Consider the following 112344-nt stretch of genomic DNA (forward strand, 5'->3'; position numbering starts at 1 on the left):
TATGCAGAGCTTTCTTCGTTTCGTCAACCGTTTGCAGCAATCTTTTTTGCTGCCGTCAGCGCTGCAAACCTTGCTGCGCCAACCTCCCGGCCAACCCCGCATCCCTTGCTGCGCCTGCCTTGCAGGAGCCGCGTGGTGTTGCGAGGGGGCGAATAATAAGCGACCGCAACGCGGTTGGCAAGCGGTTTCTCGGAAACGCCCGAAACGGCGCGGATGCGCCGCTTTCGGCTCCTCGGCCCTGACGCGCCAGGCTGCTTATAGAATGACCGTTCCGGCCCGCGGGGCCGTTCTTCGATGAGATGGGGGACGTTTGATGACTATCCAAGCGACGTGGAAGCCAAGCCAGGGCAACAGCATCTGCCAGCTGACCAACGGCACTGCCGAGTGGCAAGCCGATCTCGACGCTTCCGCCGGGGGCGACACCCGCTACCCCAATCCGCATGACTTGCTGGACTCGGCCCTGGCGGCCTGCACGACCCTTACCTTGCAGCTGTATGCCAAACGCAAGGGCTACCCGGTCACCGACGTCCATGTCTCGGTCGGCCATCAGGAAGCCAACGGCACCTATACGATGCAACGCGAAGTGAAGGTCAGCGGCGACCTGTCGCCCCAAATCCTGGAAGACCTGCTGCGGGTCGCGAATCGTTGCCCGGTGCACAAGACCTTGTCCGGACAATTCTCGATCGAAACCTCGATGGCATGACCTGGCGCAACCTTGGATGATTCAATGGTTTTCATCGCAAATGATAATCGTTAGCATTTGACTCTCAGGTTCTGACACCACCTGAGTCAGCAAATGGGTTGGCCGGGCACGCTAGCGTGCCCGGCTTTTTTCTTTTGCGGCATGGCTGGCGCGCGCACCGCGCGCGCCACGGGCCCTGTCATGGTCCTGACCACGAGGCCGGATACGTTAATGATGTCGTCGATGGATTGGCGGCGCGATCCGACCCGTTAGAGCGAACGCGCACCATGCGGTGTGTTGGCTGGCCCACCAAGGTTGGCGGCGGGAAGCGGTCAAAACGACGGTGGCGGCTTTCTCTGCCATGCCGCGCCGGCTTACCATGGACGGAAAGCAGAACAATAAAAAACGCTTACATGACGAAGCGAGCGGGGGGATGCCTTGACCAACTTCATTGAAGCCTATTGCGCCCAGATACGGCTTGCGGGCGCAAGCGGCGTGATTGCGAAACCCGTCGTGGTGGGACAGGACAGCACCTACGCCATGCATTACGTACCCTGCGAATACCTGAATACGCAGGCAGCGCTGGTGCTGGTCAGCACCACGCCAGGTCATGCCCATGTGCGGCTGGCCGCTGCAGTAACCGAGGAACTGTTGCGCACCCATGCGCCGGGCCGCGTGGTCCAGCGCGAGAACAAGCGGCGCGTCGAACTGGGCGGCAAGCTGGTGCGGCCCAACCTGATCCGCATGCTTGACCACTTCCGCGTGCCCGAGCTGGTCGGACTGCCGCATGCCGCCGCGTTGTGGAACGACGGCTTCGAGCGCCTGCAGCCGCTTGCCCTGTTGCCGCACGCCACCACGCGGCGGGGGCTGGCCTTCGACGGCCCGCTGGAAGAACTGCAGGACGCGCCGATGCTGCGCGAAATCTTCGAGACCCAGTTCCTCGGTGCCGTGCAACAGATGCGCACCGACGCGCTGTACCTCGCACTGGGCCGCACCGCCTGGGCCGGGCTGCAGCATGCGGTCACGCGCAGGTTGCTGGCACGCCGCCAAGTGCTGGGGATGATGCCAGTGCCGGCGCGTGCCGGCAGCATGGTGCGCTACTTCCTGCGAGAAATTGCGGCCAGCGCCTTGTCGGCCAAGGATCCGGTGCGGCATCGCGTGGACTGGCTCGATGCGGCGCACGCCGAACTGGAAGCGAACGTCCGGAAACTGCGTGCCTCCATACGACCGGATCCGCACCCCGCTTACCTGATCGCGTAAGCGGACGCTCGCCTGGCAAGTTGTGATCGATAGACCCCACGGAAGTAGGGTCTTGGGTCAGCGCTTTGCGCCGATAAAGTCTCCTGAGGAAATTGACACTCCTCGCATTCCCGATTAGCGGCCCCTTGCGGGCCGCGATTTTTTTGGTACACCGGCAGGATGACCCATGTAAGCCGGCTGTCATTGCCGTCGGGCACATGGTTTGCATTCGGTCCAACCGTGTGTTTTCCGCAGAGCCGCCATGACGACCCCTGTTGTTTCGCAACTTGCCGTGTGTGCCATCTTGCTGCTTGCCTCGCTGCCTGCGCCCGCGCAAAGCGGCAAGCCCGGACTGGCCGTTTCGCAGCACCAGCCGGGCGGCGCGCTGCCGACGGGCTGGAAAAATTTACCGGTCGCCGAAGGCAAGGCCCGGACCGAGTATCAACTGGTGACGGACGGCGGCACCACGGTTCTGCAGGCGCAAGCTAACCGCTCCGCGTCGGCGCTGATGCACGAGGGCAACGTGGACCTTTCCCGAACCCCCGTGGTGGCCTGGCGCTGGAAGGCGGACGGCGCGGTACCGGGGGCCGACAACCGCGACGGCGCGCGCGAGGATGCGCCGGCGCGGCTGGTGTTTTTCTTCGACGGCGACAAGAGCAAGCTGTCGCTCGGCGACCGCGCCGCAATGCAGCTGGCGAGGACCGTGGCGGGCGAGGAACTGCCCTATGCCACGCTGATGTATGTGTGGTCGACCAGTGCCGAGGCGGGCAGCGTCATCCCGAATCCGCATACCGGCCGCGTGCAGATGATCGTGGTGTCGGGCGCCGGCGATGCCGGCAAATGGCAGACCCTGCGGCGCAATCTGGCACGGGACTATGAACGCGTATTCCACGAGCCGCCCGGGCCCCTCAGGGCCTACGGCATCATGACCGATACCGACAATACCCAGGCCGCCGCCCGCGCCTGGTATGGCGACATCCGCTTCCTGCCGGGCAACGCGGCGAAAGATTAAGCCGGGGCGGGATGCTGTCCCAGGCTCGATCGCAGCGCGGCCGAGACCTCGGCCATCAGCGCGGCGCCGTCCTTCGCTGCGGGCGTGCCAGCCAGGAGCGCTTCGCGCACGCTGACGACCTTATCCGCGTCATAACGCCGCTCGCTGCCAATCGCTGCCTCGAAGGCATTGGCGCGCGCATTGATCTGCCCGGGGTCGGCGCTGACCAGCAGCACGGCATGGGCGAGCACCAGGTGGCGCTGGCCGTCGGCGGCCTGCACGGCGGCAGGCGCACGCCGCCAGTACTGCGCCGTGCCGGCGATCTTGCGTGCGCCCGCGGGCGGACCCCAGGCGAGGTTATAGCGCCCGTCGCAGAAGGAGCCGGCCACCGCCTGCCAGTGGGTCTCGATGCCGAGCGTGCGCAGGCCTTCGCCAAGCACCGCGCACAGGTGCAGGTAGACCGCGTCGCTGAGCGCGCCGGGCGGCCTTCCCACGGGGTAAGCCAGGCTCAGGTTGAGGATGCCAGGCCCTTGCGGAACCAGCCCGCCGCCGGACATGCGCAGGAACACGGGGCACCCGTTCCGGGCGAATTCCGCGCGCGCGGTCTCCAGTCCGGCGTGGCGCAGGTAGGTGCGCGGCACCACCAGCGACAGGGGTGCCTCCCACAGCCGCGCCACCTGCCGGCCCTGCGCCGCGAGTTCGAGCAGCGCCAGCTCTTCCTGCAGCGGATCGCTGTCCGGGCAGTCCGCGGCAACGGCTTCGACCAATTCAAACGGCATCGGATCACAGGCCCGCAAGTGGCAATGGGCCGAGTCTAGCAACCCTAGGCATTGAGCGCATCGAAATACGCCAGCGCGCGGGCGGCGTACATGGCGCCGGGTCCGCCACCCATTTCGATATTGATGGCCAGCATTTCGGTCATCTGCTCGCGGGTCGCGCCATGGCGCAGTGCCTGGCTGGTATGGAACAGCACGCAGTCGTCGCACCCTTTCTGCACGGCCAGGGCGACTGCCACCAGTTCCTTGACAGCGGCCGGCAGGCTGCCCTGCTGCATGGCGGCTTTCATTACGCCCTGGAAGGCGCTCATCGCGGCCGGCTGGGCCTGGCCGAGCGCGCCGAATTGCTTGTTGATCTCCGCCAGGCGGAGCTTCAGGTCTGAGGTCATAAAGGTTGTCCTGTGGTCACAAGGGCGAAGCCAGCCCCGGGCGGGCACACGGTGGCGCCTGCCCGGGGGCAGATCAGCCGGCCAAGTGGGCCTTCAGCAAGGCATTGAAGTCATTGGCCTTCTCCATCTGGCTCATGTGGCCGGCGTCGGGGAAGACCTTGACGGTGGCACCCGGCGGCGCGGCTTCGGCATGTTCGGCGGGGATGATGCGATCCTGTCCGCCCCACACCACCAGCACGCGCTTGCCGCTGTCGGCCAGGCGCTGGCCCGGTTGCTCGCTCTGCCGGCCGCCGCCGAACAGGCCCTGGCCCAGCGCGGTCAGCGCCTCGGGCACGCCATCGAGCCGCTTGTAGCGCAGCAGGTCGTCCAGCATCTGCCGGCTCACCAGCCCGGGGTCGGCAAACAGCAGTTCGACCACGGGCTTGAGCTCGCGCCGCGACTGCGCACTGACGAAGCCATCGGTATAGCCGCTGTTGACCGCCTCGCCGAAACCCACCGGCGACACCAGCGCCACCGACAGCACCCGCTGCGGCACATCCACCGCCAGTTGCGCGGCCACGCCGCCGCCCATCGAATGGCCGACCACATGGGCCGCGTCGACCCCGATCTCGTCCATGAAGCGCGCTACAAAACCGGCCATCTGCGCCAGCGTCGCGCCCGCGAGCCGCGGCGACGACTGTCCGTGGCCGGGCAGGTCAAGCGCCACCACGGTGTACGCGTCGGCCAGGGGATCGAGGTTGAACAGCCAGTTGTCCAGGTCACCGCCAAATCCGTGGATGAAGAGCACGGTCTGGGCGCCGTCGCCCTTGCGGGCATAGCGGACCCGGATGCCGTCGACCTCGGCGAACTGGTACGCGGCGGCGGCGTCCTCGTCGCCGCCGTCGTCCGCCGGCGTTTCATAAGCCGCGACATAGTCATCGATCTGCGCATCGCTCACCTCCGCGGGGGCCAGTACGCCAAGCAGCGCCTTGACCGGCAGCACGTCGCCGGCCTGCGCCACCTTGCGGCGCAGCGTGCCCGCGTCGGGCGCCTCCACCGCATTGGCGATCTTGTCGGTTTCCACATCAAGGATCGGCATGCCCACGGTGATCTCGGTGCCTTCGTCGACCAGCCAGGCATTGACGGTGCCTTCCTTCATCGACAGGCCCCATTTGGGCATCACGATCGGGGTAATTGCAGGCGTAGACATCAGTGCTTGCCTCCCTTCACGGTCTTGCGCGCGGCGTTGGCGATGTGCGCGGCGCTCGGGATATACAGGTCTTCCAGCGTGGGCGAGAACGGCACCGGCGTATGCGGCGGGCACACCATCTCGATGCCGGCCTTGAGCGCGCCGAAGGCCTGCTGCACGACCTGGGCGGAGATATCGGTGGCGATATTGCAGCGCGGGCTGGCTTCATCCACCACCACCAGCCGGCCGGTGTTCTCGACCGACTCCAGCACCGTGTCCATGTCCAGCGGCGACAGCGTGCGCAGGTCGACGATCTCGGCCTCGATCCCTTCCTTCGCCAGCGTTGCCGCCGCTTCCAGCGCGCGATGCACCATCAGCCCGTAGGTGACGATCGACACGTCCTTGCCGTCGCGCACGATATTGGCCTCGCCGAACGGGATGGCATAGGCGCCTTCCGGGACGTCCCCTTCCAGGCCATAGAGGTTCTTGTGCTCGCAGAAGATCACCGGGTCGTTGTCGCGGATCGCCTGGATCAGCAGGCCCTTGGTGTCGTACGGCGTGGACGGGCACACCACCTTCAGGCCGGGGATATGCGTGAACAGCGGCGTCAGCATCTGGCTGTGCTGCGCGGCGGCGCGAAAGCCCGCGCCCACCATGGCGCGGATCACCACCGGGGTCTCGGCCTTGCCGCCGAACATGTAGCGGAACTTGGCGGCCTGGTTGAAGATCTGGTCGAAGCAAACGCCCATGAAGTCGATAAACATCAGTTCGGCGATCGGGCGCATGCCGCACGCCGCGGCGCCGATGGCGGCGCCCACATAGGCGGACTCGGACAGCGGCGTGTCCAGCAGCCGGTCGCCGTGCTTGGCGTACAGGCCCTTGGTCACGCCCAGCACGCCGCCCCAGGCGTCCTTCTCGCCGTCCGCGCCGGCGCCGCCGACGATGTCTTCGCCCAGCATGATGACGCTGGGGTCGCGGGTCATTTCCTGGTCGATCGCCTCGTTGATCGCCAGCTTGATGCTCAGTTTGCGAGCCATGTCTGTCTCCTGTGGATTCGGTTGCGCGTGACGGATCAGTAGCTGACGTAGACGTCGGTCAGCAGGTCTTCAGGTCCCGGCTGCGGTGCGGCCTTGGCTTCCTGCACGGCGTGCTCGATCAGCGCGGCGACTTCGCGGTCGATCGCGTCCAGTTCTTCGCGCGCGACCACGCCGGCTTGCGTCACGGTGCGGCCGAACAGCTTCAAGCAGTCCTTGTTGGCGCGGATATCGTCGAGTTCGCCGGCGGCGCGGTAGGTCTGCGCATCGCCTTCGAAGTGGCCATAAAAGCGGACCATCTTGCATTCCAGCAGCGACGGCCCGCCGCCCTCGCGCGCGCGGCGGATGACTTCGCCGGCCGCTTCATGGACCGCGAAGAAGTCGGTGCCGTCCACGGTCACGCCCGGGATGCCGAAGCCGGCGGCGCGGTCGACGTAGCTGTCCACCGCGGTGCCATAGTCGCGCGAGGTCGACTCGGCGTAGCCGTTGTTCTCGATGACGAAGATCACCGGCAGGTTCCATACCGCCGCCAGGTTCAGGCTTTCCAGGAAGGTGCCCTGGTTGGACGCGCCGTCGCCGCAGAAGGTAATGCCGACCTCGCCCTTGCCGCGGAACTTGGCCGCCAGCGCGGCGCCGCAGATCAGCGGCGCGCCCGCGCCCAGGATGCCGTTGGCGCCCATCATGCCCTTGGACAGGTCGGCGATATGCATCGAGCCGCCCTTGCCGTTGCACGAGCCGCCCTTCTTGCCGTAGATCTCCTTCATCATCGCCACCGGGTCGACGCCCTTGGCAATGCAGTGGCCATGGCCGCGGTGCGTGCTGGCGATGCGGTCGCCATCGTGCAGATGGTGCAGGATGCCGACGCCCGCGGCTTCCTCGCCCGCGTACAGGTGAACGAAGCCGGGGATGTCGCCGCGCGCGAAGTCCACGTGCAGGCGCTCCTCGAAATCGCGGATGGTGCGCATCCGGCGGTACACCGTCAGCAGCGTCTCCTTGTCGAGCGGCAGCGCGCCACGTGGTTGCGCGGGATCTTGCGAGGCTCTGGCTGTCATGTCTGTCTCCTTCGTTTTCAGGTGTTGCACTTCAAGAAAAGCGGGGCGTGTTGCGGGCCGCGGCCCGCGCGTGATCAGGCAAAGACGGGACGCGGCGCGCCGCGCATCAGCTGTTGGCGCGCGGCGTGGCGCATGCAGGCCGCAACGTCGATACTGCGGAAGGCGTGGTCGTGCAGCGTGACGGTGACTTCGTCGTCCGGGCCGAAGGTCAGCTCGCGCTCGCCATCGAGCGCGACGATGCCGCTGCGCTGGCGCACGCGATGGGGGCGGCCATGCTGCAGCCGCTGCCAGCCGGCCACCGGCACGGTGCACATCAGGCCTGGCGCGATCGGCGCGCGCAGGTCGAATTCGCCCGCGCCCGGCGCGGCCAGCTCGATCGCCAGGCCGCCGGCTTCGCGCCGTCCGACCGGCTCCAGCAAGCCGGCGATGGACGAGAGCCCGATCGCCTCGGGATCGGCAAACGACACGTAGACCGCGGCCAGCGTGTCGGTCTTCCATAGCGCGCGCGCGCCGATGAAGTGTTCGTGGGAGATCACCGCATCGACCAGTGCGATGTCGCGGCGGAAGCCGCCGTTGCCATCGCGGATGACGATGTCCAGGCGCTTGTTCGATGCCAGCGCCTGGCTGGCGGGAATGCGGCCGGTGGCATAGAGGCCGGTGGCCAGCCCCGTGATGGTGGGTTCGCGCATCTCGGGGTAGGCGTTGTTGGTGCCGGTCGAGAGGCCGGCGATCGGCACCGCGCCGCATTCGCGCACCACCGCGCGGTGGGTGCCATCGCCGCCCAGCACGATGATTGCCGCCACGCCGGCATCAGCCATGCAGCGCGCGGCATGGAGCGTGTCGTCGACGCGCGAGGCCACCGGCATGTCGACATAGTCGACCTCGGGCAAGCCGGCATCCGGTCCCTGCCGGCGTGCCAGGTGCCGCGCCAGCATGACGCGCAGCCCTTCGCGGTCGGGCATCATCAGCACCCGCCGCACGCCGCACGACGACAGCGCGGCGAGCAGCCGCAGCACGATATTGACGCGGTCAGACAGCTGCAGGCTGTTGGCGTTGGCGATCACGCGGCGGATATCGCGCGCCGAAACCGGATTGGCGATGATGCCGACCAGCGGCGCGTCGGCGGACCTTGGCTGCCTCATTGCCTGTCTCCTGTGTTGTCATTGTCGTGACAGGCTTATTGCAATGGGTGTGCCAGTGGCCGGACGGCATCGCGATGGCCGAAATCGGGCATTGCGTGGCCCGGACTTCAGGGATAACCCGCAAGAACCGCTACCGCTTTCGCGAAAAGAACGGCCAGAGCCGCCGCCATGGCGAGACAGGTGTCACAGTACAGGTGTACGGGCTGGACACACGTAACGTCTCATGGCCGGTGTCGCGTCGCACGCGGGCGGAGCCGACGCGGCGCGAAACAGCGAGATGCGAAAGTGCCCGACACCTTCGCAGAAACGGGTACGGTCGGCCCCGGCGCCGGCTCTGCGAGCCTGCCGCAGGCTGCGTGGTGCTACGACTGCGACCCGCCGTCGCGGCGGTTAGGCGACTGGATGCCGTAGCGTTCCATGCGCCGGTACAGCGTCATGCGGCTGATGCCGATCTGGCGCGCGACCGCGCTGAGGTTCCAGCCCGACGCACGCAGGTACTGCATCAGCAGCATGCCCTCGGGGGACAGCTGGTGCGGGTCGAATGGCGCGGGGGCGTCGTGGACGATATCGGAGGCAGCCGGTGGGGGCGATGCCGGCGCGGCGGCCACGGCGACCGGGATGGCGGTGCCGGCCACCGCTTCGGGCAGGTCGTGTACGTCGATATAGCCGCCGCTGCAGACCGCGCGCGCGTACTCCAGCACATTGCGCAACTCGCGCAGGTTGCCCGGCCAGCGGTGGCGGCGCAGCCGCTCGCTCGCCGCCGGCGACAACGTCACCGGCTCGCCCGCCCCTTCCTGCAGCAGCTTGCGCACCAGCCAGTCCAGGTCGGTGCGGGCGCGCAGCGGCGGCAGCTCGAAGCGCGCACCGTTCAGCCGGTAGTAAAGGTCCTCGCGGAAGCGGCCCTCGGCCACCAGCTGCTCGAGGCGATGGTGCGTGGCGGAAATCACGCGCAGCCGCACCGGCACCGGCCGCGCGGCGCCCACCGGCAACACCTCGCCCTCGGCCAGCACGCGCAGCAGCCGCGACTGCAGCTCGCGCGGCATGTCGCCGATCTCGTCCAGGAACAGGGTGCCGCCGTCCGCTTCCTGGATCAGCCCGCGCTTGCCGCGCGAGCCGGCGCCGGAGAAGCTGTTGGGCAGGTGGCCGAACAGCTCGCTCTCGATCAGCGTCTCGGGAATCGCCGCGCAGTTCACCGCAACGAAAGGGCCGGCGCGGCGCGCGCTGGCCTGGTGCAGCGCCTTGGCGAAGAACTCCTTGCCGCTGCCGGTCTCGCCCTGGATCAGCAGGTGGATCGGTGAATCGACCAGGCGCGCGGCGCGCTCCAGCTGTTGCGCCAGCGCGGCATCGCCGCCACTGAGCGCTGCCAGCGGTGCCGGCATCGACACCGGCGCTTGCGCGGCGGGCGCCTGCCAGCCCAGCGCGGGCGGCATCACGCTCAGGTACAGCAGGCCGCCGCTGCGGTTGAGCGCAACCAGGCGCTGCTCGCTGGGGCGCGAGTAGACATAGCGGCCCAGATCTTCCAGGCGCGCCGCGAACAACGCCTCGAACGGCTGGCCGAGCACGGTGGCGCCCGGCATGCCACCCAGTTCGGTCTCCAGCATCAGGCGGGCACGGTGGTTGTGGCCGACGATGCGGCCGGCATCGTCCAGCGCGAGCAGGTATTCCGGATTGACGTCGACAAATTCGGGCGCGACGTTCAGCTTCAGGATCCAGTCGCGCCGGTGCGCGCGCAGGAAGTTGGCGTTCTCGATATGCGCGGCGTAGATGCGCACCATCTGCAGCGCCAGGCCCTGGCTGTCCTTGGCCTGCGGCGAGACCAGCGCCGAGATGTCGAGGATGGCGTGCAGGTTGCCATGCGTGTCGAACAGCGGCGCGGCGGTGCAGGTCAGAGGAATATGGGTGGCATCGAAATGGTCGGCCTGGTGCACGGTCAGGGCCTGCCCGGTGACCAGCGCGGTGCCGACCGCGCAGGTGCCGGCGCCGCTCTCGCTCCATTCCGCGCCGAGGTAGAGGCCGGCGTGCCGCAGCGCGGCATCGCTGTGGGTATCGCCGATATAGTCGACTGTCACCCCTTGCGCATCGGTCAGCAACACCACGTAACCCAGCGCCGCCACCTGGGCGTGCAGGCTCTGCAGCCCGTGGCGCGCGATGCGGGCGAAGTCGTCGATGCGTTCCTGGTGTTCGCGCAGGCGGGTGTGCGGCAGGATGCGGGCCTCCTGCATGCGCGAGGGATCGAGCCCGTACTGGTGCACGCAGCGCCGCCATGAGTTCTGGATGATCGCGTCATGCGCGATGCGGTCCGCGAGCAAGGCTGGCGGGGATAGGTAGGCGGTGGCCTGGACCACCGTCTCGATGTGCTCGCGTTGCCGCAGGTCCATCGCTGTCTCCTGTCGTCGCTGCCCTCGGGGCCATCGGATGCGCCGGGGGCGCGCATGGCTCGCATAAAGCGGTGGATCGGGCGGACTGCGGGCGCGTGCTGCGGGAGCCGCGCCACTGTTATGGTCTCGGGCCTACTAATGTATCCGAGCCCGGCGGCGCTGCGCAAACAGGATGCGTGGGGAAGCGGGCGGCCGTGCGCCGCAAGTGCGGCGCACGCCATTCCTTTGGCAGCGGCGCTCAGGTCGCCGGCGAGCGCTGCAGGCTACGGGCCGCATCCGCGGCGATGGCGAACGAGCGCAGCCGCGCCGCGTGGTCGAAGATCTGCCCCGTGATCATCAGCTCGTCCGGGCGCAGGTCATCGACAAAGCGCTGCATGCCGGCGCGCACGGCATCGGGGTCGCCCACCACCGAGCAAGCCAGCGAGCGCCGGATGTGGTCGGCCTCGCTTTCGTTCCAGAGCGCTTCGATATCGTCGACCGGCGGGCGCAGCTGCCCCGGCGTGCCGCGCACCAGCGCCAGGAACTGCTGCTGCAGCGAGCTGAACAGCCGGCGCGCCTCGTCCCCGGACTCGGCCGCGAACACATTGAGGCCGAGCATCACATAGGGCCGGTCCAGCGATTCGGACGGGCGGAACGTGCGCCGGTACAGGTCGAGCGCCTGGCGCATGAAGCCCGGCGCGAAATGCGAGGCAAAGGCGAACGGCAGTCCCATCGCCGCGGCCAGCTGCGCGCTGAACAGGCTCGATCCCAGCAGCCAGATCGGCACTTTCAGCCCCGCGCCAGGGACTGCGCGCAGCCGCTGCCCGGGGCGCACGTCGTCGAAATACGCCTGCAGTTCCTCGACGTCCTGCGGGAAGGTGTCGGCGCTGTCGCTGGCGAGCTGGCGGCGCAGCGCGCGCGCGGTGGCCTGGTCGGTGCCCGGCGCGCGGCCCAGGCCCAGGTCGATGCGGCCCGGGTAGAGCGAGGCCAGCGTGCCGAACTGCTCGGCGATCACCAGTGGCGAATGGTTGGGTAGCATCACGCCGCCGGAGCCCACGCGGATGGTCTGCGTGCCGCCGGCGACATAGCCGATCAGCACCGCGGTGGCGGCGCTGGCGATGCCGGGCATGTTGTGGTGCTCGGCCAGCCAGTAGCGGTGGTAGCCCAGTTGCTCGGCATGGCGCGCCAGGTCGAGCGAGTTGCGCATGGCCTGGGCGGCGTCGCTGCCTTGCGGGATGGGGGCCAGGTCCAGCACCGAATAGGCGACGCCGTTGCCGGCGGGGAGAGCGTTGCGATTCATGTCGTGGTCGGGCGGGCGGCGTACGCCACGCGGGCGCCGCCCGCTGCAAAGGCGGATGGTTCGCTATGTTAGTGAGCCTGCGCGGATCGTGCTGGCGGCGGCTTTGCGGCCCTGCGGGCGGCGTGGGTATCGCCAGGCGCAGCGCGACCGCGGCGCGCGCAAGGATTGAGCCGGGCGCCGCTTGCCCTTACCATTCAGCCCGATGCGAAGGAACGATCGATGACTCTCAAGACACTGGACGGCGCGCTGGCCCTGCTGACCCATTTCACCGTGCGCCAGCCTACCTGGGGCGTGCGCGAGCTGGCCAAGCACAGCGGCGTGCATTACGCCGTGGTGCACCGCGTGCTGGCCACCTTCGCCGCCAATGGCTTCCTGGTGCAGGACGCGGCCACCGGCAAGTATTCGCTGGGGCTGCGGCTGTTCGAGCTGGGCCAGGTGGTGCGCAAGAGCTTCTCGCCTGACGAGATCGTGCGCCCGGTGCTGGAGAAGCTGGCCGCGCAGAGCGGCGAGACCGTGTTCCTGTCGTGGCTCGACGGCCATGAAGGCCTGTGCGTGGGGCTGGTGCACAGCCAGCACCAGCTGCGCTTTTCGATCGAGCTGGGCGAGCGCTTTCCGCTCTATGCGGGCGCGCATGCCAAGGCCATGCTGGCGTTCCAGGACGCAGCCTTCCGCGACGAGGTCTACCGCCAGGGCGTGGCGCGCATGGGCCCGCATACCACGCTGGAACGCGAGCGCATCGAGCAGCAGCTGGCCGAAGTGCGCGAACGGGGCTGGGCGCATACGCGCGAAGAAGCCGCCGCCAGTGTCGCGGGGCTGGCCTTGCCGCTGTGGTCGCGCGACCGCAGCGTGGTGGTGGGCTCGGTCGCCATCGCGGGTCCGCAGCAGCGGCTTGACGACGCCGCCGTGCCGCGGCTGCTGGAGGCGCTGCGCGACGCCAGCGGCCGGCTCGAAGACGTGATCGGCTTCGTGCGCTGACAACCGTTCAGCGTGCGCTCACCTCAGCAGCGCCTTTGCCACTTCGCCGCCCAGCACACGCCGGCCAAGCGCGTGCCCGAGCGCCCGGTAGCTTTCCCATTGCGCCTCGTCGAAGAACTGGTCGCCGGTGCCTTCCTGCGGGAAGGCCGGGTGCGTGGCGCCATAGTGGCGCACGTCGGCCGGCGCCCATGACACCAGCCGCGGCTTGATCAGCACGATGCGGCAGACACGCGCGGCTGGCGCCGCGCAGGCCGGGTCGGTGCGATACACGTCGAGCAGCACCGCGCATTTGTCGGCGGCAGCGCCGCTGGCCGCCCGGCCCGGCACGAAATCGTCCGGCACGCCGAAGACGCGGCTCAGCACCGGGTGCGAGGTGGCGGCCTCGGTATCGACGACGATCTCCAGGCCGTGGTCGATGCGCGCGAGGCGGATCAGGTTGGCGAGGTCGCCGAAGCGATAGTCGGGATCGGCCCCACAGTCGCACAGCACGATCAGTGCGACGTCCCGGCCCGGACGCAGCAGCTCGTAGACACCGGTATTGTCGAAATGGCCGCCGTCCGACAGGTACTGCCAGCCGCGCCGCGTGCCATGGAAGCGGGCGCTCAGCTCGCACCCCAGGTAGTACTGCGTGCGGAATATGCCGGCGGCCAGCCAGGGGTGCGTGGCGCGTTCGGGATGGCGCCACCGCTCGCCCTCGCGCCCGCCCCGGCGCGCGTATGTGGCCGGAAACGACGGCCACCATGTACCCAGCCGCAGGTTGGCCAGGCCCAGCAGCAGCGATGTGCCAAGCGTGGTGGCACGGCCCAGCCCGGTGGATACCGCGGCGCCGGAGATGGCGATCCAGTCGCCCACCGTGAGCGCTTGCGCCAGCTTGCCCGACGAGGGCCATGACGCATCCGGGCAGCATTGCCAGCCGTCGACGGTGAAGCGCGCATAGGCGTCCGGCGCGATCGCGGTCGCGGCGCCCGGCTGGGGCAGGCCGGCGCCGGGTGCCAGGCACAGCGGCTTGCCCTTGCGGTCGCGCTGGACCAGTTGCTCCGCCGGATCGATGGTCAGGTTCAGCGTCACGTTGATCAGGTGCAGGGGCGCCAGCACGTGTGGATCGTAGTAGGCGTTGAGGCTGAGTTGGTCGCCGGGCACGGGCTCGGCCACGCTGAAGCGCGCGCGCCGGCGCCGGTCCGCCGCCGGATCGGGATCGGGCGCGGCAAAGCGCTCGCCGTTGGACGCGCCCAGGTAGGCGCGCGTGAGGCGCGCCGCGTAGAAGGGCTGCAGCGTGGAAAGGTTCAGGAACCCGGTAAAGCGGCCGGCAACCAGTGCCAGCACCAGCGCCACGGCAGCGAGCGTGGCCAGCGCCGGCCCGGTGTAGGCCGTGCCGTATACCAGCCAGTCGACCGGCTCGCGGCCATCCCAGCGCACCCACAGTACCAGCCACGACCACAGCACGAACAGCAGCAGCGCCAGCACCGCCGCTGCCACGCCGGCCAGCAGCGAGACCGGCAAGCGTGCACACAGGGCGCGCCAGGCAGTACCGGCGCTGCCCTTGCGGCCCGCGTCGAGGAAGCGCGCGCCATAACGCACCAGCCAGACCAGCGCGGCGAGCACGCCCGCGGGTAGCGCCGCGCCCCACGGAAGACGCGCGGCATGGGCATAGAGGTAGGCGGTGCGCGCGGCGGTATCGGCCACGCCCAATGCCGCCAGCCACAGCGTCAGCAGGACCGCCGTGCGTAGCGCCCGCGTCGCGCGCACGCGATAGCCGGACACGGTGCGCGGCTCGCCTTGCAGCATCACCAGGCAGCTCAGCACGCCGAGCCATGTCAGCGTTCCCAGCGCGGCAAAGAGCTGCGCCGGGACGTGGTTGGCCCCGAGCACTTCCGACCAGTGCGCCGCGGCCAGCAGCAACAGTCCGAGCAGCGTGGCCACCATCGGCGCGGGGCTGAAGAAGCGGCCCGGCGCCTGCGGGTCGCTGGCGCGCGGATAGACCAGCCAGTACGCCAGGCCGGGCGGCACCGCGCCGATCACCGCCGTGGCCAGCGGCAGCCACAGCCAGGGGCTCCACCAGATCGCCCACTCGCCCTGGTTGAAGGCCTGCCGCGCATCGTGCAGCAGGTCCATCTCGTAGCGTCCGAAGCCGTACCACGCCCCCGCGGCAACATGCAGCAGCAGCGCCAGCATGGCCAGCAATACCAGCAGCGCGCTGCCGATCACGTAGTGCATCGCCAGCCAGTTGCGCACCACCAGCGCGGCGGCATAGAGGTTGTCGCCCGCGCCCGTGGGCGACAGGTAGCGACCGTTCTCGCGCAGCCACGCGAGTGCGCCGCGACCGGGATCGGCGGCATAGGAGACCGAGGTATGGATGCGCCCCGGCGACTCGCATTGGAGCGAGTGGTAGGCATCGGCCGCGGCCTGGACCGGGCCGGTGCCGCGGCGCAGGCGCGCGGGCACGAACAGGCTGACGAAAAAGGCGCCGAGATAGCCGCCACCGCTGACGGTGGACAGGTAGTCGAACTGGGCCAGCAGCGAGGCCAGCCCCGGCACGGTCTGCGCCGACGCGGCAGTGCTCGGCGCGGGCGTCCGGGGCGCGCCGCTGTCCGGCGTGGCCGCCGTGGTTCCTGCCGGCATGTCGGAGCCGGCCATCACCTGCATCACGCCCAGGCAGAACGTGGCGCTGCGGATGCCGCCGCCGGACAGCGCCAGCGCCCAGTTGCGCTGGCCCTCATGCGTGCGCGGCGCGATGCCGAGCTGGCGACGGCGGTGCGCGATGCGGGCCGCTTCGTCGCCGTATCCGTGGTCTTCCGCAGCCATGGGCGCCTCCCCGTAGCAGTCGGCCTGCGCCAAGTATAGGCAACGGCGCATAGTCGATATTGGACCGGCGGCCTGGCCACGAATACGCGTTAACCCTGATTGTTGTGTGGCGGGGTCAGGCCTAGCATTTCTCTGTATCAGAGACGTTGTCTCTTATATAGAGACACAAGCAGTCAGTCATGCTCAAGACCCTGGATGGCGCCCTGGCGCTGCTCACCCATTTCACCGCTCGCCAGCCCAGTTGGGGCGTGCGCGACCTGGCGCGCGAAAGCGGCGTGCATCACGCCGTGGTGCATCGGGTACTCGCCACCTTTGCCGCCAATGGCTTCCTGACACAGGACGCGGCAGGCCGCTATGGACTGGGCCTGCGGTGGTTCGAGCTGGGGCAGGTGATGCGCAAGACGTTTTCGCCCGCCGAAGTGGTCCAGCCCGCGCTGGAGGCGCTGGCGCAGGAAAGCGGCGAAACGGTTTTCCTGTCCTGGCTCGACGGTCACGAAGGCCTGTGCACGGACATCGCCCAAAGCCAGCACCAGCTGCGCTTTTCGATCGAGGTGGGGCAGCGCTTCGCGCTGGATGCCGGCGCGCATGCCAAGGCGATCCTGGCATTCCAGCCCGAAGCGTTGCAGCGCCGGCTGACCGGCGACGCGCCGGCCTTGGCCGCGCAGCTGGCCCAGGTCCGCGCCGACGGCTTTGCCTATACCTGCGAGGAATCCGCGGCCACGGTGGCCGGGCTGGCGGTGCCGCTGCAACACCGTGAGACCCGCGCGGTGGTGGGATCGCTTGCCATCGCCGGCCCGCTGCAGCGACTGACGCGCGAGGCCGTACCCCGGCTGCTGGAAGCGCTGCGCGCGGCGTGCAAGACCATCGGCCCGGTGGCGGGTTGCATGCGCTGAGCGCGCCAGGTACCACACACAACAGACAAAACCAGACAACACTAAGGGGAGCGGTGGACGACATGACCATGCCAACACAACTGAACGCGCCGATCGCGGCGCAGCCTGCAACCCGGACACGCTTCATGGAGCCCCTGCTGCTGCTGGTCTCCGTGGCGCTGTCCGTATTCGGCGCGATGATCGGCATGCAGCTGATCGTGTCGCTGGGGATCTCGGCCAATACCTCGATCATCGGCGCGCTGATCGCGATCGTGTTCTCGCGCATTCCGCTCGAGGTCACGCGGCGCTTCCGCGTGCTGGAGCGGCAAAACCTGGTGCAGACCGCGATCTCGTCGGCCACCTTCGGCGCCGCCAATTCGCTGATGATCCCGATCGGCGTGCCGTACGCGATGGGCATGCCCGAGCTGGCCACGCCGATGCTGATCGGCGCGGTGATCGCCATGTTCGTCGACGGCGCGATGCTGTACTTCCTGTTCGGCAGCAAGATCTTCCCGGCCACCGGCACCTGGCCCGCCGGGATCGCCACCGCCGAGGCGATCTGGGCTGGCGACCGCGGCGGCCGCAAGGCCGCATTCCTGGGCCTGGGCATTGCCGTGGGCGTGGGCGGCGCGTGGCTGGGCGTGCCGATGTCCGCGTTCGGCGCGGCCTTCCTCGGCAACCTGGCGGCGCTGGCCATGTTCGGCATCGGCCTGCTGGTGCGCGGCTATTCGGTGGCGCTGACCGGCATCGATATCGCGCGCGCCTATATCCCGCACGGGCTGATGATCGGCGCCGGCATCGTCGCGCTGTTCCAGGTGGCGCATGAAATCCGCCGCGCGCGCCACGCGCCGGCCGCCGACGCGCGCACCATCGAAGTCCCGGCCGCACGCGCCAGCCGCATCCTGTCGGGCGGCTTCCTGATCTACCTGGCGATCGCGCTGCTGATCTCGGTGCTGGCCGGCCATATCTCCGACATGTCGCTGGGCATGCTGGTGCTGTTCGTGCTGTACGCCGCCTTCGCCGCGTACGTGCATGAACTGATCGTCGGCATCGCGGCGATGCACTCGGGCTGGTTCCCGGCCTTCGCGGTGGCGCTGATCACGCTGACCATCGGCATCCTGATCGGCTTCCCGCCGACGGCGCTGGCGGTGCTGGTGGGCTTTTCGGCCGCCACCGGCCCGGCCTTTGCCGACATGGGTTACGACCTCAAGACCGGCTACCTGCTGCGCGGCGAAGGCCGCGACATGGAAGCCGAGCTGGCCGGGCGCAAGCAGCAGTTCCTGGCGGCGATGATCGGCTTCGCGGTGGCGGCGGTGGTGGTGCTGGTGTTCCACGGCAGCTTCTTCGCGCAGGGCCTGATCCCGCCGGTGGACCGCGTCTACGCGGCGTCGATCAAGGCGGGCTCGTCGGCCGAGATCGCGCGCAACCTGATGATCTGGGCCGTGCCCGGCGCGCTGCTGCAGTGGCTAGGCGGCGCCAAGCGCCAGCTCGGCATCCTGCTGTCCACCGGCATGCTGATTGCCTCGCCGCTGGCTGGCTGGGCGGTGCTGGCGGGCCTTGCGATCCGCTTCGTGCTGCAGCGCCTGCGCGGTGACAAGCACCTAGCCGAGATGAGTGCCTTCGCCGGCGGCGTGATCGCGGGCGACGCCCTGTTCAGCTTCTTCGGTTCGGTCACCAAGCTGAAGAAGTAAGCCCGCAGCCAGCCTTTCCGGGGCACGTGCCGGTGCCCCGCCTGTCATTTCCCGAGACGTTCCATGGATATCCAAGCAATCCGCGCCGACACCCCGCTGACGGCCTCCACCATCTATCTCGACACCGCCGCGGCGTCGATCCCGCCCGACGCGGTGCTCGACACCGTGCGCAGCTACCTGCTCGATACCGGCCATGTCGGCATCTACCTGCCGGCGTTCCGCAAACAGACCTATGCGCGCGTGGAAGCCGTGCGCGCCACGCTGGCGGACTGGCTGAACTGCGCCGCCGACGAGCTCGCCTTCACCAAGAATGCCACCGAGAGCATCTCCATCGCCGCACGCGGCATCGCCTGGCAGGCCGGCGACGAAGTGCTGGTAGCCGACACCGAGATGCTGAGCAACCTGCTGCCGTGGCGCCGTCTGGAACAATCGCACGGCATCGTGGTGAAGATCGTGGCGGCCAATGCCGAAGGGCTGCTGAGCGCCGAGGCATTCGAGGCCGCGATCACCCCGCGCACGCGCCTGCTGACCTTCTCGCACCTGCCCAACTCCACCGGCGCGGTGCAGCCCGCGGCGCAGATCTGCGCGGTCGCGCGCAGGCGCGGCGTGCTGTCGCTGGTCAACGGCGCGCAGAGCGTGGGCATGCTGCGCTCGGACGTGGCCGAAATGGACTGCGATTTCCTTGCCGGCTGCGGGCGCAAGGCGCTGCGCGCCACCGAGGGCTCCGGCTTCCTGTACGTGCGGCGCGCGCTGATCGCGCAGGTCGAGCCGATGCTGGTGGGCTGGTGGAACGGCGCCTACGACCGCGCCACCGGCGCGCTGTCGCTGGTGCCCGGTGCCAAGCGCTTCGAAGCGGGCTGCCCGATCGTGCCGGCCATCCTGGGCCTGGGTACCGCCATCGACTACGCCGCCGCGATCGGCATCGACGCCATCGAAGCCCGCGTGCGCGACCTGACCGAGTACGCGGTAGCGAAGTTCTCGTCGATCCCGGGCTTCGAGCTGTATGGCCCGGCCGACGTGGCGCACCGCATCGGCATCGTGCCGTTCAACGTGCGCGGCGTCGACCCGGCCCGCATCGTCGCCGCGCTGGAGACGCAGCAATGCATCATCGAAGCGGGCAACTTCATGGCCGACGCCATCCTGGCGCGCTACGGCGTCTCGACCATGGCACGCGTGTCGCTGCACTACTTCAACACGCATGAAGAGATCGATCGCGTGGCCGCGCTGATCCGCACCGCCATCGCCTGAACCTGAACCGAACAGACGGAAACCAAGACATGACCCAACGCATCCTCCTGATGAGCAGCTCGCGCAAGGACCACCTCGGCTATCTGGAGCACGCCGGCGAACAGATCCACACGCTGCTCAAGCACGAGCCGCGCAAGGTGCTGTTCGTGCCGTTCGCGGGCGTGACCTTCAGCTTCGATACCTATGAAGGCATGGTCAAGCCGGTCTTCGAGAAGCTCGGCTACGCGCTGGAATCGATCCATCGCAGCGCCGACCCGCTGCGCGCGGTGCGGGAAGCCGAGGCCATCGCCGTCGGTGGCGGCAACACCTTCGCGCTGCTCAAGCGCCTGTACGACGCCGGCATCGTCGATGCCATCCGCGCCAAGGTGCGCGCCGGCACGCCGTACGTGGGGTGGAGCGCCGGCAGCAACGTCGCCTGCCCCACCATCCGCACCACCAACGACATGCCGATCGTGCAGCCGCCTTCGCTGCGCGCGCTGGGGCTGGTGCCGTTCCAGATCAACCCGCACTTCATCAGCGGCAAGCCCGCCGGCCACAATGGCGAAAGCCGCGAGGAGCGGCTCGCTGAGTTCCTGCACATCAACGCGCCGGAACAGGTGTTTGCGCTGCCGGAAGGATCGGCGCTGTACGCGGATGGCACCACCGGTCTGGTACTGGGCGAGCGTCATGCGTTGTGGTTCCCCGCCGAAGGCAAGGTCGAGACGATCCGCGAGGGCGAGCCGTTCGCGCTGTCGCAGATCACGGGCCCGGCGGGGATGGAGCAGTGGCCGGGTTTTGCGGCTTGAGCGAAGCGTTAAACGCTGGAGCAAGACTGTTGGCTCCCCTCTCCCCCAACCCTCTCCCGCAAGCGGGAGAGGGGAGCACACCAGCGGCATGCATGTGTGATTAGCGACTAGCCACTGCTCCCCGCACCAACAACCCAACAACAACCCGCCCGCGAGCCGCCCCGCGCCGCTCGCGCGGCCCCCTTTTACCTTCTGGAGGAGAAACCACAATGAGCCAACCCATTCGCCACGCCGCGCGCCTGGCCTTGCCCATGATGCTGGCCCTGCCGGGCGCCGCGATGGCGCAATCCGGCATCACGTTGTACGGCGTGATCGATACCGCGCTGACGTACCAGACTCATTCCAACCCCGCCGGCGATGCCCAGGTTGGCTTGCAGCAAGGCGGCGAAGGCTTCCTGTCGGGCAGCCGCTTCGGCCTCAAGGGTGTCGAAGACCTGGGCGGCGGCGTGAAGGCCGGCTTCGTGCTGGAGAACGGCCTGCTGGCCGATACCGGCCGGCTCGACCAGCAGGGCCAGCTGTTCGGCCGCCAGGCTTACGTAAAGATCGGCAACCGGTGGGGCGAGCTGGCGCTCGGCCGGCAGTACACCACTGCCAACACCATGCTGTACTACGTCGATCCGCTCGGCGTGGGCGCGGCGCCGTCGAATGCCTGGATGGTCTACCTGACCGGCCAGCGCTACGACAACGCCGTCAGCTATACCGGCAATTTCGGCCCGGTGTCGGTGATCGCCGAGTACGCGCTGGGCGAGACCGCCGGCAACACCCGCGCGATGTCGTCGATGTCGTTCGGTGCCAAGTACGCCGCCGGACCGATCACTGCGGTGGGCGACTTCCAGCAAACCCGCGACAGCCAGAGCCGCAACGCCAACCTCTACCTCGCCGGCCTGAAGGCCGCGGCCGGCCGCGCCAGCCTGTTCGCCAACTACATGCACAGCGACCGCGACGCCGGTTTCGACTCGTCCAGGGGCGGCACCGATACGGCCACCATCACCAGCATGTCGACCGCGGCCACGCCGACCAACCGTGCGGCGATCAGCTCGGTGTTCGGCGCCAGCCGCCACGACGACTTCTTCACGTTGGGCGCGAGCTACGCCGTCACCGGCAACGTCACGCTGACCGGCAGCGTGATGCACAACCGCACCCGCGCCGACGGCTTCAGCGGCAACCGCACCACCGCGTATGCCGTCGCCGGCTACGCCTTCAGCAAGCGCACCGACGCCTACCTGGCGCTGGCCTACGACCGCGTCCACGGCGACTGGTCAGGCCTGTTCGGCAACAACACCACCAGCTGGACCGGCGGCAACGGCACGCCGCTGGACGGGCACGACACGCAGACCACGGTGATGGCCGGCCTGCGCCACCAGTTCTAACGATTTAACCGACGCCGCCCGCGCCACGCGGGCCGGTACATCATCTGGAGAAAGCCATGGCCCTGCAGCAGACGCTGGTCATTCATGAAGCCCTGGACAGCCCGCACGCCAACGGCGCGGTCGTCAGCGAACTGTTCGCGCCGTACGCCGAGGCCGGCGTGTCGGTGCAAGTCATCACGGTCAACAATGCACCGCCCGAGAACACGAGCCATACCACCGATTTCATCACCATCGTGATCCCCGGCAGCGCCGGCAAGCGTGGCGGTGGCAAGGCGCCGACGCTGGGCGTGATCGGCCGCAACGGCGCCATCGGCGCGCGTCCGGAACTGGTGGGGCTGGTGTCCGACGCCGACGGCCCGATCGGCTGCCTGGCGGTGGCGCTGAAGCTGGCGCAGATGAAGGCGCGCGGCGACCATGTGGCGGGCGACGTGATCGTGACCACGCACCTGTCGACCAATGTCTCGATGGTGCCGCACGACCCGGTGCCGTTCATGGGCATGCCGGTTTCTTCCGACACCATGAACGACTATCAGGTGCTGCCGGAGATGGACGCGATCCTGTCGATCGATGCGTCCAAGGGCAACAGCATCGTCAAGCACCGCGGCTTTGCCATCTCGCCGACGGCGCTGCAGGGCTACATCCTGCGCGTGGCGCCGGACCTGGTGGCGACGATGGAATCGACCACCGGCTGCCCGGCGGTGACCTTCCCGATCTCGCTGCAGGACATCACCCCGTACCACAACGGCCTGTACCACTTCAACAGCATCATGCAGCCGCACGTGGCCACGCAGGCCCCGGTGGTGGGCGTGGCGGTGACCGCGCAGTCGGTGGTGTCGGGCAGCGCAACCTCGGCCAACCATGAAATCGATATCGCCGAGGCGGTGCGCTTCTGCGTGGAAGTGTCCAAGCGCTTCGGCGCCGGCAAGTGCCAGTTCTTCAACGCCGCCGAATGGGAGAAGATCCGCGCGGTCTACCCTGACCTGTCGGTGTTCCAGACCGCAGGCAAGCGCTGAGCTTGCGGCTCAGCCTGCCGCCGCCTTGCCCGGCGCGGGATGGGTGACGGCTGGCGGCACGGTGTCGCCGTGCCGCCGCTTCCATTCGTCGAAGCCTCCGGCCAGCGCCCAGGTCCGGGGATAGCCGGCCACCCGCAGGCGTTCGGCCAGCAGCGCCGCGGACATCTCGTTGGGGCAGGCGCAGTAGACCACGATGTCAGCGTCGGCGGGCGGCACGCCCAGCGCGTCGAGGCTGTCGAGCGCGCCCTGCATGTCAAGCACCATCGAGCCGGGAATGCGCTCCATCGGCGTGTCGCCATGGGCGCGCACGTCGATCACGACAGGCAGCGTGCCGGCCAGCCGGCGCGATTCCAGCTCGTCCACGCTCATGCGCGGCACCCGCCGGGTGAGACGCAGCAACCGGAAGCGGCGCCACGAGCGCCACGCCAGAAACACCAGGAACGCCCCCACCACCGCCATCAGGGCCATATGGCCATAGGTACTGAAGCCTGCCAGGATGGCATCGATAAAGTCGCTGAACACCACGCCGATCAGCAGGCCGCTGCCCGCCCAAACCAGCGCACCGATCGCGTCGTAGAACAAGAACAGCGGCAGCGGCGTGCCGGTCATGCCGGCCATCGCGGTCGACAGGGCGCCGGCACCCGGCAGCAGCTTGGCCACCACCAGCGAGCGCGGCCCCACGCGCAGGTACAGCGACTGGGTCTGGCGGATGCAGGAATCGGGCGAAATCGATACCTTGCAGATGGTGCGCAGCATCGGCTGCCCCAGCCGGCGCCCGGCGAAGTACCAGCCGGTATCGGCGATCAGGCAGGCCATGATGACCGCCGCCAGCACCGCGCCGATCGACGGCCCGGTCTCCTGTACGCCCAGCGCGCCGGCGACGAACAGCATCGGATAGGCCGGCACCGGCAGGCCGGCCTGCTCGACCAGTACGTTCAGGAACACCAGCATCAGCCCGTGGTTTTCCAGCAAGGCCTGTAACTCTCCCACCGCGCGCTCCCTTTTTGGATCAGGACGCCAGTGTGCCAGCCGATGAGGGCCCGCGCAGCGCAAGCTTTGTATGGTCGATTCAAAAATTTGATCAGTGGCGCATACGTCGCACGACTTACGTTGTCCTACAACATGCCTTTTTCGCGGCACGCGGTGTATCTGGCGGGCGATGCTGCTCTAGTGTTCGGCACTTGCACACGGAACTGGGGTGGGGTACCCAGTGCAATGCCCCCAGCAGGTCGGCGGGATCCCGGTTAACCCGGGGTACCTACGGCGCCCTATTGCCTTCACACATCTGTTGTCGTACGATGACTGATAACTCGGATGATCTGCCACTCGCGGTCAGCCGCCTCTGCCACCCGGGCGCCCGCCCTCCAGGATTGCCGCAATGCTCGCACCCATCGAACTCAAGCAAATCGTCTCCGAAGGCCTGCTGTCCTTCCCCATCACCGACTTCGACGCCCGCGGCGATTTCGCACCGCGGTCGTACGCCGCCCGCCTCGAGTGGCTGGCCCCCTACGGCGCCACCGCGTTGTTCGCGGCCGGCGGCACCGGCGAGTTTTTCTCGCTGACGCCGCAGGATTACTCGGCCGTGGTCGACACCGCCGTGCGCACCTGCGCCGGCAAGGTGCCGATCCTGGCCGGCGCCGGCGGCCCGACCCGCACCGCCATTGCCTATGCGCAGGAAGCGCAGCGCCTGGGCGCCGCCGGCGTGCTGCTGCTGCCGCACTACCTGACCGAAGCCAGCCAGGACGGCATTGCCGCCCACGTCGAGCAAGTCTGCAAGTCGGTCGATATCGGCGTGATCGTCTACAACCGCGCCAATTCGAAGCTCAACGCCGAGCAGCTGGTCCGTCTGGCCGAGCGCTGCCCCAACCTGATTGGTTTCAAGGACGGCGTGGGCGACATCGAGGCCATGGTCAGCATCCGCCGCAAGCTGGGCGACCGCTTTTCCTACCTGGGTGGCCTGCCCACCGCCGAGGTCTATGCCGCGGCCTACAAGGCGCTGGGCGTGCCGGTGTATTCGTCGGCGGTGTTCAACTTCATCCCGAAGACGGCGATGGACTTCTACCGCGCCATCGCCGCGGACGACCACGACACCGTGGGCCGCCTGATCGACGACTTCTTCCTGCCCTACCTTGCGATCCGCAATCGCAAGGCCGGCTACGCCGTGAGCATCGTCAAGGCGGGCGCGCGCCTGGTAGGCCGCGACGGCGGTCCGGTGCGCGCGCCGCTGACCGACCTGACCGGCGAGGAAATGGAGATGCTGGGCGCGCTGGTCAACCAGCTCGGCCCGCAGTAACGGTCCTGCCGTTTCGGCACGCAGGCCGCCGCCAGGCCGTCCTCGCATTGCCTCGTATCGCATTTCGACCAGCCGGCCGCGGGGCGCATGCCCTCCGGCCGGCGTCCCCGTTCTTAACGCTGACAAGGAACCTTCCATGCAAATCACCGGCGACATGCTGATCGGCGCACAAGCCGTGCGCGGCACCGAAGCGACGCTCCAGGCGATCAACCCCGCCACCGGCGCGGCGCTCGGCCCAGACTTCCACGGCGGCGGCCAGGCCGAGGTCGAGCGCGCCTGCGCGCTGGCCGAAGCCGCCTTCGACACTTACCGCAACACCACGCCCGAACAGCGCGCAACCTTCCTCGAGGCCATTGCAGCGGGCATCGAGGCGCTGGGCGACACGCTGATCGAGCGCGCCCACCTGGAAAGCGCGCTGCCCATCGCGCGCCTGCAGGGCGAGCGCGGCCGCACCGCCGGCCAGCTGCGCCTGTTCGCCACGGTGCTGCGCGAAGGCCGTTGGCAGCAAGCCACCTTCGACCCCGCGCTGCCCGAGCGCACCCCGCCGCGCCCGGACCTGCGCATGCAGCGCATCGCCATCGGCCCGGTGGCGGTGTTCGGCGCGAGCAATTTCCCGCTGGCCTTTTCGGTGGCTGGCGGCGACACCGCCGCGGCGCTGGCCGCCGGCTGCCCGGTGGTGGTCAAGGCGCATTCGGCGCACCTGGGTACCTCCGAACTGGTCGGGCGGGTCATCCAGCAGGCCGTGCAGGACGCGGGCCTGCCGCAGGGCGTGTTCTCGCTGCTGGTGGGCGCAGGCAATGTCATCGGCACGGCGCTGGTGTCGCACCCGGCGATCCAGGCCGTCGGCTTTACCGGCTCGCGTGCCGGCGGCATGGCGCTGATGCGCGCCGCCAACGCGCGCCCGCAGCCGATCCCCGTGTACGCCGAGATGAGCAGCATCAACCCGGTGTTCCTGCTGCCCGCCGCACTCGACGCGCGCGGCGAGGAAATCGGCCGCCAGCTGGTCGATTCGCTGGTGCTGGGGGTCGGCCAGTTCTGCACCAACCCCGGTCTGGTGATCGGTATCGAAGGCCCCGCGCTGGACAAGTTCCGCGCGGCGGCGCTCGACGCGCTGCAAGGCAAGCCGGCGGCCACCATGCTGACACCCGGCATCCATGCCGCCTATGAGCAGGGCGTGGCGCAGCTGTCATCGCTCGACGGGCTGCGGCGCATCGGCAACGGCGTCGACGCCAGCGGCGCAAACCAGGCGCGGCCGGCGATGTTCGAAACCACCGCCGCGCAGTTCCTGGCGGACCATCGCATGCAGGCCGAGGTGTTTGGCCCGTCGACGGTCCTGGTGGTGTGCCGCGATATGGAAGAGATGCTGACCGTGGCGCGGCATCTGGAGGGCCAGCTGACGGCGACAATGCAGCTCGACGACGCCGACCACGCGGCCGCGCAGCGCCTGCTGCCGGTGCTGGAACGCAAGGCCGGTCGCGTGCTGTGCAACGGCTACCCCACCGGCGTCGAGGTGGCATACGCGATGGTGCATGGCGGGCCGTTCCCGGCAACTTCGGATGTGCGGACCACGTCGGTGGGCGCTACGGCGATCGACCGCTTCCTGCGGCCGGTTTGCTATCAGAACCTGCCGCAAGGGCTGCTGCCGGGAGCGCTGCGGAAATAAGGCAAGACGCTGGGATGTGCCCCGCCTGGTGCGGGGCTTTTTGTTTTTGGAAAGCCCACAGGCTTATCCGATTTCCGGCTGGGTACTCCCTCTCCCGCTTGCGGGAGAGGGGAGCAAACCACCGCCGTATAGAGCCCCCAAAAAAAGACGGCCCGCATTCACCATGCGAGCCGTGCTACCGCCACCACCACATCAAGCCTCCAGCTTGATCCCCGCCTGCTTCACCACCCCCGCCCAGCGCGATTGCTCGGCGACGAAGAACTTGCCGGTCTCGCCCGGCGTCATCGTCACCACTTCGGCGCCCTGCGCCACGAGCTGCGCGCGCAGGTCCGGCGCGCGGATGATGCGGATCAGCTCGCCGCTGATGCGCGCCACCATCGCGTCGGGCATGCTGGCCGGCGCCATCACGCCCTGCCAGGTGCCCGATTCGAAGTTCGGCACACCCTGCTCGGCAATGGTTGGCACGTTCTGCAGCAGCGGCATGCGCGTGCGCTTGGATTGCGCGATCAGCTTGAGCTTGCCCGACTGCACATGCGGCAGCGTGGCAAGCATGCCGTTCATCAGCACCTGGGCGCTGCCGCCGACGGTATCGGCAATCGCCTGCGAGCCGCCCTTGTAAGGCACGTATTGCCACTTGGCGCCGGTGGCCTGCTCCACCGCCACGCCGGCCAGGTGCGGCGCGCTGCCGATGGCGGTCACGGCAAAATTGAGCTGGCTGCGCTGCGACAGCGCCACCAGTTCCTTCACGGTCGCGACCTGCACCGAAGGATGCACCACCAGCAGGTGCGGCGAATACGCCAGCATCGACACCGGCTTGAGATCCTTGGCGATATTGAAGGTCAGCTTGGTGTACACCGACGGGCTGATGGCCAGCGCGCCGATATCGCACAGCAACAGCGTGTGGTTGTCGGTGGCCTGCGCGACCAGCGCCGCGCCGACGTTGCCATTGGCACCGGGGCGGTTGTCCACCACCACCGACTGCCCCAGCGCCTCGCCCAGCTGCTTGCTGATCAGGCGCGCGATGATGTCCGACGAGCCACCGGCGGTGTACGGCACCACCAGGCGGATCGGACGGTTGGGCCAGTCCGGCGCGGCGTGCGCGGCCGGTGACAGCCCGGCGAGCGGCCCCGCCGCCAGGCCGGCGGCCAGTGCGGAAGATTGCTTGAGAAAGTTGCGGCGTCCGTGGGTCATGCTGTGGTCTCCTGTCGATGGCGCGCGCGCCGGCGCGGCACGGGTGAACGTGCAGGGCGGGCGCGGGCGGTGCTTTTGCTTTGGTTTTGGGTGCGATGGCGTCAGTCCAGCGCGATCTTGCCCTTCTCGATCACGGTCTTCCAGCGCTGCAATTCCTGCGCCTCGAACTGGTTGAACTGCTCGGGCGTGTTGGCCACCACCTCGAACCCGCTCTCCGTCAGCGTCTGGCGCATCTTCGGGTCGTTCAGCGACGACACCAGCGCGCCGTGCAGGCGGCTCTTGATCGCGGGCGGCAGGCCGCGCGGCGCGGCCACGCCCTGCCAGGAGTAGACCTCGACATCCTTGACGCCGGCCTCGGCCATGGTGGGCACATTGGGCAGCACCGGCGAGCGCTTGTCAGAGGTCACCGCCATCGCCTTGAGCTTGCCGGCGCGGATATGCTGCAACACGGCGTTGATGTTCTGGAACGACACGTCGACCTGGCCGGCCAGCAGGTCGGAGATGGCCGGGCCGCCGCCCTTGTAAGGCACGTGCAGGCCGTCGGTGGCGCTTTTCTGCCAGAACAGTGCCGCGGTCAGGTGGTCGGACGAGCCTGCGCCGGACGAGGCAAAGCTGACCTTGCCCGGGTTCTTCTTCATGTAGGCCACCAGTTCCGCCAGCGTGTTGGCCGGGAACCGCGGATTGGCGACCAGCACGTTGGGCGCGCGCACCGCAACGGTCAGCAGGTCGAAATCCTTGGCCGGGTCATAGGCCAGGTTCTTCTGCAGGAACGGGTTCACCGCATAGACGCCGATCGAAGCGACCATCATGGTGTAGCCGTCGGCCGGCGCGCGCTTGACGTAGGTGGCGCCGATGGCGCCGGTGGCGCCGGGACGGTTGTCGATCACGAACGGCTGGCCCAGTTTCTCATTGAGCGGCACCGTCAGCATGCGCGCGATGGCGTCGCTGGAGCCGCCCGGCGGGAACGGCACCACTACCGATACCGGGCGTTGCGGCCATTCCTGCGCCGCGGCGCCGGCCGTGGCGCTGAAGGTGAGGGCCGCCACCGCGGCGACCGAGCCGAGCGCGACGGCGCGCAGCCAGCGGTTCAGGCGCGGCGCGCCCTGGCATGGGAAGGTGTACATCATTGTCTCCTGCAGTGTCTTGATGAAGGGGGCCGGCCGTCCCGATGGCGGCAGCGGCCGTTGGCGTCTTCGCCGGTGCCGTGTCAGCGCACCATGCACGGCGCCTTGTTGTTGAACTTCCAGCCTGGGATCAGGAACTGCATCGCCGCGGCATCGTCGCGCGCGCCCAGGCCCTTGCGCTGGTACAGCTCGTGCGCGCGCGCCAGGGCGTCCAGGTCGAGCTCGACGCCCAGCCCCGGGGTCTTGGGCACCTGCACCAGCCCGCCTTCGATCTTGAGCGGGTTGCGGGTCAGGTGTTCGCCGTCCTGCCAGATCCAGTGCGTGTCGATGGCGGTAACGCGCCCCGGCGCGGCGGCCGCCACGTGGGTGAACATCGCCAGCGAGATATCGAAGTGGTTGTTCGAATGCGAGCCCCAGGTGAGGCCCCATTCGGCGCACATCTGCGCCACCCGCACCGAGCCCTGCATGGTCCAGAAGTGCGGGTCGGCCAGCGGGATGTCGACCGACTGCAGCCGTACCGCGTGACCCATCTGGCGCCAGTCGGTGGCGATCATGTTGGTCGCGGTGGGCAGGCCGGTGGCGGTGCGGAATTCGGCCATGATCTCGCGCCCCGAGTAGCCGTCCTCGGCACCGCACGGGTCTTCGGCATAGGCCAGCACGCCACGCTTGTCGCGGCACAGGCGCACGGCTTCCGCCAGCGACCACGCGCCGTTGGGGTCCAGCGTGATGCGGGCCTTCGGGAAGCGCTCGGCCAGCGCCAGGATCGCCTCCATCTCTTCATCGCCGCGCAGCACGCCGCCCTTGAGCTTGAAGTCGTTGAAGCCGTAGCGCTCATACGCCGCTTCGGCCAGCCGCACCACGGCCTCGGGCGTCATCGCCACTTCATTGCGCAGGCGGAACCAGGCGTTGTCCGCGTCCGGCTCGGTGCGGTAGTCCAGCGTGGTGCGCTGGCGCTCGCCGATATAGAACAGGTAGCCCAGCATCTCGACCGCGTCGCGCTGCTGGCCTTCACCCAGCAGCGCGGCCACCGGCACTTCCAGGTGCTGGCCGAGCAGGTCGAGCAGCGCCGCCTCCAGCGCCGTAACAGCGTGGATGGTGATGCGCAAGTCGAAGGTCTGCAGGCCGCGACCACCGGCATCGCGGCCGGCAAAGGCCGCGCGCACGCGGTTCAGCAGGGCCTGGTACTGTCCGATGGGCTGGCCCACCAGCAGCGGCCGCGCGTCCTCCAGGGTCTGGCGGATGCCTTCGCCGCCTGGCACTTCGCCCACGCCGGTATGGCCGGCGCTGTCGCGCACGATCACGATATTGCGCGTGAAGTACGGGCCATGGGCGCCGGACAGGTTCATCAGCATGCTGTCATGCCCGGCGACGGGCACCACGGTCAGTTCGGTCACGACCGGGGTGTGGGCGGACGCCATGGGGGTGGCGGTAAGGGTCATCTCAGGACTGTCTCCGGCATTGCCGCGGGGCGTACGATCAGCCACCCGGGCCTCAGTGTTGCGTATGTTATCTGTCATCGTATGACTGATAACCCAGTATAATGAGGCCATCTCGAACCGGTCAAGTCCGGGAAACCCCGCCCGTATCCGTCTCCGTACGCAGCTGCCATGCCGAACGCACAACCCCTTGTTCCCGCCCCCAGCCCCACCCCGCTGCGCCGCCGCGGCCGCACGCTTGCCGAAGAAGTCGTACAAGCCCTTGGCGAGCAGATCCGCCAGGGCGAGCTCAAGCCCGGCGATAAGCTGCCCACTGAATCCGAGATCATGGCCGCCATGGGTGTCAGCCGCACCGTAGTGCGCGAGGCGCTGTCGCGGCTGCAGGCCAGCGGCCAGGTGGAAACGCGCCACGGCATCGGCACGTTCGTGCTGGAACGCCCGGCCGAGGCGCCCTCTCCGTTCCGGATCGGGCCGGACGCGCTGGGCACGGCCATGGATGTGATGGCAATGCTGGAGTTTCGCGTCAGCGTGGAGGCGGAGGCTGCCGGCCTGGCCGCCGCGCGCCGCACCGAGGCACAGCTGGCGGCGATGCGCCAGGCGCTGGATGAACTCAAGCACGGTGCCGGCGCCGGCAATGACGCCGTGGAAAGCGACTTCGCCTTCCACCTGGCCATCGCACGCGCCACCGGCAACCGCTATTTCACCGACATCATGGGCCACCTGGGCACCATGGTGATCCCGCGCAGCCGCCTGCAGGTCAGCTCCCCGGAACGGGTCCAGTACCTGGAACGCGTCAGCATCGAGCACGAAAACATCTACGACGCGATCGAGCGCCGCGACCCCGATGCCGCCAAGGCCGCCATGCGCATGCACCTGACCAACAGCCGCGAGCGGCTGCGCAAGGCCTCGGGCTCGGCCAGCCCGCAAGGCTGAAGCGCGGCGCGCATGCCGGGGGCATGCGCCGTTAAGTTATACGATGTCTAATGAGAACGCGTGCGGGCGCTCGCCCTAGGGCGTCAGCCGGCACCGGCGGGCGAAGTCGACCAGTTCAACCAGCGACGACACTTGCAGCTTGTTCATGATGCGAGCCTTGTAGCTGCTGACGGTCTTGTTGCTGATAAACAGGCTCTCGCTGATGGCCTTGTACGACATGCCGCGCGCCAGCATCTGCAGCACCACCAGTTCCTTGTCGGACAGCCGCCGCAGCATCTCGTCGTCGGCCGACATCGACTGGCGCGGCGCGCCGCCGCGCCCCAGCAGCGGAAACACGGTGTAGCCGGCCAGCACCGCCTCGACCGCGCGCAGGATCTCCTTGATGTCCTGCGTCTTGCTGACGAAGCCCTGTGCGCCGGCCTGCCAGGAGCGGCTGACGAACACTGCCGGGTCCAGCGCCGTTACCACCAGGATGCGCACCTGCGGATGGATCGCGCGCAGGCGCGGCGCCACGTCGAGCCCGCTCGAGCGCGGGATGTCCAGGTCCAGCAGCACCAGGTCCGGCATGCGCGCGCGCACCATTTCAATGGCGCATTGGCCGTTGTCCGCCTCGATCACCTCGTCGACGCCAAGCAGTTGCGACAGATGGTGCCGAAGCACCAGCCGCATCGCCGGATGGTCGTCAACGATCAGGATGGTTGTCATGCGCAGGTCCGAGGTTCGAGGCAGGCATCGGGCTCAGGCAGCATCCCCGGCAGCAATGGGAAAGCACTAACGGCGCACGCCGGTACGCGATGCCACGCCAGTATAGGGAGCGGCAAGCGCGCACAGGATGGGAGGAATCCGCATCGCTTGCAGCGAAAATCCTAGGCCGGCCTCAGACGTGCGGCGCTGCGCGCGGGCCGCGCCGGCGCCGGCCCCGGGCGCGTGTCCCTGCCCGCGGCAGGGACAACGGCAAGCGGCCAGTGGTGCTACTCTATTCGGGCGTGTTTCATCATTCCATCCATGGAGAACACTGTGCCCCGCAAGACCCCCATCGAGCGCTACCGCAATATCGGCATCAGCGCGCATATCGACGCCGGCAAGACCACCACCACCGAGCGCATCCTGTTCTACACGGGCGTCAACCACAAGCTGGGCGAAGTGCACGATGGCGCGGCCACCATGGACTGGATGGAGCAGGAGCAGGAGCGCGGCATCACCATCACCTCGGCCGCCACCACCGCTTTCTGGAAAGGCATGGCCGGCAACTACCCCGAGCACCGCATCAACATCATCGATACGCCCGGACACGTCGACTTCACCATCGAAGTCGAGCGTTCCATGCGCGTGCTGGACGGCGCCTGCATGGTCTACGACGCGGTCGGCGGGGTGCAGCCGCAATCCGAAACGGTCTGGCGCCAGGCCAACAAGTACGCGGTGCCGCGCATCGCGTTCGTCAACAAGATGGACCGCGTCGGCGCCGACTTCTTCCGCGTGCAGACGCAGATCGCCGACCGCCTCCGGGGCCGCGCGGTGCCGATCCAGATTCCACTGGGCGCCGAGGACCACTTCCAGGGCGTGGTCGACCTGGTCAAGATGAAGGCGATCGTCTGGGACGATGCCAGCCAGGGCGTGCGCTTCGAGTACCGGGACATTCCCGCCGAGCTGCTCGCCACCGCGCAGGAATGGCGCGACAAGATGATCGAGGCCGCGGCCGAGGCCGACGAGGCGCTGCTGAACCAGTACCTGTCCGGCGAGCCGCTGACCGAGGAGCAGATCAAGCAGGGCCTGCGCAAGCGCACCATCGCCAACGAGATCGTGCCAATGCTGTGCGGCAGCGCCTTCAAGAACAAGGGCGTGCAAAGCATGCTCGACGCCGTGATCGACTACCTGCCATCGCCCGCCGACGTGCCCGCCATCCTGGGCCACACCGAAGACGACCGTGACGCCGAGCGGCATCCCAGCGACGACGAGCCCTTCGCCGCGCTGGCGTTCAAGATCATGACCGACCCCTTTGTCGGCCAGCTGATCTTCTTTCGCGTGTATTCCGGCGTGGTCAACTCCGGCGATAGCGTCTACAACCCGCTCAAGGGCAAGCGCGAGCGCCTGGGCCGCATCCTGCAGATGCACGCCAATGTGCGCCACGAGATCAAGGAGGTGCGCGCCGGCGACATCGCCGCGGCGGTGGGCCTGAAGGAAGCCACCACCGGCGACACGCTGTGCGATCCCGACAAGGTCATCATCCTGGAGCGCATGACCTTTCCGGAGCCGGTGATCTCGCAGGCGGTGGAGCCCAAGACCAAGGCCGACCAGGAGAAGATGGGCGTCGCGCTGAACCGGCTGGCGCAGGAAGACCCGTCGTTCCGCGTGACCACGGACGAGGAATCCGGGCAGACCATCATCTCCGGCATGGGCGAGCTGCACCTGGAAATCCTGGTCGACCGGATGCGGCGCGAATTCGGCGTGGAGGCCTCGGTCGGCAAGCCGCAGGTGGCGTACCGCGAGACCATCCGCCAGCCGGCCCGGGACGTCGAGGGCAAGTTCATCAAGCAGTCGGGCGGGCGCGGCCAGTACGGCCACGTGGTGCTCAACCTCGAGCCGATGCCGCACGGCGGCGGCTATGAGTTCGTCGATGCGATCAAGGGCGGCGTGGTGCCGCGCGAGTTCATCCCCGCGGTGGACAAGGGCATCCGCGAAACCATGCAGTCAGGCGTGCTGGCCGGCTACCCGGTGGTCGACATCAAGGCCACGCTGGTGTTCGGCTCCTACCACGACGTCGACTCCAACGAAAACGCCTTCCGCATGGCCGGCTCGATGGCATTCAAGGAAGGCATGCGCCGTGCCCGGCCGGCGCTGCTCGAGCCGATGATGGCGGTCGAGGTGGAAACGCCCGAGGAATTCACCGGCAACGTGATGGGCGACCTGTCCTCGCGCCGCGGCATGGTGCACGGCATGGAAGACATCGCCGGCGGCGGTGGCAAGATCGTGCGCGCCGAAGTGCCGCTGGCCACCATGTTCGGCTACTCCACCACGCTGCGCTCGCTGACGCAGGGACGCGCGACCTTTACGATGGAGTTCAAGCACTACGCCGAGGCGCCGGCCAATGTGGCGGAAGCGGTGATCTCGGCGAAACGGGCGGGCTGACGGCGACCCACGCAAGGGGTCGCGCGGGGACTTCGTCGACGCGCCGGCCCTGAGCTGGGCGCGCGCCCGCCGGCGGGCGCGCGCCCAGGCGGCATATTGAAGACCTGCGCCGTGCCCCTTGGCTGCCGCCACCCACCGGGGGCGCGCTATCCGCCTTTGCGTTGCGGTGGCACCACGGCGCCGCTCGCGCAGTGCCAGTGCCGATGCGTTGTTTTTGCAAGCCCCGCGAAAGAATTACCACCACTGCTTGCTCGCCAGGGCGGCCGGGGGCCGCGCGGGGCGCCGCCGCCCGGCGATCCGCGCAGAAACCACGCCAAACCGACGCAGGCATGGTCATTGCGCACGCCATGCATTCCACCGTCTCGCGACAAGGAGCACAGCATGCAAACCCAACCTCCCAGCAGTCAAGGCGCAGCCATCGTCGGTTCCGGCGTGGGCGAAGGCCCGGGCCCGGAAGTGATGGCCGCTTCCAGCCTGGATGGCACCAAGGCTTATTCGTCCGATGGCGAGCATGTCGGCAAGATCTCGGAGATCATGCTGGACGTGCCGCACGGCCGCATTGCCTATGCGGTGCTGACCACCGGTGGCTTCCTCGGCATAGGTGACACCTTGCACGCCATCCCGTGGAATGCGCTGGTCATGGATACCGACGAAAAGTGCTTCCGGATCGCCGTGACGGCGGACCGGATCAAGTCCGCCCCGGGCTTCAACAAGGACAGCTGGCCAAGCATGGCCGACCCGCAATGGGGCAAGTCGCTGCACGAATACTACGGGCGTGACCCGTACTGGATCTCTCCGCCGCTGTAATCGGATTGCAGCAAGCTGCGGGATCGGGCCGCGAGTGCGCCGCCACAGGCGCCCCGCGGCCTGCTTGCATTGCGCGGCAAGGCTAGGCACAGTCTGACCCAGACGCGCGGGCCGAACGCCGGGGCCGGTGCGCCCCGCGAGACGACCATGAGGACACCCGCCGCCAGCATGACGCCCTTGCCTTCCCCGCCGCCCCCGACCGCCACTACCGCCGCCACCGCCGCCGCCAGCGCGGCGCCCGTCCCGCCTGCCGACATGCCCGGCTTTCTTGCCGGCGGCGGCGAAATGGGCGCGCTGATGCGCGCGTTCGACTGGGGCGCCACGCCGCTGGGACCGCCGCAGGGCTGGCCCCACAGCCTCAGGACGGCGCTGCGCATCATGCTGACTTCGCGCCAGCCCATCTGGATCGGCTGGGGCGATGCCTTGCACTTCTTCTACAACGACGCCTACAAATCGATCATCGGCGGCAAGCACCCCGGCGCGCTCGGCCAGCCCACTTCCGTGGTCTGGCGCGAGATCTGGCCCGAGATCGGCCCGCTGCTGGCCACCGCGATGACCGGCACCGAAGGCACCTTCGTCGAGCAGAAGCTGCTGATCATGGAGCGCAATGGCTATCCGGAGGAGACCTACTACACCTTTTCCTACAGCCCGGTGCCGAATGACCACGGCGGCACCGGCGGCATCATCTGCGCCAACAGCGACGATACCGAACGCGTACTGGCCGAGCGCCAGCTGAACGTGCTGCGCGACGTGGCGGCTTCGGCCAGCGATGCGCGCGCGTGGCGCGACGCCTGCGAACGCGCCGTCGCGGCGCTGTCGGCGGACCCGCGCGACATCGTCTTTGCGCTGCTGTACATTGCCGAGCCCGGCGCCCGCACGCTGCAGCGCGCCGGTGCCATCGGCATCGACGCCAGCCACCCCGGCGCACCGGCGCAGCTCGCGCTGGACGCGCAGTGGCCATGGCCCGTGGCCGACGTGCTGGCGCAGCAGCAGCCGGGCCTGGTCAGCGGCCTGGCCGCGCGCTTTGCGGTGCCGCTGCCCGGCGGCGCATGGGGCGTGCCGCCGTCGCGCGCGGCCGTGATCGAGGTTGCGCCATCCGGCAGCGCATCGCATCGCGGCGTGCTGGTGGTAGGCCTGAACCCGTTCCGCCTGTTCGATGACCGCTACCGCAGCTTCCTGACGCTGGCGGCGGGACAGATCGGCGCTGCCATGCACTCGGCGCTGGCCTATGAGGCGGAGCGCAAGCGCGCCGAAGCGCTGGCCGAGATCGATCGCGCCAAGACCGCGTTCTTCTCCAACATCAGCCATGAGTTCCGCACGCCGCTGACGCTGATGCTCGGCCCGCTGGAAGAACTGGTCCGCCGCGCCGGTTCCGGCGAAGACCGCGCCTTGCTGGAGATGACGCATCGCAACGGGCTGCGCCTGCTCAAGCTGGTCAATGCGCTGCTGGATTTTTCGCGGATCGAGTCCGGCCGCGTCACGATGCGCCGCCAGCCCACCGACCTGGCCGCGTTGACGGCGGACCTGGCCTCGCTGTTCCGCGCGAGCATCGAAGCGGCCGGGATCGCGCTGCAAGTCGACTGCCCTCCGCTCTGCCCGCCGCTGGCGCGCGCCGTGGCGGTAGACCGCGACATGTGGGAGACCATCGTGCTGAACCTGGTCTCGAACGCCTTCAAGTTCACCTTCGCCGGCACCATCCGCGTGGCCGTGGCCGCGCAAGGCGACGACACCGTGGCGTTCATCGTGCGCGACACCGGCATCGGCATTCCGGCGGCGGAACTGCCACGCATCTTCGAGCGCTTCCATCGCGTCGAAGGCGCCCAGGGGCGCACCATCGAAGGCAGCGGCATCGGCCTGGCGCTGGTGCAGGAACTGGTGCGGCTGCATGGCGGCACCATCGACGTGCAGAGCGTGCCAGGCGAAGGCACCTGCTTCACCGTGCGCTTGCCGGCCGGCGCGGACGCGGCCGGCGAGGCAACGAACACCGACGCCGCGCCGGCGTCAAGCAGCGTGCAGGCACGCGCCTATGCCGAGACGGCGCTGCGCTGGCCGCCGGCGCAGGTGCCACCGGCGATGGCGCGCTCGGATGAGCTTGCCGTGCCGTTTCCGCAAGCGGCATCCGAAGCGACGCCCGAAGCAAGCACCGAAGACGGCGATGCGGCCGGCGGCGCCCTGGTGCTGGTGGTGGACGATAACGATGACCTGCGCGACTACATGCGCCGCCTGCTGGGCGCCGCCGGCCATCGCGTCGCCGTGGCCGCCGACGGCGAGGCGGCGCTTGCGCTGGCGCGCACGCAGGCGCCGGCGCTGGTGGTCTCGGACGTGATGATGCCGCGCCTGGACGGCTTTGGCCTGGTGCGCGCGCTGCGTGCCGATGCCGACCTGAGCGATACGCCGGTGCTGCTGCTGTCTGCCCGTGCCGGCGAAGAGGCACGCGTCAGCGGCCTTGGCAGCGGCGCCGACGACTACCTGGTCAAGCCGTTTTCCGCGCGCGAGCTGCTGGCGCGCGTCGCCAGCAACCTGCGCCTGTCGGCGCTGCGCCGCGCCAGCGAGCGCAGGCTGCAGGAACTCAACGCCACGCTGGAACGCCGGGTCGCGCAAGCGGTGGCCGACCATGACCGCTTGTGGGAGCTGAGCGAAGACCTGCTGATCGTGGCGCGCTTCGATGGCTGCCTGCAGCGGGTCAGCCCGGCCTGGACCCGCACGCTCGGCCACGCGCCGCAGCAGGTGCTGGGACGCGCGTATTTGTCGTTCATCTACGCCGACGACGTGGTCGGCGCCAGCGCGCAGCTGGACGCGCTGCGCCATGAAGGCGTGCCGGTGCGCTTCGAATGCCGGCAGCAGCGCGCCGACGGCGCGCTGCGCTGGCTGGCCTGGACGCTGTCGGTCGATCCGGCCAACGGCCATATCCACGGCGTCGGCCGCGACGTCACCGGCGACCGCGAAGCCCAGGCCGCGCTGCGCCATGCCGACGAGGCCCTGCGCACGGCGCAGAAGATGGAGGCGATCGGCAACCTGACCGGCGGCGTCGCCCATGACTTCAACAACCTGCTGCAGGTGATCGGCGGCAACCTGCAGTTGCTGGCGCGTGACCTGGCCGACGATGACCGCGCCGAGCCGCGCCTGCGCAACGCGCTGGCGGGCGTCGCGCGCGGCGCCAAGCTGGCGTCGCAGTTGCTGGCCTTCGGGCGGCGCCAGCCGCTGGCGCCCCGCGTGGTCAACCTGGGCCGGCTGGTGCGCACGCTGGACGACATGCTGCGCCGGGCGCTGGGCGACGGCATCGAGATTGAGACGGTGGTGTCGCCCGACCAGTGGAACACACTGGTCGACCCCTTCCAGGTCGAGAACGCGCTGCTGAACCTGGCGATCAACGCCCGCGACGCCATGCACGGGCATGGGCGCCTCACCATCGCGGCGCGCAACGCCCTGCCGGGCGAAGCCGGCGACGAAGCCGCGGCCGCGTCAACGCAGTATGTGCTGCTGTCCGTCACCGACACCGGCGTCGGCATGCCGCCCGAGGTGCAGGAGCGCGTGTTCGAGCCCTTCTTCACGACCAAGCCCGAGGGCCAGGGCACCGGCCTGGGCCTGAGCATGGTGTATGGCTTCATCCGCCAGTCCGACGGCCACGTGAAGATCTTCAGCGAGCCCGGGCGCGGCACCACGGTCACGCTGTTCCTGCCACGCGTGCGCCGGGACGAAGACCCGGATATCGAAGTGGACGCAGGCCCCGCGCGCGGCGGCAGCGAGACCGTGCTGGTGGTGGAAGACGACGAAGACGTGCGTGCCACGGTGGTCGAGATGCTTGCCAGCCTGGGTTATCACGTGCTGCGCGCGCGCGACGCACACAGCGCGCTGGCCATCGTGGAGGGGGGCGTGCCGGTAGACCTGCTGTTCAGCGATGTGGTGATGCCCGGCCCGCTGCGCAGCACGGAACTGGCGCGCAAGCTGCGCGAACGGCTGCCGGAGGTGGGCGTGCTGTTCACCTCGGGCTACGCCGACAGCGTCATCGTGCATGACGGGCGGCTCGATGCCGGCATCGAACTGCTCAGCAAGCCCTATACCCACGAGGCGCTGGCGCGCAAGGTGCGCCACGTGCTGGCCAATCGTAGCCAGCGCGCCGCGATGGTCGCGGACGCAACGCCGGTGGGCCACGCGCCAGAAGCCGCGCCGCTGCGCGTGCTGTGCGTCGACGACGACGCGCTGGTACGCGCCGGCACCGCGGAAGTGCTGCGCGCCTATGGCATGCACGCGCTCGAAGCGGACAGTGAAGCGACGGCGATGGCCATGCTGGCCGGCAATACGGTCGACGTGCTCGTGACCGACGTGGCGCTGGCCGGGGATTCCGGCGTGGACCTGGCACTGGCGGCATGCGCGCACCATCCGCGGCTGGGCGTGGTGTTCGCCACCGGCTACGCGCTGGACCTGACGCCGGCCCAGCGCGCCGGGCTTGGCGCAGTTGCGATGCTGCGCAAGCCGTATCCGCCGCAGAGACTGCTCGAGGTGCTGCGCGATGTCGTTGGCGATGCCGAGAGCAATGTCGCACGCCAGGCCGAAGCGTCCGGCCGGCCGCAACCGGCGAGCTGAGCGCGCCGCCACGCAACCTGTCGGCTCCGCCGCCCGGCCGCTCAACCGCTCAACCGGCAAACAGCCAGCAGGCGCCCGCGCCGGCCAGCCCGATGAGCGCCACGCCGGGCAGCAGGCGCTGCACCGCGCGCGGCGCGTAGGACAAGCCCAGCGCCACGGCGAGGGCACTGGCCGTCAGCATGCCCAGCCACGACACCGTGCCCACCGGCCCGCCCTGCGCGGCAATCTGCAGCCTCAACGCCAGCGTCAGCGCCAGCGCGCCGGCCAGGCGCAAACGCGCCACCGCGCCGCGCGTCGGCATGCTGCCGCGGCCATGGATATCGGCATGGTGGCGCTCGAGCGACAGCGCCAGGGCGGCAAACCCGGCCAGCGACAGCGCCAACGCAGCCAGCGCGTTCATGCGGCCTCCTGCGTGCCGGCGACGTTGCGCGGACGCGATGCCATGCGCGCGCCAGCAGGTTGGCGGCGGCCCGTCATCCATGCGGCGGCGCCCAACCCCAGGCCCAGCGCCAGCGACACCAGGTCAAACCCGGCCACGGCGGCCGGCCCGCGCCCCTGCAGCAGGGTCACGCCCAGATGCGACGCGGTGGTCAGCGCATTGAGCAGCGGGATGGTGCCGAACAAGAGCGCGCCCGCCCACAGCTGCGCGCGCCACATGCCGCGCGTGGGCCGGCACAGCGCCAGCAGCGCGCACGCGCCCCAGGCCATGAAGAACCAGCGGATCTCGGCCTCGGGCCGCTGCGCCATCGCCACCGGCAGCAGGCGGTTGGCCCAGAAGTAGCTGGCAAAGGCCACCGGCAGGCCGGCAATCGCGCCGATATTGAGCGCCTCGACCAGGCGCAGCCCAAACCCCGGCCGTCCCCGCGCGGCGATCGCCCTGGCCTGCTGCTGGCGCGTGCGCACGGCCCACAGGATCGCGCCAGTGGCCACCATGGCAGTGCCGGCCAGCCCGCACAGGAAGAACAGCGCGCGCAGGCCCGGCGCCGCAAAGCCGGCGATATGCAGGCCGGTCATGACGCTGCGCGTCAGTTCCGCGGCGGACTTGTTCTCGGCGTACATGCCGAGCAGGGCGCCGCTGGTACCCGCGAATTCGAGCGCCGGCGGATCGTGCGCGAGCGTAGCGGGCTCGGCGCGGCTGATCGTCACGGTTGCGTTGGCATCGCCCGGCAGGCTCACCACGATGCGGCGCACTGCCCCGCCCTGCCACGCGCGCTCGGCTTGCGCCATCATGTCCGGCACGCTCGCCAGGGGCGCGGCCGCGCCCGCGGCCTGGGGCGGCGGCGGGCGCAGCCTGGCCTGCGCCTGGAACGCGCGCTCGTCGCCGCGGTAGGCGGCCTCGATGCCCCACGGCATGTACATGAACAGCAGCGTGACCAGCCCCGTGTAGGTGATCATCAGGTGGAACGGCAGCGGCAGCACCGCCAGCGCGTTATGCGCATCGAGCCAGGAACGCTGGCCCTTGCCACGCCGGAAGGTAAAGAAATCAGCAAAGATGCGGCGATGGGTGATCACGCCGCTGACCATCGCCACCAGCATGAACATGGCGCAGAAGCCGGCAATCCAGCGCGCCCACCTGGCCGGCATGTAATGCAGGTCGAAGTGCAGCCGGTAGAGGAATTCGCCGCCGCGGGTCTCGCGCGCGGCTTGCAGCGGCGCACCGGTGGCCGGATCGAGCAGGCGCGTGTCGAAGCGGACCGGCTTGCCGTCGGCATCGCGGGGCGCCTGGCCCGGCTTGTAGGTCCACAGCACGTTGACCGTGTCGCGCCGCGCATCCGGCAGCGTGATGAGCCAGCGCGCGGCATTCGGCGCCTCGCGCTCGAGGTAGCGCAACGCGTTCTGCGCCACCTGCGCCGCCGGGATCTGCGTGCCGGCATCGGCGCGCGCGGTGCGATGCAGCTCTGGCCGCATCCACAGCGAAATCTCTTCCTTGTAGTAGCTGGCGGTGCCGCCGCAGAACATCAGCCACAACACCCAGCACACCAGCAGGCCGCTCCAGGTGTGCAGCCATGCCATCGACTGCCTGAATCCCGCGCGCATCACGCCGCCCGCCCAAGCGCCAGCATGGCCGACAGCAGCGCGGCCGGCAGCGCCAGCCCCAACCACGCGCGGCATGCGCTGCGCACCGCAAACACCCAGACCACCGCCCCGGCATAGATGGCGAACGACAGCAGCGTGGCCGTGGTCACGGCATCGTGCCGCGCCATCGGCAGGTAGAGCGCCAGCACCGCGGTGGCCAGCGCGGCCAGCGCATAGCCGCCGGCGATGGCGGCAACCGCGCGCGCGCCGACGCCGGCGCGATAGCGCCAGGGGCCGGCCTGGGTCACTTTGCTCATGCCGGCCCTCCCACGGCGGGGACATCACAGCAGGCGATGGGGATAGACAAACCGGGGTGGGGGATGGCGGGGACGGCAGACATGTGGCGAGGCGGATTTCGGGTCATCACGAATGATAACAATTCGCATTTTCTATCTCAAGGTCACCACTGTCCGCCTATGGCTCACCCCTGTTCATATCTCAATTTTTTTGAATAACTATGACAAGGAATGTTCCCTGTAAGGCGCATTCACTTCGCTATAGTTCCATCCATGGCAACGCACCAAGAAATAAGCGCCGCCGCAAACGATCAACTAATTTGAATTAACCAGGAGAATCCCATGTCGAACGCCCAGCTTGAAGTCCTGACCCCGCGCAACAGCCAGCTGATCATCATCGACCACCAGCCGCAGATGGCCTTCGGCGTCCAGTCGATGGATCGCCAGACCATGAAGAACAATGTGGTCGGGCTGGCCAAGGCGGCCAGCGTGTTCGACGTGCCGACCATCATCACCACGGTGGAGAGCGACTCGTTCTCGGGCCATACCTACCCGGAATTGCTCGATGTGTTTCCCGGCAAGCAGACCCTGGAGCGCACCTCGATGAATTCGTGGGACGACCAGAAGGTGCGCGATGCCCTGCAGGCCGCCGGCCGCAAGAAAGTGGTGGTGGCCGGACTGTGGACCGAGGTGTGCAACACCACCTTCGCACTGAGCGCGATGCTGGAAGGCGACTACGAGATCTACATGGTGGCCGACGCCTCGGGCGGCACCAGCAAGGAAGCGCACGACTACGCCATGCAGCGCATGATCCAGGCCGGCGTGGTGCCGGTGACGTGGCAGCAGGTCCTGCTGGAGTGGCAGCGCGACTGGAAGAACCGCGACACCTACGACGCCGTGATCGACATCGCCAGGGAACACTCGGGCGCGTACGGCATGGGTATCGACTATGCCTACACGATGGTGCACAAGGCCGCGCAGCGCACCGCGACGCCGCACGAGTCGGTCGCGCCGGTGCACGCCCCGGTGATCGAGCGCTGACCCGCGCCGGCTTCCGACGGGAGAAAACACCATGAACCCAAGCGCAAACCTTGCCCATGGCGCACTGCTGCTCGGATGCTGGCTGGCGCTCGGCACCACCAGCCTCGCCGCCGCGGCCCTGGTCGCAAGTACGCTCGCCTGAGCGGCGCAGGCGCGGTCGGCAAAAGGCCGCGTTTCCGGCTAGCCCTGCCGCGCGAACATCGACATGTGCCGGCCGATATGGTCCAGCAGCTCGATCGCTGCCGCGGGCAGGGGCCGGCCGTCTTTCACCAGCAGCCGGGCCTGGGTGCCGAGGAACAGGGGATGGTCCAGCGGCACCACCGCCAGCGTGCCCGCCGCGATCTCGCGGTAAGCGGCGAATTCACCGATCAGCGTCATGTACTGGCCGTAGGCGACGAACTGCTTCAGCGCGGTCAATGAGTTGCTGACCAGCGTCGCGCGGATCGAGATGTTTTCGGCGAACTCGACCATGCGCAAGGCATGGCCGACGCCAAACGAGGCCGGCATCATGGCCAGCGGGTAGTCCTGCAGGTCGGCAATCCCGGCTGCGCCGCCGCGCAGGGCCAGCGGGTGGTCGGGCCTGACCAGCAGCACCACGGGCTGCGGCGCGCTCGCCCGGTACGCGATGCGCGGGTGCGGCGGCGGGTTGTAGGCCAGCCCGATATGCGCGCGGCTTTCCGCCACTTCCTCCAGCACGCCATCGACCGCAAGGATATCCATGCGGATATCGAGGCGGGGGTAGCGCGCACAGAACCGTGCCAGCACCTCATTGACGAGCAGGTCGACGTAGCCTTCGCTCAGCACCACGCGCACCTCGCCTTGCTGCAGCCCTTGCAGCGCGTGCAGCTCGTCTTCCAGCTTTTCCTGGTGCGAGCGGTAGCCGCGCCAGAATTCCAGCAGGTGCGCCGCCGCGGCGGTGGGACGGAGCCCGCGCGGCTCGCGTTCGAACAGCATCGCGCCGAGCTCTTCCTCGAGCAGGCGGATCTGCCGCGTGATGACCGAGGGCGAGGTATTCAGGCTCTCCGCGGCGCCGCGGATGGTGCCATGCGCCAGCACTTCACGGAAATATCGCAGCCGTTGCTGATTGATTTCTCGCATGTCGAACGCGGGGTCGCGCGGATTTTTTTCCGGAGCGGTAACGATACCTGAACGCGCCTCGCCTTGCTCGCCGGGGGCAGCGTGGGCCACCTGGCCACGCTGCGTTGCCCGGAACAGAACGAAGTGTGGACCGAGTTGCTGTTTGCCAGCGAGGCGCCGGCTGCCAGGATTGTGCTCACGAGGGCCCCGACGAAGCCCCATCGAGCCGCAACCCCACCGGAGACAGCCAGCATGCTCGCAATCCCTACCCCAGGCGCCATCGACGGCGCTTCCAGCCTCTACAGCCGGATCAACTGGCGCCTGTTGCCCTTCCTGCTGGTCTGCTACCTGTTCGCCTACCTGGACCGGGTCAACGTCGGCTTTGCCAAGCTGCAGATGCAGAGCGAGCTGGGCTTTTCCGACGCGGCCTACGGCGTGGGTGCCGGGATCTTCTTCCTGGGCTATGTGCTGTTCGAGCTGCCGAGCAACCTGATGCTGCCCCGGGTCGGCGCCCGCAAGACCTTCAGCCGCATCCTGGTGCTGTGGGGCATCACATCGGCCTGCATGGTGTTCGTGCGCGACGTGCCGACGTTCTACGCGATGCGCTTCCTGCTCGGCGTGTTCGAGGCCGGCTTCGCGCCCGGCATGATCTATTACCTGTCGTGCTGGTACGGCCCACAACGGATGGCGCGCGCGATCGCCATCGTCTTCCTGGCGGGACCGCTCGGCGGCATTGTCGGCGGCCCGGTGTCGGCGTGGCTGATGACCGCGCTGGCCGGCCAGGGCGGGTTGTCCGGCTGGCAATGGATGTTCCTGGTCGAGGGCCTGCCTTGCGTCCTGCTGGGCCTGCTGGCGCTGTCGCTGGTGCCGGACCGCCCGGCGCAGGCGAGCTGGCTGAGCGATGCGGACCGGCGGCTGCTGGCAAGCGAACTGGGACCGGTGGCGGCGCACAAGCATGGCTTCAGCGCGGTGGCCCGGGACCCGCGCGTCTATGTGCTCGCGCTGGCCTACTTCTGCATCATCGCCGCCATCTACGCCATCAGCTTCTGGCTGCCGACCATGATCAAGGCGCAGGGCGTGGACGATACCGTGCGGCTCGGCTGGTATGCGGCCATCCCCTACGTGGCCGCCGCGTTCGGCATGTACTACATGGGCCGCAAGTCCGACCGCTCGGGCGAACGGCGCCTGCACTGCGCCGTGCCCGCGCTTGCGGCGGCCGTGCTGCTGGCGGCCTCGGTCCTGGCGGATGGCCACCTGGTGGCGACTCTGGTCCTGCTGACCTTCGCCACCATGGCGCTGTGGATGGCCTACACCGTGTTCTGGGCCATGCCGGCCGAGTACATCAAGGGCCCCGCGGCGGCCGGCGGCATTGCACTGATCAATACCATTGGCCTGTCGGGAGGCTTCTGGGGCCCGGCCACCATCGGCTGGACCAAGACCGCGACCGGCAATCTCCATCTCGGCGTGCTGCTGATGGCCGCGCTGCCGCTGCTCGCGGCCCTGATCCTGCTCGCCAGCAAGCAGCGCGCGCGCCGCTGACGCGGCATCGTGCGCGCCATACCGCGGATCGCGCTGCACCGCGACCGCGCCAACTGACCAACCAAGGAGTTCCCGTGCAACTGCATCTTTCAACCTGGGCCGAAGTCGAGCAATACCTGACCCGCAGCCGCACCATCGTGGTCCCCATCGGCTCGAACGAACAACATGGCCCGACCGGGCTGCTCGGCACCGACTGGCTGTGCCCGCAGATCATCGCGCACGAGGCGGAGCAGCACGCCGATATCCTGGTGGCGCCGACCTTCAATATCGGCATGGCGCAGCATCACCTGGCGTTCGCCGGCACGATTTCGCTGCGTCCTTCGACTTTCATGGCCGCGATCGGGGACTGGGTACGCTCGCTCGCCGGACACGGCTTCGAAAAGATCCTGTTCCTGAACGGCCATGGCGGCAATGTCGCGTCGATCGACGCCGCCTTCTCCGAGCTCTACGCCGAAGCCAGCTTTGCCCGGCGCCGCGCCGGCTTTGCGCTGAAGCTGTGCAACTGGTGGGATCTGGCGGGCGTGGGCGAACTGGCGCGCGACCAGTTCCCGACCGGCCACGGTTCGCATGCCACACCCTCGGAAATCGCGATCACGCAGTGGGCCCTGCCGCAGACGCGCAAAGCCGCCGACTATGCGCCCCGGATCGCCCCCACCGGCCCGATCCGCGAGGCGCTGGACTTCCGCGCGCGCTATCCGGATGGCCGCATCGGCTCGGACCCGGGCCTGGCAACGCCCGACAAGGGCGCGGCGCTGGTCCGGCTGGCAGCGCAAAGCCTGGTGCAGGAGCTGGACGCGTTCAGCCGCGAGCCCATGCCGGCGTGATGTGGCGGCGGCAATACTGGCGCTGGCCGCGGCGGGCTCGGGATTGATTACGCCATGTATCAATCGCTGTTCCCGCTGATGGCTTTATCGCGTGTCGGCGGCGCCTTAGAGTCCGTCGCATGGGGCACGGCAAGCGGACGCGACCTGCGCTTCGCGCCGTCCCCGATGCAGCGGCCGGCACCCGCCGTGCCCCTTGCGAGCCATCCTCGATCGGAGAGCCACTATGTCTGTCCTGCAACGACTCGCGGCGCGCGGCATGGCGCTGCCGCCGCCGCCTCAACCCTTGGGCAGCTATACCGCGGTCAGCCAGGCCGCAGACCTGCTGTTCATTTCCGGGCAGTTGCCGCTGCAGGATGGCAAGGTGCTCTGGCAAGGCCAGGTCGGCAACGATCTGACCGTCGACGAAGGCAGGCGTGCCGCCGAACTGGCGGCGCTCAATGTGCTGGCGCAGATTGATGCCTATCTGGGTGGCTTTGCGCGGCTGGACCACATCGTGCGGGTCGATGGCCACATTGCCAGCGCGCCGGGCTGGTTCGCGCAACCCGCGGTGCTGGACGCGGCCTCGGAGCTGTTCCGCGACGTGCTGGCAGAAAAGGCCGGCCACGCGCGGACCATCTCTTCGCACTTCCAGCAGCCGGGCAACGCGGCCGTGATCCTGGTGGTCATCGCCCAGATCCGGCCGGCATGAGCCCATCGTGCGGACGGCGCAAGCTGTCTTGCTACGCGGAAAATTTCTCGAGCAGGAAATCAACCAAGACCCGCACCCGGCGCGTGACATGGCGCGCGGACGGGTAAAGCAGCACGAACGGGCGCGCGCTGCCGCCGTATTCGCGCAGCACTTCCACCAGCGTCCCGTCGCGCAGGTCCTGTTCCACGACGAAGCGATAGGTCTGGAACAGGCCGGCGCCGGCGCGCACCAGCGTGGCACCGCCGAGGATATCTTCCGAGGCCGTGTACGAGCCGGTCGTCACGATATCGGTTTCGGTGCCGCCGACCCGCAGCGTCCAGGGAATCCGGCGCCCGCTGCTGGGGCGCTCGAACTGGATGCATTCATGCCGCAGCAGGTCCTCCGGGGATTGCGGCGTGCCGGCCTGGCGCAGGTAGCCGGGCGTTGCCACGACCACCAGTTCGGCATCCTCCAGCTTGCGCGCGATCAGGTTGGAGTCATCCGGCGCGCGCCCGCGCACGCTGAGATCATAGGTGTCATCGGCGAAATCCACATTGCGGTTGCTGATGTGCACGTCGATGCGGACCTCCGGGTACAGGGCCCGGAATGCCGGCAGTACCGGCAGTACGCGATAGTGGGCATAGGGCGTGGGCAGGCTGATCCGCAGCCGCCCCGCCGGCGCCGTGCGCTGGCCGCCGATCTGGCGCTCGGCATCGACCAGCTGCGCCAGCGCCACGCGGCTCTGCTCGAAGTACAAGCGGCCTTCGTCGGTCAGGCGGATCTGCCGCGTGGTGCGCACGAACAGCCGGACCCCGAGCCGCTCCTCCAGTCTTTGCACCGTGCGGCTGACCGCGGGCGGGGTCACGCCGGCGGCGACCGCGGCCGCGGTAAAGCTGCCCAGTTCCGCAGCCAGGCAGAACAGTTCGATGCTGCCGAGCTGAAGGTCATCGAATTGCCGTTTCATCGCTTCCCTTGCTGGTGACGGACCATCGCCCGCTATGCCGGACAGTCGCCATCATAGGTGCGCGCCGGGATGAAGTCGACCACGGCGGGGCCGGCCCCGTGCAGACCCGGCGCATTCGTACTCGCCGCGCATAACTGTTTGTCCGGCCAGGGCCTTCGAAGGGCCGGGCGGATTCCCTAGAGTGGAATCCATCGGCGCCGCCGGCCCGATCGGCAAGCTAGCCGGCCCCCACCTACATCGAGGTAAATCATGAGTGCAGCCCAGAAAGTCATCGTCATCACAGGCGCATCGCAAGGCATTGGCGCAGAACTGGTCAAGGCCTTCCGCGAACGCGGCCATCGCGTCGTCGCCACGGCGCGCAGCATCCGCCCATCCGACGACCCGGACCTGCTGGCAGTTGCCGGCGATCTCGCCGACCCGGGCACGGCGCGCCGCGTTATCGCCGCAGCCATGGCGAAGTTCGGCCGCGTCGATACGCTGGTCAACAACGCCGGCATCTTCGTCGCCAAGCCGTTCACCCGCTATACCGACGCGGACTACGCGGCGGTCACGGGCATCAACCTGACGGGGTTCTTCCATATCACGCAACTGGCCATCGCCGAGATGGAAAAGCAGCGCAGCGGCCACGTTGTCAGCATCACCACCAGCCTGGTCGACCATGCCATCAGCGGGGTGCCATCGGTACTGGCATCGCTGACCAAGGGCGGGCTCAATGCGGCGACCCGATCGCTGGCGATCGAGTATGCGCGGACCGGCATCCGCGCCAATGCGGTCTCGCCCGGCATCATCAAGTCGCCGATGCACGCACCGGAAACCCACGAGGCACTTGGCGCGCTGCACCCGATGGGCCATATGGGCGAGATGCGCGACATCGTCGATGCCGTGCTTTATCTTGATGCGGCGCCCTTCGTTACCGGGGAAATCCTGCACGTCGACGGCGGGCAGAGCGCCGGTCATTGAGGCCATGGCGTGCAACGGCGGCAGCGTGCGCGTGCCGCCGTGCCGATCTACCAGACGGGACTGCCATGCCGCGAGCCGCCCCTTGCTTCAGACCAGGTTGGTCTCGACGTGAATGTTGGCACGCAATGCCTTGGAGTACGGACAGGTCTGGTGCGCGGTATCGACCAGTGCCTGTGCCACCGCGCGCTCGATGCCGGGGATCCGGACGTTGAGCCGCGCCTGCAGCAGGTAGGCTTCGCCAGCCCTGCCCAGGTCGACCTCTGCGTCGACCGACAGGTCGGGCGGCAGGCCGACGCTCATCTTGCCGGCGGCGAGCCCGAGCGCGCCGATAAAGCATGCCGACCAGCCCGCCGCCAGCAGTTGCTCCGGGTTGGTGCCGGCGCCCCGGGAGCCCGGCGACGACAAGCGCACGTTCAGGCGGCCGTCGTCGCTGCGGGCCTCGCCGTCGCGGCCGCCCGCGGTGATATGGACCTTGCCGGTGTACAGCACTTTCTCGATGCGCGTCATGTCTTGTTCCTGGTGGGTGGTGTTGCGGTGGATGAGGAAAGCCAGCGCGTCGCCGGCCGGCACGCCTTACGCGTAGGCGCCGTCGAGATAGGGGTCGACGCTGCGCGACGGGTCCGCCGAGACGCCGCTGCGGTCGAGCCCCGCCACGGAACGGGCGCCGTCGGTAAAGGGATCGACGTTGCGGGCACCGTCGCTGTACGGGTCGACGCTGCGGGCGCCGTCGCTGTATGGGCTGCGCGTGTCCTGGATGGAGCGCGCGCCTTCGCTGTACGGGTCACGTGCATCCGCCACGGCGCGGGCGCCGTCGGTGAACGGGTCGCGTGCGCCTGCGGCAGACAGGCTGGCGGCCTGGGCGCCGGCAGCTGCGGCGGCGAGGGCCAGGGCGAGGACAACACGGCGGGCGATTTGGGTAGTCATGATCGGTTTCCTTAAAGTTCGCGTTGAGGGTTTAGCGGGCCGGCTTCGCTTTCGGGTTATCCGGCGCGCGGCCACGGAACGTATTTAAGGCGACCGGTGTATCGGCCATGTAGCCGATGCAGGCCGACTTTGTCAGCCGCCGTGTCGTACCGCAGGCGAGATACAAAGCGGTACAAAGCGGCGGGCGCGACGCGCGCCGGCGGCGTGGCAAAGGCCGGTCCGTACGCCGGCTGCACGCTCCGGCGCGCCGTGGTCGAGGCGGCTAGCCGATGGCCGCGCCCTGCGCGGGCCCCAGGCGCGCCACTTCCTCACGCAGGCTGCGCACGAACGCATGCACCACCTCGCCCGCCCCGCCCTGGCGCCATACCGCGCCGACCGGCCCGAACGATTCGGCGTCGGCCACCGGCAGCACCCGCAGCAGTCCCAGTGCTTCCAGATGGCGCGCCATGGCGCCGGAACAGACCCCGATGTAATCGGTGCCGCGCAACACCGCCTCCAGCGTCAGCACCGAACCGGTTTCCACGCGCGGCTGCAGCCCGGCCGCGCCGCGCTCGAGCAGCACCGTGTCGAGCCGGGTCCGCATCAGGGTCTCGCGCGGCGGCATCACCCACGGAAAGGCAAACAGGTCGCGCCAGGCGATGCGCTGGCGCCCGGCCAGCGGATGATGCCGTGCCACCACCACGCCGATGCCATCCTCGAACAGCACCTCGTGCGCCAGGTGCGGCCCGTAGGCACGCGCGTCGAGGGAGCCGACGATGACGTCGTAGTCGCGCCGCTCGAGCCGCTCCAGCAAGGTGTTGAAGACGCCTTCCGTGACCTCGATCTGCACGTTGGGCTGCGCCTGCTGGAAGCTGACGATGGCGCGCGGCACCAGCTGCGCCACGCCGGCAAAGACGCTGCCCACATGCAGCCGCGCCACCGCGCCCTTGGCAATCGAGCCCAGCTCTTCATGGGCGCGCGAGACCTCGCCCAGCACACGGACCGCCAGCTTGCGCACCGCTTCGCCGGCCGGCGTGAGCTGCAGCCGGCGCCCGCGCACCAGCAGCCGCGCGCCCGCCAGCGCTTCCATCTCGCCCAGCCAGTGCGACATCGCCGACTGTGTCATGTGCAGCCGCTGCGCCGCCGCGGACAGGGTCCCGGCATCCAGCAGGATCAGGAAGGATTCGAGATGGCGCATGCGCAACCGGCGCGCCCAGGCCACGCTATCCGCAGGTTCTGTCATGAGCGTTTACTAATACATCCATCGGAACAATTCACTGGCGCTCATGGTAAGCCAATTCAATAATGCGCAGGAGTTCCTCGGCTTTCTCAGCTTCCTCACATTGTTCTCAGGCTTTTCACCTATGAAGAAACTCTCAGTTGTTTCGTACCTGGCCGTGGCGGCGGCTGGCCTGGGCCTGGCCCTGCCTGCCTGGAGTTGCGGCGAAGCGGGGTCGAACCGGCCCATCCGCCTGGTGGTATCCCAGCAAGCCGGCGGCAGCACCGACACCATCGCCCGCATGTGGGCCGAGCATGCCGGCAAGGAACTCGGCACCACGGTGGTGGTGGAGAACAAGCCCGGCGCCGGCGGCGTCATCGCCGCCAAGTCGGTCCTGGCGCAACCCGCGGACGGCTGCACGCTGTTCCTGGCGGGCGTGTCGCAGATGGTGCTGAACAAGTTCGCCTACGCGCCGCTGGCCTATTCGCCCGAGAAGGATTTCACGCCGGTCGCGACGCTGACCAACGTGCCGTTCGTGCTGGTGGCCAACCCGCAGACCGGCTTGCGCACGCTGGACAACCTCACCGAAGCGGCGCGCGCCAAACCGGGCGCGATCAACTTCGCCTCGTCCGGGCTCGGCAATTCGACCCATCTGGTGGTGGAGATGCTGCTCAAGCAGCGCGGCCTGCGCATGACCCATGTCCCCTACAAGGGCGAGCCGGATGGCGTGATCGCCACGGTCTCGGGCGAAACGCAGGTGATGGCGCCGGTGCTCAGCACCGCATTGCCGCAGATCCGCGCCGGCAAGCTGGTGCCGCTGGTGGTGTTTGCCGCGAAACGCGTGCCAGACCTGCCGGACGTGCCGGCGGCCCCGGAAATCGGGCTGAAGGGTTTCGAGGATATCGGCTGGTCGGGCATCGCGGCCAAGGCCGGCACGCCGGCCGCCCCGATCCGGCGCATGCATGCGGCGACGCAGAAATTCCTGTCGGATCCGGTGGTGGCCGACAAGCTGCGTGCGATGCAAGTCACGCCGATGCCCGGTCCGGTCGGCAAGCTAGCCGAGCTGACGGCCCGCGACACGGTCAAGTGGAAGGACGCCATCGGCGACCTGAACCTGCGCGCCAACTGAAGCCCACGCAACCCTGGACCCCGAGGTAACAATGAAAAAAGGCATGGTGGTCTGCCCGCAGCCCGAAGCGGCGGAAGCAGGCATCGAAATCCTGCGGGCCGGCGGCAACGCGGCGGACGCCGCGGTCGCCTGCGCGTTTGCCCAGACCGTGGTCGATCCGCTGATGTGCGGCGTCGCCGGATTCGGCACCGCCGCGGTGTATATGCCGTCGCAACAGGCGCACGAATACATCGACTTCCACGCCACCGCACCGGCGCGCGCCACGCCGGACATGTGGGCCGACCAGCTCGAAGGCGAGGCGCGCGACGGCTTCGGCTTCTTCGTGAAGGACCGGCTCAACGATATCGGCTATCAGTCGATCGCCACGCCGGGCACGCTGCGCGGCCTGGAGGCGATCCACCGCAGCTACGGCAGGCTGCCGTGGCGGGAAGTGATCGCGCCCGCCATCCGCTGGGCGCGCGATGGCTATTTCGTGCGCCCGGGCATGTATGCGTTCTGGACCGACGTGGCCACGCTGGGCCGCGCCAGCAACCTGGAACGGCTTGCGTACAGCGCCGATGGCCGGCGCCTCTATTGCCGTGAAGACGGATTGCCCAAGACCATCGGCACGCCGCTGCACAATCCGGACTTCGCCGACACCCTCGAGCAGATCGCGCGCGAGGGGGCGGACGCGTTCTACCTGCACGATATCGCGGGGCGCATCGTCGCGGACATGGAGGCCAACGGTGGACTGCTGTCGCGCGAGGACCTGGCGGACTACCGGGTCGAGCGCACCGCGCCGCTGACCGGCACCTATCGCGACCGCACCATCACCACCAACCAGCCGCCGGGCGGCGGGGTGATGCTGATCGAGATGCTGAACATCCTCGAGCGCTTCGACCTGGCGCGGATCGGCCACAACACCCCGGAATACCTGCGCATCGTCTGCGAGGCAATGAAGGCGGCCACGCGCGACAAGGACCTGCACGTCGGCGACCCGGCCTTTGTCGAGGTGCCGCTGGCGCGCCTGCTCGACAAGGACTATGCCCGCGCGCTTGCCGAGCGCATCGTCGCCGGCGACAAGGTAGACATCGCCCGCGTCAATCCCGGCCACGTGGTGCCGCGCGACACCACGCACCTGTCGGTGGTCGATGGCGACGGCAACTGCATCGCGCTGACGCATTCGCTGGCGATGCCGTCGGGCGTGATGACGCCGGGGCTGGGCTTCCTGCACAACGGCTGCATGGGCGTGTTCGATCCGCGCCCCGGCCGCGCGGGCAGCATCGCGCCGGGCAAGCGGCGCTTCACCTCCTCCTGCCCTTCGATCGTGTTCCGCGACGGCGAGCCGGAGATCGTGCTGGGCGCGCCGGGCGGTACCCAGATCGCCATGGGCGTGCTGCAGGCCATCCTGAACGTGGTCGATTTCGGCATGGCGATGCAGCCGGCGGTGTCGGCGCCGCGTTTCTCGTCGACCAGCAATGCCATCGATGTGTGCAACCGCATTCCGCGCTATCTCACCGCGGAACTCGAGGCGCAGGGCTACGAGGTCATCCGCAATCCGTACAACTACACGATCGCGTGGGTGCATGCGATCCGGCTCGCGCATGGCAAGCTCGATGGCGGTGCGGATCCCGGGCGGGACGGGGTGGCGCTGGAGACCGAGATCGCCTGAAGACGCGTCGCGTGCGCGCCCTGCACCGCCGCTGCCGCCCGGGAGCAAGACGGGCTACTTCTCCAGCGTCAGGATCGGCGCGCCCTGCTTCTTGATCAGGAACACGACGAACTTCGCCGGCCTGGTCTTGCTGGCATTGCGCCCGACGGTGTGGATGTCGTCAGGCCCCTCGTGGAAGGTCTGGCCCGCCTTGAGCGTGACTTCCTTTCCGCCCTTCACGCCCATCACAATGCTGCCTTCCAGCACGTAGATGAAGCCGTGTGCGTCGTGGCGGTGGACCGGGTCGGCACCGCCCGGGCCATACTCCACCACGATCATCTCCACCTCCTTGCCCGGATACTCGGGCAAGGGCTCGGTCAGCAACGGCTTGACGCTGACATCGTTCGCAGCCATGGCGGGCTGTACCATCGCCAGGCACGACAGCGCCAGCACCGGCAATACGCAGAGGATGCGCTTCATCGCCTTACTCCAGGCCCGCCTTGTCGAGCCCGAACGCCTTGTCGGACGAACCGGGCACGGTGCGGAATGCGACGTTGAGGCGGTTCCAGGTGTTGATCGTACCCACCAGGAACGTGAGATCGGACAGTTCCTTTTCGGAGTACTGCGTGCGCACGCGTTCATAAACGTCATCGGGCACGCCCTGCGCCGACAGTTGGATCACGGCTTCGGTCCAGGCCAGCGCGGCGCGCTCGCGCGGTGAGAACAACGTCGATTCGCGCCAGATTGCCACGTGGTGCAGGCGCAGCTCACGCTCGCCATGGATTTTTGCCTGCTTGATGTGCATGTCGACGCAGAACGCGCAGCCATTCAGTTGCGACGCGCGAATTTCGACCAGCTCGCGCACAGGTGCCTCGATGGTGGTCTTCTGGAAGAGTGCGCCGAGCTCGATGAGCTTTTTCGACAGTTCCGGGGATTGCTGAAAGAAGTTAAGGCGTTGCGTCATGGGTCGCTCCTGCTGGGCTATGGGATGGGGCTCGCCGCACCTGCGCCGCGTGTCGGGCGCAGGTGCGGCTTGCCGTGAATGCTAGGTGCGCGGGGAACCGCGCGGTAGTGCCCCGATGGTGCCCACGCTGTTGCCGTGCCGGCACCAATCGCGACGGTGCACTCAGTCGATGACCCTGACGATGCTGTGGATGCCCTCGCGTGCCATCTTCGCGTAGGGGCACAGCCGCTCGGTATCCCGCACCAGCGCCTCGGCAACGTGCCGCGCCACGCCGGGCATGCGGATGCGGATCTCGGCAATCAGCGCGTAGCCGCCATCCATGGGATCGCGGCCGAACGACACCTCGGCCGCTACCGTGGCATTCGACACGTCAACCCGTGAACGCTTGCCGACAAGGCTCAACGCGCCATGAAAGCAGGCCGCAAAGCCTGCCGCGAACAGTTGCTCGGGATTGGTCCCGCTGCCCGGGCCACCGAGTGCCACGGGCAGACGCAGATCGAGCATCAGGTTGCCATCGTCGGATCTGGCAATGCCCGATGCACGGCCATGCCCCGCCTCGCCACCCGCTACCGTGACCGTGGTCGTATAGAGCGCGGTGAAGCCCTGGCCCCGATACCGGTCGAGCAGCGTCAGCGGTGGCGGCTGCAAGCTCTCGCTGTTCCCCATATGGTCTCCAGGCTACTTGCCTTGCGATGGCTGCCAGTCTTCGAAACGGATATGGCCCAGGCGTGCCTCGCCCGCCGGCACCAGGGTGTCTTGCTGCAGTTCGGCGCCGAAGTATCGCGCGGCCGTATCGGCCACGACGCGGCGCGTGTCGCCAGTGGCCTGGAGATAGCGCTGCACCAGGTCGCCCATCTTGAAGCGCTCCGGCCCGGCGATCTCGGCGATCGCGTTGAGCGGTGCGGCCAGCGCGGCGTCGGCCACGGCGTCGGCAACGTCGTCCGAGGCGATCGGCTGGATCAGCGCGGACGGCAGCGTGATGGTGTCGCCCGGCCCGGCCGACTGCACGATGCCGCCGAGGAATTCCAGGAACTGGGTGGAACGGACAATGGTGAAGGGAATGCCCGCCTTGCGGATCAGCGCCTCCTGCGCGATCTTGGCGCGGAAGTAGCCGCTCTGCTCGAGCTTGTCGGTACCGACCACCGACAGCGCGACATGGTGGCGCACGCCGGCCGCCTGCTCGGCCGCCGCCAGGTTGCGGCCCGAGGTCTCGAAGAATTCCAGCACGGCCCGATCCTCGAACGATGGCGAGTTTGCAACATCCACCACCACCTGCGCGCCCGCCAGCGCCTGTGCCAGGCCCTCGCCCGTCAGCGCATTGACCCCGGTGGCCGGCGAGGCGGCAACCACGTCATGACCCTGGGCAGCCAGTCTCGCGACGACTTTCTTGCCGATCAGGCCGGTACCGCCGATAACAACGATCTTCATGATGCCTCTCCAGACAGAAGGTGGACAATTCCCTCCGCATGTTAAGGACGGCGGTGGTTCCGCACCAGATCGGCGCGGGACGCACGCTGTTTCCTGTTTGGCATCAATCAAATGTGGCAGCGCCGGCGCAAAAGGTGTGCACCCGCCCCGCAGGACATGCGTGGGATGCGCTCGCCGGTCTAGCGATTCACCTTGAGACGGTATTCGCTGGGCGAGAGCCCGAAATGCCGGCGGAACGTCACGCGCATCCGTTCTTCGCTGCCGAATCCACACGCACGCGCGATCACTTCGATCGGCTGGCTTGCATCCTGCAGCTGGCGCCGCGCGGCCTCCAGGCGGAAATACTCGACGCCCTTGGCTGGCGTGCGTCCGGTTTTTTCCTTGTAGACCCGCGCGAAATTGCGCGGGCTCATGCCGACACGATTGGCCAGTTGCTCGACCGACAGCGCTTCGCTCGCCAGGTTCTGCGTGATCCACAGGTGCAGCGATTCGAACATCGGCACCTGGCGGCTTTGCGTGATCAGGATCTCGCTCAACTGCGGCTGCGCACCGGGCCGCTTCATGTAGACCGCCAGCTCCTTGGCCGCATTGAGCGCGACCTCGTGCCCGTAGTCGGCTTCCACCATGGCGAGCGCCAGGTCGATGCCGGTGGTGACGCCGGCCGAGGTCCAGAGGTGCTGCTGCTGCACGAAGATCGCATCCAGGTCCAGGTCCACCGTGGGGAACAGCACGCGGAACCGGTCGAGCATGGCCCAGTGCGTGGTCGCGCGCTTGCCGTCGAGCAGGCCCGCGAATCCGAGCAGGAAAGCGCCGCTGCACACGGACGCCATGCGCCGTACCGACCCGGACGCGCGGGTCAGCCACTCGATCAGCGGCGTCGAGGTTCGGGCAACCTCGAGGATGGCCGGCGAGCCCGGCACCACCACCGTGTCGATCGTGCCCAGGTCGAAGGCATCGAGCGCCGCGGTGTGCATCGCGGTGCCTTCCACCGTCGTGACCATGCCGCCCGCATAGCTGGCCGTGTGACAACGGTAGCCCGGCATGCCGCGTGCCACGGCGTAACGGGACGCGGCCCAGAACACGGTCTGGGGGCCGGCAAGATCGAGCAGGCTTACGTCCGGATACGCCACGAACAGAATGTTGCGTGGCACATCTTCGGCGTTCTCGGGGGCAAGGGGCGGCGGATTCAGGACCATGGGCGGGAAATACCGTAATCGGGGCGATGCTATGTCATCGGAGCAAGCGCGCGCAAGCGATCGCGCAGGCCGGGCGGTCTTCGCGATACACGCCTTTTTGCTCCCGGTGCCGGACACAGGCTGCCGCCAGGGCGTCGGCGTTTCCACTCATGCACCAATCGCCGCGGAGGATGGCGTGACGTGCAGTGCCCGGCTGGCAGCCTGGCAGAAATTCGGGGATCGCTGTCATTTACGTTGCGCTGGCCGGTTATTAAGATTCGCAAGGTTCGGCCAGGGATGCAACGACATCCGCGCATCGGGCGCCGCAGCACACGGTGCATGCGAGCGGCTTCCCGGCGCGCACCGCCCTGGACGGCGGCGCCTTCAACGCGCTTGCCGGGCACTGTATCAGCGACGGCCGACGCGCTGCACAAGAGGGAGCCCTTTGGGGGCAGACATGAAGCCATCAGAGCCAACCGATACGCCGGAACGAAGCTTCCGCCTGAGTTTGCCCAATCGCGCGGACGCGCTGTCGGCCAGCTTCGCGGCCAGTTATGCCGGCATCATGGCATTCATGGCCGTGGCAAGCGAGGGCAGCTTCGCCAAGGCGGGCGAGCGCCTGGGCATCGGTCGATCGGCAGTGAGCCGCAATGTGCAGAAGCTGGAAACCCAGCTCAGCACGCGGCTGTTCCTGCGTACCACACGCACCACGCAGCTGACGCGCGAAGGGCAGCGCTTCTTCGAGAACTGCCACCAGGGCGTCACGCACATCGTCGAAGCGATGAACGACATACTGGAGCTGCGCCAGGGCCCGCCGCGCGGACTGGTGCGGATCAGCGCTGCCGTGGACTTCGGCAGGAAAGTCGTCGCCCCCCTGCTCGACCAGTTCGTGCGGGCCTACCCCGAAATCGCCATCGACCTGCTGCTCGACGACCGGCCTACCGATTTTGCCTCGGAGCAGATCGACATCGCGTTCCGCAACGGCCGCATCGAGGATTCGAGCATCATCGCAAGACAGCTGATTCCCATGCAGATGGCCTTGTGCGCGGCGCCGTCCTACGTGGCCAGGCACGGGCTGCCCCAGACGCTGGAAGATCTGGCGCAGCACGAATGCATCAACTTTCGCTACGCCGGCGGACGCCTGTTCGATTGGGAATTCAAGGTCGACGGCATGGTGCGCAAGTACACGCCCACGGCGCGCATGACCTTCAACGACGCCGACCTGGTCCTGCAGGCCGTGCTGCGGGGCTGGGGCATTGCGCAGATGGCCGGCTACCAGATCCGCGATCACGTGGCGAATAACGAACTGCTGGTGGCGCTGGGCCGGTACGCGCCCGACGACCGCGGGCATTACCTGTGCTACCTGAGCCGCCAGCACTTGCCCACGCGCATTCGTGTCTTCATCGATTTCATGGTCGAGCATATACGTGCGCTCGATCTGAATTGCCTGACCGGGTTCAACCCGGCGCGCGCAAACGCGGATGTCAGGATGGCAACCGCTCCCACCGCTGGAGAGCTCGGCTAAAGGACAATGCCGTGTTCCGACGCCGGTTCCGGCACGGCATCGGTCTCGCCCAGCATCTCCATCAGTTCGCGCTCGATCTTGCGGCAGATGTACGCGATCGGCACATCGTTGGCGCCGCCTTCGAAAGGGTTTTCGGTGCTTTCACCGACCTGTTCCAGCGCGAGGTACATCCACGAGATCATCGCGCTGAACGGAACCACCAGCCAGATCAGGTGGCTATGCATGAAGCCAGGCACGCTGCTGTTGAGCTTCTCGAATTCCGTGAGAATGCCAAAGGGAAGCAACAGGCAGAACGAGCGGACGAAGAGCTGGTTGATGACCGCATATTGCCTGGGATACGGATAGTCCTTGATGCGCTCTGCCCGCCCTTGCTGCTCGAAGGCCTCCCGGATTGCCCTTTCGCGCTCCTCCGGCGGCAGATACCGGGCAAGCGCATGTTCCAACGGTGTTTCCCACTCGGGCACGCGGTAATGCTTGCGGTACTCCACGTTGGCAGCCTTGCCCGCGTTCTCCCAGATCCGCGGGCTTCTGAGTTGATAGCGAAGCGCCGTCAGCCACGCGCAGTGCCGCAGAATCAGCTCTCTTCCGGCCGCCGGCGTGGCGGTGAAGTCCCGGCTGATGACACCCAGGAACCGGCTCCCGTTCAGGATCTGGGTCCAGACCTGCTGGGCCTCCGAGGCCCGATTGTAGGTCTGTACATTCTTGAAACCCACGATGAACGAGGTGGCGGTGCCCAGCAACACCACGACCGAGAGCGGCACCGACAGCCATTTCAGCCCAAGGAGCTGATAGAGAACAATGGGGAGCGCTCCACAAGCGAGCAAGGCGTAGATCTGCCGTCTCGACCAGACGATGAATTCGGATAAGGAGTAGGCTCTTCCGAGGTGCATGATCGGAATCGTATGAGCAGTGTCACCCATGCGGTAGATGCAAAGCGATACGCATGGCGTTGCCCGGACGGCACCAATCCCAGGCGCGCGGGTACGCGCTGCCTGACCGGCGTGGTACGCGTTAGCGAAATCCCGCTTCGGTACGCGGGCAATCCGGTGGCTGAACGCAAAGGCATCGGCAACTCCGACATCCTCTAAAATTTTCCTTGTAATGAGATCGATTCCCATTTACTATTCGATCACTGCCTGACGCACGGCGCCCTGAACCTGGCACCGGACGGCGCGGGCAGACCGGCCAGGCTGGCACCGCGCGACACGCGAAGGCAACCAGCGCTGGCAGGGACAGATTTCCGGATGCCGCCCCCGCGGCCTTCGACACCGACTTTTGTGGGGACCGCTCCGTCACGCGGAGCGTTTGGTAGTAGCCAGTCTCCGGAAGATCGGGAAAGCAACCAGACCCCGCTTTCCCGATCGCGTCTTCCGGCGGCAAGCCAGGCCACCTTTTTATTCCGCGCGCCGTGCAGGCACGTCGCGCCGCCAGGGACGGGAGCGCCAGCGCCCCGCCGGCCCTGGCGCTTCCCGCCTGAAATCCCGCCAAGCCACCGACGCCGCGCCCGCGGCGCCAGGGCCGGGCGTCGCCCTGACTGCGGGGCGCCAGCCGCAGCATGCCTATGCCATCCGCCATGTCATCCGAGAGCACCAACCCGATCCATCTCAAGCGCGCCGGCCTGAAGGCCACCTCGCCGCGGATGCGCATCCTCGAAGTGTTCCGCACCAGCGCCAGGCGCCACCTGAGCGCGGAAGATGTCTATCGCATCCTGCTGACCCAGGACGAGGATGCGGGGCTGTCGACGGTGTACCGCGTGCTCAACCAGCTAGTGCAGGCGGAGATCCTGCTGCGGCACAGCTTTGAGTCCGACCATGCCGTGTTTGAACTGAATGAAGGTGGGCACCACGACCACCTGATCTGCGTGGCATGCGGCCGCGTGGAGGAATTCCGCGACGAGGGCATCGAGCAGCGCCAGCGCCAGGTTGCCGCCGACAACGCCTTCGTGCTGCGCGAGCATATGCTGGTGCTGTATGGCGTGTGCCCGCAATGCCGTGCCGGCGCCGCTGACGCGGAACGCGTGCCGGAACTGCCGGCCAGCGCCTGATCCCGCCGCATGTTGCGCACCTGACGGAGCCATCCATGGAGCGCCTGACCAAACCCCTGTCCGAACTGAAGCACCTGATCAACCTGTGCCTGCGCCAGGAACCGGGCTGCCAGGACTGCCAGCTGCGCGCGGTGTGCGTGCACCGGCCCGACCATACCGGCTGCAACTGGAGCGCCGAGGTCGATTTCCCTGAACGCAGCGAAGCCGACGCCGTGCGCCACTGGCGCCAGGCGCGCCGCGTGGTCATGATGGTGCGCGCGCAGTACAACGTGGGCACGGTGGCGCAGGCCTGAAGCCGCCGCTTCGGTCTGATATCGAGTTGTGCCGCAGTGATGCCCAGCGCTGCTGGGGATTCGCTCGCGCAAGGTCTTTTCTGCAGGTGGCCTGGCTCAGCGTTCGGCGGTAACGCCGGACGCCCGACTGGTTCCAACCCGCGCTTCGGCGCCCGGCCGCAACACCAGCCACACCGCCATCCCGATCAGCGCACCGCCCGCGGCATGCGCCCACGACAGCGCTTCGCCCAGGAACAGCGCGCCCCAGACGATGCCGAACGGCGGGATCAGGAAAGTGACAGTCAGCGAGCGCACCGGGCCCAGCTCGGCGATTAGCCGGTAATACAGGATGTAGGCCAGCGCCGTGCACAGGATGCCCAGCCCCAGCATGGCCCCCCAGACGCCGGCGCCGGCGTCGGGCAGCGTGTTGTGGCGCCACAGCGCGGCGATGCAGAAGGGCAGCAGGAAGGCGGCGGCGCCCAGCAGGCTGCCCGCCGCGACCAGCCGGCTGTCGAGCCCGCCCCGCTGCGTGATCCAGCGCCGCGCCAGAAAGCCCGACAAGCCATAACAGGCGGTAGCAAGCAGGCACGCCAGTGCCCCCAGCAAGACCTCCGCTGAGAACGTCACCGGCCCGGTGCGGGTCAGCACCGCAACACCCGCCACGCCCAGCATCACCCCCACGGCTTTTGCGCGCGTCAGCGGTTCCGCAAACGCGATCGCCCCGATCACCACGCCCATCAGCGGCGTCATTGCATTGAACACCGCCGAGTAGCCGGCCGGCAGCCACAGCGCCGCCACGGCATACATGGCGAACGGAATGCCGGAGTTGACCACGCCCAGCGCCAGCACCGCCGGCCATTTGCCTTGCATGTCCCAGCGCAGGCGCAGCAATGGCAGGCACGCCGCCAGCGTTAGCGCGCCGATCAGGACGCGTACGAACGCCGTCGGTAGTGGCCCCAGCACCGGCGCGCCGATGCGGATAAACAGGAAGCTGGCGCCCCAGAGGGCCGCAAGCGCCAGCAAGCGAAACAGGTCGAGGGGCTTCATTGGTCAGCGGTGAGGGCGCGCCAGAAAGGTCGGCGATGCCGCATTGGACGCCGGCACGGCGTCCATCGCAAGCCGGATTCGGACCTGTGGCCCGCCACCGCCCGGCCGGCGAGTAAGGAATTTGCACCCAGTTGACCGATCTACGCGAAATTTGGGAGGCGTTTCCGCCACAATGTCACTTAAACGCGTCACTTTCTTACCGCGAGCTTTCATCGTCCCCCCTCGCAGGAGGGGGCGGTACGGCGATGCGTGACAATCCGCATTCGATTAAATTAAAATCTGGTCTGCGCCAGAGTTAATTGACCCCTCCGACGCATTCCCGACAAGCCGCCAGGCCTCCTGGCGGCTTCTTTTTTTGATCCGGTAGAATGCGCGTTGCCCCGGGCACGCCCCGTGCCTCGCCTGTCCCGTGGCGCTGCCGGCGTCACACTGCCTGCATCCTGCGTCAACCGGCGCGGCGCCAGCCGCGTTGCCAATCCACATGAAACGACAGTTCCTCGGCCTGCTGGCCCGCGTCTACGTCCTGCAATTTGCCCTGGAAGTCCCGGCCACGGTGGCCATGCTGGCTGACATGCTGCTGGAATATGGCTTCCAGGTCGATATCGGCTCGGTGCGCCCCTTGCTGCGCGCGTTGCAAATGGAAGGCTACCTGGAAAGTGTGCTGCGCGACGGCATCGGCCGGGTCTACCTGCTGACCGAACGCGGCCGCGAAGAACTGCAGGCCAGCCGCCAGCGCATCGACGACCTCTATCGCCGCCTGCACGCCGGCCTGCCAATCACCGACGAAGCACAACGCTCCGCCTGATCGCGCGCCGGAGGCTGCCGCCGCGAGCGTACCCGTTTCTGCGCGGCTGCTTTGTCACGGCGGCGCCTCGGCCGGCGTACCGACCTTACTTCTTCTCCGCCTTTCCTTCGTAGCGCTTGCTCCATTCGGCCAGGATGCGGTCGCGGTTATCGCTGGCCCAGCGGAAGTCGTTCTTGATGAGGCGCTTCTCGTAGTCTGCCGGCAGCAGCGCATCGGGCTTGGCGATGCCCGGCACGGCCAGCACCGCGAAGTTCTTTTCATACAGCGCCATCGCCTCGCGCGACGCCGAGAAGTCGGCCAGCTTGCGCGCGGCATCAAGCTGCCGGGTGCCCTTGACGATGGCGGTGGCCTCGATGTCCCAGCCCAGGCCTTCGCTGGGCAGCACGATATCGATCGGCGCGCCTTCCTTCTTCGACTTCATGGCGCGGTACTCGAACGCGATGCCGATCGGGAATTCGCCCTGCGCCGCCATCTTGCACGGCTTGGAGCCCGAGTGCGTGTACAGGCCGATGTTCTTGTGCAGGGCGTCCATGTATTGCCAGCCCTTCTGCTCCCCCATCATCTGGAGCCATGCACTGACGTCGAGGAAGCCCGTGCCCGACGAGGCCGGATGCGGCATCACCACCTTGCCTGCGTAGACCGGCTTGGCCAGGTCGGCCCACGAGCTGGGCTTGGGCAGGCCCTGCTTCTGCGCCTCGACCGTGTTGAAACAGATCGCCGCGCCCCACACGTCCATGCCGACCCATGCCGGCGGGTTGGCCGGGCTGCGGTATTTGGCATCGATCGCCGCGAGGTTCTTCGGCGCATACGGTTCGAGCATGCCTTCCTTGTCCAGGATCGCCAGGCTGGAGCCGGCCAGGCCCCACACCGCGTCGGCGCGCGGCGCGGCCTTTTCCGCCAGCAGCTTGGCGGTGACGATGCCGGTGGAGTCGCGCACCCACTTGATCTCGATCTCGGGATGCACCTTCTCGAAGGCAGCCTTGTAGGCGGCGATCTGGTCGGCTTCGAGCGCGGTGTAGACCGTCAGCACGGTGGCGGCGGCGGCGTGGCCGGCCAGCAGCGGCAGCGTGGCAGCGGCCAATGCTGCGGCAAGGCGGGTGATGCGGGACATGGTTTCTCCTTTGGGGTCGGTCAGTGTGTTGCGCAATGCAGCGGGATGACAAAACGGCAACGGTTCAGCCGGCGCGCCAGCGCTGCGCGCGGCGCAGCCAGCCGGCCGAGAACGCGTGCAACAGCAGCGCCGCCAGTACGGCGGTCAGCAGGATCAGGGTCGACATCGCCGCGGCGGGTGCGGTATCGCCGGCATCATCCATGTTCAGCACCGAGATCGCGGCCAGCACGGTGTCGGGGCTGTACAGGAAGATCACCGCCGAGACCGTCGTCATCGACGACACGAACAGGTAGCGGAAGATGTCGAGCAACGCCGGCAGGCACACCGGCACGGTCACGCGCCAGCACGTCAGCAGCGGCGCCACGCCCAGCGCCAGCGCGGCGGCCTCGAACTCCTGGTCCAGTTGCCGCAGTGCGGCGGCCGCGGTCAGGTGGCCGGTGGTGTAGCAGTGCGCGACATTGCACAGCACCAGCAGCGCCATGGTGCCGTACAGCGCGTGCAGCGGATTACCGGGCGCATTGAAGAACAACACATAGCCCAGGCCGAGCACCAGGCCCGGCACTGCCATCGGCAGCAGGAAGCCCGCACGCAGCACGCCGTGCAGCCACGCGGGCCCGCGCGTGCGCAAGGTCAGCCAGGCGCCCAGGAAGATCGTCGCCGTGCCGGCCAGCGCGGTCAGTGCCGACAGCTTCAGGCTGTTGCGGTAGGCCAGCCAGCCGCCGCCGTCCATGTTGTCGAAGTCGTAGTGCGCCAGCGTCAGGCTCAGGTTGTACGGCCACAGCTTGACCAGTGACGCCCCCACCGCGGTGGCAACCACCGTCAGCAGCGCGGCGCTGATGCCCAGCACCAGCAGCAGGCATGCGCTGTCGCGGCCACGCTCGGGCGCCGGCACGTACACCTGCGCGCGGCTGCCCAGCTGCGTGCGCTGGCGCCGCTGCAGCGCCATGTCCACGGCAAAGGTCAGCAGCGCGGGCGCCAGCAACAGCATGCCGATCAGCGCCCCGCGGTCGAACTGCTGCTGGCCGACCACGGCCTTGTATGCCTCCAGCGCCAGCACCGGGTAGCCACCGCCCACCACCTTGGGCACGCCAAAATCCGTGATCACCAGCGTCAGCACCAGGCAGGCTGCGGCGAACAGGCCCTGGCGCGCGCCCGGCAGCGTCACGGTACGAAAGGTGCGCCACGGGCCGGCGCCCATCGCGCGCGCCGCTTCATAGAGGCGCGCATCGGCCAGCGACAGCGTCGCCACCAGCACCATCAGCGCATGCGGAAAGGTATAGAAAGCCTCGCCCAGCACGATGCCCCAGAAGCCATAGATGCCACCCGCCCCGAAGGCGCCGCGGAAGATGCCCTGGTTGCCGAACAGGTAGACCAGCGCGAGCGCCGGCAGCAGCGAGGGGGCGAACAGCGGCAGCAGCGCAATGCCGCGCCACAGCGGCCGCAGCGCGATGCAGGAACGCTGCAGCGCATAGGCAAAGCCGAACGCCAGCGGCACCACCAGCGCCACCACCGTCAGCGACACCGCCACGCTGCGCCCGAGCATCGGCAGGAAGTTGGGGCCGGAGACCAGCGCGGCCAGGCGCGCGCCCAGCACCCACTGGCCCGCGCCATCGAACCAGGCCTGGCGGAACAGCGCCAGCAGCGGCAACAGCAGGCCGACGGCAAGCCCGGCCAGCCAGAGCCACTTCATCGCGGCGGGGGCGCCGTGCGCCAGCCGCGCGGCCAGGCCGGTGCCGCGCCGGTGGGATGCAGGTGCCTGCGTTGGCAGCACCGCCGTGGCGGCGCGCGTCATGCGAACACCCGCAACGCCGGCGCGGGCAAGGCAATCCAGAACTTGTGGCCGCCCGCCTCCGGCAGCCGGTGCCGCGCCTCGCGCGCGACGTCGGCAAACAGCGTCAGCCCGGGCAGGCGGTCGGCTGCCAGCGCGAGCCGATAGCGGTTGCCCAGGTAGGTCTGGTCGACCACGCGCGCCAGCAGCCGGTTGGGCTCGGCGGGGTCCGGGTCCAGCCGCACCGCCTCCGGGCGGCAGCACAGCCTGCCGGCGCCAGCCACTGGCGCCGCGGCGTCCAATAGCAGCTCGACCGCCTCGCTGCCCTCGCCAACCAGGAAGCGCCCGGCCGCGCTGTGTCCGGGCAGCCAGTTGGCCTGGCCGACAAAGCCGGCGACGAAGGCCGACGCCGGCTGCTCGTAGATCTCGGCGGGCGTGCCCGCCTGCACGATGCGCCCCCCCTCCATCACGGCGATGCGGTCGGCCATGGTCATGGCCTCTTCCTGGTCGTGGGTGACCATCACGGTGGTGATGTTCAGGCGGCGCTGCAGCTGGCGCAGCTCGGCGCGTAGATGTTCGCGCACGCGCGCATCGAGCGCCGACATCGGCTCATCCAGCAACAGCAGCGAAGGCGCCGGCGCCAGCGCACGGGCCATTGCCACGCGCTGCTGCTGGCCGCCGGAGAGCTGCCCGGGGAACTTGCGTTCGCTGCCGGCCAGCCCGACCAGGCCGAGCATCTCGGCCACGCGCGCGTCGCGGTGCGTGCGCCCCATGCCGCGCCCGTGCAGCCCGTACGCGACGTTCTGCGCCACGGTAAGGTTGGGAAACAGCGCGTAGGACTGGAACAGGATGCCGTAGTCGCGCGCCTGCGGCGGCAGGCCGGTCAGCGCGCGCGCGCCGGCGTGGATGCGGCCGGCGTCCTCGCGCTCGAGGCCCGCGATGATGCGCAGCAGCGTGGTCTTGCCGCAGCCGGACGGGCCCAGCAGGCACAGCAGCTCGCCTTGCCCGACCGACAGCGACACGCCATCCAGCGCCACGAAGCCGCCAAAGCGCTTGCTGACCTGGTCCACGGCCAGGAACGCCCTGCCCTGCGTTGGCTTGCCAGCCTGCATTACCGAATCTCCCCGCATCTCGATCGAACCGGCCGCCAGCATAGGCAGCGCAGATGCCAGCCATATGGCAGATCGGCAAAGTATTTCGATGGCGCTATCGGGGGATTTGGGATGCAGCGCGCGGCGCGCGGTCAGGCCTGGTACGGCGTGGACGCGGCCCGGATGCGGGCAATGTCGGGCACGGCCAGCGGCTTGCGCAGCACCTCGCGCAGCGCGTCCTGCGGCACGCCTTGGCTGAACAGGAAGCCCTGCAGCCCGTCGCATCCCTGCGCGCGCAGGAAGGCGAACTGCGCGGCAGTCTCGACCCCTTCGGCAATCACTTTCAGATGCAGCTGGTGGCCGAGCGCGATGATGGCCGCGGCCACGGCCTGGTCGTGGCCCGGCGTGGCCACGCCGTCGACAAAGGACTTGTCGATCTTGAGCCGGCTGATCGGCAGCCGGGTCAGGTAGCTGAGTCCCGAGTACCCGGTGCCGAAATCGTCGATCGACAGTCCCACGCCCAGCTCGCGCAGGCGGCGGAAGGTTTCGATGGTGGTCTCGCCGCCATCGACCAGGAGCCCTTCGGTGACTTCGATCACCAGCCCCTGCGGCGGCAGGCCGGCTTGCTGCAGGCAGCGCGCCACGGTGTCGGGGAAGCTGGCCTGGCGCAGTTGCAGCGGCGAGATATTGACCGCCACCTCGAGGTCGCGGCCCAGTTCCGTGCGCAAGGCCTGGATCTCGCGGCAGGCGGTGGCGAGGGTCCATTCACCCAGCGGCACCACCAGGCCGCTCTGCTCGGCAATGGGGATGAACTCGGCCGGCTGCATGACGCCGCGCTCGGCGGTCTCCCAGGTGATCAGCGCCTCGACGCCGGGAATGGTCAGCGTGGCGGTATCGACGATGGGCTGGTAGCGCAGCCGGAACTCGTTGCCGGCCAGGGCGCGCCGCAGCAGGCCTTCGATGGTGAAGCGCGCCAGCGAGGCCTCGGCCATTGCGCTGGCAAAGCGGCACAGCTGCGCGCGCCCGCCCTGCTTGGCGGCGTAGACCGCCGAGTCGGCGGACTTGAGCAGCTCGGTCAGCGAGTCGCCATCGTCGGGGAACACTGCCATGCCGATCGAAGGCGTCACGCGCAGGCGCTGGCCGCCGGCCAGCAACTCTTCATTGACGCGCGCCTGGATCTTGGCGGCGATCAGCTCGGCTTCGCTGTCGTGGCGCAGGCCGCCCAGCACCACGCCGAACTCGTCGCCGCCCATGCGTGCCACCAGGTCGCCCTGGCGCACCGTGCCCTTAATGCGGTCGGCCATGGTGCGCAGGACGTCGTCGCCCACCGGGTGGCCGAGCGAATCGTTGATGTGCTTGAAGTGATCCAGGTCGAGCAACAGCAGCGCCACGCGCTCGCCGCGGGTGCGCGCTTGCAGCAGCAGGGCCTGGGCGCGCTCGCTCAGCTCGGCGCGGTTGGGCAGGCCGGTCAGCGGGTCGTGCAGCGCCAGGTGGCGGATGTACTCGTCCACGCGCAGGCGCTCGGTCAGGTCGTAGCCGATCGCCTGGTAGCCGGCTGCCGGCGCGCCGGGCGCGACATGGCTGGCGGACTCCTCCACCTGCGACGGCACGGGCAACGCGGACACCGCCAGGCGCACCGGCATGCGCGAGCCGCCCTTGCGCACCCAGGTCCATTCGCGTTCATCGGTCAGCCCCAGCCGCGGCTTGGCCAGCAGCGCGGGCAGCCCGGGCGGCACCGGCGCGCCCAGTTCGGCGCTCAGTGCGCGCGCGTGCTCGGCCAATTCGGCGGCGACATGCAGGCCGGTCATGGGCATGTGGCCGACCAGTTCGGCGCTGCTGTACCACAGCATGCGCTGGCCGGCCGCGTTGATGCCGGTGATCAGGCCGTGCTGGTCGAAGGTGATGACGCAGAAGGCGGCGTGGTCGAGCAGCCCGGCATAGCGCGCCGCCTGCACCCCGGCAGCCTCCTGCGCGCGCCGTTCGGGCGCGACGTCCGTCAGCGCCCACAGCCAGTGGCACGCCGCGCCGGCGGCGCCGGGCAGGCGCGCGGCGCTGACGCGCAGCGCAAAGCTGGCGCCGTCGGCGCGCACGCCCGCCAGTTCGCGGTGGACCGCGGAACCCGCCGCGGCGTCGGCCGGAACCACGCCGGTGGCGCCGGGAACCAGCGCGTCCAGGCTGCGTCCGGCCAGGCGCGTTGCATCGGTGCCGAACAATTGCCCGGCGCGCTCGCTGGCGCGCACCACCACGCCCTGCGCATCGGTCACGACAAAGCCATCGGCGGACTGGGCCAGGCAGGCCTGCAGCAGGGCGCTGTCGTCTTCCCAGGCGTGCATGGCCTGCGCCTCGCGCTGGCGTGCGGCGCGGCCCTGGCGCGCCAGCGCATGGGTCAGCCATGCCAGCAGCAGCGTCGCCAGCGCACCCGCGGCCGGGACCAGATAAGCGGGCTGCGGGCCATGCGCGGCTTCGAAGGCGGGACGGGTGGCGGCGCGCAGCGTCCAGCTGCGGCCGCCATAGTGGAACTGGCGCTCGCCCTGCAGCAGCGGGGCCTTGCCGTCTTCGCGCAGCTCGCCTTCGGTGGGTCCGCCCGACAGCAGCGCCCCGGCCGCGGCGGGGCCGCCCTCGTGCAGCGACAGTTCGAGTTCATTCGCGGCTGAGGACCCGACGGCGCGCATCAGGTCGCCCAGCCGCAGCGACAGATAGACGTAGCCGAGCACGGCGTCGCGCCGCTGCGCCACCGTGCTCAGCGCGGCAGCGCCGCCGTAGACCGGCAGGAACACCATCGCGCCGCGCTGGCGCGGCACGGCCTCGGTCTCGCGGATCGGGTCCAGGCCGGCGCTCAGGCGCGGCTCGCCGCTGTCGCGGGCGGCTTCGAGCGCGGCCCGGCGGGTGGGCTCGGACAGCATGTCGAAACCGGCCACCCGCATGCTGCGCCCGTCCAGCGGATCAATGTAGAGGATGGGCGCGTACAGCGCGCGCGTACCGGCGGGATGGATGCTGTAATCGGCGAGGCCGTCGGCGCGGGCGGCCTGCACCAGCCGTGGAACCTGCTGCGGCGTGGTGAGCGGCGCGTAGCCGATCGCCTGGGTGCCGGCTGGCAGGTCGTCGCGCTGCGCGGTATAGAGATAATTGCGCCATTGCGCGCGCGAGGTGCCGGGATTGGCCGTCATCACCGCGGCCACGCCGCGCAGCAGCCGTTCGTTCTCCTGCATGCGCTCGCGCAGCGCGCCGCCGGCTTGCGCCAGCAGCGCATCGAAGTGCTGCTGGGCGGCGCGGCGCTCGAGCCGGTCGGCCTGCAGCCATGCCCCCGCCGTCAGCATCGCGCCGCCGGCCGCGACCAGCAATGACAACAGGGCGGGAGGAAGCGAAGTCAGTCTCATGTTCGGTGGGTTCCGGCATGCGGCAGGGGCACCTCCCCTGCGCAGGCATGCCGCCACGCGGCCAGCCCTCGCCTTAGCGGGGGACTATACCGTGGCGCAGGCAGCGCGCACAGCCCCGCCGCGGCATGGCGCCGGCAGCGGGGAAATGCCGGATGCCCCACTGCGGCGGGGTATGCTAGGGTTGTACCCGAGACTCGACCTGCAGTTTGCGACAAGCTTGCGCCTCCTCGCAGCCTTGCGCCCCCACTGCACCCGACATGCCCGTCTACACGCCCACGCTGAAAGCACGCATTGCGATCATCACCACCGTGCTGGCCGCGGTGTTCGGCACCGGCATCGTACTGATTGCCCTGTTTGACGCGCATCGCGACCTGCACGATGCGCTCGAAGGCCAGCAGGACTCCGTGGTCAAGCTGACCGCCAACCAGCTCGACTCGGCCATGAACGACCGGATCCAGCTGCTCTCGCACCAGGCCACCCAGCTCGGACCCCTGCTGGCGCAGGCGCACGGCGCGCACGCCGCCGCGGCGCGGCAGCGGGCGCTGGAGGCGCTGTCCGCCGCGATCCCGGTGCCGGCGGCGTTCAACGCGCTGCTGGTCGCCGACCTGCACGGCAATGTCGTGAGCGGACATGGCGCCGGCGCTGAAGTGGGCGACCGCGCTTATTTCCGCGAGGCGGCACGCACGCTGGCACCGGTGGTATCGCCGCCGATCCGCTCGCGCACCACCGGCCAGATGGGCGTGCTGGTGGCGGTGCCGGTGCTGTCACCCCAGCGCAGTTTCCAGGGCCTGGTGGGCGGTTGGCTGGACCTGTCCAGTGCCAACTTCCTGGTCGACATCCTGCATAACCGGCTGGGCACCACTGGCTACTACTGCCTGGTATCGGCGGGCCGCGAGCCGGTCTACGTGCGCCATCCCGACCCTGCCCAGGCGCGCCAGCCGGCACGGCCGGTGGCCGATACCTGCGGCGAGGACGACAGCCCCGCTACCCTGGAATTCCTCACGCCGGCGCGGCCGGTGATTGCGCGCTACCTGATGTCGAGCACCGGCTGGGAACTGGTGGCGCTGCTGCCGGCGCGCGAAGCCTACGCGCCGCTGCGCCAGATGCAGCAGCGCTTCCTCGGCATGGCTGGGGTGGCGATGGCCGGGGTGGCGCTGCTGATCTGGCTGGCGGTGCGGCGCCAGCTGGCGCCGCTGTCACGCCTGCACCGGGTGGTGCTGGCCAGCGCCAACGACCTGTCCGCGTTCGAGCGGCTGCCCACGCGCCAGCAGCGCGACGAGATCGGCGACCTGACGCGCGCCTTCATCAAGCTGATGCGCGACGTGCGCGAGCGCCGCCAGGCGCTGGACCGCAGCGAACGGCGGCTGCGCGCCGTGACTGACACGCTGCCGTCGCTGCTGGCCTTTGTCGATACCGAGGCGCGCTATGTGTTCAACAACCTGGCCTATGAGCGGGTGTTCGGCCTGAAGCCGGAAGAACTGCGCGGCAAGCCGATGCGCGAGGTGCTCGGCGAGGCCCGCTTCGCGCGCGTGCGGCCGTTCCTGGAACGCGCGCTGGCCGGCAGCGCGGTGACCTTTGAAACCGAGGACGAGCGCCCCGACTACCACTGCATGGAAACCAGCCTGCGTCCGGAATGGAGCGCCGACGGCAGCGCAGTGGTGGGCGTGCATGTCCACGTGCAGGACATCACGCAGCGCAAGCTCGAAACGCAGCGCCTCGCGCGCATGTCGCGCACCGACCACCTGACGCAGCTGCTCAATCGCAGCGCCTTCGAAGGCCAGCTGCACGCGGCTATGACGCGCAGCCGCGAGCATGGCGCGCTGATGGCGCTGCTGTATCTCGACATGGACCGCTTCAAGGCGGTCAACGATATCCACGGCCACGCCGCCGGCGACCTGCTGCTGCAGGACTTCGCGCAGCGCGTGCGCCAGTGCGTGCGCGACAGCGACACCGTGGCCAGGCTGGGCGGCGACGAGTTCGCCGTGGTGCTGGAAGACCTGCCGCAGCCTGCCGCCGCGCGCCGTGTCGCGCAGGCGATCCTGCAGGCGATGGATCAGCCGTTCAGCTTCGAGGGCGTGCGCGCCGACGTCGACGTCAGCATCGGCGTAGCGCTGTACCGCGGGGGTCCGGCGCATGACCACGAGCTGATGCGGCTCGCGGACGTGCTGCTATACCGCGCCAAGGGCGCGGGCCGCGGCCGCTACGAGATCGGCCCGCCGGAACTGGCGGAGGAACCGAGCCCGCAGCCCGCGGGGCCGCACGCGGCTCAGTGAATGGTGCCGGCGGGCTTGTCCGGCGCCGCTCCGCCGGCGCCCTCGGGCTCGAACGGCACGTGGCGCCCATCGCTGGACTGGTAGCCAAGCTGGGCGTCGGCGCCCAGCATCTTTTCCCAGGCGATCATGGCCTCGGCGACGGCTTCGGGCGCGCCCTTGAACACCACCACGTCGTTGCCGCAGTTGGGGCATTCGCCGCCGAACACAGCATCGATGCCGGGCAGGCCCGGCACATCGAGCGCGTCGAACTGCGCGAACGCGGTCTTGCAGTGCCCGCAAACCAATTGGGCCGGGCGCAAGGCCTCGATCTTTGCGCGTGCCTGTGCCGCACGCTCCTCGGGGGTGCCCCGCCGTTTTGCCTCGCCCATGATGTCGTTCCTTCCCCGTGCTGCCGGTGTGTGTGTTGGCATCGGCCGGCCGTGCGGCCGGTGCCATGCCTGTTAGATGCGCAATGCGGGCCGGTGGTGCCCGAACCCTGCGGCGAGTGACGGCCGCGTTGCCTGGGTGCCGGCGCCTGCCTGCTGCGCTTACCTGGCATTGTAACCAGCGTGGCGCAGCAAATACCGGGCCGACAGGAAGCTGCAGCGCCTGCTATTGTGGATAACGATGCCCTGAGCGGGCGCGCAGGCGACGCTTGCCGCACCGCGGGCATGCCGGTTCCATCCACCTACCCCCGAAGGAGGACGTTCCATGATCCGACCCACCGTGCAGGAAAACGCCGCCCGCTACGCTGACTGCATTGCCGCCTGCAATGCCGCTGCGGCGGCCGCCCTCAAGTGCGCGGCCGCCTGCCTGGATGAACAGGACGTGCGCAAGATGGCGCGCTGCATTGCGCTGGACATGGATTGTGCCGGCATCGCCCAGCTGGCCGCGTCCTACATGCTGCGCAACAGCGAGTTCGCGCCGCTGGTGTGCGAGGACTGCGCCGAAGTCTGCAAGTGGTGCAAGGAAGAATGCGAGCGCCATGATGCCGAACACTGCCAGGAATGCGCGCGCGCCTGCGCCGCGTGCATGGAGCAGTGCCTGAAAATGACGGCGTAGCGCAAGCGCCGCTCAGTTCCCGCCGGGTGCCTGCCCGGATGGTGCGTCCGCCAGCGCGACAAAGGCATCGATCAGCCGCGCGCCGCGCCGCTCGCGCAGGCAATACAGGTATTCGTGCAGGCATGGCGAAGCATCGGTGAAGCCCAGCACGCGCAGGTCAGGATGGCTGGGCACTTCATGCCGGGCGATTACCGATACGCCCAGGTTGCGGATCACCGCTTCGCGGATCGACTCCCGGCTGCCGATTTCCATCTGCGCCGCGGGACTGACGCGCGCGTGCGCCAGCATGTCTTCGGTGGCGATGCGCGTGGTCGACCCCAGCTCGCGCATCAGCAGCCGGCAGCCCGCCAGCGCGCTGACCGGCACTTCGGCATGCCCGGCCAGCGCATGGGTGCGATGCACCACCAGCATCAGCGGATCCACCCCCAGCAGCATGCGCGACAGGCGCGCATCGTCCACGCGCTGCGACGAGGTAGCCAGGTCGACGCGGTATTCCTGCAGCGCCGCCAGCACCTCCTGCGAATTGCCGGTGACCACGCTGACGTCGATGGCCGGGAAACGATCGCTGAAGCGGCGGATCAGTTCCAGCACGTAGTAGGGCGCGGTGGCGCCCACGCGCAGGCTGCCGGTGCGCAGGTCGCCGGAATGGCGCAGGAAGAAGTCGATCTCGGTTTCCTGCTGCACCAGCGCCTCGACCCGCGGCAACAGCGCCAGCCCGGCGTCGGACAGCGCCAGCCGGCGGCCGCCGCGATGGAACAGCTCGACCCCGTAAGCGTCTTCCAGCGCGCGGATCTGCGCCGTGATGGTGGGCTGCGACAGGCCCAGGCGCCTGGCCGCCTGCGTGACGCTGCCGATGCGGGCCACCATGAAAAAGGATTTGAGCTGGGCGATGAGCATGCGGCGGGAAGATGTCGCGAAAGCCGGCAGCGCGGCAAGACGGCGGAGCGCGGGCACCCGCCATGGCGAAGCGGTATTCTAATGGACCGCCCCCTATCCGCCGGCCCCGCCCGCCGCCTTGCCAAGGAGTCTGCCCATGCCTGCCCCGTCCACCGCCGCCACCCGCATCGAAAAAGACAGCCTGGGCGACGTGCCCGTACCCGCCGACCATCTGTGGGGGGCGCAGACCGAACGCTCGCGCCAGAACTTCCGCATCGGCACCGAGAAGATGCCGCCCGCGCTGATCGAGGCCTTTGCCATCCTGAAGCTGTGCGCGGCGCGCGCCAATGGCGAACTGGGTGTGCTCAAGCCCGAACTGGCGCACGCCATCGAGCAGGCCGCCGCCGAAGTCATCGAAGGCCGCTGGCCCGATGAGTTCCCGCTGTCGGTGTGGCAGACCGGTTCGGGCACGCAGACCAACATGAACCTGAACGAGGTCATCGCCAACCGCGCGATCCAGTTGCTGGGCGGCCAGGTCGGCAGCAAGGCGCCGGTGCATCCCAACGACCATGTCAATGCCAGCCAGTCTTCCAACGACAGTTTTCCCACCGCGATGCACATCGCCGCCACGCGCGCGATCCAGCAGCAACTGCTGCCGGCGCTGGAGCAGTTGCAGCAGACCTTCGCGCGCAAGGTCGACGCCTTTGCCGATATCGTCAAGGTCGGCCGCACGCACCTGCAGGACGCGGTGCCGCTGACACTGGGGCAGGAATTCTCCGGCTACATGACGCAGGTGGCCGATGCCCAGTCGCGCCTGCAGCATGCCATGCTGCGCGCGATGCCGGTGGCGCAGGGCGGCACCGCGGTGGGCACCGGCCTGAACGCGCCGCACGGCTTCGCCGCCGCTTTTGCGCGCGCGCTGGCGGACTACACCGGCCTGCCGTTCGAGCCCGCGCCCAACCGCTATGCGCTGCAGGCCGCGCACGATGCGCTGGCGGACCTGTCCGGCGCGCTCAACACCACGGCCTCGTCATTCCTGAAGATCGCGCGTGACTTCATGCTGCTGGGCTCCGGCCCGCGCGCCGGCTTTGCCGAGCTGGTGCTCCCGGCCAACGAGCCGGGCTCGTCGATCATGCCGGGCAAGGTCAACCCGACCCAGGCCGAGGCGCTGGCGATGGTGTGCTGCCGCGTGATCGGCAACCACACCACGGTCACGCTGGCGAACGGGCTGGGCACGCTGGAACTGAATGCCTACAAGCCCGTGATCATCTACAGCCTGCTGCAGTCAGTGAGCCTGCTGGCGGGCGCGGCCTCGAGCTTTGCCGAGCATATGGTCGAGGGCGTCGAGGCCGACCGCGAACGCATCGCGGAGCTGCTGGAGCGCTCGCTGATGCCGGTGACCGCGCTCAATCCGCATATCGGCTACGACCGCGCCGCGGAGATCGCCAAGCTGGCGGTCAAGCGCAACCTGTCGCTGCGCGAGGCGGCGATCGCGTCCGGGCATGTTACCGAGGCGCAGTTTGCCGAGTGGATCGACCTGAAGGGGATGACGCGCGAGGTGTAGCGCGCAAGGGATAAGACAGAGGCGCCCGGCGCGGAACCAATCCGCGCCGGGGCGGGCCGGACTCAGCCGACGAAGGCCTTTTCCAGCACGAAGTGGCCGGGGTGGCTCATATTGCCTTCGGCAAAGCCGCGCGCTTCCAGGATGCCGCGCACGTCCTTGAGCATATCGGGGCTGCCGCACAGCATGATGCGATCGTTCTCGGTCGAGAACGGCGCCACGTCCAGGCGTTCGAACAGTTCGCCCGAGGCGATCAGGTCGGTGATGCGGCCACGGTTGTCGAACTCTTCGCGGGTGACGGTCGGGAAGTACACCAGCTTTTCGCGCACCAGGTCGCCCAGGTGCTCGTGCTGCGGCAGGTGTTCCTGGATCAGCTCGCGGTAGGCCAGCTCTTCCACGAAGCGGCAGGTATGGGTCAGCACGACCTTGTCGTAGCGCTCGTAGACCTCGGGGTCGCGGATGATCGACAGGAACGGCGCCAGGCCGGTGCCGGTGGCCAGCAGCCACAGGGTCTTGCCGGGCAGCAGGTTGTCCACCAGCAGCGTGCCGGTCGGCTTCTTGCCGACATAGATCTGGTCACCCTCGCGCAGGTGCTGCAGGCGCGAGGTCAGCGGGCCGTCGGGCACCTTGATGCTGAAGAATTCCAGCGTCTCTTCGTAGTTGGCACTGGCGATGCTGTAGGCGCGCAGCAGCGGACGGCCGTTCACCTCCAGCCCGACCATCGCGAACTGGCCGTTTTCAAAGCGGAAACCGGGGTCGCGCGTGCAGGTGAAGCTGAAAAGGGTGTCGGTCCAGTGGTGGACGGAAAGGATCGATTGCTGGTTCAGATTGCTCATGGCAAGACGCGGAATACAGCGCAACGGGCGCGCCAAAACGGCTGGGAAGGAAGCGATCTTAACGCATGAGCCGGGTCGGCGCAGGCGGAGCCTGCAACGCCAGCAAGGGATTTGCGCGCGCTCTTGCGGGCGTGAGCCGCATCCGGCACGTCGAAGATTGTTCAGAAATTCTGTCTAATCATTTCTTCTAACGGACATTTATCCAGCGGTCGTCAACATCCATCATGCAGCCATTACCAACCCGACTTGGAAAATGCCATGACCTCCACCTCCCCCGTTGCCTCCACCGTTCGTCGTGCCGCCCTCGTCACCGGCGCCTCCCGCGGCATTGGCCGCGCCATTGCGTTGCGGCTCGCCGCCGATGGCTTTGACGTGGCCGTGGGCTATGCCGGCAACGCCGCCCGTGCCGAAGACACCGTAGCGGCGGCACGCGAGGCCGGCGTCCACGCCATCGCCGTCCAGGGCGACGTGGCGCAGGCCCCTGACGTGGCGCGGCTGTTCGATGCCGCGCAACAGGCCTTCGGCCGGCTCGACGTGGTAGTCAACAGCGCCGGCATCATGCCAATGGCGCCGGTGGCGCCGGCAGGCGTCGAGACCTTTGACCAGGCCATCGCCACCAACCTGCGCGGCGCCTTCCTGGTATTGGGCGAGGCGGCGGCGCGCCTTGGCCAGGGCGGGCGGATCATCGCGCTGTCGACCAGCGTGATTGCGCGCGCCTTTCCCAACTATGGGCCGTACATCGCGGCCAAGGCCGGCGTCGAGGGGCTGGTGCGGGTGCTGGCCAACGAACTGCGCGGCCGCGGCATTACCGTCAACGCGGTGGCGCCGGGACCGGTGGCGACCGAGCTGTTCCTCGACGGCAAATCGGCCGAGCAAGTGGCGCAGCTGTCGAAACTGGCACCGCTGGAGCGACTGGGCACGCCCGCGGACATTGCCGGGGCGGTGGCGTTCCTGGCCGGGCCTGACGGCGCGTGGGTCAACGCGCAGGTGTTGCGCGCCAATGGCGGCTTTGCCTGATCGGTATCAGCCGCCCGGCAATGGCGTGGGCGGCAGTTCGCAGCGCTGGCGCGCCAGCGCCTCGCGCGAGTAGCCGTGGCGCACGCGCAGCTGGTGCTCCACGGCGTCCGCCTGGTCCAGGCAGGCGAACACCAGGTCATCCTTGAACCGCTGCGAAACGCCCTTCAGGCGCGGCGCTTCGTAGGCGACCTGGCGCGCACGGCAGCGCAGGAACAGCAGGGTTTCCTGGGAAGCGATGATCAGCTGGTCCTGCTCGATCCGCTTGCATTCGACCAGATCCTGGGCAGAGGCGCTGGCGCCGGCAAAGAGCAAAGACAGGCACAGCCATCGGCGCAACGAGCGGTGCATGGCAAACGGGGGGCGCAGAAGGCCAGTTGAGGGTCCGGCTCGAATCATTGCCCAGCGGCGCGCACAGTGCAAGCCACAGTGCGCGCAACATCGCATTGCGGCATGGCTGCGGACGGCCCAATTCGAATTCACTGTCCCGCATACCGGACAATCGCCCGCAAACCCTGATAACGCCGTCCCCCGCCCGGCCCATGCAGCGCCGTAGCGCTTCGCCTGGTCTGGGCAGGCCCGTCAGTAGCCGGTACGCTTGAGGCCATAGCGCCGCAGTGCGCGCCAGATCACGCCCCAGGCGGACGGGCTTTTGCCCCCGGCCTGCCCAGTGTGCCCCCCGCCGCTTCAAGGCCTATGCGGGCCCTGTCAGCGGCATCTTCCGCCCGTACTGCGCAACGCGACCCTCCGCGGCGGTTGCACCGCCCTGACTGCAAAGACCCCCACATCATGACCGATCTCACCGCTACCCCAGCCCAGGCGGCGCCGCCCGACCGTGAAGAAGTGCGCAAGCGCGTCTACGCCATCGTTGCCGCCTCCTCGGGCAACCTGGTCGAATGGTTCGACTTCTATGTCTACGCCTTCTGCGCGATCTATTTCGCGCCGTCGTTCTTTCCCAAGTCCGATCCCACCGCGCAACTGCTGAATACCGCCGGCGTGTTTGCCGCCGGCTTCCTGATGCGTCCGATCGGCGGCTGGCTGTTCGGCACCATCGCCGACCGCCACGGCCGCAAGAACTCGATGCTGATCTCGGTGGTCATGATGTGCGCCGGCTCGCTGCTGATCGCCTGCCTGCCCACCTACGCCAGCATCGGCAACTGGGCCCCGGCGCTGCTGTTGCTGGCGCGGCTGATCCAGGGCCTGTCCGTCGGCGGCGAGTACGGCACCACGGCCACCTATATGAGCGAGGTGGCGTTGCGAGGGCGGCGCGGGTTTTTCTCGTCGTTCCAGTATGTGACGCTGATCGGCGGCCAGTTGCTGGCGGTGCTGGTGGTGGTGATCCTGCAGCAGTTGCTGGACGAAGCCGAGCTGAAGGCCTGGGGCTGGCGCATCCCGTTCGTGGTCGGGGCCGTCACCGCGGTGGTGGCGCTGTTCCTGCGCCGCACGCTGCATGAAACCTCGTCGGCCGCCAGCCGCGGCAGCAAGGAAGCCGGCAGCGTCGCCGGGCTGTTCCGCCACCACAAGGCCGCGTTCTTCACGGTGCTGGGCTATACCGCGGGCGGCTCGCTGATCTTCTACACCTTTACCACCTACATGCAGAAGTACCTGGTCAACACCGCCGGCATGTCGATCAAGACCGCCAGCTATGTGATGACCGGCTGCCTGTTTCTGTACATGTGCATGCAGCCGCTGTTCGGCGCGCTGTCCGACCGCATCGGCCGGCGCAGCAACATGCTGCTGTTCGGCGCGCTGGGCGCGCTGTGCACGGTGCCGATCCTGACCGCGCTGGGCACCGTCAGCGGTCCCGGCATGGCCTTCGTGCTGATCGCCGCGGCGCTGGCCATTGTCAGCTTCTATACCTCGATCAGCGGCATCGTGAAGGCCGAGATGTTCCCGCCCGAGGTGCGCGCGCTGGGCGTCGGCCTGGCCTATGCCATCGCCAACGCGATCTTCGGCGGCTCGGCCGAATATGTCGCGCTCGGCATGAAGACGCTGGGCCATGAAACCGCGTTCTACTGGTATGTCAGCGCGATGATGGTGGTCGCCTTCCTGGTCAGCCTGCGCCTGCCGCGCCAGGCCCGCTACCTGCATCACGAGCACTGAGGCCCGTGCCCGCGCGCGGGCATGGCAAACTACGGGGCCGGCAGCCGCCAACGCGGCGCGCCGGCCCCTTATCTTTTTTCCGAGCCATGGATCTCAACGCCCTGCGCCTGTTCGTCGACATCGTCGACGCCGGCAACCTGAGCGCGGCCGCGCGCAAGCTCAAGATGACGCGCGCCAATGTCAGCTACCGGCTCAAGGCGCTGGAAGAAGAGCTGGGCGTGCAGCTGCTGCGCCGGACCACGCGCCATGTCGAGCCAACCCCGGTCGGCGCCGGGCTGTATGAACACGGCCGCAATATCCTGGGCGAGGTCGCCGCCGCCAATGCGCTGATCAGCAACATGGGCAAGAGCCTGCAAGGCCATGTGCGGCTGTCGGTGCCGACCGGGCTGGGCCATTCGCTGCTGTCGCCGCTGCTGGTGCGGTTTAAGCAGCGCTACCCGGACATCACGCTCGACGTGGTCTTCGACAACCGCGTGCACAACCTGGTGTCCGAGGACGTTGAAGTAGCCCTGCGCATCATTTCCACGCCGCCGGATTCGGTCGTGGCCACCGAGATCGGCGCCGTCGACTGGATCGTGTGCGCGTCACCGGGGTACCTGGCCGGACACCCGGCACCGCAGGCGCTGTCGGGGCTGCAGGCGCATGCCATCGTGTGCGCGTCGCCGGTGGGGCAGAAGCTCAAGGCATCGGGTTCGCGCCAAGGGGGCAGCGGCGACGAGGTCCGCGAACAGGTGGTGCTCGAGCCCACGCTCAGCTCGGAGAATTTTGCCTTCCTGAAAGAGGCGGTGCTGGCCGGCCTGGGCGTCGGCATCTTCCCGATCTATGCCATCGGCGCCGAACTGGACAGCGGCGCGCTGCTGCCGCTGCTGTCCGACTACCGCATCAGCGTGTTCGGCAGCAAGCTTTACATGCTGACCATGCCCAACCGCTACCAGACCCTGGCCACGCGCTACCTGTTGAACTTCCTGAAGACCGAACTACAGGCGGTGTGGCCGCGGCTGCACCGTTAGCCGAGGGCCCTCAGGCATGGTGCCGGCGCACTATAGTAGGAGCACAAGGATAACCGTCGGCGCACCCGGAACCAAGGAGCAACCATGGCCCTGGCCAGCACGCTCGCAAACTGCCTGAGCAGCAAGAACACCCGCTACGACATCATCCGCCACCCTTACACCCTGAGCAGCATGGCCACGGCAGAGGCCGCGCACGTGCCCGGGGACCGGCTGGCCAAGACCCTGTTGCTGGAGGATGACCGCGGCTACGTCGCCGCTGTGATCCCTTCGAGCCATCACTTGCAGATGGCCGCCATCTGTGAACAGACCGGGCGCAACCTGGTGCTGGCGCACGAGGACGAGATCCGCGAGATCTTCAAGGATTGCGACCTCGGCGCGATTCCGCCGGTGGCGATGGCATACGGCATGCAGACTTATGTGGACGACAGCCTGATGCAGCAGCCCGAAGTCTATTTCGAGGGCGGCGACCACCAGGACCTGGTGCACATGAGCGGCGACCAGTTCGCGCAACTGATGTCGGACGCCGGGCACGGACAGTTCTCGCGCCGCATGATGTAAGCGGTGCGACGGCAACGGCCACCACGCGGGTTGCGGCCCGCGTGGTGGCCGTTTTGCTTGTTCAGCGGAGCTCTGGCATTTGCCCGGCGCTGCCTTCGGGCAATGCGGGCGCGCTGTCGTCTTTCAGGTCCACGCCGGAGCGCCCCAGCGCCGCGGCGCCGCGCAGCAGGAACACCAGCCGGTCGGCCGCCTGCGCATACGGCAGCCCTTCCGGGCGCACATTGGAGATGCAGTTGCGCTCGGCATCGGTGCGGCCCAGGCGCGGCGCATAGGTCAGGTAGATGCCAAGGCTGTCGGGCGAACTCAGCCCGGGCCGCTCGCCGATCAGCATCACCACCTGGCGCGCGCTCAGCCGCTCGCCGATCTCGTCGCCCAGCGCCACGCGCGACTGCTCGGCCACCACCATGGGACCGATCTGCCAGCCGTGCGGCAGGCGTTGCCGCACCGCCTCGAGCAGCGGCAGCGCATGACGCTGCGTCGCCAGCGCGGACAGGCCATCGGCGATCACGAACACCACATCCGGCGCCTGCGGCGGCCGTGCCGCGTCCAGTTGCGCGCGGCTGGCCTCGTCCAGGCGCCGGCCCAGGTCAGGGCGGCGCAGGTAGTGCTCGCGGTCCGGCGCCGCGCTGTGCACGGTCGCGTGCGGCAGCCCTGCCGCCTCCAGCGCCGCGGTGATGGTGCCCACCTCCAGCGCCAGGTGCACCGCGTCGCGCGCCTGCGCGTGGGCCAGGCCGAACGCCAGCACAGCATCGGTGGGCTGGCTGTGGCCGGTGCGGCCCAGCGCGATGCGCGCGCGCGTGAACCGCCGCAGCCGTTGCCACGGGTTGGCTTCGTCCGTGGCGGTGTCCGGACTGGCGGGCGTCTGGCGTCTGGCCGTCATCGCGGGCGCCTCACAGGCTGTGGGCCATCTGCAGCAGCGGCTGGCGCGCCGCCGGCTCCAGCAGCCGGCCTGCGGCATCGGCCATGCCCATGCGCTGCAGCCACGCCTCGAACTCCGGCGCCGGGCGCAGCCCCAGCACTTCACGCAGGTACAGCGCATCGTGGAACGAGGTGCTCTGGTAGTTCAGCATGATGTCGTCGGCGCCCGGCACGCCCATGATGAAGTTGATCCCGGCCACGCCGAACAGCGTCAGCAGCGTATCCATGTCGTCCTGGTCGGCCTCGGCGTGGTTGGTGTAGCAGACATCGCAGCCCATTGGCACGCCCATCAGCTTGCCGCAGAAGTGGTCTTCCAGCCCGGCGCGGATGATCTGCTTGCCGTCATACAGGTACTCCGGCCCGATAAAGCCCACCACGGTATTGACCAGCAGCGGCGAGAACGCGCGCGCCACCGCATAGGCGCGCGCCTCCATGGTCTGCTGGTCGACGCCGTGGTGCGCGTCGGCCGACAGCGCGCTGCCCTGCCCGGTCTCGAAGTACATCACGTTGTCGCCCACGGTGCCACGCGCCAGCGCCTGCGCGGCGTCGTGCGCCTCGGCCAGCAGCGCCAGGCTGATGCCGAAGGCCGCATTGGCGCGCTCGCTGCCAGCCACCGACTGGAACACCAGGTCCACCGGCGCGCCCTGCCCGATCGCACGCAGCGTGTTGGTGACATGGGTCAGCACGCAGGACTGCGTGGGGATATCGAAGCGGCTGCGCAGTTCATCAATCATGCGCAGCAGCGAGACGATCGTGGCGAGGTTGTCCGAGGCCGGGTTGACGCCGATGGTGGCATCGCCGCAGCCATAGAGCAGGCCATCGATGATCGACGCAGCGATGCCCTTGGGGTCGTCGGTCGGGTGGTTGGGCTGCAGCCGCACCGCCAGCCGGCCCGGCAGCCCCACCGTGCTGCGAAAGCGCGTGACCACCTGGCATTTGCGCGCCACCGCGACGAGGTCCTGGTTGCGCATCAGCTTGCTGACCGCCGCCGCCATTTCCGGGGTGATGCCAGGCGCCACCCGCGCCAGCAGGGCGCTGTCAGTGTCATGCCGCAGCAGCCAGTTGCGCAAGTCGCCCACGGTGGTGGCGCCGATCGCGGCGAAGGCCGAGGCGTCGTGGCGGTCGTGGATCAGGCGCGTGACCTCGTCGTCCTCATAGGGCACCAGCGCCTCGTTGAGGAAGCGCGTCAGCGGCACCTCGGCCAGCGCCAGCCTTGCCGCCATCCGCTCCTGTTCGCTTTGCGCGGCAAGGCCCGCCAGCGCGTCGCCGGAGCGCGCCGGGCTGGCCCGGGCCAGAAGCGTACGAAGGTCGGCAAAGACGTGGCGGTGGCTGCCGATGGTATAGGTGTAGGCCATGCGTTGCGTTCCCTGGCTTTGCGACAACGGAGACAGCGCGGCGGACGACTGGCCGTGCCCGATTCCCCCTAATATAGACACCCTTTGCGTGTGCCGATATGCCAACATCGACCTCACGTGGCGGCGGCACATACGACTGACGCAGCCGACTGACGCAACCATTACATCTGGATCGGCGAGAATCCAGAATTCTTTTCAGAAAATTGCATGCCGGAGACACCGATGAAAGACCCCGAACCGACCGCCACCCCGCGCCTGCCGCCGGCGGCGTGGTACAGCGTCGGCACCGTCGCCTACCTGCTGACCGCGCTGGCGCTGTGGACCGTGCTGCATGCCAACCTGGTCGCCGCGCTGCTGTCCGGGCTGCTGCTGTATTCGCTGGTGGACGTGCTGGCGCCGCGCCTGAGGCGGCTCAACCAGCGCCACGACGCGCTCGCCGTGGCGATCCTGTCGGCGCTGATCCTGCTGGGGCTGACGCTGGCGGGCTGGCTGCTGGTGCGCTTTGTCAGCGGCGAGGGCAACACCCTGGACGGCCTGCTCAACCACGTGGCCGACATCATCGACCGCTCGCGCGGGCAGCTGCCGCCCTGGCTCAGCGACGCGCTGCCCAACGGCGTCGACGAACTGGCCAACACACTGATCAACACCCTGCGCGAGCATGCCGCGATGGCGCAGAAGCTGGGCGCTGAAGTCCTGCGCACGCTGGTGCATATCCTGATCGGGCTGGTGATCGGCGCGATGGTGGCGCTGTACCGCGCGGTGGCGCGCCCCAACCGGCGCCCGCTGGCGGCCGCGCTGGTGGCGCGCGCGCGCACGCTGCAGCTGGCGTTCTCGCAGTTCATCTTTGCGCAGATCCAGATTTCCACCATCAACACCGTGCTGACCGCGGTCTACCTGCTGCTGGTGCTGCCGCTGTTCGGGGTACACCTGCCGCTGAGCAAGACCCTGGTGGTCATCACTTTCGTGGTGGGACTGCTGCCGGTGCTGGGCAACCTGATCTCGAACACAGCCATCGTGGTGGCATCGCTGTCGGTGTCGTTGCCGATCGCGGTGGCGTCGATGGTGTTCCTGGTGGTGATCCACAAGCTGGAGTACTTCCTGAATGCGCGCATCATCGGCGCGCGCATCCAGGCAGCGGCGTGGGAGCTGCTGATGGTAATGCTGCTGATGGAAACCCTGTTCGGCATCCCGGGCGTGATCGCCGGGCCGATCTTCTATGCGTACCTGAAACGCGAGCTGGCCGGCGCCGGGCTGGTCTGAATGCCCCGGCCGGCACCCCCGGCCCATGGTAGGACCAATTTCCGGCCAGCGGCCCGGGCTCAGTCCCCGTCCTGCTCCACCCGGCTGCGCACGAAGTCGATATGGGTCTGCATGGCGGTGCGCGCCTCTTCGGGGCGGCGCGCGCAGATCGCATCGCACAGCGTGCGGTGCTGCAACAACAGCAGGGCTGATGCCCCGTCGTCCTGTTCGCGCAGGCCGGTGCCGTTGATGGTGATGTGCTCGCGCAGCATGCCGATCACGCTGGTATGCAGGTGCAGGAACATGGTGTTGTGCGAGGCCTGCGCGATGGCGTCATGCAGTTGCGCGTCGGCATCGGCCTCGGCCTGCTTGTCGTCGGCGGCGCGCGCGCGTTCGAGCTCGGCCATCAGCGCGCGGATGCGCTTGACGTCGGCGGGATTCGCGCGCAGCGCGGCAAAATAGGCCGTGGCGCCTTCCAGCACGCGGCGGAACTCGAGGATGTCCTCGCGCAGCGCGGGATGGTCCGCCACCAGCTGGCCCCATGGCGACGCAATGCCGGCGCGCAGCTGGTCGGTGGCATAGACGCCGGCGCCGCGCCGGCTCTGCAGCAGGCCACGCGCAGCCAGGCGCTGGATGGCCTCGCGCACGGTGTTGCGCGCCACCGCGTATTGCTCGGCCAGCACGCGCTCGGCCGGCAGCCGCGTGCCGGGCGGCCAGGTGCCGTCGAGCAGCGCGGTTTCCATGCGCCGCATCACCGACTCCACGCGTCCGCGGGTGTGCCCGTGCCTGGCTGCCGTCATGCCGTATGTCCTCGCCCTGATCCTGTGCGCGACGCCCCCGGGAGAATTGGTCCAACCAATTTGTACCGCCGCGCGGAAGCGGGAATTATGCGCCCAAATGTGCGACCCAGCACGTGCGGAGCGAGACATGAAGGATCGTCAGTACCCCAGCGGCCCTGCCCCCACGCAGGCCTACCTGTTTGCCACCTGCCTGGTCGACCTGTTCGTGCCCCAGGCCGGCCTCGACGCCGTGCGGCTGCTCGAGCGCGAAGGCCTGACCGTGCATTTTCCGCGCGGGCAGAGCTGCTGCGGCCAGCCCGCCTACAGCAGCGGCAACCCCGACGCGGCCCGTGCGGTGGCGCGCGCCCAGCTTGAACTGTTCCGCCAGCCGTGGCCGGTGATCGTGCCGTCCGGTTCGTGCGCAGGCATGATGCGCCATCACTGGCCCCAGCTGTTTGCCGACGATCCGGTGGCCGGCCCGCAGGCCCGTGAACTTGCCGGGCGCGTTTATGAACTGGGCGAGTTCCTGCTGCACGTGCTGAAGGTGGATTTCGGCGATGCCGTCGCGTCGGCCCGGGCGCCGGAACGCATCGTGCTGCATACCTCGTGCGGCGCCCGCCGCGAAATGGGTACGCGCCAGCACGGCGTGGCCCTGGTCGATGCGCTGCCCGGCGTGACCCGCGTGGAGCATGAGCGCGAGTCCGAATGCTGCGGGTTCGGCGGCACCTTTTCGCTCAAGCATCCCGATATCTCCGGCGCCATGGTGCGCGACAAGGTGGCCGCGGCCTGCGCCACCGGCTGCGACCGGCTGGTCTCGGCCGACTGCGGCTGCCTGCTCAACATCGGCCATACCGCCGCGCACGACCACGCGCCGCTGCAGGTGGAACACCTCGCCAGCTTCCTGTGGCGCCGTACCGGAGGTGCCGCATGAGCACGCCCGGCGCCCGCGAACGCATGCTCGGCCGGCTGCGCGCCGCCGCGCCTGTGCCGTCCCCGCAAACCACTGAGCTGGACCACCGCATCGACGATCATTTCGCCGCGCGTCGCGCGGGCACGCCGACGACCGATGAGCGCGTCGCCACGATGCAGGCCGCGCTGCAAGGCCTGCATGCCGAAGTCTGGTGCGCGGACGCCACCGCGTGGCCGGCGTTGATTGCCACGGCACTGGCCGAGGCTGGCGTAAAGCGCCTGCTGCTCGATCCGGCCAGCGCGGCCGGCGCCGCGCTGGCCGCCGCATTGCCGGCCGGGATAGAGGCCATTGGCTACGACCGCCCGATCGAAGCGTGGAAGTCTGAACTGTTCGACACCGTCGATGCCGGCTTTACCGTGGCGCGCTCCGGCATCGCCGCCACCGGCACGCTGGTGCTGGCGCCCGACGCGGGCTCGCCGCGCACGGTGTCGCTGGTGCCGCCGCTGCATGTCGCGCTGGTGCGCGCCTCGACGCTGCATGACGACCTGCACCTGGCCGCGCGCGCCGAGCGCTGGGCCGACGGCATGCCGACCAACCTGGTGCTGGTCTCGGGCCCGTCCAAGACCTCCGATATCCAGCAGACCCTGGCCTACGGCGCGCATGGTCCGCGCCGGCTGTGGGTGGTGATCGAAACTGACCCCTTGGAGGCCGGGCAATGAGCCAGCAGACCCTGCAATTCGTTGCGCCACAAGACTTCAAGGCGCGCGCCCGCGAGGCACTGGACGATCCCAAGCTGCGCCAGAGCTTCCGCGGCGCGATGGACTTCCTGCAGGGCAAGCGCCTGGCGCAGTTTCCCGACGCCGATGAACTGGAGCGCCTGCGCGACCTGGGCGAGGCGGTGCGCCAGCACGCGCTGGCCAACCTGCCGGACCTGCTGGTGCAGCTGGAGGCAAAGCTCACCGCCGCCGGCGTGCAGGTGCACTGGGCCGAGAACGCCGACGAAGCCAACGCGATCATCCACCGCATCGCGGCATCGAAGCAGGCGAAGCGCGTGATCAAGGGCAAGTCGATGGCCAGCGAGGAGATCGAGCTGAACCATTACCTGGCCGAACGCGGCGTGGACTGCATCGAGTCGGACATGGGCGAATACATCGTCCAGCTGGCCGGCGAGAAGCCGTCGCATATCGTGATGCCGGCGATCCACAAGACCAAGGGCGACATCGCGCAGCTGTTCACCGCGCATATCCCCGACACGCCCTATACCGAGGACGTCGACGCGCTGATCCAGACCGGCCGACGCGCGCTGCGGCAAGCCTTTGTCGAGGCGGACATCGGCCTGTCCGGCGTGAACTTCGCCGCCGCCGACACCGGCACGCTGTGGCTGGTCGAGAACGAGGGCAACGGCCGGTTGTCGACCACCGTGCCCGACGTGCATATCGCCATCATGGGCATGGAGAAAGTGGTGGCCAGGCTCGAGCACATCGTGCCGCTGTCGACACTGCTGACGCGCTCGGCCACCGGGCAGGCCATCACCACGTACTTCAACCTGATCTCGGGCCCGCGCCGCGCGGGCGAGCGCGATGGTCCGCGCGAAGTCCACCTGGTGCTGCTCGACAACGGCCGCACGCAGGCCTATGCCGACGCGCAGCTGCGCGCCACGCTGCAATGCATCCGCTGCGGCGCATGCATGAACCACTGCCCGGTCTACACCCGCATCGGCGGCCATGCCTATGGCACCACCTACCCGGGCCCGATCGGCAAGATCATCTCGCCACACCTGCTCGGGCTGGACGCCACCGCCGACCTGGCCACCGCGTCGAGCCTGTGCGGCGCCTGCGGCGAGGTCTGCCCGGTGCGCATCCCGATCCCGCAACTGCTGGTGCGCCTGCGCACCGAGGCCAACCGCAATCCCGCCGAGCCGGTCGCCCATCCGCTGCGCGGCCAGGGCGCCAAGTACAGCCGCAGCGAGCACCTGGTATGGCGCTTCTGGAGCGGCGCGTATGCGCACCCGGCCGTGTACCGGCTGTTTCGCTGGGCCGCGACGCGGCTGCGCGCGCTGACGCCGGCGCAGCAGATGGGCTGGACCCAGCACCGCACGCCGCTGCGGCCGGCGGCGAAGAGCCTGGCGGATTTGCTGAAGGACAAGGGGCAGCCGGAGTAAGAGCGCCGACTGGAACCACAAGCGTACGCGTACCGCCGGCGTGCTCCCTCTGCCGCACGCGGGAGAGGGGAGCAAACACGCGGGACCGTCGCCGCAGCGGCGGCACCGGCCAATAACACAAAGATTTCCCAAACACCACCAAAGCAGGAGACTAACGTGCAACCCTGGACCCAACTCTACACACCGCTAGGCAGCCTGTGGCTGTCCGCGCTGGCGGCAGCCATTCCCATCCTGTTTTTCTTCATCGCGCTCGCGGTCTGGCGCATGAAGGGCCATGTCGCCGCGGCGGTGACGCTGCTGCTGGCGCTGGCCGTGGCGATCTTCGCCTACGGCATGCCCGCGCAGCAGGCGCTGGCCGCGGCCGGCTTCGGCTTTGCCTACGGCCTGTGGCCGATTGCGTGGATCATCGTGACCGCGGTGTTCCTCTACAAGATCGTGGTCAAGACCGGGCAGTTCGACGTGATCCGCGCCTCGGTGCTGTCGATCACCGACGACCAGCGCCTGCAGATGCTGCTGATCGGCTTTGCCTTCGGCGCCTTCCTGGAAGGCGCGGCGGGCTTCGGCGCGCCGGTGGCGATCACCGCGGCGCTGCTGGTGGGGCTGGGCTTCAATCCGCTGTACGCGGCCGGGCTGTGCCTGATCGCCAATACCGCGCCGGTGGCATTCGGCGCGATGGGCATTCCCATCATCGTGGCGGGGCAGGTGACCGGCATCGACCCGTTCCATATCGGCGCCATGGCCGGGCGCCAGCTGCCGCTGCTGTCGCTGCTGGTGCCGTTCTGGCTGGTGTTCATGATGGACGGCGCCAAGGGCGTGCGCGAGACCTGGCCGGCGGCGCTGGTGTGCGGCGGCAGCTTTGCCGTGACCCAGTACTTCACCTCGAACCATATCGGGCCCGAGCTGCCGGACATCACCTCGGCCCTGGTGAGCCTGGTATCGCTGGCGACGTTCCTGAAGGTGTGGCAGCCGCGCAGCGCATCGCAACGTGCCGGCGGCAGCGCGGGTGGCGGCGTCAGCGGCGGCACCGTCGCGCTGGCAGGCTTTGGCGGAGGCTTCGGCGGCGCGCTGCCGAGCCGCCAGGCATCGCCCTACACCGTGGCGCAGACGCTGCGCGCGTGGGCGCCGTTCGGCATCCTGACCGCCATCGTCACGGTATGGAGCCTGCAGCCGTTCAAGGCGCTGTTCGCCGCCAACGGCGCGCTCGCCGGTACGGTGCTGAAGTTCAAAGTCCCCGGGCTCGACCAGCTGGTGATCAAGGCCGCGCCGATCGTGGCCACGCCCAAGGCCTACGACGCGGTGCAGAAGCTCGACCTGCTCTCCGCGGTCGGCACCGCTATCCTGCTGACCGCGCTGATCTCCGCCGTGCTGCTGCGCATGAAGCCGCGCGCCCTGCTGGCCACCTTCGGTGAAACGCTGGTGGAACTGGCGCGCCCGGTGCTGTCGATCGGCCTGGTGCTGGCGTTCGCCTTTGTCGCCAACTACTCCGGCATGTCGTCGACGCTGGCGCTGCTCCTGGCCGGCACCGGCGCCGCGTTCCCGTTCTTCTCGCCGTTCCTGGGCTGGCTGGGGGTGTTCCTGACCGGGTCCGATACCTCGTCGAACGCCTTGTTCTGCGCGCTGCAGAACACCACGGCGCATCAGATCGGCGTGTCGGACACGCTGATGGTAGCCGCCAACACCACCGGCGGCGTCACCGCCAAGATGATCTCGCCGCAATCGATCGCGGTGGCGTGCGCGGCGACCGGGCTGGTGGGCAAGGAGTCGGAGCTGTTCCGGTTTACGGTGAAGCACAGCCTGCTGTTTGCGGTGATCATCGGCATCATCACGGTGGTGCAGGCCTACCTGTTGCCGGGGATGATTCCGGGCTGATGGATCGGCGTCGAGGCCTCCGCTGTGCTCCCCTCTCCCGCCTGCGGGAGAGGGGTTGGGGGAGAGGGCCGGCGCGTGCTGGCGCGACGGCCTTCACTCCGTGGAGACTCCTGCCCTCTCCCCCGCCCCTCTCCCATAAATGGGAGAGCGGAGCAAACCCGCGCGGATCAGGCGTTGCCAGCAGACGCAGCGGCGCCTGAATCCAGAAACGCCTCTCCCTCCGTCAGCGGTGCATGCCGATAAGTCGCCGGCGTGCGGCTCAGCTTGACCGGCGCACCCAGCCCCTTGTAGCCACCCTCCATCTCCACCACCATCCCGCGGTGCCGCGTATGCGGATGCTGCAAGGCATCGGCCACCGACAGCACCGGCGCGCAGGGCACGCCTGCGGCCACCAGCTCGTCGGCCAGCGCCTTGCCCTCGAATGCGGACAGCGTGGCTTCCAGTTCCGCCTTCAGCGCCACGCGGTTCACCGAGCGCGCGCCCGCCGTGGCATAGCGCTCGTCATCGGCCAGCGCAGGCAACCGCAGGTGCTCGCACAGGATGCGGAACTGCCGGTCGTTGCCCACTGCCAGGAAGATCGGGTCCGTGGCAGTCGCCACCGTGTCGTAGGGGTAGATGTTCGGGTGCGCGTTGCCGGTGCGCTGCGGCGTCTTGCCGTTCATGAACCAGTTGGCCGCATGCGGATGCAGCAGCGACAGCCCCGAGTCATACAGCGCGGCTTCGACAAACTGCCCGCGTCCGCTGCGCGCGCGCTCCTGCAAGGCAAGCAACACGCCGATCACGGCATTGAGGCCGGTCACCATGTCCACCACCGGCAACCCGACCCGCAGCGGATCGCGATCGGCCTCGCCGTTGATGCTCATGATGCCGGACATGGCCTGGATCGCGGCATCGTAGCCGGGCAGGCCACCCAGCGGGCCGTCGGCGCCGAAGCCGGACACGCGGCAATGGACCAGCCGCGGGAAGCGCGCGGACAGCACGTCATAACCCAGCCCCCACTTCTCGAGCGTGCCGGTCTTGAAGTTTTCGACCAGCACGTCGGCCTCGGCCAGCAGCGCCAGCAGCACCTCGCGGTCCGGCTCGGCGGCCAGGTCCAGGCGCATCACGCGCTTGTTGCGGTTCAGGCCGAAGTAGTAGGACGCTACGCCGTCCTTGAACGGCGGCCCCCAGGTACGCGTGTCGTCGCCCTGCGGCGGCTCGATCTTGAGCACGTCGGCGCCGTGGTCGCCCAGGATCTGGCCACAGTACGGGCCGCCCAGGATGCGCGACAGGTCGACCACGCGGATGCCGGCGAGCGCGCCGGGGCTGGCTTGGTTCATGGCTGCGATCCCCTTTGCGATGTCAGTCAAGCTGGGCACCGGACTTCTGCACCACGGCGCGCCACTTGCCCACCTCGGCCTTGACGAAGCCGCCCAGCTGCTCGGGCGTGGTCGACGGCGCGAACTCCAGGCCCTGGGCCTGCAGGGTCTTGCGCACCTCGGGCTGCTTCAGGGCATCGGCAAAGGCGCGGTTGAGCTTGCCGATCACTTCGGGCGGCGTGCCGGCCGGTGCGACCACGCCGAAGAACACCGACACATCAAACCCCGGCACGCCCTGCTCGGCCACCGTCGGCACCTCCGGCAGCGCCTGCGAACGGGCCTTGGTGGTCACGCCCAGCGCACGCACCTTGCCGCTCTTGATGAAGGGCATCGCGGTCAGCACGTCGGTAAAGGTCATGCTGACCTGGCCGCCCAGCAGGTCGTTCAGCGCGGGACCGGTGCCCTTGTACGGGATGTGCTGGAAATCGGTGCCGGTGACGTTGTTGAACAGCACCCCGGCCAGGTGCGACGAGGCGCCGTTGCCAGACGAGGCATAGGTCAGCTTGCCCGGGTGCGCCTTGCCGTAGGCAATCAGCTCGTTGACGTTCTTCGCCGGCACCGACGGATTGACCACCAGCACGTTGGGCAGCTGCCCGATCTGGATCACCGGCGCGAAGCTCTTGACCGGGTCGTAGTTGATCTTGCGGTACAGGCTGACGTTGATCGCCAGCGGCGCCGAAGTGCCGAACATCAGCGTGTAGCCATCGGGCTCGGCGCGCGCCACGGCCTCCGCGCCGATATTGCCGCCGGCGCCGGCGCGGTTTTCCACCACTACCGGCTGGCCCAGGCTGGACTTGAGCGCGGCGGCGAGCGTGCGCGCCATGGCATCGGTGGGACCGCCCGGCGGGTACGTGACGACCATCATGATCGGCTTGGAAGGGAAGTCCTTCTGCGCGAAGGCGGGGGCGATAAACAGCGAGCACGCGGCGAGGGCCGCGACGCGGTGCCAGAGTTTCATGGCGTTGTCTCCTGGGTATAGGACGTCTCCCGCCCGGTGGCGGGATGGTGTTGCGGGGGATTGGTGCCCGACGTGGATCCGGTCAGAACACGTTGACCTGGTCCACCGCGCCGGCGGCGTGCACCGTGCCGTCAGCCGGCGCGACGGTCTCGGCCAGCCACTTGGGCTCGGCCTGCGCCGCCAGCGGATCCTGCGGCAGCACGCGATGGCGCAGGACCAGCTGCGCCAGCCGCATGCGGCGCACCGAGCCGATGCGCCCGGCTTCCCAGGCCATCGCCACCGCGCTGGTCACGTGGTACAGCGCCGAGGCCGCCTGGCGCGCCAGCAGCTCGCCGTCGGCGCCGGCCTCGGCGGCCTGGCCGGCCAGCGTCGCCGCGGCGGCGATGGCGCGCTCGAACACGGCGCGGGCACCGGCGTGCAGCGGCGTATCGGCCAGCAACGCGGCCAGGTGCGCCTGCAACACAGGCAGCGCGCCTTCGCGCCGCACCGCGCGCAGGACGTCGAGCGCGACGATATTGCTGGTGCCTTCCCAGATCGAGCCGAGGTGCGCGTCGCGCAGCAGGCGCGGGTCGCTCCATTCCTCGATATAGCCGCAGCCGCCGCGGATCTCCATGGCGTCGCCGGTGACCTTGCGCGCGTCGCGGCAGGCGCGGAACTTGATCAGCGGCGTCAGGATGCGCATCAGCGGGTAGGCGTCGGCCTCGCCGGCGTCGGCGCGGCGCAGCGCCTCGGCGGTCTGGAACACCATGGTGCGCGCCTGCTCGGTCGGCAACGTCAGCTTGAGCAGCTGGCGGCGCATCAGCGGCATGTCCTGCAGGCGCTTGCCGAATGCCTGGCGCTCGCGCGCGATGAACAGGCCTTCGGTCAGCGCGCGGCGCATCAGCCCGGCGGCGCGCACGCCGTTGGACAGGCGCGAGTTGTTGATCATGTCGGCCATCTGCACGAAGCCGCGGCCGGGTTCGCCTACCAGGTAAGCGTGCGCGCCCTCCAGCCGGATTTCACCGCTGGCCATCGAGCGCGTGCCCAGCTTGTCCTTCAGGCGGATGATGCGGTAGTGGTTGGCGCTGCCGTCGGCCAGCTTGCGCGGCAGCAGGAACAGCGACACGCCCTTGTGGCCGGGCACGGCGTTGCCGGCCTCGTCCTCCACCCGCGCCAGCACCATCGCCAGCGCGGCATCGGGGTTGGAGCAGAACCACTTGTCGCCGAGCAGGCGCCAGCCGCCCTCGGCCGAGGCATCGCGCACCGCGCGCGTGGCGGTGGCGGCCACGTCGGAGCCGGCGCCCTGCTCGGTCATGAACATCGCGCCCTGGTACAGGTCGTCGAACACCTGCGTGGTCAGGCTGGGCAGGAAGCGCTCGACCAGCGCCGGGTCGCCGAACTTGCGCAGCGTGCGCGTCAGCGAATCGGTCATCGACAGCGGGCAGCACAGGCCGAACTCGGCCTGCACGAACAGATACGTGAGCGCGTACTTGGCCGCCGGCGGCATGGGCTGGTCCCAGCCCAGCACGCCGCCGCGGTGCGAGGCCGCGGCGAGGCCGAATTCGGCAAAGGCCACGCGCTCCATCTCGACATAGGCCGGGTGCTTTTCGATGCGCTGCGCGTCCACGCCCGAGCGGGTGCGGTAAGTGAGCCCGGGCGGGTTCCGGTCGGCCACGCCGGCCAGTTCGTCAAGCACGCCGCCGGCCAGCGCGCCCATGCGCTCGAGGTGCGGCATCAGGTGGTTGAACAGGTCGGGCGGCAGGTACAGCGGGAGCAGCGCGCGCAGGTCCGGGTCGGCGGCGAACAGGCTGCCACCCTGGCGGTCGGGCACCGGATGGGCGGCGGCCGCCACGGGCGCGGCCGCGGCTTGCTGGGGGATGTCGCGCACGGCGCTGGATGGCATGGCTGGTCTCCTGGTATGGGGTGGGTGCCGGCTTGCGGCCCCTTTGGCTTCCATTATTCAAACCCCGAGGATTTGCGTCTAATTCTAAAATTGGCTTGATTCATATAATTTCTGTATCGCCATGGAATTCCGCCACCTGCGTTACTTCCTCGTGCTGGCCGAGGAACTGCACTTTGGCCGGGCCGCGCGTCGGCTTGCCATCTCGCAGCCGCCGCTGTCGCTCAATATCCAGCAGCTCGAGGCCTCGGTCGGGGCGCGGCTGTTCGACCGCGACAGCCGCGGCGTGCGGCTGACCGCGGCCGGGCGGGCCTTTCGCGAATCAGCCACGGCCCTGCTGGCGCAGGCCGAGGCCGCGCGGGTGCTGGCGCGCGAGATCGAAGCCGGCGCGGTCGGGCGCCTGCGCGTTGGCTTTGTCGGCTCGATGCTGTACCGGGGGCTGCCGCAGACACTGCGCGAATTCCAGGCAGCCTACCCCGGCATCCAGGTGGCGCTGACCGAGCTGAACTCGCAGGAGCAGATCGACGCGCTGCTGCACGACGAACTCGACGCCGCCTTCATCCACACCGGCCGGGTGCCGGACACGCTGCAGGCGACGCTGGTGCATACCGAGCCCTTTGTCTGCTGCCTGCCCGCCGACCATGCACTGGCCAAGCTGGCCGAACTGCCGCTGGCGGCATTGCGCGGCGAGCCCTTCGTGCTTTTTTCGCGCAAGGCCTCGCCCGACTACTACAGCCGGATCTTCGACATGTGCGCCGCGCAAGGCTTCTCTCCGCAGATCCGGCATGAGGTGCGGCACTGGCTGTCGGTGGTGTCGCTGGTGTCGCAGGGGATGGGCGTGGCGGTGGTGCCGGCGGCGCTGGCGCGTTCCGGCATGGCCGGTGCCGCGTTCCGGCCGCTGGCGGACGCGGCGGTGCGCTCGGAGGTCTACTGTGCGTGGAAAGTCGCACCGGACCATCCGGCACGCGACCACTTTGTCGCCATGGTGGCGGCGAAGGCGGCAGGCCCGCAAGGCAGCCATCAAGAAAAAGCCACCGGTCCAGGGACCGATGGCTTGTGAAGTACGCGTGGAACGGGGTGTTCAGCGTGCCGTGAGCTTAACGCCGCTGGCTTACGGCATCCAATAACGCAAATGCAGTAATTGAGCGCCGCCACCGAAGCGCGAGACCGCGCCACTAAGCGGTTATCATTCGCTTCCTGCCATGCGCCACCGCGGCCATGGCCGCTTGCCCACCCTTGGAGGGGGCAACGCGAAGCCTCATTTGCGATACAATGAAAACGATTTTCATTTACATACCCCGGCGCGGTCGCGCGGACCGCTTGGCGGCAGGCCGCGCCACGGACTGGAAGCATGATGCGGTTGTCTGAACTTCCACGGCGCACGCCCGCCGTAGTGCAATCGGTGGACGATGCCACCCCCGGGGATCCGGTCGCGCGCCGCCTGCGCGAACTGGGCTTCGTTCCCGGCGAAGCCGTGCAGATCATCGCCTACGGACCGTTCGGCATGGATCCGCTGGTGGCACAGGTGGGCTTTACGCGCTTTGCGCTGCGCCGCTCGGAGGCGGCGCGCATCGGCGTGGAGATCGCCAGCGCCTCGGTTACCCGCCTCGCCCCCGCCGCGCAGGGCGACGAGACTGCCCCACCGTCCGCCCAGCGGACTGCCTGAGCCTTCCCCGGATTATGTCTGCAGCTGCTTCCCCTTCTGCCTTGCGCATTGCGCTGGTCGGCAATCCCAATTGCGGCAAGACCGCACTGTTCAACCGCCTGACCGGCAGCCGCCAGAAGGTGGCCAACTACGCGGGCGTCACGGTCGAGCGCAAGGAGGGCTACTTCGTGTCGCCGGCCGGACGCCAGGTGCGCATCCTGGACCTGCCCGGCGCCTACAGCCTGCATGCGGCCAGCCTCGATGAGGCCATCACGCGCGATGTCTGCCTGGGCCAGCGCCCTGGCGAAGCGCGCCCTGACCTGCTGGTGTCGGTGGTTGACGCCACCAACCTGCGCCTGCACCTGCGCTTCGTGCTGGAACTGCGGCAGCTGGGGCTGCCGATGGTGGTGGTGCTCAATATGAGCGACGCCGCCGCGCGGCGCGGCATCGAGATCGACCGCGACAAGCTGGCGGCCGCGCTGGGCGTGCCGGTGGTCAGCACCGTGGCGGTCCGGCGCGACGGCGCCGCGGCGCTGGTCAGCCTGCTCGACGCCACGCTGCCCCCCGCCCCGCCGGCCGCAGCGGCCTTCGCCAACGATGTCGACGTGCACGCCGAAGTCAACCGCCTGCTGGCGGCCGCGGTGAGCATGCCGGCGCGCACCGCCGCGCTGGATGACCGCATCGACCGCATCGTGCTGCATCCGGTGTTCGGCCTGCTGCTGCTGGCGGTGCTGCTGTTCCTGATGTTCCAGGCGGTGTTCTCGTGGGCCCAGCCGCTGATGGACGGCATCGAGGGCGGCGTGCACTGGGCCGGCGAGATGCTGGGCGCGTGGCTGCCCGACGGCATGCTCAAGAGCCTGCTGGTCGACGGCCTGGTCGCGGGGCTGGGCAGCGTGGTGGTGTTCCTGCCGCAGATCCTGATCCTGTTTCTGTTCATCCTGACGCTGGAGGAATCCGGCTACCTGCCGCGCGCGGCCTTCCTGCTCGACCGCCTGATGATGGGCGCGGGGCTGTCGGGGCGCTCGTTCATTCCGCTGCTGTCCAGCTTTGCCTGCGCCATCCCCGGCATCATGGCCACGCGCACCATCCAGGACCCGCGCGACCGGCTCACCACCATCCTGGTGGCGCCGCTGATGACCTGCTCGGCACGGCTGCCGGTCTATGCGCTGCTGATTGGCGCCTTTATTCCCGAGCGCACCGTGATGGGCCTGTTCAACCTGCAGGGGCTGGTGCTGTTCGCGCTGTACGTGGCCGGCATCGTCAGCGCGCTGGTGGTGGCCTATGCGCTCAAGTTCCTGCGCCGCGACCGCACCGACCATCCGCTGCTGATGGAGCTGCCGTCGTACCGCATCCCCAACCCGCGCGACGTCGCCATCGGCCTGTGGGAGCGTGCCCGCATCTTCCTGTCGCGCGTGGGCAAGGTGATCCTGGCGCTGACGGTGCTGCTGTGGTTCCTGTCGACCTTTCCGTCCGCCCCGGCGGGCGCGACCGCGCCGGCGATCGACTACAGCTTTGCCGGCATGATCGGCCATGCGCTGCAGAAGGTGTTCGCGCCGGTGGGCTTCAACTGGCAGATCTGCATTGCGCTGGTACCGGGCCTGGCCGCACGCGAAGTCGCCGTAGGCGCGCTGGCCACCGTGTACGCGCTGTCGGGCAATGAAGAGACCGTGGCGACACAGCTGGCGCCGATGATCGCAGCGCAATGGTCGCTGGCCACCGCGCTGTCGCTGCTGGCGTGGTACGTGTTCGCGCCGCAGTGCATCTCCACGCTCGCGGTGATCCGGCGCGAAACCGGCTCGTGGAAGGTGATGGCGCTGTCGGCCGCCTACCTGACCGGGCTGGCCTACCTGGCCGCGTTCGTGACCTACCGCGTCGCGCTGATGTTCAGCTGAGGCCAGCCGCCGCCATGACGCTCTACCACGCCATCGAAACCCTGCTGGTCCCGCTGATCGTGCTGGCGTGCGCGGTGTCGGTGCTGGCGCGCTATGCGCCGCGCACGCGCGAGCGCGTCAAGGCGGCGCTGGCGGCGCGACTGGGCGGCGCTGGCGCCGCCGGCTGGCGCGGCCGCCTGGCGCGCTGGCTGGCCCCGCAGGCCGCCGCAGGCTGCGCCAGCGGCTGCGACGACGGCGGCTGCAATACCTGCGGCGCCAATACGGCCAACAACACCTCCGGCAGCCAGGACAAGCCTGCCGAGCAGGTCGTGCGCTTCGTGCGCAAGCGCTGAACGGCGCGCTTTCCGCCTCCAGAAATCCACGCAGAAACGGGTACGCCCGCTGCTTTCGCCCGGTGCGGAAGCAGCGGTTTGCGCTCGTCTGCGTGCGCCGGTGGGGCCATGCGGCGCGGGCCCTGCGCGGGCCAACCCGGCCCTGCAAAGCCTTGCGCCGCTGCACGCAGAATCGGGTACGCTTTTGCGTGCGCTTGCCTGGTTTGCATGCCGGCAAGTGTCGAAAGCAGGCACGCAGAATTGGGTACGCTTTGGCCTTTTGCCCATCCTCCCTCGCCCCGGGGCGACGGAAACACAGGCGCGGGTGCCGGCACAGTGGGATCCCAATCCTTTGGCGCAACGCCGTTGCGGCCGGCCCCCCAGAACGGACCACGGTGGCTCGCCGCGCAACGCGGCAGGCGCGCCACGCTTGACCGGCTGCCGGCTTGTCGACTAACCTTGCCCGGTCATATGGACTTGCGCTGCGTGCGCATTCACCCGGCGCGGCTGCGGCCCGCTCTCTCTCCCGCCACGATGAACCGTTACACCAGCACTCCCTGCCAGGCTGCCGATGCGTCCCGCATCGCTGCCCGCGCGCGCGTGCTGGCTGCCCTGGCATCGGGCCGCGCCCTGCGCGCTTCCTCGCTACTGCTAAGCCTACCGATCGGTTGCCGGGCCTAGGGCCCCGTGGCAGTTCGGCAGCCTTTCGCCACCCTTTTCCCGTTGATTCATCGTTCATCTTCCCTTGCGAGGAAGGAGACCCCATATGCTCGGCAATCCCGCCACCAAATACCGCCCCGCCGCCACCGTCGACATCCCTGACCGCACCTGGCCCGGCCGCACCCTTACGCGCGCGCCGCGCTGGATGAGCACTGACCTGCGCGACGGCAACCAGGCCCTGATCGAGCCGATGAACCCGGCGCGCAAGCTGCGCTTCTTCGAACAGCTGGTGAAGATCGGCCTGAAGGAAATCGAAGTGGCGTTTCCCGCCGCCTCGCAGACCGACTTCGACTTCGTGCGCATGCTGATCGAAGAACAGCGCATTCCCGACGACGTCACCATCGTCGTGCTGACGCAAGCGCGCGAGGACCTGATCCGCCGTACCGTCGAATCCGTGCGCGGCGCGGCGCGGGCTACCGTGCACCTGTACAACCCGATCGCACCGGCCTGGCGGCGCATCGTCTTCAATGCCTCGCGCGACGAGATCAAGGACGTCGCGGTAACGGGCACGCGCCTGATCAAGTCGCTGACCGATGCCATGCCCGAGACCGCCTGGACCTATGAGTATTCGCCCGAGACCTTCAGCCTGGCCGAACTCGATTTCTCGCTGGAAGTGAGCGACGCGGTCTCGGCCGCGTGGCAGGCCGGGCCCGGCCGCCCGATGATCCTGAACCTGCCGACCACGGTGGAATGCAGCACGCCCAATGTATTCGCCGACCAGGTCGAATGGATGCACCGCCGCCTCGCTCGGCGCGAGCACATCGCGCTGTCGGTGCACCCGCACAATGACCGCGGCACCGCGGTGGCCGCCGCGGAGCTGGCGCTGATGGCGGGCGCCGACCGCGTCGAGGGCTGCCTGTTCGGCAACGGCGAGCGCACCGGCAACGTCGACCTGGTGACGCTGGCGCTGAACCTCTATACGCAGGGCGTGGCGCCACAGCTGGACTTCTCCGACATCGATGCGGTGCGCCAGTGCGTGGAGCACTGCAACCAGCTGCCGGTGCATCCGCGCCATCCGTATGTGGGCGACCTGGTGTTCACCGCGTTCTCGGGCTCGCACCAGGATGCAATCCGCAAGGGCTTTGCGCAGCAGCAGCCGGACGGCATCTGGGAGGTGCCCTACCTGCCGATCGACCCGGCCGACCTGGGCCGCAGCTATGACGCGGTGATCCGCGTCAACAGCCAGTCGGGCAAGGGCGGCATGGCTTACCTGCTGGAACAGGTGCATGGCCTCTACCTGCCGCGACGGCTGCAGATCGAGTTCAGCCGCGCGGTGCAGGCCATGACCGACGACACCGGGCGGGAAGCGAGCGCGGACGACCTCCACGGCCTGTTCCAGCGCGAGTACCTGGCGCGCGAGACGCCGCTGCGCTATGTCTCGCATCAGTTGGCATCAGACAGCGGTGGCGCCACCGTGATCACGGTGCAGATGGTGCGCAACGGCCAGCCCTGCAGCGTGCGCGGCAGCGGCAACGGGCCCATCGACGCCTTCGTCAATGCGCTGGACCTGCCGGTACGCGTGATGGATTACCACGAGCATGCGATGACCGCCGGCGCCGATGCGCGGGCAGCGTGCTATGTGGAAGTGCGCGTGGGCGATTCACCGACCGGGTTCGGCGCCGGCATCGACGCCAACCTGGTCACGGCCTCGCTGCGCGCAGTGCTCTCGGGCGTGAACCGGCACCTGCAGGCCGGCTTTGGTGCAAGCCATGCCGCGGCACATACAGCAGCGTCCGGTGCGGCCGCCGAGGCCTGACGCCCGGCGTATCGCAAGAAAACCGGTGTGCCCCGCCCCCACGGGGCACACCCGGAAAGACGCCCTTGCGGACGCCCACGACATGCCTGGTGCTGATCCTGGTACCAATGCGCGCCCACGCATGGCACGTGCTCGGATCTTTCGCAAAGCGTAAGCGGCAGAATCGTGCCGCGCTACGAATCATTTCGCATGTGGTTAGAAGCGACGTCCGAAGCGGCGCCGCGCGTGGCCGCGCTGTAGCGCCCTCGCGACGCCGCGCGCACCATTTGGTTCCGCTTGTTTTGTGTCAAGGCCCCCGCCAGCCTGCTCCGCCACACTTGGCCAGGCTTCGATAACAAACCAAGCAGACCTCATGAAAACACTGTCTCTTCGCACCGCCACCTGTTCGGCCATCGCCGCCTGCGCCATGCTCGGCGCCTTCGCCACGCCCGCCGCCGCCGCGGACGACGCCCAGGGCAACTGGATGGTGCGTCTGCGCGGCACCTACCTCGACATGGCCAACAGCGCCGATCCCGTTGGCGGCGTCGGCCCGTCCGACCGCATCACGGTCAACAACAAGTGGATCCCGGAACTCGACGTCACCTACTTCTTCACGCCGAATATCGCCGCCGAACTGGTGCTGACGGTGCCGCAGAAGCAGAACGTCTACCTCGATGGCAACAAGATCGGCACCTTCAAGCATCTGCCCCCCACGCTGCTGGTGCAGTACCACTTCATTCCCAACGGCACCTTCCGCCCGTATATCGGCGCAGGTTTGAACTTCACCCGCATCTGGGGCGAGAACATCGCCAATAACGCGTTGCAGCTCGACAGCTGGAGCGTCGGGCCCGCACTGCAGATCGGCATGGACTACAAGCTGACCAAAAACTGGTTCCTCAACGCCGACGTCAAGAAGATCTGGCTGTCGAGCGACGTGAAGGCCGGGGACGTCAAGGTATCCAAGGTAAGCCTGGATCCGTGGCTGTTCAGCATGGGGGTGGGGTATCGGTTCTGATCCTGCCACGCCATGCAAAAGGCCGGCGCCCGAGGGGGCGCCGGCCTTTTTCCTTCCGCATGCATGCGTCAGCCGGCGCTACCGGAACGCCGGCTCGTCAAAGCTGCGCAGCTTGCGCGAATGCAGCTGCTCGACGCCGTGCTCGCGCAGGATGCGGATCGCCTCCAGCCCGATGGTCATATGCTGGCTGACACGCTGCCGATAGAACGCGTTGGCCATGCCGCGCAGCTTGAGTTCGCCATGCAGCGGCTTGTCGGACACGCACAGCAGGGTGCCATACGGCACGCGCAGCCGGAAGCCATTGGCAGCCACGGCCGCGCTTTCCATGTCGATGGCAATCGCGCGCGACTGGTTGAAGCGCGCATACAGCGACTTGGACTTCAGCTCCCAGTTGCGGTCGTCGGTCGAGACCACCGTGCCGGTGCGCATGCGCGTCTTCATCTCGTTGCCCGACAGCCCGGTCACGCGCGCCACGGCCTCTTGCAGCGCCACCTGGATCTCGGCGATGGGCGGGACCGGCACCCATGGCGGCAGGTCGTGGTCGAGCACGTGGTCGTCGCGCACGTAGGCGTGCGCCAGCACGTAGTCACCAAGCTGCTGCGAGCGGCGCAGGCCGCCGCAATGGCCCACCATCAGCCAGCAGTGCGGGCGCAGCACGGCGAGGTGGTCGGTCATGGTCTTGGCGTTGGACGGCCCGACGCCGATGTTGACCAGCGTCACGCCCAGCTTGTCGCCGCGCACCAGGTGGTAGGCCGGCATCTGTGGCAGCACGCGCGGGCGCGTGGCGTCGTCGGGTTCCGCCGCGCCGAGGTCCTGCACTACGTCGCCGGGCTCGACAAAGCGGGTGTAGCCGCCGCCGTCGCCATCGCCCATCAGCGCGCGTCCCAGCGCGACAAATTCGTCGACATAGCGCTGGTAGTTGGTAAACAGCACGAAGCGCTGGAAATGCTGCGGCGCCGTACCGGTGTAGTGGTAGAGCCGCTGCAGCGCCAGGTCCACGCGCTCCGCCGGGAACAGCGACAGCGGCCAGGCTTCGCCCGGCACCGGCTCATAGGTGCCATTGGCAATGCCGTCGTCGATGCGGTTCAGTTCGGGCAGCACGAACGAGGCTTCCAGCTCGCGCGCCTGGGTGTAGCTGATATCGGTGGTGGAGGCTTCGATCACGAACGGCAGCGGGATCGGGCGCCGGCTCAGGCCCACCACCACCGGCACGCGGTGATAGCGCATCAGCCGCTCGATCTGGTCGCGGTAGTAATCGGCCAGCAGGTCGGGGCGCGTCACCGTGGTGCCATAGACGCCGGGGTACGCCACCGTGCCCCATGACGGCCGGCTGTCGGTGACCATGGTCTCGATGTTGACCGAGATGCCCAGGTACGGATAGCACGCATGCGCGGCCGAGGGCAGGGGCTTGCCGCCGGCGAAGGCGTCGAAGCGCGCACGCACGGCGCCGACCGATGCCTCGTAGATGTCGCGGATGCGGGCGAGCGCCGCATCCGCGTCGGTGAACTCGGCAAGCTGGTCGGCCGGATGCGCGGAGGAGAAGACGGGGGCGTTCATGGAGGCCATGATACCGCGCCGGCGCGTCGCCGTGAGCGACGCCCCGCCGTGCCAGACGCCAAATTGACGCGCCCGCGCACGCTCGCTACACTCCGCCAATTGCGCAGCACGGCTCGCCGTGCCGTTCTCGACTCGCGGCGCCCCTGGTGGCAAGGGGCGGCGAGGGGCCGTACACGTTTTGCTGGGAGAGCCGCCAATGGAAATCCGTAACTTGTTGCCCGATGACCTCGAGGCAGCCAGGCAACTACTGATCGCCAATGGCTGGGCTCACCGGGTCGGCGGTCCCGAAAAATTCGCGCGGCTGGTCGCCAATTCGCAGCGCGTCGCCGTGGCGGTTGAAAAAGGCGAGGTGGTCGGCTTCGCCCGCGCGCTGTGCGACGACGTCTGCGACGGCTTCCTGTCGATGGTGGTGGTCGCACCCGGCCACCGCCGGCACGGCATCGGCCGCGCCCTGGTGCGGCATATCGTCGGCAGCGACCCCGATATCAACTGGATGCTGCGCGCGGCACGCTCTTCCGAAGCGGCCTTCTTCGGCCAGCTCGGCTTTACGCCCTCGATGGTCGCGATGGAGCGGCGCCGGCCCTGAGCCGCCCATCCCCCTTCGTAGTTCAGCGTGCGCCCGGGCGCAAAGCGGTCGGCGCTGGCCAGCGGCCCCACCACCACCGGTTCGAATCCCGCAGCGCGCACCAGTTGCGCGGCCACCTGCAGCGCGGCCGGATCATCGCCCGCGCTCGGCACCGCCACCGGAACGCAATGGCCTCGGCCACGGTGCCGGCGCGCGCCAGCGTACCCAGTTCTTCGACCAGCGGCTTGAGCGTCTCGGGGCGGCGCGACGAGAACAAGACCGGATGCCCGGCCTTGACCCACAAGCCGCCGACGGCGCCGCCGATGCGGCCCGTCCAGGCGAAAAGGCGGCGCCCCTTGCTAGCGGTCGCCGCGGATCGGGCCATACTCGGCCGGCACCCATGCATAGCCGGCGCTCTCGCGGCGCACATGGCCCAGGCCCGGGAACGGCATATGCGCGCCACCCACCCACAGCCGGCCCCGGGCCGCCTGCTCCAGCAAGCGCTTGCGCGTGATGACGGCCTGGTGGCTGTCGACGTCGAATTCGATTGCCACTTGCGGCCGCCGCAGTTGCAGCGCGTGGTTGTGCACGATGTCGCCCCACAGCAGCAGGCTGTCGTTGCCCGAGGTGAACAGGTAGCCGCTGTGGCCCGGGGTATGCCCGTTGGCCGGCACTACGCGCATCCCGGGAATGGGCTCGCCGCCGGCGCCGCCGTTGAAGGTGCGCAAACGCTGCGCCGCCTGGTACGGCGCCACCGCGGCACGCGCCATGGCGAACAGGCCCTGCGCATCCTTCGGCGCAGCGGCGGCGTTGGCGTCGCTCAGCCAGTAATCGAGGTCGGCCTTGTCCACATACACCGTCGCGTTCGGGAACGCGGCCTTGCCGTCGGCGGCCAGGCCGCAGGCATGGTCGCCATGCAGGTGCGTGAGCAGCACGGTGTCGACCTGTTCGGGCGCATAGCCCGCAGCGCGCAGGTTCTCGCCGATGCGTCCCAGCGTCGGCCCGAAACAGGCCGCCGCGCCGGTGTCGACCAGCACCAGGTGGCTGCCGGTATGGATCAGGTAAGCATTGACGGCGGTCTGCATGCCCGGCGTCGAGGCCACGAACATGCGCGCCAGCAAGCTCTGTACTTCACGGGCACTGGTGTACTTGAAGATATTCGGATCCAGATCGATGTAGCCGTCATAGAGCGCGGTGACTTCGAGCTGGCCGACCATCATGCGGTAGTAGCCCGGCACCTGGGTCTTCTGCTGTGCCGGCGGCGTGGCGGTCTGCGCGCCGGCCACGCCGACGGCCAGCACGGCGCTGCCCATGGCGATGGCGAGGACGGCACGCGATACGGCCCGGCGCAGCGTCGGGCGCTGGCGTCGGCTGGAGGTGGCATGGCGCACCACGGACTGCAGCTTCATATCCTGATCCTGTTCTGGTTGGTGTTGTCGAGGAGCAGGCCGGCGCCGACGGCGCGCGCGGCCAGCACATATCTTAGCCGCGCCTTGCCGGACAAGGGCGCAAGGGTCAAAGCGTACCTACTTCTGCGTAAAAAACGGGGCCACGTGGCCCCGTTTTCCATGCGTGGGAGCTTGCGCCGCTCCGCATTCACTCTGGCTGGATATTCGCCGCCTTGATGATGCGGCCCCACTTGCCGGACTCCTGCGACTGGAACTTCGCCAGTTCCGCGGGCGTGCTGGTGAAGACCTCGGTGCCGGTCGACTTGTAGAAGCCGGCGGCGGTCTCGCTGCGCGCGGCCTTGACCATCAGCGCATTGAGCCGCGCCACCACCGGCTGCGGCGTACCCGCGGGTGCGTAGGCGGCGAACCAGTAGCTCATCTCGTAGCCCTTGACGCCGGCTTCATCGATGGTCGGCACTTCCGGCGCCAGCGGCGAGCGCGCCTTGCCCGACACGCCCAGCGCGCGCAGCTTGCCGCTCTTGACCTGCGGCAGGCCGGTGGCGGTGTCGGTGATCATCATCTGGATCTGGTTGCCGAGCAGGTCGGTGATGGCCAGCGGGTTGCTCTTGTACGGCACGTGCAGCAGCTGCACCTGTGCCATCTGCTGGAACAGCTCGCCGGCGATGCGCGATGACGAACTGCCGCTGCCGAAGCTGAGCTTGCCGGGCTGTTGCCGCGCCAGCGCGATGAATTCGCCCACGGTCTTGGCCGGCACCTGCGGATTCACCACCATGATCTGGCCGCCGCGTCCCAGCGCAGTGATCGGCGCATAGTCCTTGACCGGGTCGTAGGGCAGCTTCTTGTACAGGTGCTCGTTGGCCGCATGCGTGGTGTTGGTGCTGATCAGCACGGTGTAGCCGTCCGGTGCCGCCTTGGCGACGTCGGACGCGGCGATGAAGCCGTTGGCCCCGGGCTTGTTGTCGACCACCACGGTGACCTTGCTGTCCACGGTGATGGCCTGGCCGATGGCGCGTGCCAGCTGGTCGGTGGCACTGCCCGCGGCGAACGGCACCACGAAGCGGATCGGCTTGTCCGGGAACTCGGCCCAGGCCTGCCCCGCGGGCAGGACCAGGGCGAACGCTACCGCGGCCAGTGGCTTGAGAAACGGGTTCATGGAGTCTCCTGTTGAAATCGTTGTCGGTGGAAGCAATGGATCAGTTGGCGTGGTCGGCCGCCGCGAGCCGCGGCGGCAGCGGGATCTCGAGCTGCAGCAGGCGGAACGACAGCGCCTTGCCATGGGTGTCGAGGTTGAGCGCATCGTTGACGCCGCCATCGAGCACGCCGTCGAGGACGAAGTTCATCGCATGCAGCGAGGGCACCAGGTAGCGCGTGACCGCCCCGGGCCGGCGCTCGCGAAACAGGGCGCGTACCGCGTCTTCGGTCACGTGCGCCACCAGGTGGTCGAAGTCGCGCGCGTCATAGGCAATCACGCTGATGTTGGAACGGTCGCCCTTGTCGCCGGTGCGGCCATGGGCGAACTGGTAGAGCGACGCGGTGGCGGTCATGGGCAAGACTCCTCAGGCGATGAAGGTATGGGTGGCGGTGACGGCCTCGCGCGGCACCAGGCACGATACCGCGTTCAGCCGCGCGCGCTGGGCGGTGCGCACGCCGCCGCCGCCGGCCGGGCCGCAGGTATAGAGCGCATTGACCTCGCGCTGCAGCGCCTGCGCCACGGCCACGTCGTCATGCGCCAGCGCGGCGCGCAAACGCACGTCCTGCGCCTGTGCCTCGTACGGCTGAGGCTGCGCTAGCATGGCACCGCCGTCGTCGGCCAGCACACTGAGCACGCCGATCAGGTCAAAGCGAAGCGGCACCTCGTGGCCCAGCAGCTGCATGCGCCGGCGTAGGATGTCGGCGGCCAGCCGCGCGCGCGCCGCGGCGTTGGGTCCCGCGTAAGAGATCTCGCCCTCGGCCAGCCAGCCGCCGTGGCTGAACACATTGGCCTTGAGCTGCGCCGGGCGCGGGTGGCCGCGCACATGGCGCACGCCGACGCGGTCCGGGCCCAGCTGCGCCACGGTGACGGCGCCGATGTCGGCGACCACGTCGGGCGTCAGATACGCGCACGGGTCGTGGACCTCGTACAGCAACTGCTCCTTGACTGTGCGCAGGTCCACGCAACCGCCGGTTTGGGCGGCCTTGAAGATCTCGATGGCGCCGTCGTCAGCGAGTTGCGCGATGGGGAAGCCCAGCGCGTGCACGTCGGGGACGTCTTTCCTGCCGGGATCGGCAAAGTAGCCGCCGGTGACCTGCGCCCCGCATTCCAGCAGATGACCGGCCATGGTGGCGGCCGCAAGCCGGTCCCAGTCGTCCCAGGACCAGCCGAAGTGCGCCATCGCCGGCCCCACCGCCAGCGCCGGATCGGCCACGCGTCCGCACACAACCACCTGCGCACCGGCCGTGAGCGCGTCGGCAATGCCTTGCGCGCCGATATAGGCGTTGGCGCAGACGAAGCGTTCAGCGTCGAAGGCATCGCCAAGAATGCCGTGCAGGCGCGCGCGCCCCGCATCGTCGGAAAGGTCATCGCCCTCCACCACCGCCACGCGCGGCACGGGCAACCCCAGTTCGTGGGCCAGTTGCAGCACGCGCCGCGCCGCGGCGCGCGGATTGGCGGCGCCGAAATTGCCGACGATGGGAATGCGGTGTTGCAGGCACAGGCCCAGCACCGGCGCCAGCAGCGCATCCAGCAGCGGCTCGTAGCCGTGCGCGGGATCGTTGCGCCGCGCCAGCTGCGCCAGCGCCAGGGTGCGCTCGGCCAGGGTCTCGAAGATCAGCGCGGCCGGCTGCGCCGCGGCGATCAGCGTGCGCACCACCGGCAGCGCGGCGTCGGTGCGGTCGCCGGAGAAGCCGGCGCCGGAGCCGATCAGCAAGGGAGCAGTCATGGTCGGGAAGCAGTCGTTGGGCAGGGTCGATCCCATTCTAGGGCGCCCGCGCCCAGCCAAAAAATGGATTATTTGGATTAATCTATCGACTTGCTGGATATATCCATCGGGCCCATGAACCTGTCGGTCAAGCACCTGCGCGCCTTCGTGGCGCTGGCCACCTATCGCAATTTCACCCGTGCGGCGCGCGCCTGCCACCTGTCGCAGTCGGCCTTCAGCGCGCTGGTGCAGACGCTGGAAGAGCAGGCCGGCAGCCGGCTGTTCGAACGCACCACGCGGCACGTGGAGCTGAGCAGCGACGGCGTGCGCTTCGAGCAGACCGCGCGCCGGCTGCTGGCGGACTTCGAGACCGCCTTCGAAGACCTGCGCGCGCATGCCGAGCGGCGCAAGGGCCGAGTTTCGATCGCGGCGCTGCCTTCGCTCGCCGGCGGCGACCTGCCGCCGCTGCTGGCGCAGTTTCGCGCGCGCTATCCGGGCATCGTGCTGGAATTGTTCGACCAGCTTGCCGATGGCTGCATCGAACTGGTCCGGCAGGGCCGCGCCGACTTTGCGCTGGCGCCCGCGCCGGCCCAGGACGACGACCTGCGCGTCGAGGCGCTGGTGCGCGACACCTTCCACCTGGTGTGTCCGGCGGATCATGCGCTGGCGCGCAAGCGGCGCATCACGCCGGAGATGCTGGCCGGCCTGCCGTTCATCCAGCTGTCGCGCACCACCAGCGTGCGCCAGCACCTGGACGCCGCGCTGCATCCGTTGCGCCTGGCCAGCGTGATGGAGGTAGAGCACCTCGCGACGGTCGCGGCGCTGGTGCAGGCGGGGCTTGGCATCAGCGCGGTGCCGTCGCTGGCGCTGTTCCAGTTCCGGCGCGAAGGGCTGGCGATCCGGCCGCTGCAGTTGCCGTCGCTGGTACGCGATATCTGCCTGGTGCGGCTGAAGGACCGCGGCGATTCAGCCGCGGCAGCCGCGATGATCGAAGCCTTGCAGGCGTTCTACCGCGGTGGCAAGGTCCCCGCGCGGCGCTGAACCGCGGGCCGGAGCCGCACGCAGAATTGGGTACGCTCTGGCGTAAGCCGCGCGTCAGAAGTGGCCGAGATAGCCACCGTCGACCGCCAGCACCTGCCCGGTGACATACGACGCGGCCGGCGATGCCAGGAACACCACCGCGCCCGCCACCTCCTGCGGCTGCCCCCAGCGGCCCAGCGCTGTGCGCTGACGCAGCCACTCGGCCACGCTCTCGTCTGCCACCATGGGCTGGTTCGGTTCGGTGGCGAAATAGCCGGGGGCGATGGCGTTGACCGTGACGCCGTGGCGGCCCAGGTCCGCGGCCATGGCGCGCGTCAGTGCGTCCAGCCCGCCCTTGGTGGCGGGATACAGCACGTCGCCGGCGCGCGCCACCTGGCCCGCAATGGACGTGACATTGACGATGCGCCCGTAGCCGCCGTGGCGCATGCGCTGCGCGGCCAGGCGGCACAGCGCGTACGGCGCCACCAGGTTGGTCTCGAGCATGGCGCGCAGGTCGCCGGCATCGAGCTGGGCCATGGTGTTGCGGTTGCGCGCGCCGGCATTGTTCACCAGGATGTCGAGCCGCCCATGGCCGGCGTCGATGCGGTCGAAAGCGGCCGACACGGCGGACTCGTCGGTGATGTCGAGCACCAGCGCCTCGGCGCTGCCGCCGCGCGCCGCCAGCGTGGCAACAGCCTCTTGCACGCGTGGCGCATTGCGCGCCACCACCAGCACATGGGCGCCGGCATCGGCCAGCCCGGCGGCAATCGCCAGGCCCAGGCCCTGCGCGCCGCCGGTCACCAGCGCCACGCGGCCATGCAGTGAAAACGGGGTGCGCGAATCGGGGGAGGGGATCGGATTAGCCATGCGGGCGACTATACCGCAGGCGGCCGGCCCTGGCCCCGTGACTGCGCGCTAGCGGATCAGCTTGCCGGTGGACGACACGATCGACATTTCCACGAACGACGAGCCGGTGTGGCGCGCGGCGCTGTAGCTGATCAGGATGCCTCCGAGGTCATAGTCGCGCATGCCTTCCAGCGCCGCGACCAGCCGTTCGCGGGTCAGGTCGGGGCCGGCGCGGCGCAGCCCTTCGACCAGCACCTTGGCCGACATGAAGCCCTCCATGCCGGCGTTGGACAACTCCACGCCCTGCTGCCGCGCCAGGCTGCGGTATTCGCTGGCCAGCGTCATCTGGCTGGAGTTGGTGCCGGGCACCACCTGGGTGATGATCAGGCCGCGCGCGTCGTCGCCGAGTTCACGGATAAAGGCGTCGGCGGCATTGTTGGACAGCGTGACGAACTGCGCCTCGCTGCCGGCGCGGCGCAGCTCGCGGATGACGCGCGCCGCCTCGGAGCCCGAGCCGATCACCAGCACCGCCTGCGGGTTGGCCTTGTGCATGGCGGCCACGCCCTGGCTGATGTCGCCCATCGGCCGGGAGAAACTGATCGTGGCCGCGGGCTGCACGCCGCGCGCCTGCAGCGCGCCGTTGTAGCCTTCCAGCACGTCCTTGCCGAAGCCGTCGTTAGCGTAGAAGATGCCGATGCGACTCATGCCCGACGTAGCCAGGTGGTTGATCGCCCGCGCCACCTCGTCCTGGTACTTGGCGCGCACGTTGAACACGTAGCGGTTCACCGGCCGGTGCAGCGTGATGGCGCCGGTCAGCGGCGCCACCAGCGGCACCTTCTGCGCGGCGATGATGGGCAGAATGCTTTCGTTCTGCGGCGTGCCGCGCACCATGAAGAGCGCGAACACCTTGTCTTCGTCGAGCAGCTTGCGCACATTGTCGGGCGTGCGCTTCGGGTCGAAGCCGTCATCGTACGTGACCAGTTCGATGCGCCGGCCGGCAACGCCGCCGCTGGCATTGACCGTGCGCAGGTACACCTGTGCGCCGGCGATCTGCTCCTTGACCGAGCCCGCCACTGGCCCCGTGATGCCGGCCGACTGGCCGATGCGGATGGTGTTGCG

At 68.7% G+C, this 112344-nt stretch carries 97 protein-coding genes (1 of these 97 only partly in view); 47 read left to right on the forward strand and 50 right to left on the reverse strand.

Going from position 1 to position 112344, the window contains the following annotated elements:
• Positions 1-313: 313 nt before the first annotated feature.
• The 3 genes from E5S69_RS26165 to E5S69_RS26175 all read left to right on the forward strand — a co-directional run bounded on the left by E5S69_RS26165 (position 314) and on the right by E5S69_RS26175 (position 2933).
• Complete coding sequence (locus E5S69_RS26165) at positions 314-703, forward strand: OsmC family protein (protein WP_171517365.1); 390 nt, start codon at positions 314-316, stop codon at positions 701-703.
• A gap of 417 nt (positions 704-1120) precedes the next feature.
• Positions 1121-1942 (forward strand): hypothetical protein, encoded by an 822-nt coding sequence (locus E5S69_RS26170; protein ID WP_171517366.1) that lies wholly within the window; start codon positions 1121-1123, stop codon positions 1940-1942.
• A gap of 241 nt (positions 1943-2183) precedes the next feature.
• Positions 2184-2933, forward strand: a complete 750-nt coding sequence (locus E5S69_RS26175; RefSeq protein WP_171517367.1) for a DUF3047 domain-containing protein — start codon at positions 2184-2186, stop codon at positions 2931-2933.
• Here the strand turns inward: E5S69_RS26175 and E5S69_RS26180 are convergent.
• From E5S69_RS26180 to E5S69_RS26215, 8 genes are all read right to left on the reverse strand, one after another.
• Positions 2930-3691: a lipoyl protein ligase domain-containing protein gene (locus E5S69_RS26180; protein WP_171517368.1), complete on the reverse strand. Its 762-nt coding sequence runs from the start codon at positions 3689-3691 to the stop codon at positions 2930-2932. The two genes, E5S69_RS26175 and E5S69_RS26180, sit on opposite strands and share 4 nt — an antisense overlap.
• A gap of 44 nt (positions 3692-3735) precedes the next feature.
• On the reverse strand, positions 3736-4077 hold the full coding sequence (locus E5S69_RS26185) for a carboxymuconolactone decarboxylase family protein (RefSeq protein ID WP_171517369.1): 342 nt from the start codon (positions 4075-4077) through the stop codon (positions 3736-3738).
• 73 nt (positions 4078-4150) lie between these two features.
• Positions 4151-5266, reverse strand: a complete 1116-nt coding sequence (locus E5S69_RS26190) for an acetoin dehydrogenase dihydrolipoyllysine-residue acetyltransferase subunit (RefSeq protein WP_171517370.1) — start codon at positions 5264-5266, stop codon at positions 4151-4153.
• A complete protein-coding gene (locus E5S69_RS26195) occupies positions 5266-6282 on the reverse strand; it encodes an alpha-ketoacid dehydrogenase subunit beta (protein ID WP_171517371.1) in 1017 nt (338 codons plus the stop codon). The genes E5S69_RS26190 and E5S69_RS26195 overlap by 1 nt, the downstream gene beginning before the upstream one ends.
• Positions 6283-6317: 35 nt before the next feature.
• Positions 6318-7331 (reverse strand): thiamine pyrophosphate-dependent dehydrogenase E1 component subunit alpha, encoded by a 1014-nt coding sequence (locus E5S69_RS26200; RefSeq protein ID WP_171517372.1) that lies wholly within the window; start codon positions 7329-7331, stop codon positions 6318-6320.
• Positions 7332-7405: 74 nt separating this feature from the next.
• Positions 7406-8473: an ATP-NAD kinase family protein gene (locus E5S69_RS26205; protein ID WP_171517373.1), complete on the reverse strand. Its 1068-nt coding sequence runs from the start codon at positions 8471-8473 to the stop codon at positions 7406-7408.
• Positions 8474-8835: 362 nt separating this feature from the next.
• Positions 8836-10851, reverse strand: a complete 2016-nt coding sequence (locus E5S69_RS26210; protein WP_171517374.1) for a sigma-54-dependent Fis family transcriptional regulator — start codon at positions 10849-10851, stop codon at positions 8836-8838.
• Positions 10852-11089: 238 nt separating this feature from the next.
• Entirely contained in the window at positions 11090-12130 is a 1041-nt protein-coding gene (locus E5S69_RS26215) for an LLM class flavin-dependent oxidoreductase (RefSeq protein ID WP_171517375.1), read from the reverse strand.
• A gap of 219 nt (positions 12131-12349) precedes the next feature.
• Between E5S69_RS26215 and E5S69_RS26220 the strand changes: the two genes are divergently transcribed.
• Positions 12350-13105 (forward strand): IclR family transcriptional regulator, encoded by a 756-nt coding sequence (locus E5S69_RS26220; RefSeq protein WP_171517376.1) that lies wholly within the window; start codon positions 12350-12352, stop codon positions 13103-13105.
• A gap of 18 nt (positions 13106-13123) precedes the next feature.
• On the opposite strand, the gene E5S69_RS26225 is transcribed toward E5S69_RS26220, so the two are convergent.
• Positions 13124-15907, reverse strand: a complete 2784-nt coding sequence (locus tag E5S69_RS26225) for a hypothetical protein (protein ID WP_171517377.1) — start codon at positions 15905-15907, stop codon at positions 13124-13126.
• A gap of 179 nt (positions 15908-16086) precedes the next feature.
• On the opposite strand from E5S69_RS26225, the gene E5S69_RS26230 reads away from it, so the two are divergent.
• The 6 genes from E5S69_RS26230 to E5S69_RS26255 all read left to right on the forward strand — a co-directional run bounded on the left by E5S69_RS26230 (position 16087) and on the right by E5S69_RS26255 (position 22886).
• Complete coding sequence (locus E5S69_RS26230) at positions 16087-16800, forward strand: IclR family transcriptional regulator (protein ID WP_171517378.1); 714 nt, start codon at positions 16087-16089, stop codon at positions 16798-16800.
• 62 nt (positions 16801-16862) lie between these two features.
• Positions 16863-18470, forward strand: a complete 1608-nt coding sequence (locus tag E5S69_RS26235; protein WP_171517379.1) for an OPT/YSL family transporter — start codon at positions 16863-16865, stop codon at positions 18468-18470.
• Positions 18471-18533: 63 nt separating this feature from the next.
• Positions 18534-19718 (forward strand): aminotransferase class V-fold PLP-dependent enzyme, encoded by a 1185-nt coding sequence (locus tag E5S69_RS26240; protein ID WP_171517380.1) that lies wholly within the window; start codon positions 18534-18536, stop codon positions 19716-19718.
• A 29-nt stretch (positions 19719-19747) separates the two neighbouring features.
• On the forward strand, positions 19748-20503 hold the full coding sequence (gene pepE / locus E5S69_RS26245; RefSeq protein WP_171517381.1) for a dipeptidase PepE: 756 nt from the start codon (positions 19748-19750) through the stop codon (positions 20501-20503).
• Positions 20504-20712: 209 nt separating this feature from the next.
• On the forward strand, positions 20713-21873 hold the full coding sequence (locus tag E5S69_RS26250) for a porin (RefSeq protein ID WP_171517382.1): 1161 nt from the start codon (positions 20713-20715) through the stop codon (positions 21871-21873).
• A 56-nt stretch (positions 21874-21929) separates the two neighbouring features.
• A complete protein-coding gene (locus tag E5S69_RS26255; protein ID WP_171517383.1) occupies positions 21930-22886 on the forward strand; it encodes a DUF1177 domain-containing protein in 957 nt (318 codons plus the stop codon).
• Positions 22887-22895: 9 nt separating this feature from the next.
• On the opposite strand, the gene E5S69_RS26260 is transcribed toward E5S69_RS26255, so the two are convergent.
• Positions 22896-23876, reverse strand: coding sequence for a VTT domain-containing protein (locus E5S69_RS26260; protein WP_171517384.1), 981 nt, complete (start codon positions 23874-23876; stop codon positions 22896-22898).
• 388 nt (positions 23877-24264) lie between these two features.
• Here E5S69_RS26260 and kdgD point away from each other — a divergent pair, with 388 nt between their 5' ends.
• The gene (gene kdgD, locus E5S69_RS26265) at positions 24265-25179 is read left to right on the forward strand and encodes a 5-dehydro-4-deoxyglucarate dehydratase (protein ID WP_171517385.1); all 915 of its coding nucleotides are present in this window, start codon (positions 24265-24267) and stop codon (positions 25177-25179) included.
• A gap of 136 nt (positions 25180-25315) precedes the next feature.
• Positions 25316-26842, forward strand: a complete 1527-nt coding sequence (locus E5S69_RS26270) for an aldehyde dehydrogenase (NADP(+)) (RefSeq protein WP_171517386.1) — start codon at positions 25316-25318, stop codon at positions 26840-26842.
• Positions 26843-27034: 192 nt separating this feature from the next.
• On the opposite strand, the gene E5S69_RS26275 is transcribed toward E5S69_RS26270, so the two are convergent.
• The 3 genes from E5S69_RS26275 to gudD form a co-directional block, all read right to left on the reverse strand.
• Entirely contained in the window at positions 27035-28033 is a 999-nt protein-coding gene (locus E5S69_RS26275) for a Bug family tripartite tricarboxylate transporter substrate binding protein (protein ID WP_171517387.1), read from the reverse strand.
• 101 nt (positions 28034-28134) lie between these two features.
• Positions 28135-29157 (reverse strand): Bug family tripartite tricarboxylate transporter substrate binding protein, encoded by a 1023-nt coding sequence (locus tag E5S69_RS26280; protein ID WP_171517388.1) that lies wholly within the window; start codon positions 29155-29157, stop codon positions 28135-28137.
• An 83-nt stretch (positions 29158-29240) separates the two neighbouring features.
• A complete protein-coding gene (gene gudD, locus E5S69_RS26285; protein WP_171517389.1) occupies positions 29241-30596 on the reverse strand; it encodes a glucarate dehydratase in 1356 nt (451 codons plus the stop codon).
• A gap of 168 nt (positions 30597-30764) precedes the next feature.
• Here gudD and E5S69_RS26290 point away from each other — a divergent pair, with 168 nt between their 5' ends.
• On the forward strand, positions 30765-31526 hold the full coding sequence (locus E5S69_RS26290; RefSeq protein ID WP_171517390.1) for a FadR/GntR family transcriptional regulator: 762 nt from the start codon (positions 30765-30767) through the stop codon (positions 31524-31526).
• Between the two features lie 75 nt (positions 31527-31601).
• On the opposite strand, the gene E5S69_RS26295 is transcribed toward E5S69_RS26290, so the two are convergent.
• Positions 31602-32231, reverse strand: a complete 630-nt coding sequence (locus E5S69_RS26295; RefSeq protein WP_171517391.1) for a response regulator transcription factor — start codon at positions 32229-32231, stop codon at positions 31602-31604.
• Positions 32232-32543: 312 nt separating this feature from the next.
• Between E5S69_RS26295 and fusA the strand changes: the two genes are divergently transcribed.
• The 3 genes from fusA (at position 32544) to E5S69_RS26310 (ending at position 40043) form a co-directional block, all read left to right on the forward strand.
• Positions 32544-34652, forward strand: coding sequence for an elongation factor G (fusA, locus tag E5S69_RS26300; protein WP_171517392.1), 2109 nt, complete (start codon positions 32544-32546; stop codon positions 34650-34652).
• Between the two features lie 381 nt (positions 34653-35033).
• Complete coding sequence (locus tag E5S69_RS26305; protein ID WP_171517393.1) at positions 35034-35459, forward strand: PRC-barrel domain-containing protein; 426 nt, start codon at positions 35034-35036, stop codon at positions 35457-35459.
• Positions 35460-35606: 147 nt separating this feature from the next.
• Complete coding sequence (locus E5S69_RS26310) at positions 35607-40043, forward strand: response regulator (protein WP_171517394.1); 4437 nt, start codon at positions 35607-35609, stop codon at positions 40041-40043.
• Positions 40044-40092: 49 nt separating this feature from the next.
• Here the strand turns inward: E5S69_RS26310 and E5S69_RS26315 are convergent, their stop codons facing one another.
• Genes E5S69_RS26315 through E5S69_RS26325 form a run of 3 tightly spaced genes read right to left on the reverse strand, consistent with a single transcriptional unit; the run spans position 40093 to position 42376 of the window.
• The gene (locus E5S69_RS26315) at positions 40093-40443 is read right to left on the reverse strand and encodes a DUF3325 domain-containing protein (protein WP_171517395.1); all 351 of its coding nucleotides are present in this window, start codon (positions 40441-40443) and stop codon (positions 40093-40095) included.
• Entirely contained in the window at positions 40440-42080 is a 1641-nt protein-coding gene (locus E5S69_RS26320; RefSeq protein ID WP_171517396.1) for a PepSY-associated TM helix domain-containing protein, read from the reverse strand. Before E5S69_RS26320 ends, E5S69_RS26315 begins: the two co-directional genes overlap by 4 nt.
• Positions 42080-42376: a DUF3649 domain-containing protein gene (locus tag E5S69_RS26325; protein ID WP_171517397.1), complete on the reverse strand. Its 297-nt coding sequence runs from the start codon at positions 42374-42376 to the stop codon at positions 42080-42082. The genes E5S69_RS26320 and E5S69_RS26325 overlap by 1 nt, the downstream gene beginning before the upstream one ends.
• Before the next feature lie 321 nt (positions 42377-42697).
• On the opposite strand from E5S69_RS26325, the gene E5S69_RS26330 reads away from it, so the two are divergent.
• Positions 42698-43396 carry a hydrolase gene (locus E5S69_RS26330; protein ID WP_171517398.1) on the forward strand — a complete coding sequence of 233 codons (699 nt, stop codon included), beginning with the start codon at positions 42698-42700 and terminating at the stop codon, positions 43394-43396.
• 180 nt (positions 43397-43576) lie between these two features.
• On the opposite strand, the gene E5S69_RS26335 is transcribed toward E5S69_RS26330, so the two are convergent.
• Complete coding sequence (locus E5S69_RS26335) at positions 43577-44494, reverse strand: LysR family transcriptional regulator (RefSeq protein ID WP_171517399.1); 918 nt, start codon at positions 44492-44494, stop codon at positions 43577-43579.
• Positions 44495-44725: 231 nt separating this feature from the next.
• On the opposite strand from E5S69_RS26335, the gene E5S69_RS26340 reads away from it, so the two are divergent.
• The 3 genes from E5S69_RS26340 (at position 44726) to E5S69_RS26350 (ending at position 47524) form a co-directional block, all read left to right on the forward strand.
• Positions 44726-46012, forward strand: a complete 1287-nt coding sequence (locus E5S69_RS26340; protein WP_171517400.1) for an MFS transporter — start codon at positions 44726-44728, stop codon at positions 46010-46012.
• Positions 46013-46086: 74 nt separating this feature from the next.
• Positions 46087-46836 carry a creatininase family protein gene (locus E5S69_RS26345; RefSeq protein WP_171517401.1) on the forward strand — a complete coding sequence of 250 codons (750 nt, stop codon included), beginning with the start codon at positions 46087-46089 and terminating at the stop codon, positions 46834-46836.
• Positions 46837-47059: 223 nt separating this feature from the next.
• Positions 47060-47524, forward strand: a complete 465-nt coding sequence (locus tag E5S69_RS26350; RefSeq protein WP_171517402.1) for a RidA family protein — start codon at positions 47060-47062, stop codon at positions 47522-47524.
• A gap of 31 nt (positions 47525-47555) precedes the next feature.
• Here the strand turns inward: E5S69_RS26350 and E5S69_RS26355 are convergent, their stop codons facing one another.
• Positions 47556-48467 (reverse strand): LysR family transcriptional regulator, encoded by a 912-nt coding sequence (locus tag E5S69_RS26355; protein WP_171517403.1) that lies wholly within the window; start codon positions 48465-48467, stop codon positions 47556-47558.
• Between the two features lie 249 nt (positions 48468-48716).
• Between E5S69_RS26355 and E5S69_RS26360 the strand changes: the two genes are divergently transcribed.
• Positions 48717-49427: an SDR family NAD(P)-dependent oxidoreductase gene (locus E5S69_RS26360; protein WP_171517404.1), complete on the forward strand. Its 711-nt coding sequence runs from the start codon at positions 48717-48719 to the stop codon at positions 49425-49427.
• 87 nt (positions 49428-49514) lie between these two features.
• Here E5S69_RS26360 and E5S69_RS26365 read toward each other — a convergent pair whose 3' ends face one another.
• From E5S69_RS26365 to E5S69_RS26375, 3 genes are all read right to left on the reverse strand, one after another.
• On the reverse strand, positions 49515-49934 hold the full coding sequence (locus E5S69_RS26365) for an organic hydroperoxide resistance protein (RefSeq protein ID WP_171517486.1): 420 nt from the start codon (positions 49932-49934) through the stop codon (positions 49515-49517).
• Between the two features lie 66 nt (positions 49935-50000).
• Positions 50001-50351: a hydroxyquinol 1,2-dioxygenase gene (locus tag E5S69_RS26370; RefSeq protein WP_171517405.1), complete on the reverse strand. Its 351-nt coding sequence runs from the start codon at positions 50349-50351 to the stop codon at positions 50001-50003.
• A 262-nt stretch (positions 50352-50613) separates the two neighbouring features.
• Positions 50614-51573 carry a LysR family transcriptional regulator gene (locus tag E5S69_RS26375; RefSeq protein WP_236901436.1) on the reverse strand — a complete coding sequence of 320 codons (960 nt, stop codon included), beginning with the start codon at positions 51571-51573 and terminating at the stop codon, positions 50614-50616.
• Between the two features lie 121 nt (positions 51574-51694).
• Between E5S69_RS26375 and E5S69_RS26380 the strand changes: the two genes are divergently transcribed.
• On the forward strand, positions 51695-52678 hold the full coding sequence (locus E5S69_RS26380) for a Bug family tripartite tricarboxylate transporter substrate binding protein (RefSeq protein ID WP_171517406.1): 984 nt from the start codon (positions 51695-51697) through the stop codon (positions 52676-52678).
• A 43-nt stretch (positions 52679-52721) separates the two neighbouring features.
• On the forward strand, positions 52722-54329 hold the full coding sequence (gene ggt / locus E5S69_RS26385; protein ID WP_171517488.1) for a gamma-glutamyltransferase: 1608 nt from the start codon (positions 52722-52724) through the stop codon (positions 54327-54329).
• 54 nt (positions 54330-54383) lie between these two features.
• Here the strand turns inward: ggt and E5S69_RS26390 are convergent, their stop codons facing one another.
• The 5 genes from E5S69_RS26390 to E5S69_RS26410 form a co-directional block, all read right to left on the reverse strand.
• The gene (locus tag E5S69_RS26390) at positions 54384-54788 is read right to left on the reverse strand and encodes a cupin domain-containing protein (RefSeq protein WP_171517407.1); all 405 of its coding nucleotides are present in this window, start codon (positions 54786-54788) and stop codon (positions 54384-54386) included.
• Between the two features lie 4 nt (positions 54789-54792).
• Positions 54793-55272 (reverse strand): carboxymuconolactone decarboxylase family protein, encoded by a 480-nt coding sequence (locus E5S69_RS26395; RefSeq protein WP_171517408.1) that lies wholly within the window; start codon positions 55270-55272, stop codon positions 54793-54795.
• Positions 55273-55434: 162 nt separating this feature from the next.
• Positions 55435-55938 carry an Ohr family peroxiredoxin gene (locus E5S69_RS26400; RefSeq protein ID WP_171517409.1) on the reverse strand — a complete coding sequence of 168 codons (504 nt, stop codon included), beginning with the start codon at positions 55936-55938 and terminating at the stop codon, positions 55435-55437.
• 12 nt (positions 55939-55950) lie between these two features.
• Positions 55951-56700, reverse strand: coding sequence for an SDR family oxidoreductase (locus E5S69_RS26405; RefSeq protein WP_171517410.1), 750 nt, complete (start codon positions 56698-56700; stop codon positions 55951-55953).
• Between the two features lie 179 nt (positions 56701-56879).
• Positions 56880-57851 (reverse strand): GlxA family transcriptional regulator, encoded by a 972-nt coding sequence (locus E5S69_RS26410; RefSeq protein ID WP_336510617.1) that lies wholly within the window; start codon positions 57849-57851, stop codon positions 56880-56882.
• A gap of 481 nt (positions 57852-58332) precedes the next feature.
• Between E5S69_RS26410 and E5S69_RS26415 the strand changes: the two genes are divergently transcribed.
• Positions 58333-59400, forward strand: a complete 1068-nt coding sequence (locus tag E5S69_RS26415; protein ID WP_171517412.1) for a LysR family transcriptional regulator — start codon at positions 58333-58335, stop codon at positions 59398-59400.
• Here E5S69_RS26415 and E5S69_RS26420 read toward each other — a convergent pair.
• Complete coding sequence (locus tag E5S69_RS26420; RefSeq protein WP_171517489.1) at positions 59397-60290, reverse strand: bestrophin family protein; 894 nt, start codon at positions 60288-60290, stop codon at positions 59397-59399. The genes E5S69_RS26415 and E5S69_RS26420 overlap by 4 nt on opposite strands.
• Positions 60291-60955: 665 nt before the next feature.
• On the opposite strand from E5S69_RS26420, the gene fur reads away from it, so the two are divergent.
• Together fur and E5S69_RS26430 are read left to right on the forward strand one after the other, a co-directional pair.
• Positions 60956-61444, forward strand: coding sequence for a ferric iron uptake transcriptional regulator (fur, locus tag E5S69_RS26425; protein ID WP_171517413.1), 489 nt, complete (start codon positions 60956-60958; stop codon positions 61442-61444).
• Between the two features lie 35 nt (positions 61445-61479).
• Complete coding sequence (locus E5S69_RS26430; protein ID WP_171517414.1) at positions 61480-61737, forward strand: hypothetical protein; 258 nt, start codon at positions 61480-61482, stop codon at positions 61735-61737.
• A gap of 96 nt (positions 61738-61833) precedes the next feature.
• Here the strand turns inward: E5S69_RS26430 and E5S69_RS26435 are convergent, their stop codons facing one another.
• Positions 61834-62763 (reverse strand): DMT family transporter, encoded by a 930-nt coding sequence (locus E5S69_RS26435; RefSeq protein ID WP_171517415.1) that lies wholly within the window; start codon positions 62761-62763, stop codon positions 61834-61836.
• A gap of 481 nt (positions 62764-63244) precedes the next feature.
• Here E5S69_RS26435 and E5S69_RS26440 point away from each other — a divergent pair, with 481 nt between their 5' ends.
• Entirely contained in the window at positions 63245-63568 is a 324-nt protein-coding gene (locus tag E5S69_RS26440; RefSeq protein ID WP_171517416.1) for a PadR family transcriptional regulator, read from the forward strand.
• 85 nt (positions 63569-63653) lie between these two features.
• Here E5S69_RS26440 and E5S69_RS26445 read toward each other — a convergent pair whose 3' ends face one another.
• From E5S69_RS26445 to E5S69_RS26460, 4 genes are all read right to left on the reverse strand, one after another.
• On the reverse strand, positions 63654-64679 hold the full coding sequence (locus E5S69_RS26445) for a putative 2-aminoethylphosphonate ABC transporter substrate-binding protein (protein ID WP_171517417.1): 1026 nt from the start codon (positions 64677-64679) through the stop codon (positions 63654-63656).
• A gap of 64 nt (positions 64680-64743) precedes the next feature.
• Positions 64744-66471, reverse strand: a complete 1728-nt coding sequence (locus tag E5S69_RS26450; protein ID WP_171517418.1) for a putative 2-aminoethylphosphonate ABC transporter permease subunit — start codon at positions 66469-66471, stop codon at positions 64744-64746.
• Positions 66468-67559, reverse strand: a complete 1092-nt coding sequence (locus tag E5S69_RS26455; RefSeq protein ID WP_171517419.1) for a putative 2-aminoethylphosphonate ABC transporter ATP-binding protein — start codon at positions 67557-67559, stop codon at positions 66468-66470. Before E5S69_RS26455 ends, E5S69_RS26450 begins: the two co-directional genes overlap by 4 nt.
• Positions 67560-67690: 131 nt before the next feature.
• Positions 67691-70915, reverse strand: a complete 3225-nt coding sequence (locus tag E5S69_RS26460; protein ID WP_171517420.1) for a bifunctional diguanylate cyclase/phosphodiesterase — start codon at positions 70913-70915, stop codon at positions 67691-67693.
• Between the two features lie 257 nt (positions 70916-71172).
• On the opposite strand from E5S69_RS26460, the gene E5S69_RS26465 reads away from it, so the two are divergent.
• A complete protein-coding gene (locus tag E5S69_RS26465; RefSeq protein ID WP_171517421.1) occupies positions 71173-73188 on the forward strand; it encodes a sensor domain-containing diguanylate cyclase in 2016 nt (671 codons plus the stop codon).
• Here the strand turns inward: E5S69_RS26465 and E5S69_RS26470 are convergent.
• Positions 73182-73556: a hypothetical protein gene (locus E5S69_RS26470; protein WP_171517422.1), complete on the reverse strand. Its 375-nt coding sequence runs from the start codon at positions 73554-73556 to the stop codon at positions 73182-73184. The genes E5S69_RS26465 and E5S69_RS26470 overlap by 7 nt on opposite strands.
• Before the next feature lie 322 nt (positions 73557-73878).
• Here E5S69_RS26470 and E5S69_RS26475 point away from each other — a divergent pair, with 322 nt between their 5' ends.
• On the forward strand, positions 73879-74229 hold the full coding sequence (locus tag E5S69_RS26475; protein WP_171517423.1) for a four-helix bundle copper-binding protein: 351 nt from the start codon (positions 73879-73881) through the stop codon (positions 74227-74229).
• Positions 74230-74241: 12 nt separating this feature from the next.
• Here the strand turns inward: E5S69_RS26475 and E5S69_RS26480 are convergent, their stop codons facing one another.
• Entirely contained in the window at positions 74242-75126 is an 885-nt protein-coding gene (locus tag E5S69_RS26480) for a LysR family transcriptional regulator (protein WP_171517424.1), read from the reverse strand.
• 136 nt (positions 75127-75262) lie between these two features.
• Here E5S69_RS26480 and fumC point away from each other — a divergent pair, with 136 nt between their 5' ends.
• A complete protein-coding gene (fumC, locus tag E5S69_RS26485; RefSeq protein WP_171517425.1) occupies positions 75263-76669 on the forward strand; it encodes a class II fumarate hydratase in 1407 nt (468 codons plus the stop codon).
• A 62-nt stretch (positions 76670-76731) separates the two neighbouring features.
• Here the strand turns inward: fumC and E5S69_RS26490 are convergent, their stop codons facing one another.
• Entirely contained in the window at positions 76732-77502 is a 771-nt protein-coding gene (locus tag E5S69_RS26490) for a ferredoxin--NADP reductase (RefSeq protein ID WP_171517426.1), read from the reverse strand.
• 258 nt (positions 77503-77760) lie between these two features.
• Here E5S69_RS26490 and E5S69_RS26495 point away from each other — a divergent pair, with 258 nt between their 5' ends.
• Complete coding sequence (locus E5S69_RS26495) at positions 77761-78519, forward strand: SDR family oxidoreductase (RefSeq protein ID WP_171517427.1); 759 nt, start codon at positions 77761-77763, stop codon at positions 78517-78519.
• Between the two features lie 6 nt (positions 78520-78525).
• On the opposite strand, the gene E5S69_RS26500 is transcribed toward E5S69_RS26495, so the two are convergent.
• Entirely contained in the window at positions 78526-78915 is a 390-nt protein-coding gene (locus E5S69_RS26500) for a hypothetical protein (protein WP_171517428.1), read from the reverse strand.
• 390 nt (positions 78916-79305) lie between these two features.
• Between E5S69_RS26500 and E5S69_RS26505 the strand changes: the two genes are divergently transcribed.
• The 3 genes from E5S69_RS26505 (at position 79306) to E5S69_RS26515 (ending at position 82187) form a co-directional block, all read left to right on the forward strand.
• Complete coding sequence (locus E5S69_RS26505; protein ID WP_171517429.1) at positions 79306-80619, forward strand: MFS family transporter; 1314 nt, start codon at positions 79306-79308, stop codon at positions 80617-80619.
• A gap of 86 nt (positions 80620-80705) precedes the next feature.
• Complete coding sequence (locus E5S69_RS26510; protein WP_171517430.1) at positions 80706-81629, forward strand: LysR family transcriptional regulator; 924 nt, start codon at positions 80706-80708, stop codon at positions 81627-81629.
• An 84-nt stretch (positions 81630-81713) separates the two neighbouring features.
• Complete coding sequence (locus E5S69_RS26515; protein WP_171517431.1) at positions 81714-82187, forward strand: aminoacyl-tRNA deacylase; 474 nt, start codon at positions 81714-81716, stop codon at positions 82185-82187.
• A 61-nt stretch (positions 82188-82248) separates the two neighbouring features.
• Here the strand turns inward: E5S69_RS26515 and eutC are convergent, their stop codons facing one another.
• Together eutC and E5S69_RS26525 are read right to left on the reverse strand one after the other, a co-directional pair.
• Positions 82249-83067 (reverse strand): ethanolamine ammonia-lyase subunit EutC, encoded by an 819-nt coding sequence (gene eutC / locus E5S69_RS26520; RefSeq protein WP_171517432.1) that lies wholly within the window; start codon positions 83065-83067, stop codon positions 82249-82251.
• A gap of 10 nt (positions 83068-83077) precedes the next feature.
• On the reverse strand, positions 83078-84460 hold the full coding sequence (locus tag E5S69_RS26525) for an ethanolamine ammonia-lyase subunit EutB (protein WP_171517433.1): 1383 nt from the start codon (positions 84458-84460) through the stop codon (positions 83078-83080).
• Between the two features lie 222 nt (positions 84461-84682).
• Here E5S69_RS26525 and E5S69_RS26530 point away from each other — a divergent pair, with 222 nt between their 5' ends.
• Positions 84683-85720, forward strand: coding sequence for an AI-2E family transporter (locus E5S69_RS26530; protein WP_171517434.1), 1038 nt, complete (start codon positions 84683-84685; stop codon positions 85718-85720).
• Positions 85721-85779: 59 nt separating this feature from the next.
• On the opposite strand, the gene E5S69_RS26535 is transcribed toward E5S69_RS26530, so the two are convergent.
• Positions 85780-86499 carry a FadR/GntR family transcriptional regulator gene (locus tag E5S69_RS26535; protein ID WP_171517435.1) on the reverse strand — a complete coding sequence of 240 codons (720 nt, stop codon included), beginning with the start codon at positions 86497-86499 and terminating at the stop codon, positions 85780-85782.
• A 127-nt stretch (positions 86500-86626) separates the two neighbouring features.
• Between E5S69_RS26535 and E5S69_RS26540 the strand changes: the two genes are divergently transcribed.
• The 4 genes from E5S69_RS26540 to E5S69_RS26555 all read left to right on the forward strand — a co-directional run bounded on the left by E5S69_RS26540 (position 86627) and on the right by E5S69_RS26555 (position 91418).
• Positions 86627-87409, forward strand: coding sequence for a (Fe-S)-binding protein (locus E5S69_RS26540; RefSeq protein ID WP_171517436.1), 783 nt, complete (start codon positions 86627-86629; stop codon positions 87407-87409).
• Entirely contained in the window at positions 87406-88107 is a 702-nt protein-coding gene (locus E5S69_RS26545; RefSeq protein WP_171517437.1) for a LutC/YkgG family protein, read from the forward strand. The genes E5S69_RS26540 and E5S69_RS26545 overlap by 4 nt, the downstream gene beginning before the upstream one ends.
• The gene (locus E5S69_RS26550) at positions 88104-89549 is read left to right on the forward strand and encodes a LutB/LldF family L-lactate oxidation iron-sulfur protein (protein ID WP_171517438.1); all 1446 of its coding nucleotides are present in this window, start codon (positions 88104-88106) and stop codon (positions 89547-89549) included. Before E5S69_RS26545 ends, E5S69_RS26550 begins: the two co-directional genes overlap by 4 nt.
• A gap of 156 nt (positions 89550-89705) precedes the next feature.
• The gene (locus tag E5S69_RS26555) at positions 89706-91418 is read left to right on the forward strand and encodes a lactate permease LctP family transporter (RefSeq protein WP_171517439.1); all 1713 of its coding nucleotides are present in this window, start codon (positions 89706-89708) and stop codon (positions 91416-91418) included.
• A 167-nt stretch (positions 91419-91585) separates the two neighbouring features.
• Here the strand turns inward: E5S69_RS26555 and E5S69_RS26560 are convergent, their stop codons facing one another.
• The 3 genes from E5S69_RS26560 to E5S69_RS26570 all read right to left on the reverse strand — a co-directional run bounded on the left by E5S69_RS26560 (position 91586) and on the right by E5S69_RS26570 (position 95616).
• The gene (locus E5S69_RS26560) at positions 91586-92737 is read right to left on the reverse strand and encodes a CaiB/BaiF CoA transferase family protein (protein WP_171517440.1); all 1152 of its coding nucleotides are present in this window, start codon (positions 92735-92737) and stop codon (positions 91586-91588) included.
• A gap of 22 nt (positions 92738-92759) precedes the next feature.
• Positions 92760-93734, reverse strand: a complete 975-nt coding sequence (locus tag E5S69_RS26565) for a Bug family tripartite tricarboxylate transporter substrate binding protein (RefSeq protein WP_171517441.1) — start codon at positions 93732-93734, stop codon at positions 92760-92762.
• An 82-nt stretch (positions 93735-93816) separates the two neighbouring features.
• Positions 93817-95616, reverse strand: a complete 1800-nt coding sequence (locus E5S69_RS26570) for an acyl-CoA dehydrogenase family protein (protein ID WP_171517442.1) — start codon at positions 95614-95616, stop codon at positions 93817-93819.
• 121 nt (positions 95617-95737) lie between these two features.
• On the opposite strand from E5S69_RS26570, the gene E5S69_RS26575 reads away from it, so the two are divergent.
• The 6 genes from E5S69_RS26575 to E5S69_RS26600 all read left to right on the forward strand — a co-directional run bounded on the left by E5S69_RS26575 (position 95738) and on the right by E5S69_RS26600 (position 102931).
• Complete coding sequence (locus E5S69_RS26575; RefSeq protein WP_171517443.1) at positions 95738-96673, forward strand: LysR substrate-binding domain-containing protein; 936 nt, start codon at positions 95738-95740, stop codon at positions 96671-96673.
• Positions 96674-96967: 294 nt separating this feature from the next.
• Entirely contained in the window at positions 96968-97279 is a 312-nt protein-coding gene (locus tag E5S69_RS26580) for a FeoA family protein (protein WP_171517490.1), read from the forward strand.
• 14 nt (positions 97280-97293) lie between these two features.
• On the forward strand, positions 97294-99150 hold the full coding sequence (gene feoB / locus E5S69_RS26585; protein WP_171517444.1) for a ferrous iron transport protein B: 1857 nt from the start codon (positions 97294-97296) through the stop codon (positions 99148-99150).
• A gap of 14 nt (positions 99151-99164) precedes the next feature.
• A complete protein-coding gene (locus tag E5S69_RS26590; RefSeq protein WP_171517445.1) occupies positions 99165-99482 on the forward strand; it encodes a DUF6587 family protein in 318 nt (105 codons plus the stop codon).
• A gap of 745 nt (positions 99483-100227) precedes the next feature.
• Positions 100228-101937: a 2-isopropylmalate synthase gene (gene leuA, locus E5S69_RS26595; protein WP_171517446.1), complete on the forward strand. Its 1710-nt coding sequence runs from the start codon at positions 100228-100230 to the stop codon at positions 101935-101937.
• Positions 101938-102289: 352 nt separating this feature from the next.
• Positions 102290-102931: an OmpW/AlkL family protein gene (locus tag E5S69_RS26600; protein ID WP_171517447.1), complete on the forward strand. Its 642-nt coding sequence runs from the start codon at positions 102290-102292 to the stop codon at positions 102929-102931.
• 78 nt (positions 102932-103009) lie between these two features.
• Here the strand turns inward: E5S69_RS26600 and E5S69_RS26605 are convergent, their stop codons facing one another.
• Entirely contained in the window at positions 103010-104497 is a 1488-nt protein-coding gene (locus tag E5S69_RS26605) for an AMP nucleosidase (protein ID WP_171517448.1), read from the reverse strand.
• 187 nt (positions 104498-104684) lie between these two features.
• Between E5S69_RS26605 and E5S69_RS26610 the strand changes: the two genes are divergently transcribed.
• On the forward strand, positions 104685-105074 hold the full coding sequence (locus E5S69_RS26610) for a GNAT family N-acetyltransferase (RefSeq protein WP_171517449.1): 390 nt from the start codon (positions 104685-104687) through the stop codon (positions 105072-105074).
• Between the two features lie 338 nt (positions 105075-105412).
• Here E5S69_RS26610 and E5S69_RS26615 read toward each other — a convergent pair whose 3' ends face one another.
• The 4 genes from E5S69_RS26615 to E5S69_RS26630 form a co-directional block, all read right to left on the reverse strand.
• Positions 105413-106462: an MBL fold metallo-hydrolase gene (locus E5S69_RS26615; protein WP_171517450.1), complete on the reverse strand. Its 1050-nt coding sequence runs from the start codon at positions 106460-106462 to the stop codon at positions 105413-105415.
• 187 nt (positions 106463-106649) lie between these two features.
• The gene (locus tag E5S69_RS26620) at positions 106650-107615 is read right to left on the reverse strand and encodes a Bug family tripartite tricarboxylate transporter substrate binding protein (RefSeq protein WP_171517451.1); all 966 of its coding nucleotides are present in this window, start codon (positions 107613-107615) and stop codon (positions 106650-106652) included.
• Positions 107616-107655: 40 nt separating this feature from the next.
• A complete protein-coding gene (locus tag E5S69_RS26625) occupies positions 107656-108006 on the reverse strand; it encodes an AtuA-related protein (protein WP_171517452.1) in 351 nt (116 codons plus the stop codon).
• 12 nt (positions 108007-108018) lie between these two features.
• Complete coding sequence (locus tag E5S69_RS26630; RefSeq protein WP_171517491.1) at positions 108019-109380, reverse strand: acyclic terpene utilization AtuA family protein; 1362 nt, start codon at positions 109378-109380, stop codon at positions 108019-108021.
• Between the two features lie 114 nt (positions 109381-109494).
• Between E5S69_RS26630 and E5S69_RS26635 the strand changes: the two genes are divergently transcribed.
• Positions 109495-110400: a LysR family transcriptional regulator gene (locus tag E5S69_RS26635; RefSeq protein WP_171517453.1), complete on the forward strand. Its 906-nt coding sequence runs from the start codon at positions 109495-109497 to the stop codon at positions 110398-110400.
• A 54-nt stretch (positions 110401-110454) separates the two neighbouring features.
• On the opposite strand, the gene E5S69_RS26640 is transcribed toward E5S69_RS26635, so the two are convergent.
• On the reverse strand, positions 110455-111246 hold the full coding sequence (locus E5S69_RS26640) for an SDR family oxidoreductase (RefSeq protein ID WP_171517454.1): 792 nt from the start codon (positions 111244-111246) through the stop codon (positions 110455-110457).
• Positions 111247-111294: 48 nt separating this feature from the next.
• A protein-coding gene (locus E5S69_RS26645; RefSeq protein ID WP_171517455.1) for an ABC transporter substrate-binding protein crosses the window boundary here: on the reverse strand, positions 111295-112344 show its 3' portion. Its footprint extends 87 nt past the window's final position; 1050 of the gene's 1137 nt are visible here — the last part of the coding sequence; the start codon falls outside the window, past its right edge — the gene reads right to left on this strand; its stop codon occupies positions 111295-111297.

Origin of the sequence: Cupriavidus necator (assembly GCF_013141915.1) — a bacterium.
Lineage (GTDB): Bacteria > Pseudomonadota > Gammaproteobacteria > Burkholderiales > Burkholderiaceae > Cupriavidus > Cupriavidus necator_B.

Excerpts from the sequence above, each read along its gene's own strand:
- E5S69_RS26500 (WP_171517428.1), bottom strand. The coding sequence starts at position 78,915 with ATGATTCGAGCCGGACCCTCAACTGGCCTTCTGCGCCCCCCGTTTGCC.
- E5S69_RS26600 (WP_171517447.1), top strand. The coding sequence starts at position 102,290 with ATGAAAACACTGTCTCTTCGCACCGCCACCTGTTCGGCCATCGCCGCC.
- E5S69_RS26405 (WP_171517410.1), bottom strand. The coding sequence starts at position 56,700 with ATGAAGATCGTTGTTATCGGCGGTACCGGCCTGATCGGCAAGAAAGTC.
- E5S69_RS26355 (WP_171517403.1), bottom strand. The coding sequence starts at position 48,467 with ATGAAACGGCAATTCGATGACCTTCAGCTCGGCAGCATCGAACTGTTC.
- E5S69_RS26325 (WP_171517397.1), bottom strand. The coding sequence starts at position 42,376 with ATGAGCAAAGTGACCCAGGCCGGCCCCTGGCGCTATCGCGCCGGCGTC.
- E5S69_RS26590 (WP_171517445.1), top strand. The coding sequence starts at position 99,165 with ATGACGCTCTACCACGCCATCGAAACCCTGCTGGTCCCGCTGATCGTG.
- E5S69_RS26390 (WP_171517407.1), bottom strand. The coding sequence starts at position 54,788 with ATGAAGCGCATCCTCTGCGTATTGCCGGTGCTGGCGCTGTCGTGCCTG.
- E5S69_RS26315 (WP_171517395.1), bottom strand. The coding sequence starts at position 40,443 with ATGAACGCGCTGGCTGCGTTGGCGCTGTCGCTGGCCGGGTTTGCCGCC.
- fumC (WP_171517425.1), top strand. The coding sequence starts at position 75,263 with ATGCCTGCCCCGTCCACCGCCGCCACCCGCATCGAAAAAGACAGCCTG.
- E5S69_RS26560 (WP_171517440.1), bottom strand. The coding sequence starts at position 92,737 with ATGAACCAAGCCAGCCCCGGCGCGCTCGCCGGCATCCGCGTGGTCGAC.
- E5S69_RS26360 (WP_171517404.1), top strand. The coding sequence starts at position 48,717 with ATGAGTGCAGCCCAGAAAGTCATCGTCATCACAGGCGCATCGCAAGGC.
- E5S69_RS26450 (WP_171517418.1), bottom strand. The coding sequence starts at position 66,471 with ATGACGCGCGCCGCCACGGCGGTGCTGCCAACGCAGGCACCTGCATCC.
- E5S69_RS26370 (WP_171517405.1), bottom strand. The coding sequence starts at position 50,351 with ATGACTACCCAAATCGCCCGCCGTGTTGTCCTCGCCCTGGCCCTCGCC.
- E5S69_RS26630 (WP_171517491.1), bottom strand. The coding sequence starts at position 109,380 with ATGACTGCTCCCTTGCTGATCGGCTCCGGCGCCGGCTTCTCCGGCGAC.
- E5S69_RS26615 (WP_171517450.1), bottom strand. The coding sequence starts at position 106,462 with ATGAAGCTGCAGTCCGTGGTGCGCCATGCCACCTCCAGCCGACGCCAG.
- E5S69_RS26275 (WP_171517387.1), bottom strand. The coding sequence starts at position 28,033 with ATGACCCACGGACGCCGCAACTTTCTCAAGCAATCTTCCGCACTGGCC.
- E5S69_RS26610 (WP_171517449.1), top strand. The coding sequence starts at position 104,685 with ATGGAAATCCGTAACTTGTTGCCCGATGACCTCGAGGCAGCCAGGCAA.
- E5S69_RS26430 (WP_171517414.1), top strand. The coding sequence starts at position 61,480 with ATGGAGCGCCTGACCAAACCCCTGTCCGAACTGAAGCACCTGATCAAC.
- E5S69_RS26165 (WP_171517365.1), top strand. The coding sequence starts at position 314 with ATGACTATCCAAGCGACGTGGAAGCCAAGCCAGGGCAACAGCATCTGC.
- E5S69_RS26255 (WP_171517383.1), top strand. The coding sequence starts at position 21,930 with ATGGCCCTGCAGCAGACGCTGGTCATTCATGAAGCCCTGGACAGCCCG.
- E5S69_RS26235 (WP_171517379.1), top strand. The coding sequence starts at position 16,863 with ATGACCATGCCAACACAACTGAACGCGCCGATCGCGGCGCAGCCTGCA.
- E5S69_RS26420 (WP_171517489.1), bottom strand. The coding sequence starts at position 60,290 with ATGCACCTCGGAAGAGCCTACTCCTTATCCGAATTCATCGTCTGGTCG.
- ggt (WP_171517488.1), top strand. The coding sequence starts at position 52,722 with ATGGTGGTCTGCCCGCAGCCCGAAGCGGCGGAAGCAGGCATCGAAATC.
- E5S69_RS26230 (WP_171517378.1), top strand. The coding sequence starts at position 16,087 with ATGCTCAAGACCCTGGATGGCGCCCTGGCGCTGCTCACCCATTTCACC.
- E5S69_RS26185 (WP_171517369.1), bottom strand. The coding sequence starts at position 4,077 with ATGACCTCAGACCTGAAGCTCCGCCTGGCGGAGATCAACAAGCAATTC.
- E5S69_RS26295 (WP_171517391.1), bottom strand. The coding sequence starts at position 32,231 with ATGACAACCATCCTGATCGTTGACGACCATCCGGCGATGCGGCTGGTG.
- E5S69_RS26305 (WP_171517393.1), top strand. The coding sequence starts at position 35,034 with ATGCAAACCCAACCTCCCAGCAGTCAAGGCGCAGCCATCGTCGGTTCC.
- E5S69_RS26205 (WP_171517373.1), bottom strand. The coding sequence starts at position 8,473 with ATGAGGCAGCCAAGGTCCGCCGACGCGCCGCTGGTCGGCATCATCGCC.
- E5S69_RS26210 (WP_171517374.1), bottom strand. The coding sequence starts at position 10,851 with ATGGACCTGCGGCAACGCGAGCACATCGAGACGGTGGTCCAGGCCACC.
- E5S69_RS26550 (WP_171517438.1), top strand. The coding sequence starts at position 88,104 with ATGAGCCAGCAGACCCTGCAATTCGTTGCGCCACAAGACTTCAAGGCG.
- E5S69_RS26530 (WP_171517434.1), top strand. The coding sequence starts at position 84,683 with ATGAAAGACCCCGAACCGACCGCCACCCCGCGCCTGCCGCCGGCGGCG.
- E5S69_RS26270 (WP_171517386.1), top strand. The coding sequence starts at position 25,316 with ATGCAAATCACCGGCGACATGCTGATCGGCGCACAAGCCGTGCGCGGC.
- pepE (WP_171517381.1), top strand. The coding sequence starts at position 19,748 with ATGACCCAACGCATCCTCCTGATGAGCAGCTCGCGCAAGGACCACCTC.
- E5S69_RS26460 (WP_171517420.1), bottom strand. The coding sequence starts at position 70,915 with ATGAGACTGACTTCGCTTCCTCCCGCCCTGTTGTCATTGCTGGTCGCG.
- E5S69_RS26215 (WP_171517375.1), bottom strand. The coding sequence starts at position 12,130 with ATGAATCGCAACGCTCTCCCCGCCGGCAACGGCGTCGCCTATTCGGTG.
- E5S69_RS26465 (WP_171517421.1), top strand. The coding sequence starts at position 71,173 with ATGCCCGTCTACACGCCCACGCTGAAAGCACGCATTGCGATCATCACC.
- E5S69_RS26475 (WP_171517423.1), top strand. The coding sequence starts at position 73,879 with ATGATCCGACCCACCGTGCAGGAAAACGCCGCCCGCTACGCTGACTGC.
- E5S69_RS26330 (WP_171517398.1), top strand. The coding sequence starts at position 42,698 with ATGTCGAACGCCCAGCTTGAAGTCCTGACCCCGCGCAACAGCCAGCTG.
- E5S69_RS26620 (WP_171517451.1), bottom strand. The coding sequence starts at position 107,615 with ATGAACCCGTTTCTCAAGCCACTGGCCGCGGTAGCGTTCGCCCTGGTC.
- E5S69_RS26445 (WP_171517417.1), bottom strand. The coding sequence starts at position 64,679 with ATGTCCCGCATCACCCGCCTTGCCGCAGCATTGGCCGCTGCCACGCTG.
- E5S69_RS26545 (WP_171517437.1), top strand. The coding sequence starts at position 87,406 with ATGAGCACGCCCGGCGCCCGCGAACGCATGCTCGGCCGGCTGCGCGCC.
- E5S69_RS26625 (WP_171517452.1), bottom strand. The coding sequence starts at position 108,006 with ATGACCGCCACCGCGTCGCTCTACCAGTTCGCCCATGGCCGCACCGGC.
- feoB (WP_171517444.1), top strand. The coding sequence starts at position 97,294 with ATGTCTGCAGCTGCTTCCCCTTCTGCCTTGCGCATTGCGCTGGTCGGC.
- E5S69_RS26490 (WP_171517426.1), bottom strand. The coding sequence starts at position 77,502 with ATGAGCAATCTGAACCAGCAATCGATCCTTTCCGTCCACCACTGGACC.
- E5S69_RS26195 (WP_171517371.1), bottom strand. The coding sequence starts at position 6,282 with ATGGCTCGCAAACTGAGCATCAAGCTGGCGATCAACGAGGCGATCGAC.
- E5S69_RS26635 (WP_171517453.1), top strand. The coding sequence starts at position 109,495 with ATGAACCTGTCGGTCAAGCACCTGCGCGCCTTCGTGGCGCTGGCCACC.
- kdgD (WP_171517385.1), top strand. The coding sequence starts at position 24,265 with ATGCTCGCACCCATCGAACTCAAGCAAATCGTCTCCGAAGGCCTGCTG.
- eutC (WP_171517432.1), bottom strand. The coding sequence starts at position 83,067 with ATGACGGCCAGACGCCAGACGCCCGCCAGTCCGGACACCGCCACGGAC.
- E5S69_RS26310 (WP_171517394.1), top strand. The coding sequence starts at position 35,607 with ATGAGGACACCCGCCGCCAGCATGACGCCCTTGCCTTCCCCGCCGCCC.
- leuA (WP_171517446.1), top strand. The coding sequence starts at position 100,228 with ATGCTCGGCAATCCCGCCACCAAATACCGCCCCGCCGCCACCGTCGAC.
- E5S69_RS26505 (WP_171517429.1), top strand. The coding sequence starts at position 79,306 with ATGACCGATCTCACCGCTACCCCAGCCCAGGCGGCGCCGCCCGACCGT.
- E5S69_RS26495 (WP_171517427.1), top strand. The coding sequence starts at position 77,761 with ATGACCTCCACCTCCCCCGTTGCCTCCACCGTTCGTCGTGCCGCCCTC.
- E5S69_RS26335 (WP_171517399.1), bottom strand. The coding sequence starts at position 44,494 with ATGCGAGAAATCAATCAGCAACGGCTGCGATATTTCCGTGAAGTGCTG.
- E5S69_RS26580 (WP_171517490.1), top strand. The coding sequence starts at position 96,968 with ATGCGGTTGTCTGAACTTCCACGGCGCACGCCCGCCGTAGTGCAATCG.
- E5S69_RS26525 (WP_171517433.1), bottom strand. The coding sequence starts at position 84,460 with ATGGCCTACACCTATACCATCGGCAGCCACCGCCACGTCTTTGCCGAC.
- E5S69_RS26510 (WP_171517430.1), top strand. The coding sequence starts at position 80,706 with ATGGATCTCAACGCCCTGCGCCTGTTCGTCGACATCGTCGACGCCGGC.
- E5S69_RS26320 (WP_171517396.1), bottom strand. The coding sequence starts at position 42,080 with ATGCGCGCGGGATTCAGGCAGTCGATGGCATGGCTGCACACCTGGAGC.
- E5S69_RS26480 (WP_171517424.1), bottom strand. The coding sequence starts at position 75,126 with ATGCTCATCGCCCAGCTCAAATCCTTTTTCATGGTGGCCCGCATCGGC.
- E5S69_RS26240 (WP_171517380.1), top strand. The coding sequence starts at position 18,534 with ATGGATATCCAAGCAATCCGCGCCGACACCCCGCTGACGGCCTCCACC.
- E5S69_RS26280 (WP_171517388.1), bottom strand. The coding sequence starts at position 29,157 with ATGTACACCTTCCCATGCCAGGGCGCGCCGCGCCTGAACCGCTGGCTG.
- E5S69_RS26400 (WP_171517409.1), bottom strand. The coding sequence starts at position 55,938 with ATGGGGAACAGCGAGAGCTTGCAGCCGCCACCGCTGACGCTGCTCGAC.
- gudD (WP_171517389.1), bottom strand. The coding sequence starts at position 30,596 with ATGACCCTTACCGCCACCCCCATGGCGTCCGCCCACACCCCGGTCGTG.
- E5S69_RS26365 (WP_171517486.1), bottom strand. The coding sequence starts at position 49,934 with ATGACGCGCATCGAGAAAGTGCTGTACACCGGCAAGGTCCATATCACC.
- E5S69_RS26175 (WP_171517367.1), top strand. The coding sequence starts at position 2,184 with ATGACGACCCCTGTTGTTTCGCAACTTGCCGTGTGTGCCATCTTGCTG.
- E5S69_RS26455 (WP_171517419.1), bottom strand. The coding sequence starts at position 67,559 with ATGCAGGCTGGCAAGCCAACGCAGGGCAGGGCGTTCCTGGCCGTGGAC.
- E5S69_RS26605 (WP_171517448.1), bottom strand. The coding sequence starts at position 104,497 with ATGGCCTCCATGAACGCCCCCGTCTTCTCCTCCGCGCATCCGGCCGAC.
- E5S69_RS26575 (WP_171517443.1), top strand. The coding sequence starts at position 95,738 with ATGGAATTCCGCCACCTGCGTTACTTCCTCGTGCTGGCCGAGGAACTG.
- E5S69_RS26515 (WP_171517431.1), top strand. The coding sequence starts at position 81,714 with ATGGCCCTGGCCAGCACGCTCGCAAACTGCCTGAGCAGCAAGAACACC.
- E5S69_RS26565 (WP_171517441.1), bottom strand. The coding sequence starts at position 93,734 with ATGAAACTCTGGCACCGCGTCGCGGCCCTCGCCGCGTGCTCGCTGTTT.
- E5S69_RS26570 (WP_171517442.1), bottom strand. The coding sequence starts at position 95,616 with ATGCCATCCAGCGCCGTGCGCGACATCCCCCAGCAAGCCGCGGCCGCG.
- E5S69_RS26340 (WP_171517400.1), top strand. The coding sequence starts at position 44,726 with ATGCTCGCAATCCCTACCCCAGGCGCCATCGACGGCGCTTCCAGCCTC.
- E5S69_RS26375 (WP_236901436.1), bottom strand. The coding sequence starts at position 51,573 with ATGACAGAACCTGCGGATAGCGTGGCCTGGGCGCGCCGGTTGCGCATG.
- E5S69_RS26395 (WP_171517408.1), bottom strand. The coding sequence starts at position 55,272 with ATGACGCAACGCCTTAACTTCTTTCAGCAATCCCCGGAACTGTCGAAA.
- E5S69_RS26180 (WP_171517368.1), bottom strand. The coding sequence starts at position 3,691 with ATGCCGTTTGAATTGGTCGAAGCCGTTGCCGCGGACTGCCCGGACAGC.
- E5S69_RS26190 (WP_171517370.1), bottom strand. The coding sequence starts at position 5,266 with ATGTCTACGCCTGCAATTACCCCGATCGTGATGCCCAAATGGGGCCTG.
- E5S69_RS26535 (WP_171517435.1), bottom strand. The coding sequence starts at position 86,499 with ATGACGGCAGCCAGGCACGGGCACACCCGCGGACGCGTGGAGTCGGTG.
- E5S69_RS26540 (WP_171517436.1), top strand. The coding sequence starts at position 86,627 with ATGAAGGATCGTCAGTACCCCAGCGGCCCTGCCCCCACGCAGGCCTAC.
- E5S69_RS26225 (WP_171517377.1), bottom strand. The coding sequence starts at position 15,907 with ATGGCTGCGGAAGACCACGGATACGGCGACGAAGCGGCCCGCATCGCG.
- E5S69_RS26380 (WP_171517406.1), top strand. The coding sequence starts at position 51,695 with ATGAAGAAACTCTCAGTTGTTTCGTACCTGGCCGTGGCGGCGGCTGGC.
- E5S69_RS26220 (WP_171517376.1), top strand. The coding sequence starts at position 12,350 with ATGACTCTCAAGACACTGGACGGCGCGCTGGCCCTGCTGACCCATTTC.
- E5S69_RS26640 (WP_171517454.1), bottom strand. The coding sequence starts at position 111,246 with ATGGCTAATCCGATCCCCTCCCCCGATTCGCGCACCCCGTTTTCACTG.
- E5S69_RS26250 (WP_171517382.1), top strand. The coding sequence starts at position 20,713 with ATGAGCCAACCCATTCGCCACGCCGCGCGCCTGGCCTTGCCCATGATG.
- fur (WP_171517413.1), top strand. The coding sequence starts at position 60,956 with ATGCCTATGCCATCCGCCATGTCATCCGAGAGCACCAACCCGATCCAT.
- E5S69_RS26290 (WP_171517390.1), top strand. The coding sequence starts at position 30,765 with ATGCCGAACGCACAACCCCTTGTTCCCGCCCCCAGCCCCACCCCGCTG.
- E5S69_RS26435 (WP_171517415.1), bottom strand. The coding sequence starts at position 62,763 with ATGAAGCCCCTCGACCTGTTTCGCTTGCTGGCGCTTGCGGCCCTCTGG.
- E5S69_RS26415 (WP_171517412.1), top strand. The coding sequence starts at position 58,333 with ATGAAGCCATCAGAGCCAACCGATACGCCGGAACGAAGCTTCCGCCTG.
- E5S69_RS26440 (WP_171517416.1), top strand. The coding sequence starts at position 63,245 with ATGAAACGACAGTTCCTCGGCCTGCTGGCCCGCGTCTACGTCCTGCAA.
- E5S69_RS26350 (WP_171517402.1), top strand. The coding sequence starts at position 47,060 with ATGTCTGTCCTGCAACGACTCGCGGCGCGCGGCATGGCGCTGCCGCCG.
- E5S69_RS26200 (WP_171517372.1), bottom strand. The coding sequence starts at position 7,331 with ATGACAGCCAGAGCCTCGCAAGATCCCGCGCAACCACGTGGCGCGCTG.
- E5S69_RS26470 (WP_171517422.1), bottom strand. The coding sequence starts at position 73,556 with ATGGGCGAGGCAAAACGGCGGGGCACCCCCGAGGAGCGTGCGGCACAG.